82 protein-coding genes (1 of these 82 running past the window's edge) are annotated in these 89,945 nt (G+C 67.2%); 62 read left to right on the top strand and 20 right to left on the bottom strand.

Going from position 1 to position 89,945, the window contains the following annotated elements; genetic code table 11:
* Positions 1 to 41 precede the first annotated feature (41 nt).
* Genes AC3WQR_RS09960 through pyrF form a run of 5 tightly spaced genes read left to right on the top strand, consistent with a single transcriptional unit; the run spans position 42 to position 3,943 of the window.
* On the top strand, positions 42 to 1,013 hold the full coding sequence (locus AC3WQR_RS09960) for a DMT family transporter (RefSeq protein WP_492741894.1): 972 nt from the start codon (positions 42 to 44) through the stop codon (positions 1,011 to 1,013).
* Entirely contained in the window at positions 1,006 to 1,716 is a 711-nt protein-coding gene (gene tsaB / locus AC3WQR_RS09955) for a tRNA (adenosine(37)-N6)-threonylcarbamoyltransferase complex dimerization subunit type 1 TsaB (RefSeq protein ID WP_492741889.1), read from the top strand. The genes AC3WQR_RS09960 and tsaB overlap by 8 nt, the downstream gene beginning before the upstream one ends.
* Entirely contained in the window at positions 1,713 to 2,255 is a 543-nt protein-coding gene (rimI, locus tag AC3WQR_RS09950) for a ribosomal protein S18-alanine N-acetyltransferase (protein ID WP_062483095.1), read from the top strand. Before tsaB ends, rimI begins: the two co-directional genes overlap by 4 nt.
* A complete protein-coding gene (locus tag AC3WQR_RS09945) occupies positions 2,252 to 3,085 on the top strand; it encodes a uracil-DNA glycosylase family protein (protein ID WP_492741887.1) in 834 nt (277 codons plus the stop codon). Before rimI ends, AC3WQR_RS09945 begins: the two co-directional genes overlap by 4 nt.
* A gap of 33 nt (positions 3,086 to 3,118) precedes the next feature.
* A complete protein-coding gene (gene pyrF / locus AC3WQR_RS09940) occupies positions 3,119 to 3,943 on the top strand; it encodes an orotidine-5'-phosphate decarboxylase (protein ID WP_062477481.1) in 825 nt (274 codons plus the stop codon).
* Between the two features lie 7 nt (positions 3,944 to 3,950).
* Here the strand turns inward: pyrF and AC3WQR_RS09935 are convergent, their stop codons facing one another.
* A complete protein-coding gene (locus tag AC3WQR_RS09935) occupies positions 3,951 to 4,685 on the bottom strand; it encodes a helix-turn-helix domain-containing protein (protein ID WP_062477478.1) in 735 nt (244 codons plus the stop codon).
* A gap of 138 nt (positions 4,686 to 4,823) precedes the next feature.
* Between AC3WQR_RS09935 and AC3WQR_RS09930 the strand changes: the two genes are divergently transcribed.
* The 6 genes from AC3WQR_RS09930 (at position 4,824) to AC3WQR_RS09905 (ending at position 10,929) form a co-directional block, all read left to right on the top strand.
* On the top strand, positions 4,824 to 5,681 hold the full coding sequence (locus tag AC3WQR_RS09930; protein WP_095747243.1) for a hypothetical protein: 858 nt from the start codon (positions 4,824 to 4,826) through the stop codon (positions 5,679 to 5,681).
* Between the two features lie 63 nt (positions 5,682 to 5,744).
* Positions 5,745 to 7,700, top strand: a complete 1,956-nt coding sequence (locus tag AC3WQR_RS09925; RefSeq protein ID WP_492741885.1) for an MFS transporter — start codon at positions 5,745 to 5,747, stop codon at positions 7,698 to 7,700.
* Positions 7,701 to 7,910: 210 nt separating this feature from the next.
* Entirely contained in the window at positions 7,911 to 8,357 is a 447-nt protein-coding gene (locus tag AC3WQR_RS09920) for a hypothetical protein (RefSeq protein WP_062477469.1), read from the top strand.
* Positions 8,354 to 9,154: a DUF2145 domain-containing protein gene (locus AC3WQR_RS09915; protein WP_489062787.1), complete on the top strand. Its 801-nt coding sequence runs from the start codon at positions 8,354 to 8,356 to the stop codon at positions 9,152 to 9,154. Before AC3WQR_RS09920 ends, AC3WQR_RS09915 begins: the two co-directional genes overlap by 4 nt.
* Positions 9,155 to 9,359: 205 nt before the next feature.
* On the top strand, positions 9,360 to 10,460 hold the full coding sequence (locus tag AC3WQR_RS09910) for a serine endopeptidase (RefSeq protein WP_492741884.1): 1,101 nt from the start codon (positions 9,360 to 9,362) through the stop codon (positions 10,458 to 10,460).
* A gap of 91 nt (positions 10,461 to 10,551) precedes the next feature.
* On the top strand, positions 10,552 to 10,929 hold the full coding sequence (locus tag AC3WQR_RS09905; RefSeq protein WP_015867813.1) for a DUF3597 domain-containing protein: 378 nt from the start codon (positions 10,552 to 10,554) through the stop codon (positions 10,927 to 10,929).
* A gap of 71 nt (positions 10,930 to 11,000) precedes the next feature.
* Here AC3WQR_RS09905 and AC3WQR_RS09900 read toward each other — a convergent pair whose 3' ends face one another.
* The gene (locus AC3WQR_RS09900; protein WP_492741883.1) at positions 11,001 to 11,783 is read right to left on the bottom strand and encodes an SDR family NAD(P)-dependent oxidoreductase; all 783 of its coding nucleotides are present in this window, start codon (positions 11,781 to 11,783) and stop codon (positions 11,001 to 11,003) included.
* 135 nt (positions 11,784 to 11,918) lie between these two features.
* Here AC3WQR_RS09900 and AC3WQR_RS09895 point away from each other — a divergent pair, with 135 nt between their 5' ends.
* Positions 11,919 to 12,299: a hypothetical protein gene (locus AC3WQR_RS09895; RefSeq protein WP_492741882.1), complete on the top strand. Its 381-nt coding sequence runs from the start codon at positions 11,919 to 11,921 to the stop codon at positions 12,297 to 12,299.
* Here AC3WQR_RS09895 and tgt read toward each other — a convergent pair.
* Together tgt and queA are read right to left on the bottom strand one after the other, a co-directional pair.
* Entirely contained in the window at positions 12,296 to 13,468 is a 1,173-nt protein-coding gene (tgt, locus tag AC3WQR_RS09890; protein WP_492741881.1) for a tRNA guanosine(34) transglycosylase Tgt, read from the bottom strand. The genes AC3WQR_RS09895 and tgt overlap by 4 nt on opposite strands.
* Positions 13,469 to 13,476: 8 nt before the next feature.
* Positions 13,477 to 14,520, bottom strand: a complete 1,044-nt coding sequence (gene queA, locus AC3WQR_RS09885; protein ID WP_095747235.1) for a tRNA preQ1(34) S-adenosylmethionine ribosyltransferase-isomerase QueA — start codon at positions 14,518 to 14,520, stop codon at positions 13,477 to 13,479.
* 125 nt (positions 14,521 to 14,645) lie between these two features.
* Here queA and AC3WQR_RS09880 point away from each other — a divergent pair, with 125 nt between their 5' ends.
* The 3 genes from AC3WQR_RS09880 to recG are packed head-to-tail and all read left to right on the top strand — an operon-like array spanning position 14,646 to position 18,930.
* Positions 14,646 to 15,323: a DUF4166 domain-containing protein gene (locus tag AC3WQR_RS09880; protein ID WP_492741880.1), complete on the top strand. Its 678-nt coding sequence runs from the start codon at positions 14,646 to 14,648 to the stop codon at positions 15,321 to 15,323.
* On the top strand, positions 15,320 to 16,810 hold the full coding sequence (locus AC3WQR_RS09875; RefSeq protein ID WP_492741879.1) for a TIGR01777 family oxidoreductase: 1,491 nt from the start codon (positions 15,320 to 15,322) through the stop codon (positions 16,808 to 16,810). The genes AC3WQR_RS09880 and AC3WQR_RS09875 overlap by 4 nt, the downstream gene beginning before the upstream one ends.
* Before the next feature lie 11 nt (positions 16,811 to 16,821).
* Positions 16,822 to 18,930, top strand: a complete 2,109-nt coding sequence (gene recG / locus AC3WQR_RS09870; protein ID WP_492741878.1) for an ATP-dependent DNA helicase RecG — start codon at positions 16,822 to 16,824, stop codon at positions 18,928 to 18,930.
* Here the strand turns inward: recG and serB are convergent.
* Together serB and AC3WQR_RS09860 are read right to left on the bottom strand one after the other, a co-directional pair.
* A complete protein-coding gene (gene serB / locus AC3WQR_RS09865; RefSeq protein WP_492741877.1) occupies positions 18,920 to 19,606 on the bottom strand; it encodes a phosphoserine phosphatase SerB in 687 nt (228 codons plus the stop codon). The two genes, recG and serB, sit on opposite strands and share 11 nt — an antisense overlap.
* Positions 19,603 to 20,511, bottom strand: a complete 909-nt coding sequence (locus AC3WQR_RS09860) for a LysR substrate-binding domain-containing protein (RefSeq protein WP_223301447.1) — start codon at positions 20,509 to 20,511, stop codon at positions 19,603 to 19,605. Before AC3WQR_RS09860 ends, serB begins: the two co-directional genes overlap by 4 nt.
* Before the next feature lie 198 nt (positions 20,512 to 20,709).
* Here AC3WQR_RS09860 and AC3WQR_RS09855 point away from each other — a divergent pair, with 198 nt between their 5' ends.
* Genes AC3WQR_RS09855 through AC3WQR_RS09840 form a run of 4 tightly spaced genes read left to right on the top strand, consistent with a single transcriptional unit; the run spans position 20,710 to position 25,870 of the window.
* A complete protein-coding gene (locus AC3WQR_RS09855) occupies positions 20,710 to 21,780 on the top strand; it encodes an ABC transporter ATP-binding protein (RefSeq protein WP_062477439.1) in 1,071 nt (356 codons plus the stop codon).
* 15 nt (positions 21,781 to 21,795) lie between these two features.
* The gene (locus AC3WQR_RS09850) at positions 21,796 to 23,442 is read left to right on the top strand and encodes an ABC transporter permease (protein ID WP_062477436.1); all 1,647 of its coding nucleotides are present in this window, start codon (positions 21,796 to 21,798) and stop codon (positions 23,440 to 23,442) included.
* A gap of 32 nt (positions 23,443 to 23,474) precedes the next feature.
* Entirely contained in the window at positions 23,475 to 24,455 is a 981-nt protein-coding gene (locus tag AC3WQR_RS09845) for an ABC transporter substrate-binding protein (protein WP_307637652.1), read from the top strand.
* Positions 24,452 to 25,870: an L-serine ammonia-lyase gene (locus tag AC3WQR_RS09840; protein ID WP_492741876.1), complete on the top strand. Its 1,419-nt coding sequence runs from the start codon at positions 24,452 to 24,454 to the stop codon at positions 25,868 to 25,870. Before AC3WQR_RS09845 ends, AC3WQR_RS09840 begins: the two co-directional genes overlap by 4 nt.
* 18 nt (positions 25,871 to 25,888) lie before the next feature.
* On the opposite strand, the gene AC3WQR_RS09835 is transcribed toward AC3WQR_RS09840, so the two are convergent.
* Together AC3WQR_RS09835 and AC3WQR_RS09830 are read right to left on the bottom strand one after the other, a co-directional pair.
* Positions 25,889 to 26,518: a LysE family translocator gene (locus AC3WQR_RS09835; RefSeq protein WP_492741875.1), complete on the bottom strand. Its 630-nt coding sequence runs from the start codon at positions 26,516 to 26,518 to the stop codon at positions 25,889 to 25,891.
* 88 nt (positions 26,519 to 26,606) lie between these two features.
* Positions 26,607 to 27,302: a GntR family transcriptional regulator gene (locus AC3WQR_RS09830; protein ID WP_390347919.1), complete on the bottom strand. Its 696-nt coding sequence runs from the start codon at positions 27,300 to 27,302 to the stop codon at positions 26,607 to 26,609.
* Between the two features lie 283 nt (positions 27,303 to 27,585).
* Between AC3WQR_RS09830 and AC3WQR_RS09825 the strand changes: the two genes are divergently transcribed.
* The 6 genes from AC3WQR_RS09825 to AC3WQR_RS09800 are packed head-to-tail and all read left to right on the top strand — an operon-like array spanning position 27,586 to position 34,133.
* Positions 27,586 to 28,326, top strand: coding sequence for a DUF969 domain-containing protein (locus AC3WQR_RS09825; RefSeq protein WP_139700670.1), 741 nt, complete (start codon positions 27,586 to 27,588; stop codon positions 28,324 to 28,326).
* A gap of 5 nt (positions 28,327 to 28,331) precedes the next feature.
* Positions 28,332 to 29,288 carry a DUF979 domain-containing protein gene (locus AC3WQR_RS09820; RefSeq protein WP_095747223.1) on the top strand — a complete coding sequence of 319 codons (957 nt, stop codon included), beginning with the start codon at positions 28,332 to 28,334 and terminating at the stop codon, positions 29,286 to 29,288.
* 10 nt (positions 29,289 to 29,298) lie between these two features.
* On the top strand, positions 29,299 to 29,976 hold the full coding sequence (gene pcp, locus AC3WQR_RS09815; RefSeq protein ID WP_492741874.1) for a pyroglutamyl-peptidase I: 678 nt from the start codon (positions 29,299 to 29,301) through the stop codon (positions 29,974 to 29,976).
* Positions 29,977 to 30,011: 35 nt separating this feature from the next.
* Positions 30,012 to 30,782 carry a LamB/YcsF family protein gene (locus AC3WQR_RS09810; RefSeq protein ID WP_492741873.1) on the top strand — a complete coding sequence of 257 codons (771 nt, stop codon included), beginning with the start codon at positions 30,012 to 30,014 and terminating at the stop codon, positions 30,780 to 30,782.
* An 8-nt stretch (positions 30,783 to 30,790) separates the two neighbouring features.
* A complete protein-coding gene (locus AC3WQR_RS09805) occupies positions 30,791 to 32,377 on the top strand; it encodes a 5-oxoprolinase subunit B/C family protein (RefSeq protein ID WP_492741892.1) in 1,587 nt (528 codons plus the stop codon).
* Between the two features lie 16 nt (positions 32,378 to 32,393).
* Positions 32,394 to 34,133, top strand: a complete 1,740-nt coding sequence (locus tag AC3WQR_RS09800) for an acetyl/propionyl/methylcrotonyl-CoA carboxylase subunit alpha (protein ID WP_492741872.1) — start codon at positions 32,394 to 32,396, stop codon at positions 34,131 to 34,133.
* A gap of 10 nt (positions 34,134 to 34,143) precedes the next feature.
* On the opposite strand, the gene AC3WQR_RS09795 is transcribed toward AC3WQR_RS09800, so the two are convergent.
* From AC3WQR_RS09795 to AC3WQR_RS09770, 6 genes are read right to left on the bottom strand one after another with little or no spacing between them, the layout of a single operon-like run.
* Positions 34,144 to 34,893 (bottom strand): DUF3304 domain-containing protein, encoded by a 750-nt coding sequence (locus AC3WQR_RS09795; RefSeq protein ID WP_492741871.1) that lies wholly within the window; start codon positions 34,891 to 34,893, stop codon positions 34,144 to 34,146.
* 14 nt (positions 34,894 to 34,907) lie between these two features.
* Positions 34,908 to 36,917: a T6SS phospholipase effector Tle1-like catalytic domain-containing protein gene (locus AC3WQR_RS09790; protein WP_492741870.1), complete on the bottom strand. Its 2,010-nt coding sequence runs from the start codon at positions 36,915 to 36,917 to the stop codon at positions 34,908 to 34,910.
* The gene (locus AC3WQR_RS09785) at positions 36,914 to 37,618 is read right to left on the bottom strand and encodes a DUF3304 domain-containing protein (protein WP_492741869.1); all 705 of its coding nucleotides are present in this window, start codon (positions 37,616 to 37,618) and stop codon (positions 36,914 to 36,916) included. The genes AC3WQR_RS09790 and AC3WQR_RS09785 overlap by 4 nt, the downstream gene beginning before the upstream one ends.
* A gap of 8 nt (positions 37,619 to 37,626) precedes the next feature.
* Positions 37,627 to 38,505, bottom strand: a complete 879-nt coding sequence (locus tag AC3WQR_RS09780; protein ID WP_492741868.1) for a DUF4123 domain-containing protein — start codon at positions 38,503 to 38,505, stop codon at positions 37,627 to 37,629.
* Positions 38,502 to 41,519: a type VI secretion system Vgr family protein gene (locus AC3WQR_RS09775; protein ID WP_492741867.1), complete on the bottom strand. Its 3,018-nt coding sequence runs from the start codon at positions 41,517 to 41,519 to the stop codon at positions 38,502 to 38,504. Before AC3WQR_RS09775 ends, AC3WQR_RS09780 begins: the two co-directional genes overlap by 4 nt.
* A gap of 25 nt (positions 41,520 to 41,544) precedes the next feature.
* Positions 41,545 to 42,372: a hypothetical protein gene (locus AC3WQR_RS09770; RefSeq protein WP_492741866.1), complete on the bottom strand. Its 828-nt coding sequence runs from the start codon at positions 42,370 to 42,372 to the stop codon at positions 41,545 to 41,547.
* A 159-nt stretch (positions 42,373 to 42,531) separates the two neighbouring features.
* Here AC3WQR_RS09770 and AC3WQR_RS09765 point away from each other — a divergent pair, with 159 nt between their 5' ends.
* The 6 genes from AC3WQR_RS09765 (at position 42,532) to AC3WQR_RS09740 (ending at position 51,033) form a co-directional block, all read left to right on the top strand.
* Complete coding sequence (locus tag AC3WQR_RS09765) at positions 42,532 to 43,374, top strand: M15 family metallopeptidase (protein ID WP_492741865.1); 843 nt, start codon at positions 42,532 to 42,534, stop codon at positions 43,372 to 43,374.
* 60 nt (positions 43,375 to 43,434) lie between these two features.
* Positions 43,435 to 43,728, top strand: a complete 294-nt coding sequence (locus tag AC3WQR_RS09760) for a PAAR domain-containing protein (RefSeq protein ID WP_062481115.1) — start codon at positions 43,435 to 43,437, stop codon at positions 43,726 to 43,728.
* A gap of 108 nt (positions 43,729 to 43,836) precedes the next feature.
* Positions 43,837 to 45,309, top strand: coding sequence for a hypothetical protein (locus AC3WQR_RS09755; RefSeq protein WP_492741864.1), 1,473 nt, complete (start codon positions 43,837 to 43,839; stop codon positions 45,307 to 45,309).
* 24 nt (positions 45,310 to 45,333) lie between these two features.
* Positions 45,334 to 49,200: a type VI secretion system membrane subunit TssM gene (tssM, locus tag AC3WQR_RS09750; RefSeq protein ID WP_492741863.1), complete on the top strand. Its 3,867-nt coding sequence runs from the start codon at positions 45,334 to 45,336 to the stop codon at positions 49,198 to 49,200.
* Positions 49,197 to 50,180, top strand: coding sequence for a type VI secretion system-associated protein TagF (gene tagF / locus AC3WQR_RS09745; protein WP_095950376.1), 984 nt, complete (start codon positions 49,197 to 49,199; stop codon positions 50,178 to 50,180). The genes tssM and tagF overlap by 4 nt, the downstream gene beginning before the upstream one ends.
* 7 nt (positions 50,181 to 50,187) lie before the next feature.
* Positions 50,188 to 51,033 (top strand): OmpA family protein, encoded by an 846-nt coding sequence (locus tag AC3WQR_RS09740; protein WP_492741862.1) that lies wholly within the window; start codon positions 50,188 to 50,190, stop codon positions 51,031 to 51,033.
* Positions 51,034 to 51,090: 57 nt separating this feature from the next.
* Here the strand turns inward: AC3WQR_RS09740 and tssA are convergent, their stop codons facing one another.
* From tssA to tssJ, 4 genes are all read right to left on the bottom strand, one after another.
* Positions 51,091 to 52,251 carry a type VI secretion system protein TssA gene (tssA, locus tag AC3WQR_RS09735; protein WP_492741861.1) on the bottom strand — a complete coding sequence of 387 codons (1,161 nt, stop codon included), beginning with the start codon at positions 52,249 to 52,251 and terminating at the stop codon, positions 51,091 to 51,093.
* Positions 52,248 to 53,045 carry a type IVB secretion system protein IcmH/DotU gene (icmH, locus tag AC3WQR_RS09730; protein ID WP_062481127.1) on the bottom strand — a complete coding sequence of 266 codons (798 nt, stop codon included), beginning with the start codon at positions 53,043 to 53,045 and terminating at the stop codon, positions 52,248 to 52,250. Before icmH ends, tssA begins: the two co-directional genes overlap by 4 nt.
* Before the next feature lie 16 nt (positions 53,046 to 53,061).
* Positions 53,062 to 54,408 carry a type VI secretion system baseplate subunit TssK gene (gene tssK / locus AC3WQR_RS09725; RefSeq protein ID WP_062481129.1) on the bottom strand — a complete coding sequence of 449 codons (1,347 nt, stop codon included), beginning with the start codon at positions 54,406 to 54,408 and terminating at the stop codon, positions 53,062 to 53,064.
* A 79-nt stretch (positions 54,409 to 54,487) separates the two neighbouring features.
* Positions 54,488 to 55,108 carry a type VI secretion system lipoprotein TssJ gene (gene tssJ / locus AC3WQR_RS09720; protein WP_101494023.1) on the bottom strand — a complete coding sequence of 207 codons (621 nt, stop codon included), beginning with the start codon at positions 55,106 to 55,108 and terminating at the stop codon, positions 54,488 to 54,490.
* Between the two features lie 216 nt (positions 55,109 to 55,324).
* Between tssJ and AC3WQR_RS09715 the strand changes: the two genes are divergently transcribed.
* The 21 genes from AC3WQR_RS09715 (at position 55,325) to ubiA (ending at position 83,746) form a co-directional block, all read left to right on the top strand.
* A complete protein-coding gene (locus AC3WQR_RS09715) occupies positions 55,325 to 55,993 on the top strand; it encodes a tetratricopeptide repeat protein (protein WP_157755218.1) in 669 nt (222 codons plus the stop codon).
* A 120-nt stretch (positions 55,994 to 56,113) separates the two neighbouring features.
* Entirely contained in the window at positions 56,114 to 56,629 is a 516-nt protein-coding gene (gene tssB, locus AC3WQR_RS09710) for a type VI secretion system contractile sheath small subunit (RefSeq protein WP_070062960.1), read from the top strand.
* Between the two features lie 2 nt (positions 56,630 to 56,631).
* Complete coding sequence (tssC, locus tag AC3WQR_RS09705) at positions 56,632 to 58,122, top strand: type VI secretion system contractile sheath large subunit (protein ID WP_062474765.1); 1,491 nt, start codon at positions 56,632 to 56,634, stop codon at positions 58,120 to 58,122.
* Positions 58,123 to 58,206: 84 nt separating this feature from the next.
* The gene (locus AC3WQR_RS09700) at positions 58,207 to 58,719 is read left to right on the top strand and encodes an Hcp family type VI secretion system effector (protein WP_062474768.1); all 513 of its coding nucleotides are present in this window, start codon (positions 58,207 to 58,209) and stop codon (positions 58,717 to 58,719) included.
* A 109-nt stretch (positions 58,720 to 58,828) separates the two neighbouring features.
* Positions 58,829 to 59,320 carry a type VI secretion system baseplate subunit TssE gene (tssE, locus tag AC3WQR_RS09695; protein WP_062474770.1) on the top strand — a complete coding sequence of 164 codons (492 nt, stop codon included), beginning with the start codon at positions 58,829 to 58,831 and terminating at the stop codon, positions 59,318 to 59,320.
* 29 nt (positions 59,321 to 59,349) lie between these two features.
* On the top strand, positions 59,350 to 61,200 hold the full coding sequence (tssF, locus tag AC3WQR_RS09690; protein ID WP_492741860.1) for a type VI secretion system baseplate subunit TssF: 1,851 nt from the start codon (positions 59,350 to 59,352) through the stop codon (positions 61,198 to 61,200).
* Positions 61,164 to 62,285, top strand: a complete 1,122-nt coding sequence (gene tssG, locus AC3WQR_RS09685; protein WP_492741859.1) for a type VI secretion system baseplate subunit TssG — start codon at positions 61,164 to 61,166, stop codon at positions 62,283 to 62,285. The genes tssF and tssG overlap by 37 nt, the downstream gene beginning before the upstream one ends.
* Positions 62,286 to 62,326: 41 nt before the next feature.
* Complete coding sequence (gene tssH, locus AC3WQR_RS09680) at positions 62,327 to 65,053, top strand: type VI secretion system ATPase TssH (RefSeq protein ID WP_492741858.1); 2,727 nt, start codon at positions 62,327 to 62,329, stop codon at positions 65,051 to 65,053.
* Between the two features lie 38 nt (positions 65,054 to 65,091).
* Positions 65,092 to 67,923: a type VI secretion system Vgr family protein gene (locus AC3WQR_RS09675; protein ID WP_492741857.1), complete on the top strand. Its 2,832-nt coding sequence runs from the start codon at positions 65,092 to 65,094 to the stop codon at positions 67,921 to 67,923.
* 11 nt (positions 67,924 to 67,934) lie between these two features.
* Complete coding sequence (locus AC3WQR_RS09670) at positions 67,935 to 68,879, top strand: DUF4123 domain-containing protein (RefSeq protein WP_492741856.1); 945 nt, start codon at positions 67,935 to 67,937, stop codon at positions 68,877 to 68,879.
* Positions 68,872 to 72,192, top strand: coding sequence for a T6SS effector BTH_I2691 family protein (locus AC3WQR_RS09665; RefSeq protein WP_492741855.1), 3,321 nt, complete (start codon positions 68,872 to 68,874; stop codon positions 72,190 to 72,192). The genes AC3WQR_RS09670 and AC3WQR_RS09665 overlap by 8 nt, the downstream gene beginning before the upstream one ends.
* A gap of 6 nt (positions 72,193 to 72,198) precedes the next feature.
* Positions 72,199 to 73,116 carry a DUF6708 domain-containing protein gene (locus AC3WQR_RS09660; RefSeq protein WP_492741854.1) on the top strand — a complete coding sequence of 306 codons (918 nt, stop codon included), beginning with the start codon at positions 72,199 to 72,201 and terminating at the stop codon, positions 73,114 to 73,116.
* A gap of 30 nt (positions 73,117 to 73,146) precedes the next feature.
* Positions 73,147 to 73,743, top strand: coding sequence for a hypothetical protein (locus AC3WQR_RS09655; protein ID WP_492741853.1), 597 nt, complete (start codon positions 73,147 to 73,149; stop codon positions 73,741 to 73,743).
* A gap of 153 nt (positions 73,744 to 73,896) precedes the next feature.
* The gene (locus AC3WQR_RS09650) at positions 73,897 to 76,770 is read left to right on the top strand and encodes a type VI secretion system Vgr family protein (protein WP_492741852.1); all 2,874 of its coding nucleotides are present in this window, start codon (positions 73,897 to 73,899) and stop codon (positions 76,768 to 76,770) included.
* The gene (locus AC3WQR_RS09645; protein ID WP_062474792.1) at positions 76,767 to 78,344 is read left to right on the top strand and encodes a hypothetical protein; all 1,578 of its coding nucleotides are present in this window, start codon (positions 76,767 to 76,769) and stop codon (positions 78,342 to 78,344) included. The genes AC3WQR_RS09650 and AC3WQR_RS09645 overlap by 4 nt, the downstream gene beginning before the upstream one ends.
* A gap of 3 nt (positions 78,345 to 78,347) precedes the next feature.
* A complete protein-coding gene (locus tag AC3WQR_RS09640) occupies positions 78,348 to 79,352 on the top strand; it encodes a PoNe immunity protein domain-containing protein (protein WP_492686895.1) in 1,005 nt (334 codons plus the stop codon).
* 36 nt (positions 79,353 to 79,388) lie between these two features.
* The gene (locus AC3WQR_RS09635; RefSeq protein ID WP_492741851.1) at positions 79,389 to 80,267 is read left to right on the top strand and encodes a PoNe immunity protein domain-containing protein; all 879 of its coding nucleotides are present in this window, start codon (positions 79,389 to 79,391) and stop codon (positions 80,265 to 80,267) included.
* A gap of 16 nt (positions 80,268 to 80,283) precedes the next feature.
* Positions 80,284 to 81,027: a hypothetical protein gene (locus AC3WQR_RS09630; RefSeq protein WP_492741850.1), complete on the top strand. Its 744-nt coding sequence runs from the start codon at positions 80,284 to 80,286 to the stop codon at positions 81,025 to 81,027.
* Between the two features lie 73 nt (positions 81,028 to 81,100).
* Complete coding sequence (locus AC3WQR_RS09625; RefSeq protein ID WP_062474802.1) at positions 81,101 to 82,066, top strand: LysR substrate-binding domain-containing protein; 966 nt, start codon at positions 81,101 to 81,103, stop codon at positions 82,064 to 82,066.
* A gap of 136 nt (positions 82,067 to 82,202) precedes the next feature.
* Positions 82,203 to 82,787 carry a Dps family protein gene (locus tag AC3WQR_RS09620; protein WP_492741849.1) on the top strand — a complete coding sequence of 195 codons (585 nt, stop codon included), beginning with the start codon at positions 82,203 to 82,205 and terminating at the stop codon, positions 82,785 to 82,787.
* 95 nt (positions 82,788 to 82,882) lie between these two features.
* The gene (gene ubiA, locus AC3WQR_RS09615) at positions 82,883 to 83,746 is read left to right on the top strand and encodes a 4-hydroxybenzoate octaprenyltransferase (protein WP_307582048.1); all 864 of its coding nucleotides are present in this window, start codon (positions 82,883 to 82,885) and stop codon (positions 83,744 to 83,746) included.
* Positions 83,747 to 83,761: 15 nt separating this feature from the next.
* On the opposite strand, the gene proC is transcribed toward ubiA, so the two are convergent.
* Together proC and AC3WQR_RS09605 are read right to left on the bottom strand one after the other, a co-directional pair.
* Entirely contained in the window at positions 83,762 to 84,619 is an 858-nt protein-coding gene (gene proC / locus AC3WQR_RS09610; RefSeq protein WP_492741848.1) for a pyrroline-5-carboxylate reductase, read from the bottom strand.
* Positions 84,616 to 85,812 (bottom strand): esterase-like activity of phytase family protein, encoded by a 1,197-nt coding sequence (locus AC3WQR_RS09605; RefSeq protein ID WP_492741847.1) that lies wholly within the window; start codon positions 85,810 to 85,812, stop codon positions 84,616 to 84,618. The genes proC and AC3WQR_RS09605 overlap by 4 nt, the downstream gene beginning before the upstream one ends.
* A gap of 215 nt (positions 85,813 to 86,027) precedes the next feature.
* On the opposite strand from AC3WQR_RS09605, the gene rplN reads away from it, so the two are divergent.
* The 10 genes in view from rplN to rplO are tightly spaced (at most 35 nt apart) and all read left to right on the top strand, a layout consistent with a single transcriptional unit that may run on beyond the window.
* Positions 86,028 to 86,396: a 50S ribosomal protein L14 gene (gene rplN / locus AC3WQR_RS09600; RefSeq protein WP_009124801.1), complete on the top strand. Its 369-nt coding sequence runs from the start codon at positions 86,028 to 86,030 to the stop codon at positions 86,394 to 86,396.
* A 12-nt stretch (positions 86,397 to 86,408) separates the two neighbouring features.
* Positions 86,409 to 86,741, top strand: a complete 333-nt coding sequence (gene rplX / locus AC3WQR_RS09595; RefSeq protein WP_062474813.1) for a 50S ribosomal protein L24 — start codon at positions 86,409 to 86,411, stop codon at positions 86,739 to 86,741.
* Positions 86,742 to 86,752: 11 nt separating this feature from the next.
* A complete protein-coding gene (gene rplE, locus AC3WQR_RS09590) occupies positions 86,753 to 87,292 on the top strand; it encodes a 50S ribosomal protein L5 (protein WP_056576993.1) in 540 nt (179 codons plus the stop codon).
* An 8-nt stretch (positions 87,293 to 87,300) separates the two neighbouring features.
* Positions 87,301 to 87,606 (top strand): 30S ribosomal protein S14, encoded by a 306-nt coding sequence (gene rpsN / locus AC3WQR_RS09585; RefSeq protein ID WP_056576989.1) that lies wholly within the window; start codon positions 87,301 to 87,303, stop codon positions 87,604 to 87,606.
* Positions 87,607 to 87,626: 20 nt separating this feature from the next.
* Positions 87,627 to 88,022, top strand: coding sequence for a 30S ribosomal protein S8 (gene rpsH / locus AC3WQR_RS09580; RefSeq protein WP_062474816.1), 396 nt, complete (start codon positions 87,627 to 87,629; stop codon positions 88,020 to 88,022).
* A 24-nt stretch (positions 88,023 to 88,046) separates the two neighbouring features.
* Positions 88,047 to 88,580 (top strand): 50S ribosomal protein L6, encoded by a 534-nt coding sequence (gene rplF, locus AC3WQR_RS09575; RefSeq protein WP_062474819.1) that lies wholly within the window; start codon positions 88,047 to 88,049, stop codon positions 88,578 to 88,580.
* A 14-nt stretch (positions 88,581 to 88,594) separates the two neighbouring features.
* On the top strand, positions 88,595 to 88,960 hold the full coding sequence (gene rplR / locus AC3WQR_RS09570; protein ID WP_056577252.1) for a 50S ribosomal protein L18: 366 nt from the start codon (positions 88,595 to 88,597) through the stop codon (positions 88,958 to 88,960).
* A gap of 18 nt (positions 88,961 to 88,978) precedes the next feature.
* The gene (rpsE, locus tag AC3WQR_RS09565; protein WP_056576983.1) at positions 88,979 to 89,497 is read left to right on the top strand and encodes a 30S ribosomal protein S5; all 519 of its coding nucleotides are present in this window, start codon (positions 88,979 to 88,981) and stop codon (positions 89,495 to 89,497) included.
* 35 nt (positions 89,498 to 89,532) lie between these two features.
* Positions 89,533 to 89,715 carry a 50S ribosomal protein L30 gene (gene rpmD / locus AC3WQR_RS09560; protein WP_019653974.1) on the top strand — a complete coding sequence of 61 codons (183 nt, stop codon included), beginning with the start codon at positions 89,533 to 89,535 and terminating at the stop codon, positions 89,713 to 89,715.
* An 11-nt stretch (positions 89,716 to 89,726) separates the two neighbouring features.
* Positions 89,727 to 89,945, top strand: partial view of a 50S ribosomal protein L15 gene (rplO, locus tag AC3WQR_RS09555; protein WP_056576982.1) — the 5' portion only. The gene runs 213 nt beyond the window's last position; the window shows 219 of its 432 coding nt (coding positions 1-219); the start codon lies at positions 89,727 to 89,729; its stop codon lies beyond the right edge, outside the window.

The raw sequence follows: 89,945 nt of genomic DNA, 5'->3' as shown, positions 1-89,945 counted from the left end.
CCGCGCCCCCGCAGACCTCCCCGCCCCTCCTGTCTCCCCGCATGCTCGGCATCGGTGCGGCCGTGGTCACCGTCGTGGTCTGGACCGCCTTCATCCTCATCGCGCGCGCCTCGGCCGCGCGCTCGCTCACGCCCTTCGACCTCGCCTTTGCGCGCGTCTGCGGCGCCAGCCTGGTGCTGGTGCCCTGGGGCGCCTGGCTGGCGACCAAGCACCGCGGCGCGGTGTCCTCGTTCTTCGGCCTGTCGCCGCTGTCGCTGCGCGTGACGGCCACCGCCGGCATCTTCGGCGGCGTGGCCTACGCGCTCATCGCCTACAGCGGCTTCTTCTTTGCGCCGGCCGGCCATGCCGCCGTGCTGATGCCCGGCAGCCTGCCGCTGTGGACCACGCTGCTGGCCGCGCTGGTGCTGCGCGACCGCATCACGCCCACGCGCGCCATCGGCCTGGCGATGATCGTCGCAGGCGACCTCGTGGTCGGCGGGCGCAGCCTGCTGCACGCCTTCGAGGGCGGCGAGGTCTGGAAGGGCGACCTGATGTTCATGGGCGCCGCCTTCTGCTGGGCCTGCTACAGCGTGGTGGCGCGCCGCCACGGCCTGGACGCCGTGCGCGCGACCATCGCCATCACCGTGTTCGCGCTCATGACCTATGTGCCGGTCTACACGCTGCTGGTGGCCTCGGGCGCGGTCGTGAGCCACATCGGCAGCGCGCCGTGGGGCGAGGTCGCGTTCCAGATGGCCTTCCAGGGCGTCGGCTCGGTGGTGATCTCGGGCATCACCTTCACCAAAATGATCCAGCACTTCGGCCCCGTGCGCACCACCATGATCACGGCGCTGGTGCCGGGCCTGTCGGCCTTCGGCGCGGTGCTGTGGCTGGACGAACCGATGCACTGGAGCCTGGTCGCCGGCCTCGCGCTGGTGACGGCCGGCATCCTGTTCGGCGTGCGCGCGGCGGCCGTGCGCGTGGCGCCGGTCTGCCCGACGCCGTGCCCGGCGGGAATGGGGCGTCCGAATGTCTGACAAGCTGCTGGCCTTCGACACGAGCACCGAGCACCTGTCGGTCGCGGTGCGCCACGGCGACCGCGTGCTGGCGCACAGCGGCGTGGGCGGCGCGCAGGCGTCGAGCACGCTGCTGCCGCTGATCCGCGAGCTGCTCGCCGACGCGGGGCTCGCGCTGGCCGAGCTCGACGCCATCGTCTTCGGACGCGGCCCGGGCTCCTTCACCGGCCTGCGCACCGCCTGCTCGGTGGCGCAGGGCCTGGCCTTCGGCGCCAAGGTGCCGCTGTTGCCGGTCGACACCTTGCTGGCCGTGGCCGACGAGGCGCGCCATGCCTTCGGCGCGCAGCGCGTGGTGGCCGTGCTCGATGCGCGCATGGACCAGCTCTACGCCGCGCACTACGACTTCGCCACCGCCGGCCCGTTCGGCGGCGACCCCGAGCCGCTGCTGCTGGCCCCCGAGGCGCTCGAGGTGCCGGCCGGCTGGGTGCTGGCCGGCAATGCCTTCACCGCCTACGGCCCGCGCCTGGCGAGTGCCACGGCCCGCCACGAGGTGCTGCCCACGGCCGCCGCCATGCTGCGGCTGGCGCCCGCGCTGCTCGCGGCCGGACGCACCGTGCCCGCCGCGCAGGCCTGGCCACTGTATGTTCGCGATAAAGTGGCGCAAACCACCGAGGAACGCGCCGCCATCAAGGCGGCGGCCGCCGTTCCGCCGAACCCCGCATGAGCGCCGTCCTCCAGTCCGTCGAAGCCCGTCTTGAACCGCTCACCGTCGAGCGGATCGATGCCGTGTGCGCGGTCGAGCAGACGGCCTACACGCACCCCTGGACGCGCGCCAACTTCACCGATTCGATGGCCGTGGGCTACCACTGCCAGTGCCTGCTGGCGCCCGGCGTGGCGCCGGGTGTCGAGTCGCCCTGCACGAGCCTGGGCGAAACGCTGATCGGCTACTTCGTCGCCATGAAGGGCGTGGACGAGGTGCACCTGCTCAACATCACCGTGGCGCCGGCCTTCCAGCGCCAGGGCTGGGCGCCGCTCATGCTCGAGGCGCTGGCCGGCTGGTCGCGCGGCGAGGGCGCGCTGTGGCTGTGGCTCGAGGTGCGCGAAAGCAACCGGCGTGCGCTCGACATCTACCTGCGGCAAGGCTTTCGCAGCGTCGGCGTGCGCAAGGGCTACTACCCGGCGTTCGACGGCAAGCGCGAAGACGCGGTCGTCATGAGCATGCGCCTCAACGAAACAGGCTCCGCCTGGGGAGCTTTGCGATGACGGACACCGCGGTCCACACCCTGCGCCTGGACGCGCGCCAGCGCGCCATGCTCGACGAGATGGGCGTGAAGGTCTGGTGGCCTGTGCCGCCGGAACCCGAGATCGAAGTCGAAGCCGAGCCGGAGGCCCCCGTGGCCGCTGATTCCGGCATGCCCGACATGCCCGAAGGCCCGCCGTTGGAGCTCGACGAGCGCGACCAGTCGTATGACGCACCGCCTCCGCCACGCCCGGCCCCGGCGCCTGTCGCCCGCCCCGTGGCCGCGCCGGCGCCGCGTCCCGTGGCAGCGCCGCCCGTCGCGCAAGGCGCCGCCGTGCTGGTCGAAGCCCCCTGCCGCCTGTACGCCGACAAGGCCGACGCCGCGGCGCCGGTGCAGGGCGGCTGGCTGGTCGTGGCCGACATGCCCCCCGAGGCCGACGGCCGCCACGGCGAGCCCTTCGCGGGCGACGCCGGCCGCCTGCTCGACAACATGCTGCGCGCGCTGAAACTGCACGACGGCCGCACGCCCGTGCACCTGATGCGCACGCACCGCGGCGTGGCCGCCGGCCAGCCCGGCAGCCCGCAGCCGATCGACGCCGCCTTCGACGCCCACGCGGCGGCGCTGGCGCCCAGCGTCGTGCTGGCGATGGGCCCGCTGGCCGCGCAGAGCCTGATGCAAAGCCGCGATCCGCTGGGCAAGCTGCGCGGTCGCGCCGTGCCGCTGGCGTCGGCGAACGGCGTGCCCGTCGTGGCGACGTACCACCCCGCCTACCTGCTGCGCAACCCGGCCGACAAGGCCCGCGCCTGGGCCGACCTGTGCCTGGCGGCGCAGCAGGCCACCCCCACCGCCTGAGACCGGCGGGCGGGGTCCGTAAAATCGGGCCCCATGACTTTCCTCGACAAGCTGGCCGCTGCACAGCAAACCAACGGTTCGTTGCTCTGCGTGGGCCTCGACCCGGAGCCAGCCAAATTCCCGGGGGCGTACAAGGGCGACGCCAGCCGCATCTATGACTTCTGCGCGCGCATCGTCGACGCGACGGCCGACCTGGTCATCGCCTTCAAGCCCCAGATCGCCTACTTCGCGGCCCACCGCGCCGAAGACCAGCTCGAACGCCTGATGGAGCACATGCGCCGCAACGCGCCCCATGTGCCCACCATCCTGGACGCCAAGCGCGGCGACATCGGTTCCACCGCCGAGCAGTACGCGCTCGAAGCCTTCGAGCGCTACGGCGCCGACGCCGTGACCCTGTCGCCCTTCATGGGCTTCGACTCGGTCGCGCCGTATCTCCAGTACGAAGGCAAGGGCGCCTTCCTGCTGTGCCGCACCAGCAACCCCGGCGGTTCCGACCTGCAGGGCCAGCGCCTGGCCAGCGTCGAGGGCCAGCCCTTCCTGTACGAGCACGTCGCCCGCCTGGCGCAGGGCCCGTGGAACCTCAACGGCCAGCTCGGCCTCGTGGTGGGCGCGACCTACCCGGCCGAGATCGAGCGCGTGCGCGAACTCGCGCCGACGGTGCCGCTGCTGATCCCGGGCGTCGGTGCCCAGGGCGGCGACGCGGTCGCCACCGTGCGCGCCGGCTGGCGCGCCGACGCGCCGATCATCGTGAACTCGTCGCGGGCCATCATCTACGCCTCGTCGGGCGAAGACTTCGCCGACGCCGCGAAGAACGCCGCGCGCACCACGCGCGACGCATTGGAAGCAGCGAAGCCCTGACGGGCCTTCAGTTCCGCCGCAGGCGGGTGAAGAGCTCGAATTCCCAGTTGCGCATGCCAAGCAGCAGGGTGTAGCCCTCGCGGTCCTTGGCCGACAGCTTCTGGTCGGTCTGGTGCTGCTGCGCAAAGTCTTGCGCCACGCGCTGCAGCCGCTCCATGAAGGCAGGCGCGAGCGACCGGCTGATCGAGCCGTGCACCAGCAGCAGCCCTTCGGCCGGGCCGTCGAAGCCGCCCTTGTAGTAGTCGAGCACCACGTTCTCGCGGAAGAACTCCATCACCGGGCCGTGCGGGCGCCAGCGGAAGGTCTTGGCGAGCTTCAGGCGGTACCGGTTGAGCGGGCGCAGCTCGATGATGCCGATGCGGTCCAGCTGCGCCAGGCAGCCGATGCACTCGGCCTCGGTGATCCGGTACGACGACACGATCTGCTCCAGCGTCCACTGGCTCAGCACGCTGATCGCCACCAGCAGCAGCTTCTTGTCCTTGACCACGGCCTTTTCCTGCTCGTGGGTCAGCTCCTTCAGCAGCGGCTGGGCGTCGGCCACGCGCCGCGCCAGCTCGGCGAAATCGATCTTCAGGGCGCGGCAGATCGCATCGACGCGCGACAGCGGCATGTCGCTCTTGGCCAGCATGCGCTTGACGCTGGACTCCGCCATGTCCAGCGACCGGGCCAGGTCGGCATACGTCATGCGGGCGCTTTTGAGTTCGTTCTTGAGGGCCTGGACCAGATCGACGGTGGTGCTCATGAAGGGAGGGTACGGGTTGAAGGTATAGAAAAAGGATACCGAAGGGAGTGAAATAGTGCCTCGTATCGATTCTCGATGCCTGGGGAAGGGCTGGCAACTAGATTCCACCCGCCAGCCACCACCCCACCGAGGAACGCCATGCTTCTGCCCACCCTGACACGCCGCGAACGCGGACTGTTGTTCACCTTCGCGCTGCTCTTGCTGATCGCCTTCTTCGGCCCGGCGCTGCCGGCCGCCGACGTGGCGATTGCCTCCGTGTTCGCCGACAACCGGCCGCTGTTCCACCTGCCCAACGCGATGGACGTGCTGAGCAACCTGCCGTTCCTGGCCATCGGCTGCCTGGGGCTGTACCGGCTCAACCGCATCGACCGCTCGCACCAGGAGGCGCTGGCCGGGTTTCCGCTGGCGCCGCCCGCCAACGACCCGCCCGACAACACGCTGGACTGCGCCTGGCTGTTCTTCGCCGGCCTGATCGCCACCGCCGCCGGCTCGGCCTTCTATCACCTGATGCCCGACGCGCCCCGCCTCGCCGCCGACCGCGCCGGCATGGCCGTGGCCTTCGCGGGCCTGATCGGCATCGCCGTCTGCGAGCGCGTCAGCCAGCGCGCCGGCTGGCCGGCCGCCTGGTTCGTGCTCACGGCCGGCCTGCTGGCGGCCGAGGTCTGCCAGGAAACCGGCAACGTGCTGCCCTGGGCGCTGGTGCAGTTCGGCGGCATGGCGGTGGTGCTCACGCTGGCGCTGGCCACGCCGATGCGCGGCGCTGTCGGGCTCAAGCTGGGCTGGGTGATCGCGTTCTATGTGGTGGCCAAGGCCTTCGAACTGGGCGATCACGCCATCTACGAAGCCACCGGCCACCTCGTGTCGGGCCACACCCTCAAGCACCTGGTGGCGTCGCTGGCCGGCCTGCCCGTGCTGATGGCGCTGTACCGCCTTGAAAAGGGCTGGCGCGCGACGCTGCTGCGGCACAATCCCGACCCAGCCGCCATCGCGGCATGACGCGGCTTGGCCACTGGAACGCCCGTGGCGCAGCGGTAGAAGACAAAGAGGAGATTGCATCGCATGACAACCCCCGCCGCCGCCGCGCCCGCGCCCGTGGTGCATGAGCCCAACGCCCACGCGAACCAGTTCGCCCTGCTCGGCCAGCGGCGCTTCGCGCCCTTCTTCTGGACCCAGTTCGCGGGGGCCGCGAACGACAACCTCTTCAAGTTCGCCTTCACCGTCATGGTGACCTACCAGCTGCAACTGAGCTGGATGCCGCCGGCGATGGCGGGGCTGGTGATCGGCGCGCTGTTCATCCTGCCTTTCCTGCTGTTCTCGGCCACGGCCGGGCAGCTGACCGACAAGTTCGACAAGACGAAGATGATCCGCTTCGTCAAGAACCTCGAGATCGCGATCATGCTGATCGCCGCCTGGGGTTTCGTGCGCGCCGACGCGGTGGTGCTGCTGGGCTGCGTGTTCCTCATGGGGCTGCACTCCACGCTGTTCGGGCCGGTCAAGTTCGCCTACCTGCCGCAGGTGCTCGATTCGCGCGAGCTCACGGGCGGCAACGGCATGGTCGAGATGGGCACCTTCGTCGCCATCCTGCTGGGCCAGGTGGCGGGCGGGCTGCTGGTGGCGATGCCGCAGATCGGCCACACCACGGTGGCCGTGGCCTGCCTGCTGCTGGCGCTGGTGGGGCGCGGCGTGGCGCAGGCCATTCCGCCCGCGCCGGCCACCGACCCGGGCCTGTCGATCAACTGGAACCCCTTCAGCGAAACCTGGCGCAACCTGATGCTGGCGCGCGAGAACATCGTGGTGTTCCGCTCGCTGCTGGGCATTTCGTGGATGTGGTTCTTCGGCGCGGTGTTCCTGAGCCAGTTCCCGAGCTTCGCGAAGGAAGTGCTGCACGGCGACGAGCAGGTGGCCTCGCTGCTGCTGGTGGTGTTCTCGGTGGGCATCGGCGTGGGCTCGCTGCTGTGCGAGACGCTGAGCCGCCGGCAGGTGGAGATCGGCCTGGTGCCGCTGGGCGCCATCGGCATGAGCGTGTTCGCCATCGACCTGTACTTTGCCTCGCGCGCGCTGCCCCCGGTGACGGGCATGGGCCTGGGCGCCTTCATGCAGCAGCCGGCGCACTGGCGCGTGATGGCCGACCTGGGGCTGCTGTCGCTCTTCGCGGGCCTGTACAGCGTGCCGATGTACGCGCTGATCCAGCTGCGCAGCCAGCCCACGCACCGCGCGCGGATCATCGCGGCGAACAACATCCTGAACGCGCTCTTCATGATCGGCAGCTCGGTGCTGGCCGGTGCGCTGCTGGGCGCGGGCTTCACCATTCCGCAGATCTTCCTGTTCACCGGCATCGCCAACGCGGTGGTGGCGTTCTACATCTTCATGCTGGTGCCCGAGTACCTGCTGCGCTTCGTGGCCTGGGTGCTGTCGCGCTTCGTGTACCGCTTCGACATCAAGGACGACCAGCACATTCCCACCGAGGGCGCTGCCGTGCTGGTGTGCAACCACGTGAGCTTCATCGACGCGGTGCTGCTGATGGCCGCGAGCCCGCGCCCGATCCGTTTCATCATGGACCACCGCATCTTCAAGGTGCCGGTGCTCGGCTGGCTGTTCAAGCTGGCCAAGGCCATTCCGATCGCACCGCAGAAGGAAGACCCGGCCGCGTACGAGGCGGCCTTCGCCAAGGCCATCGGCGTGCTGCGCGAAGGCGACCTGCTGGGCATCTTCCCCGAAGGCGCGATCACGCGCGACGGCGAGCTGCAGCCCTTTAAGGGCGGCGTGATGAAGATCCTCGAGGGCGCGCGCGCCGAAGGCATCGAACCGCCCGTGGTCCCGATGGCGCTGACCAACCTCTGGGGCTCGTACTTCAGCCGCATCGAGCTGCGCGGCGGCCAGCAGGTCGCCATGGCCAAGCCCTTCCGCCGCGGCCTCTTCAGCCGCGTGGGCCTGCGCGTGGGGCACCCCGTGGCGCCGCAGGAGGTGCAGCCCGAGACGCTGCGCCAGCGCGTGGCCGGCCTGCTGGCCTCCTGAGGCGTGCACCCCAAAGTATCTCTTCGGGATACTGCGGGACGCCAGGATCGCAACTGGTTGAAGTATTCGAGCCCCGCGGCATGAAGGCGAACCATCATTCGCTCACCTTCACTGCGCCGCGAGGCCTTCATGCAACCCCTCTCATCCTCCACCGTTTCGATCATCCAGCGCGGCCTGCCGGCTTCGCGCAAGACCGCCCTGGTGCGCTCGATGGCCGCCCTGGCCTTTGCCGCCTGCGCCGCGTTCGCGGGTGTCGCGACGCCGCTGCCCGCACGGGCCCAGAGCGAGGCCTCGGCCGCGCTGTCGCTGCTGCCCGTGGCCTCGGTGGTCGGTGCTGCGTCGGTCGTCGGTGCCTCGGCCACTGCGGTGGTCGCCGTGCCCGCGGCGCTGTCGGTGGGCGGCTCGGTGCTCACCGTGATCGCGGTCGAGGCCTCGGTCGACGGCACCGTCTACCTGCTCGAACGCGCCTCGGACGGCGCCCGCGCCAGCGTCAAGGTGATGGGGCGCGCCACCCGTGGCGTGTCGGCGGCCGCCGGCACGGCCGTGGTCGTCAGCGTGATCGGCACCGGCGTCGTGCTCTCGGCTGCTGGCGAGGTGCTGGCCTTCGTGCCCAACGCGGTCGGCCGCGCACTGCTTCACAACGAAAGACTGTCGTGAAACCCGCCTCGCGCCCCGCGCTGCTGCTGGCGTTCACCGTCGCAGCGGTGCTGCCCTTGCAGGCGAACGCCGGCCGCTCGTGCGAACAGGTCAGGCCGACGCCGGCGCTCATCGTCAAGGGCATGCAGCTGGCCGAGCGCACCTCGCAGCAGCTCGATGCGAGCGGTGCGCGCGTGGTCATCCTGGCGCGCGCCGGACAGGACCTGAGCAAGTACGGCCTGCGCTATTCGCACCTGGGCATCGCCTACAAGACCGACGAGGGCCCGTGGCGCGTGGTGCACAAGCTCAACCACTGCGGCACCGCGGTGGCCGCGGTCTACCGGCAGGGGCTGGGCGAGTTCTTCCTCGACGACCTGTGGCGCTACGAGGCCGCCTGGTCCGTGCCCACGCCGGCAGTGCAGGCGCAGCTGATGGCCGCGCTGCGCGAGCCCGATGCGCGCCTCGTGCGCCTGAACGTGGCGCCCTACAGCATCGTGAGCTACGCCTGGGGCCAGAAGTACCAGCAGTCGAACCAGTGGGCCATCGAGACCCTGGCCGCCGCGATGGAACCTGCCACCATCGGCACCCGCGCGCAGGCGCAGGCCTGGCTGCAGTTCAAGGGCTACGAGCCCACCACGCTGAACCTCGGCCCGCTGACCCGCCTGGGCGGGCGCGTGGGCTCGGCCAACATCGCGTTCGACGATCATCCGAACGAGAAGCGGTTCTCGGACCGCATCGAGACCGTGACCGTCGACTCGGTGTTCGCCTGGCTGCCGCGTGCGGGCTTAGGCGCGGCGCCGGTCACACTCAAGCTCTGAGAAGGTGTGAACGAACCCGCCATGTCCGCTCATCCCGCCCAGACACGCCCCCTCGGCGTTGCAAATGCTCGCCATAGCCCGAGCTATGGCTGCGCTTTGCGCCTTGATGGGGCGCGCCTGGGCGGGCTGCTCGGCCACGCCGGATTCATTCACACCTTCTGAGCGAAGCGACGCAACGAAGAAAAGAAAGAACGAAGGAAAGACCATGAGCAAATCCCTGCGCCTGTCCGAGAAGTGGTTCCGCCGCGGCCTGTGGCTGGTGGCGTTCGTGTTCGCGAGCTTCCTGATCGGGCTGGGCAGCACGATCGTGGGCGACCTGCCGCAGGTCGAGCGCGTGCGCGTGCTCGACGACTTCATCGACAAGCCCGCGGCCGAGCCGCTGCGCGCCACCATCAAGGCCTCGGAGGCCGCCGAGCTGCAGGCCGCGCGCGACCTCGACCAGGCGCAGCTGCAACTCAACACCGCGCAGCAGGCCAGCGCCAACGCGCGCGAGACCTTCGGCAACTGGATCGCCACGCGCCGCGCCACCGCGCAGCCCGACCAGGACACCGAGCTCATCGCGCGCACCAAGGCGCTCGACGCCTTCAAGCAGAAGGAAGACGCGGCGCAGCGCAAGGCCGACGCCCAGCGCCAGATCGCGCTCGACGCGCGCCAGGCCGAGCAGCGTGCGCGCGCGGCATTGGGCGTGCTGGAGCACGACGCGCAACAGCGCCTGGACGCCGAGTACCGCCGCGTCGAACTGCGCGTGTTCGGCTACCGGCTCGCGCTGACCCTGCCGCTGCTGCTGGTGGCCGGCTGGCTGTTCGTGAAGAAGCGCAAGAGCACCTACTGGCCCTTCGTGTGGGGCTTCATCTTCTTCGCGCTCTTCGCCTTCTTCGTCGAGCTGGTGCCCTACCTGCCGAGCTACGGCGGCTACGTGCGCTACGTGGTGGGCATCGTGCTCACGGTGCTGGTGGGGCGCTATGCCATCGTTGCGCTCAACCGCTACCTGGCGCGCCAGAAGCTCGCCGAGCAGCAGCCCGACCAGGTGCGCCGCGAAGAGCTGAGCTACGACACCGCGCTGGCTCGGCTGGCCAAGAGCGTGTGCCCCGGCTGCGAGCGGCCGGTCGACCTGAAGAACAACGAGATCGACTTCTGCCCGCACTGCGGCATCGGCCTGTTCGACCACTGCGGCCACTGCAGCACGCGCAAGAGCGCGTTCTCCAAGTTCTGCCACGCTTGCGGAACCTCGGCCGCTGCGCATACACCTGTGACCGGCACTGCGCAATCGGTCACGCCGGGCGCGCCGGTTCAGCCGGCCACGTAGCGAAAGCGCCGCACGGTCGTGCTACAACCCCGGGCTGCGTCACGCAACGCCGTGCCGCGGGTTTTCCCATTCACATTGACGGAGCACACCCATGAGCATTTTCGGCAAGATTTTTTCCAAGATTTTCCCGTCGGCCAACGCCGCTGAAGTCGTCGCCGCACCGCCGGCGGCTGCACCCGGCGCACCGGCCGCTGTCGCACCGCCGCCCGCGATCCCGCTGGGCGACGTGCCCGCCGTCCTGGACGCGATGCCGGGTGCCGCCGGCCTGAACTGGCGCACCTCGATCGTCGACCTGCTCAAGTTGCTGGGCCTGGACAGCAGCCTCGCCGCGCGCAAGGAACTGGCCAGCGAAATCCTCTACAGCAACGGCGAACCGGGTTCGGCCGAATGGAACATCGGCCTGCACAAGCAGGTGATGACTCGCATCGCCGCCAATGGCGGCACGCTGCCGGCCGAACTGCGCGACTGATCGTCCCGCCACCCACGCAGCAAAAAGCCCGGCATGCCGGGCTTTTTCTTTGGGGCGACCGGTGAAGCGCTTCAGGTCCAGCCCGCATCCACCACGTAGTCCTGCGCGGTGCACATGCGCGAATCGTCGGCCGCGAGGAACAGCGCCATCGCCGCAATGTCCTCCGCCATCACGCGGCCCGGCAGGCACTGCGCCGCATCGATCTCCGCGGCGGATTCGGGCTTCACCCACAGCTTGATCTGCCGCTCGGTCATCACCCAGCCCGGCATGATCGTGTTGACCCGGATGTTCTGCTTGCCCAGGTCGCGCGCCAGCGAGCGCGTGAGGCCGTTCACGCCCGCCTTGCAGGCCTGGTAGACCGGGTAGCCGCGGCCCTTCATGAGCCAGCTGATCGAGCCGAAGTTGACGATCGAGCCGCCGCCCAGCGCGCGCATGTCGTCGGCCACGGCCTGCGCGGCAAAGAACTGGTGCTTGAGGTTGACGGCCACGAGGCGGTCGAAGTCGTCGCTGGTCACGTCGGCCATCTCGTGGCGCCGGTCGTTGGCCGCGTTGTTCAGCAGCACCGACACCGGCCCGAAGCGCTGGCGCACCGCGTCGATGGCGGCAGCGAGCGCGGCCGTGTCGGTCACGTCGCAGGGCACGAACAGCGCGGGGTGCGCGCTCTGCAGCTGCGCGGCGAGCGCATCGCCGGCGGCGGTGTCGAGGTCGCAGAAGCCGACCTTCGCACCCTGCGCGTGGAAGGCCCGCACCAGCGATTCGCCGATGCCGCTGGCGCCGCCCGAGATGAACACGGTGCGATCGGCCAGCGAGGGGTAGCGGGCGGTATAGGCCGTGGGTGGGGAGGCGTTGGTCATGAGGGGCAGGGCAACCGCAGTGAAGACAGGGCAAGCGTACCGGATGACGGCGTCCCTGGTGCCGGCCGGGCCTCCACCCGGCGTATGGCTTCCGGCCTGTGGGCAGGGCGCCGTGGCAGGCATACGCTTCAGCCCATGAGCTCCTTCAACCGCCGCTTCGTCTTCTGTCTCGCGCTGCTTCCGGCCGCCTTCGCGGCGCGGCACGTCCGCGCGCAGGCGCAGGCACCTGCGCCCGTGCTGCTCTTCAAGGTGGTCTCGCCGCGCGACGACATCGTGGTGGGCATCGAGGCGGCCCAGCTGGGCGCCGGCGCGGCGCCGCCCGTGCAGCGGCTTGCCGCCATGCTGGCCGAGAAGGGTCAGCTCACGCTCTGGCAATACGCCTCGCACAAGGACGCGAGCGGGGCGCTGGTGCAGGCGCCGCTCAGGCAGGTCGTGGTCTTCAGGAACGAGCTGCTGCGCATCGAACCCTACGCGACGCCGCTGACCATCCAGCCGCCGGGCGCCGTGAAGCCCTAGACGCCGCGTGCGCGGTCGGCCTTGAATTGCGCGCGGAACGCCGTGAAGGTGCCCGCGTCGAGCGCCTCGCGGATCTCCGTCATCAGGTTCAGGTAGTAGTGCAGGTTGTGGATCGTGCACAGCATCGGCCCGAGCATTTCGCCGCAGCGGTCCAGGTGGTGCAGGTAGGCGCGGCTGAAGCCTTCGCGCCCGCCGTCGTTCCAGCTCACGCCCGAGGTGCCAGCGCAGGCGTGGCAGGTGCAGCTGGGGTCGACCGGCTGCGGGTCGCTCTTGTGGCGCGCGTTGCGCATCTTCAGGTCGCCGAAGCGCGTGAACATCGTGCCGTTGCGCGCATTGCGCGTGGGCATCACGCAGTCGAACATGTCCACGCCGTCGGCCACGCCCTGCACCAGGTCCTCGGGCGTGCCCACGCCCATCAGGTAGCGCGGCTTGTTCGCGGGCAGCCGGTGCGGCGTGTGGCCCATGATGTGCAGCATCTCTTCCTTGGGCTCGCCCACGCTCACGCCGCCGATGGCGTAGCCGGGGAAGTCCATGTCGACCAGCGCCGCCAGCGACTCCTCGCGCAGGTTCTCGAACATGCCGCCCTGCACGATGCCGAACAGCGCGTTCGGGTTCGAAAGGCGCGTGAACTCCGCCTGGCAGCGCTTGGCCCAGCGCAGGCTCAGCTCCATCGAGACGCGCGCCTCGGCCTCGGTCGTGATGTGGCCCTTGGTGTCGTAGGGCGTGCACTCGTCGAACTGCATCACGATGTCGCTGTTCAGGATGGTCTGGATCTGCATCGAGACCTCGGGCGTGAGGAACAGCTTGTCGCCGTTGACGGGCGACGCGAACTTCACGCCTTCTTCGCTGATCTTGCGCATCGCGCCCAGCGACCACACCTGGAAGCCGCCCGAGTCGGTGAGGATGGGCTTGTCCCATTTCTCGAACTGGTGCAGCCCGCCGAAGCTCGCCATGACGTCCAGGCCCGGGCGCATCCACAGGTGAAAGGTGTTGCCCAGGATGATCTGCGCGCCCATCTCCTCGAGGCTGCGCGGCATCACGCCCTTGACGGTGCCGTAGGTGCCCACGGGCATGAAGATCGGCGTCTGGACCTTGCCGTGGTTGAGCGTGAGCGTGGCGCGGCGCGCGTGGCTGTCGGGGTCGGTCTTGAGGAGTTCGAAGTTCAGCATGATGTCGTTCAGTCCTGGGTGCGTGCGAGCAGCATGGCGTCGCCGTAGCTGAAGAAGCGGTAGCCGTTGGCGATGGCGTGGGCGTACAGCGCCATCACGCGCTCGTAGCCCGCGAAGGCCGAGACCAGCATCATCAGCGTGCTCTTGGGCAAATGGAAGTTGGTCACCAGCACGTCGACGTGCGCGAAGGCAAAGCCCGGCGTGATGAAGATGCGCGTGTCGCCCGTGGCCTCGCCGCTCTTGGCCCACGACTCGAGCGTGCGCACGGTGGTCGTGCCCACCGCGACCACGCGCCCGCCGCGTGCCTTGCATTCGGCAATGGCGCGCTGCGTGGCCTCGGGCACTTCGTAGCGCTCGGCGTGCATCGTGTGTTCGGCGATGTTCTCGGTCTTGACCGGCTGGAAGGTGCCGGCGCCCACGTGCAGCGTGACGTTGGCGCGCTGCACGCCGCGCGCTTCGAGTTCGGCCAGCAGGCCTTCGTCGAAGTGCAATGCGGCTGTGGGCGCGGCCACGGCGCCGGGCACGCGCGCGAACACGGTCTGGTAGCGGCTTTCGTCGTCGGCCGAGTCGGTGTGCGTGATGTAGGGCGGCAGCGGCACGTGGCCGCAGCGCTGCATCAGCGCATACGGGTCTTCGCCGGCGTCGCTCTCGAAGCCGAAGCGGAACAGCGCGCCGTCTTCCTCGGGCCAGCGGCCCAGCAGCGTGGCGCGAAAGCCGCCCACCATCTCGAGCGTGGTGCCCACGGGCGGCTTCTTGCTGACCTTCATGTGCGCGACCACCTCGTGGCCCTGCAGCACGCGCTCGACCAGCAGCTCGAGCTTGCCGCCGGTCGGCTTCTCGCCGAACAGGCGCGCCTTGACCACGCGCGTGTCGTTGAAGACCAGCAGGTCGCCCGCGCGCAGCAGCGAGGGCAGTTCCTTGAAGATGCGGTCGGCCGGGGCGGGGCCTGTACCGTCGAGCAGACGGGAGGCGGTGCGTTCGGTGGCCGGGTGTTGTGCCACCAGCTCGGGCGGCAGATGGAAATCGAAATCGGAAAGCGTGAAGGCGCGCATGGTGCTTGAGGGCCGGACGGGCCCGTGCCAAGGAGGCATGGGAAGAGAAAAAGGCGGAGAGCGGCGATTGTCCCATGGCCCGGAATCACGGGCGCCGCCGGGGGTTGCCGAGGCAGAATCGACGCATGGTCGATTCTTCCGTCGTGCGTGTCACGCCAGCCCCCGCCCCTCCTTCCGAAGGCGAGCTCTTCAAGAAGATCCTGGGCGGCGCCTGGACGGGGCTGCACCCCGACATCCGCCGGCGCTTCGACAAGAACCCCCTGCCGGGCAAGGCGCTGCACTACCTGGGCGCGCTCAGCGAGCTGCGCTGCTCGCGCTTCGGCAAGCTGCTGGGGCACCTCACGCAGCCGATGATCCAGGGCGCGCTGATCCCCTACAGCGACAGCCACTTCCCGGTCGAGATCCAGGTCTACGCCCGGCCCGAGGACCCGGCCATCTACAAGCAGCGCATCTACCGCCTGCACGACCGCAAGCCCATCCAGTTCACCAGCTTCATGCGCGAGAGCGAGCGCGGCGAGGTGCTGGAGTACGTCGGCATGGGGCTGGGCATGAAGCTGGTGCTGAGCGTGGAGCCCAACGGCAGCCTGCATTTCCAGAGCGACGGCTATTTCTGGGAGGTGTTCGGCTGGCGCATTCCGCTGCCGGGCGTGTTCACGCCGGGGAAGACTTTTCTCTGGCACCACAACGAGACGCCCGAGCGCTTCAACATCCGCATCGAGATCCGCCACTGCCTCATGGGCACCACCTTCACGCAGGTCGGCGTGTTCGAGGAAGTGCCGGAGCCGCAGGCGGTGTCCGCATGATCGACACGCACCTGCTGGCCCTGCAGCTCATGGCGGCGCAAGGCGCGCTGGGCGCCTTCGACACGCTCTACCACCACGAAGGCACCGAGGCGCTGCCGCGCCGCGGCACGGCGGGGCGCGAGCTGGCGATCCACGCCACGCGCTCGTCGATTTATTGCGCGCTGTTCCTCGGCCTGTCGGCATGGGCCTGGCACGGCGCGTGGGCGTGGGTGCTGCTCGTGGTGTTCGGCGTCGAGATCGTGCTCACGCTGTGGGACTTCGTGGTCGAAGACGGCAGCCGCCTGCTGCCGCCCACCGAGCGCGTGACGCACACAGTGCTGGCCATCAACGCCGGCGCGTTCATCGCGCTGCTGGCGATGAGCGCGGTCGGCTGGGCAGCGCAACCGACGGCGATGGTGTGGCAGCCGCACGGCTGGCTCAGCGCCTTCCTGGCGTTGTGCGGCGTGGGTGTCGGTATCTCGGGCCTGCGCGACGGCTTCGCGGCGCGCGCCTTGTTCAAACAGCAGAAGCAGGCGCAGGTGCGCGCCGTCGAGGCCCCGGTGCATTTCGGCACGACGCCGCAGCAGGTGCTGGTGACGGGCGGCACCGGCTTCATCGGCCAGATCCTCGTGCGCCACCTGCTGGACGACGGCCATGCGGTGACGGTGTGGACGCGCGACGCGCGCGCCGCCGCCTGGGGCTTTGGCGGCGCGGTGCGCTGCGTGCAGTCGCTCGACCAGATTCCCGCCGCCGACGCCATCGACGTGGTCGTCAATCTCGCGGGTGCACGCATCCTCGGCCAGCGCTGGAGCGCAAGGCGCCAGCAGCAGCTGCTGCAAAGCCGCGAAGGCCTGACGCAACAGCTCGTCGCGTGGATCGCCACGCGCCCGCGCAAGCCGTGGCTGCTGCTCTCGGGCTCGGCCATCGGCTACTACGGCGTGCAGCCGCAGGGCGACGCCACCGAGCTCGCCGAAGACGCGCCGCCGCAGGACATCTTCATGTCGACGCTGTGCCAGCGCTGGGAGCAGGCCGCGCACGCGGCCGTGGCGCACGGCGTTCGCGTGGCCTGCCTGCGCTTCGGCTTCGTGCTGGGTCACCAGGGCTCGCTGCCGCAGCTGCTGATGCCGGTGCAGCTGGGCATGGGCGGTCGCCTGGGCAGCGGGCGGCAGTGGCTGTCGTGGGTGCATGTGCACGACCTGATCCGCGCCATCGCGCATGTGTGGACGATGACGGAGTCCGCCACCGACCCTGTCGCCGCGCAGGCCTTCAACGTCACCGCACCGGGTGCAGTGAGCCAGGAGGCCTTCACCCGCGTCGCCGCCGGCGTGCTGCACCGCCCCTGCTGGATGCCCACGCCCGCCGCGCCCGTGAAGCTGCTGCTCAGCGAGCAGGCCGACCTGCTGCTCGAAGGCCAGCGCGTGGTGCCGGCGCAGCTGCTGCGCACCGGCTTCCAGTTCATGTTCCCCGATGCCCGCAGCGCCTTGACGGACCTTTGCCGTCCACGCTAGAAGCCTTGTCCGTGCCCGCCAAGAAAGAACCGACTCCCCCCGCCGCGCCGGCGTCACCGCCCGGCACCGGCCTGAGCCTCGTGCAGCGCGCGCTGCGCAAGCTCGGCCTCGTGCGCGACATCGACTTCGCGCTCTACCTGCCGATGCGCTACGAGGACGAGACGCGCATCGTGCGCCTGGCCGACACGCGCGACGGCGACATGGCGCAGGTCGAGGGCGTGGTCACCGAGTGCGAGGTGGTGTTCCGCCCGCGCCGCCAGCTCATCGCCACCATCGACGACGGCAGCGACACCTGCCAGCTGCGTTTCTTCAACTTCTATCCGTCGCAGCAGAAGCAGCTCGCGGTGGGCGCCAAGGTGCGCGTGCGCGGCGAGATGCGCGGCGGTTTCGTGGGGCGGCAGATCATGCACCCGACCGTCAAGGCGGCCGGTACGGCGCTGCCCAACGCGCTCACGCCGGTGTACTCGACCGTGGCCGGGCTCGCGCAGCCGGTGCTGCGGCGCGAGGTGCGCTCGGGCCTGGCGCGCGCGCTGCTCGACGAGACCATTCCAGTGCAGATCGGCCTGCGCGGCGCGTGGGACCTGCGCAGCGCGCTGAGCTTCCTGCACTACCCGACGCCCGACGTGTCGATCGCCGCGCTCGAAGACCACAGCCACCCGGCGTGGCAGCGCATCAAGGCCGAAGAGCTGCTGGCGCAGCAGCTCTCGCAGCTGCAGGCGCGGCTGGAGCGCGCGGCGCAGCGTGCGCCGGTGCTGCCTGCGTCCACCGACGCGGCGGCGAGCTCGCTGCATGCGCAGTTGCTCGCCGTGCTGCCCTTCGGCCTCACCGGCGCGCAGCAGCGCGTGGGCGAGGAGATCACGGCCGACCTGCATCGCCAGATTCCGATGCACCGCCTGCTGCAGGGCGACGTGGGCTCGGGCAAGACCGTGGTCGCGGCACTGGCCGCGGCGCGCTGCATCGACGCGGGCTTCCAGTGCGCGCTGATGGCGCCCACCGAAATCCTCGCGGCCCAGCACTTCGGCAAGCTGGTCGGCTGGCTCGATCCGTTGCTGGCCGAGCGCGGTCTGCGCGTGGCCTGGCTCACGGGCAGCCAGAAGAAGAAGGAACGCGACGAGATGTCGGCCGCCGTCGAAAGCGGCGAGGCCGCGCTGGTCATCGGCACGCATGCGGTCATCTCGGAGAAGGTGCGCTTCAAGAACCTGGCGCTGGCCATCATCGACGAGCAGCATCGCTTCGGCGTCGCGCAGCGCCTGGCCCTGCGTGGCAAGGCGGGCGGTGACCTCGAGCCCCACTTGCTGATGATGAGCGCCACCCCGATCCCGCGCACGCTGGCGATGAGCTATTACGCCGACCTCGACGTGTCCACGCTCGACGAGCTGCCGCCCGGCCGCACGCCCATCGTCACCAAGCTGGTGGCCGACCACCGGCGCGACGAGGTCATCGACCGCATCCAGGCGCAGATTTCACAGGGCCGGCAGGTCTACTGGGTCTGCCCGCTGATCGAGGAGAGCGAGGCGGTCGACCTGCGCAACGCCACCGAGACGCGCGACGAACTCGCCGGCACGCTGGGCGAACACATCCAGGTCGGCCTGCTGCATTCGCGCATGCCCACGGCGGAGAAGCAGGCGGTGATGGCCGCCTTCACCGCGAACGAAATCCAGGTGCTCGTGAGCACCACGGTGATCGAGGTGGGCGTGGACGTGCCCAACGCCTCGCTGATGGTGATCGAGCATGCCGAGCGCTTCGGCCTCTCACAGCTGCACCAGCTGCGCGGGCGCGTGGGGCGCGGCGCGGCGGCCTCGGCCTGCGTGCTGCTCTATGCGCCGGGCGACAGCGGGCGCGTCGGCGAAGCGGCGCGCGCGCGGCTCAAGGCGATGGCCGAGACCGGCGACGGTTTCGAGATCGCGCGGCGCGACCTGGAGATCCGCGGCCCCGGCGAGTTCCTCGGCGCACGCCAGTCGGGCGCACCGCTGCTGCGCTTTGCCGACCTCGCGACCGACACGCTGTTGCTCGACTGGGCGCGCGAGCTCGCGCCGGTGATGCTGCAGAAGCACCCCGAGCTGGCGCAGCGCCACATCGATCGCTGGCTCGGCACGAAGGCCGAATACCTCAAGGCCTGAGCAGACCCAGCAGCCGATCGAGCCCGCCCTCGTCGATCGCCAGCATGGCGGCTTCGCGCACCATCGGCTTGGCGTGGTAGGCCACCGACAGCCCGGCCACGCGCATCATCGGCAGGTCGTTCGCGCCGTCGCCCACGGCGATGGCCCGGGCCGGCGGGATGCCGATCGCGCGGCAGCATTCGAGCAGCTTGTCCTTCTTGGCCTCGCCGTCGCAGATGTCGCCCCAGGGCTGGGGCAGCATGCGCCCGGTGAGCCGGCCGTCTTCGATCTCGAGCACGTTGGAGCGCGTGTCGTCCAGCTGCAGCCGCTCGCGCAGGCGGTCGGTGAAGAAGGTGAAGCCGCCGCTCAGCAGCACGACGCGCAGGCCGGTCTGCTTGCACGCGGCGATCAGCGTCTCGGCGCCGGGGTTCAGGTGCAGGCGCTGGTCGTACACGGCCTGCAGCGCCGACAGCGGCACGCCGCGCAGCAGGGCCACGCGCCGGCGCAGGCTGTCCTTGTAGTCGGTGATCTCGCCGCGCATCGTGGCCTCGGTGATGGCCGCGACCTCGGGGCCGCAGCCCGCGATGTCGGCGATCTCGTCGACCGTCTCGATGTCGATCAGCGTCGAGTCCATGTCGAAGGCGATCAGCTTGAAGTCCGACAGCCGCAGGGAAGGAAGAGTGAGCGTGGTGGTCATGGGGTGGGGCTGCCCGCGTTCCAGTGCTGCGTGCCGAGCCAGTCGACGAACTGCCGTGCCAGCGCGGCCACCGGCCCTTCGGTGCGGTACAGCGCGTAGACGCCCGAAGCCGGCAGGCGCGGTTCGGGAAACACCAGGCGCAGCCGGTCGGCGCGGATGTCTTCCTCGAGCAGGCACCAGGGCGCCAGCGCGAGCCCCAGGTCGTTCATGGCGGCCTGCATGCACAGGAACTGGTGGTCGAACACGGGGCCGGGCAGCTGGGGCGGCACGCGCACGCCGGCCAGCTCGAACCAGCGCGGCCAGTTCTCCACTTCGCCGGCGGCCTGCAGCAGCGGGTGGCCCAGGCAGTCGGCCATGCTGGCGATGCGGTGGCGCTCGATGAAGCGTGGCGACGCCACGGCCACGAGGTGGTCGTCCAGGCAGCGCACGCAGGTGTGGTCGGGGCGTTGCATGGGAATGCGGCGGATCAGCACGTCGCTGCCGGCCTCGGCCTGGTCGAAGAACTGGCGGCCCAGGGTCGACAGCTGCACGTCGGTCTGCGGCGCCAGGGCCTGGAAGCCGGCCAGCCGCGGGATGAGCCACTTCATCGCCAGCGAGGGCGTGGTGCACACGCGCAGGCTGGCGCGCTGGTGGGGCGACTTCAGCGCGGCCGTGGCGCTGGCGATGCGGTCCAGGCTGGCCTGCACCTCGGCGAAGTAGTCGCGCGCATGCGGCAGCAGCGTCGCGCCGCGGGCCTCGCGCGCGAACAGCGGCTGGCCCAGGTAGTCCTCCAGCAGGCGGATCTGCTGGCTGACGGCGCTGTGCGTGATGCTGAGTTCGTCGGCGGCCGCGGTGAAGTTGGCATGGCGCGCCGCCGCTTCGAAGGCGCGCAGCGCCTTCAAAGGGGGGAGGCGTCGGGTCACCACATGCGTACCTTGGCGAGCGGGCTTGTCTTCCTCATGTTCTTTTCGTGTTCGGTTGCGTGCCGCCCGGGGTTGGAGGCCGGCGCGCATCGTAGACCGGGAAGCCTGCAGAAAAACTAACCGGCCGCCTTAAAAAATACGGCTGGTGGCGTGTGGAGGGCGCACCTAGCATCGCGCTTCCTTCCACCCTGAACAAGAGACATGGCTTCCATCACCATCGACAACGTCGTGAAGCAGTTCGCCAACCAGACGGTGCTGCAGAACCTGTCGCTGCATGTGCCCGATGGCGCCTTCTACACCCTGCTGGGCCCCAGCGGCTGCGGCAAGACGACCCTGCTGCGCTGCATCGCGGGCTTCAACGAGCCCGACGGCGGGCGCATTCTTTTCGACAAGGACGACGTGACGCGCGTGTCCACCCACCACCGCGACATCGGCATGGTGTTCCAGGACTACGCGCTGTTCCCCGACAAGACGGCCTTCGACAACGTGGCCTATGGCCTGCGTGCGCGCAAGGTGCCCAAGGCCGAGATCGCCCGGCGCGTCAACGAGGCGCTGGACAAGGTGAGCCTGCTGGCACTGGCCGACCGCTACCCCGCGCAGATGAGCGGCGGCCAGCGCCAGCGCGTGGCGCTGGCGCGCGCGCTGGTGATCCGCCCGCGCGTGCTGCTGATGGACGAGCCGCTGTCCAACCTCGACGCCAAGATGCGCCTGCAGATGCGCGACGTGATCCTGGACCTCGTGCGCGAGGCCGGCATCACCACCGTGTTCGTCACGCACGACCAGGAAGAGGCGCTGGCCATGTCCGACCGCATCGCCATCATGGACCGCGGCAGCATCGCGCAGCTGGGCACGCCCGAAGAGCTGTACGGCACGCCGGTGAACGCCTACGTGGCGGACTTCATCGGCTCGGCCAACGTGATTCCCGTGCCGGCCGAGTCCGCCGGCGGGGCCGCGTCGCACGTGCGCTACCAGCTGTGCGGCCAGCAACTGGACGGCAAGCAGGGCGGCGCCGCGCTGGGCGCGCAGGGCATCCTCATCGCGCGCCCCGAGGCGCTGTCGCTGATGGCGCCCGCGCCTCATGTGCCCAACGCCATCGCGGGCGAGGTGCTGCGCCGCCAGTACCTGGGCTTCAAGACCGCCTACCGCATCCGGCTGCACGACCAGTCGGAGATCCGCGTCGAGCTGCATGCCGGCAACATGGTGGCCGACTTCCAGGCCGGCGATGCGGTGCAGGTGCTGGTGCCGGCCGACAGCCGCGTCGTCGCCGCCTGAACGGACACGCACGCCATGAAAATCAACTGGTGGCCCTGGGGTTTCCTGACCCTGCTCAGCCTCGTGCTGCTGCTGTTCTTCGTGTTCTACCCGTTGGGCACGCTGTTCGTGAACAGCGTGCGCGACGAGTCGGGCGCGTTCTCGCTGTCCGGCTTCATCACCTTGCTGCAGGACAGCGAATACCTGCTCGCGTTCCGCAACACGCTGGTGCTCGGCGTGTCGGTCACGGCCTGCACCGTGGCCGTGGGCGTGCCCTTCGCCTACATGGTGGCGCGCTACGACTTCCCGCTGAAGAACCTGGTGGCGGTGCTCCCGATCATGACCATCGTGATCCCCGAGATCATCGTGGGCCAGTCGTGGCTGCTGCTGCTGGGCAACAACGGGCTGGTGACCAACCTGCTCGCGGGCGCGGGCATCACGCTGCCGACCTTCTACGGCTGGACCGGCATGGTGTTCTCCATGACCCTGGTCTACTACACCTACATCTACCTGGGCGTGCTGGCCGCGCTGCGCGGCTTCGACGGCCAGCTCGAAGAGGCCGGCCTGAGCCTGGGCACCTCGCCGCTGGTGACCAAGCTGCGCGTGCTGGTGCCGGTGATCCTGCCGGCGGTGCTGGTCAATGCGCTGGTGGTGTTCACGCTGGTGGTGGGCAACTTCGCGCTGTCGGTGGTGCTGGGCAGCAGCGTGCCGCTGCTGTCGGTCATGACGTACAACGCCTTCGTCGGCGAGATGGGCGGCAGCCCCACGCTGCAAAGCGCGATGTCGGTGGTGTCCATCGGCATCGTGGCCATCGTGCTGTTCTTCCAGAAGCGCGTGGTCGAACGCAAGATCTACACGATGACGCAGGGCCGCGCGCCCGCCGTGGTGCGCGTGCGCTCGGGCGCGGCGGTGTTCTACACGCTCAGCGTGGGCGTGATCATCGTGCTGTCGATGCTGCCGCTGCTCATCGTCTTCGTGGGCGCCTTCACCGAGACCAGCGGGCCCGTGATGCGCTGGGGCCAGTGGTCGCTGTCCAGCCTGGAACGCGCGCTGCGCGGTGCGCCCGAGCCGATCATCAACTCGCTGAAGTTCGCCTCGATGGCCACCGTGGTGGGCGTGGCCTTCGCGGTGCTCGTGAGCTACCTGACGATCAAGAAGCGCAACCCCTTCACGCAGCTGCTGGACTACATCGTGGTGCTGCCGCTGACCATCTCGGGCACGGTGCTGGGCATTGCGCTGGTGCAGACCTTCAACACCGGCTGGCTGGTGCTGGCGGGCACCTCGGGGATCATGGTGCTGTGCTACACGGTGCGCCGCCTGCCCTTTGCGGTGCGCAACGCCTCGTCGACGCTGTTCAACATCTCGGACTCCATCGAGGAGGCCTCGATCAGCCTGGGCGTGTCGCCGCTGAAGACCTTCTTCAAGGTGCTGCTGCCGGCCATGAAGGCCTCGATCATCTCGGCCGCCATCCTGATGTGGGTGACCACGATCTCGGAGCTGTCGGCCTCCATCGTGGTCTACACGGGCGGCCTGGAGACCATGCCCATCGCCATCTTCCGCCAGGTCGACGGCGGGCGCCTGGGCCTGGCCTCGGCCTACGGCGCGGCGCTGGTCAGCGTGATCCTGCTGCCCATCGTGGTGGCGATCAAGGTGTTCCGCATCAACCTCTTCTCCAGCAAATGACCCACCCATTCACTTCAACCTGCGAGGTTTTCATGTCCTTCAAGTCCCTGGCGAAATGCGCGTTCGCGACCCTGGCCCTCACGGCGGGCGTCGCGGGTGCGCAGACGGTGGTGCTCTATTCGTCCAACAACACCGAGACCGTCGAGACCGCGCTGGCCGTGGTCAAGAAGAAGGCGCCCGGGCTCACGGTGCAGCAGGTCACCGGCGGCACCGGCACGCTGATGAAGCGCATCCAGGCCGAGGCCAAGAACCCGCGCGGCGACGTGCTGTGGAGCGGCGGCTTCGGCACGCTGGGCGCCTACAAGGACCAGATGGCGCCCTACAAGTCGCCCGACCTCGCGGCCGTGCCCGCGGCCTTTCGCGGCCCGAACGACCTGTGGGTCGGCACCAACGTGCACGTCATGGTGATGATGGTCAACGAGCGCCAGCTCAAGGGCATGCCCGCGCCCAAGACCTGGTCGGACCTCATGCGCCCCGAGTGGAAGGGCAAGTTCGCCATCACCGACCCGAGCAAGAGCGCCACCGCCTACATGCTGGTGTATGGCCTGCTCAAGCAGTTCGGCCGCGACGGCCTGGGCAAGCTGGCGGCCAACGCGGTCGTCACCGCCTCGTCGGGCAGCACCTACAAGGGCGTGGCCGCCGGCGAGTACCCGGTGGGCCTGACCATCGAGTACGCGGCGCAGGAGTACGTGGCGGGCGGCCAGAAGGAGATCAAGCTGGTCTATCCCACCGAGGGCAGCTACCTGGCGCCCGAAGGCATGTTCATCGTGAAGGGCGCGAAGAACATGGACGCCGCCGTCGCGCTCTACAACGGCCTGCTGAGCAAGGAGACGCAGCAGGAGCTGCTGGTGAAGAACTTCCGCCGTCCGGTGCGCAGCGACATCGCGGTGTCCAAGCTCACCTCGCTGCCCGACCTGAGCGCCATCAAGGTCTTCCCGCTCGACCAGGAAGCGGCCTCGGCGGAGTACGAGCAGCTCGTGGCGCTGTGGAACCTGGCGGTGAAGGCGCGGTGACAAGTACGGCGAAGGCGCCTTCGACGCCGGTCAGCGCCTTCGATCTGTTCAAGATCGGCATCGGCCCCTCGAGCTCGCACACGGTCGGGCCGATGATCGCGGCGCGGCAGTTCGCCTGCCTGCTGCAATCGCAAGGCCTGCTGCCGCAGGTGGCCGCGCTGGTGACGCAGCTGTACGGCTCGCTGAGCGCCACCGGCCGCGGCCACGGCACCGACCGCGCCGTGCTGCTCGGGCTCGCAGGCCACCGGCCGGACCGGATCGATCCCGACACCATCGAGCCTGCCATCGCCACCATCCGGCGCGAGCGGCAGTTGCGCCTGCTCGGCACGCACGCCGTGGCCTTCGACGAGAAGGAGCACCTGCTCTTCCTGCGCAAGAGCCTGCCCCGGCACCCGAACGGCCTGCGCTTCATCGCGCTGGATGCGCAGGGCCAGGCCTTGGCTGAGGCGGATTACTTTTCAGTGGGCGGCGGCTTCGTCGTCGATGCGCAGGGCGAGAGCGTGCGCAACGAAGCCGGCGTGCAGCGCCCGGCGCCGGCCGCCTTGCCCTTCGCCTTCGACAGCGGCGCGGAGCTGCTGGCGCAATGCCGCGCGCAGGGCCTGTCGATCGCAGCGCTGATGATGGCCAACGAAACGCAGTGGCGGCCGCAGGCCGAGGTGCGCTCGGAGCTGCTGCAGGTGTGGGACGCGATGGCCGGCGCCGTGCGGCGCGGCTGCGCGAGCACTGGCACCCTGCCCGGGCGCATGCAGGTGCGGCGGCGCGCGGCCGACCTGTTCGCTCAGCTGCAGGGCAGCGGCACCGCGCAGGCCGCGCCCGACCCGCTTGCGGCGATGGACTGGGTCAACCTGTACGCCATGGCCGTCAACGAGGAGAACGCGGCCGGCGGGCGCGTGGTCACCGCGCCCACCAACGGCGCGGCGGGCGTGATCCCGGCGGTGCTGCACTACCACCAGCGCTTCTTTCCCGGCGCGGGCGACGAGGCCGTGGTCGAGTTTTTGCTCACCGCCGCGGCCATCGGCATCCTCTACAAGAAGAACGGCTCGCTGTCGGGCGCTGAGGTCGGCTGCCAGGGCGAGGTCGGCGTGGCCTGCTCGATGGCGGCGGGCGCGCTCGCCGCGGTGATGGGCGGCACGCCGGGGCAGGTCGAGAACGCGGCCGAGATCGGCATGGAACACAACCTGGGCATGACCTGCGACCCGGTCAGCGGGCTGGTTCAGATCCCATGCATCGAGCGCAACGCGATGGGCGCGGTGAAGGCCATCAACGCGGCGCGCATGGCCCTGCGCGGCGACGGCTCGCACTTCGTGTCGCTGGACAAGGTCATCCAGACCATGATGCAGACCGGCGCGGACATGAAGACCAAGTACAAGGAAACCTCGCGCGGCGGCCTCGCCGTGAACATCGTCGAGTGCTGACCGCCGCGCGGTCGCGGCTCAGCCCGCAGGCCGGCGCGTGAACGCGAGGATCAGCCCGAAGCCGACCATCATGCTGCCGCTCACGCGGTTGAACCAGCGCATCGCGCGGCTGCCGTTGGCCAGGCGGCGCATGCGCGCGCCGAGCAGCGCATACAGCGCGATCGCGACCAGCTCGAACACCAGGAAGGTCACGCCCAGCAGCACGTAGCTCGACGCGTACGCACTGGGCACCACGAACTGCGGGAAGAAGGCGGTGAACACCAGGATCGCCTTCGGGTTGCCGGCCGCCACCGTGAACTCCTGGCGCACCAGCGCGCGCATCGACGGCGGTGCGGCCTCGTGCGCCTGCACCTGCGCGGTCGGCGCCGGCGCGCGCAGCAGCCGGACGCCGATCCACACGAGGTACGCGGCGCCGATGTACTTGATGACATCGAAGGCCAGCTCCGACGCCACCAGCACCGCGCCCATGCCCAGGCCCGCGATGGCGATCATGACCGCGAAGGCCACGAGCCGGCCGCTCGCCGCGATCACGGCCGGCGACACGCCGTGCTTCGCGCCGTTGGTGACCGACAGCAGGTTGTTGGGGCCGAACGCCATGTTGATGGCGAAGCAGGCGGGCAGGAACAGCAGGTAGGCGGACAGGGTCATGGCGCATCCGGCGGTGGGGGTGGCGGGGTGGTCATTATTTCAGCACCTTGCCCCGCGCAGGTGCGCCGATGCGAAGCCCGGGGGCGACCTATTCCACGTCCGTCATCTGCCGCGCGTAGACGGCGAGCACGATGCGCTCGGAGTGGATGAGGTAGTCGTTCAGCGCCGCCGAGCCCTCGGCGAACTTGCCGGCCTCGATGAGTTCGAGCAGCTTCGTGTTCATGTCCACGTAGGGCGCGTGCAGGAACTCCGGGTCTTTGAGCAGCCCGAAGGCCAGCCGCAGCTCGACCAGGATGTGGGCGAACAGCACGTTCAGCCGCTCGCTGTCGGCCAGTTCGACGATGCCCTTGTGGAACTCCATGTTGGCCGTGCCCACGCCCAGCCAGTCGCCGGCGTCGCGGCATTTCAGCGCCATCTCGACCGCCTCGCGCATGTGCTTCTTGGCGGGGTGGCGCGGGTAGGCCTGCGCCAGCGCCTGGCACTCGATGAGCCGGCGCACGCGGTAGATGTCGATGATCGACGCGATGCTCGGCACCGCCACGAACACGCCGCGGTTCGGCGCGTGCTTGAGCAGGCCTTCCTTGGTCAGCGTGCGGAACACCTCGCGCAGGGTGTTGCGCGAAATCTCCAGGCTGTCGGCCAGCGCGGCCTCCGACAGCCGCTGCCCCGGCGAGAACTCGCCCTTCACGATCTTCTGGCGGATCAGCTCGGCCACGCGGTCGTTGAGCGTGAGCGCGCCGGCGGCCGGCGAGGCAGGGGAAGCAGGGGAATCCAGTCGGGTCATGCCGGTCGGTCGGAGGGGAAAAGAGAGGGCGCAGCGAGCCTGCGTTGTAACAGACGGCTCCCGTGCCATGCCGCGCCGATGCACCGAAACGCGCCCGTTTCAGGGTTTTCATGGGGGTATTCAGGCACTGTTGTTGGGCACACTACATGAAATTGTTCAACAACTTGTTTGAAATGAGTGATTCATAAGAAATGAATTGCTCATTCATTGGCATGAGGTTTGCATCAATCGACCGCACCGGTGCCCCTGCGCCGGTGTTTTGCATTGCAACGAAAGACCAACCATGACACCTGAAGTCCCCCTGTGGCCGCTGATCGGCGTGGCCGTGATCATTGCGGGGTTCATCCTGCGCTTCAATCCGATGCTGGTGGTGATCGTCACGGCCATCGTCACGGCGTTCGCCGCCGGCTTCGGCCCGATGGCGATCCTCACGGCCATCGGCACCGGCTTCATCAAGACGCGCAACCTGCCGCTGATCATTCTTCTGCCGCTGGCGGTGATCGGCCTGCTGGAGCGCCACGGCCTGCGCCAGCACGCGCAGAACTGGATCAGCCGCATCAAGTCGGCCACCGCCGGCCGCCTGCTGATCGTCTACCTCGCGGCGCGCGAACTCACGGCGGCCATGGGCCTGACCAGCCTGGGCGGCCACCCGCAGATGGTGCGTCCGCTGCTCGCGCCGATGGCCGAAGGTGCCACCGAGACGCGCTACGGCAAGCTGCCCGACCGCATCCGCCACAAGCTGCGCGCCTACGCCGCGGCCACCGACAACGTGGGCCTGTTCTTCGGCGAAGACATCTTCGTGGCCTTCGGCGCCATCGTGCTGATGACCACCTTCCTGCACGAAGCGGGCATCGACGTGGAGCCGCTGCACATCGCGATGTGGGGCATCCCGACGGCGATTGCCGCTTTCATCATCCACGCCTGGCGCCTGCGCCGGCTCGACCAGGCACTGGCCCGTGAGTTGGGCGGCGCCGCGCAAGCCGACGTGCCCGCCACCGCCGTGCCCGCCAAGGAAGGACGCTGATCATCATGATCCTCTCGATCCAGCACCTGTACCTCCTGGTCGGCTTCATCCTCGCCGTCACGGCCGTGATGACGCTGGCCGACCGCCAGCACCCCAAGCGCTACACCAGTGCGCTCTTCTGGGGCATCTATGCGCTGGTCTTCCTGGTCGGCGACAAGCTGCCGCCCGCGCTGGTCGGCGTCGGCGCGATCGGCATGGCCGTCATTGCCGGCCTGCGCGGCGTCGGCGCGGGCAAGCACCGCGAACCCACGCCCGAGCAGTACCAGGCCAGCGCCACGCGCCTGGGCAACAAGCTGTTCATTCCGGCGCTGGCGATCCCGCTGGTCACCGTGATCGGCACCGTGGGCATGAGCCACATCAAGCTCGGCGGCACGCTGCTGCTCGACCCCAAGAACACCACGCTGGTGAGCCTGGGCATCGGCTGCGTGGTGGCGCTGGCGCTGGCCTGCTGGCTGACGCGCGAGACGCCCGTGCAGGGCATGCGCGAGTCGCGCCGCCTGACCGACGCGCTCGGCTGGGCCGTGGTGCTGCCGCAGATGCTCGGCATGCTGGGCCTGGTGTTCTCCGACGCCGGCGTGGGCAAGGCGGTGGCGCACATCACCACCAGCTACATCAACATGGACATCCGCTTCGTCGCCGTGGCCGTGTACGTGCTGGGCATGGCGCTGTTCACCATCATCATGGGCAACGGCTTCGCGGCCTTCCCGGTGATGACGGGCGGCGTCGGCGTGCCGGTGCTGGTGGGCGTGTACCACGGCGACCCGGCCGTGATGGCGGCCATCGGCATGTTCTCGGGCTACTGTGGCACGCTCATGACGCCGATGGCGGCCAACTTCAACATCGTGCCCGCGGCGCTGCTGGAGCTGCCCGACAAGAACGCGGTGATCAAGGTGCAGATACCCACCGCGGCCGCGCTGCTGGTGGTCAACATCTTCCTGCTGTACTTCCTGATGTTCCGCTGAGGCACCGCGCATGACCACAGCCACCGATGCCAAGGCACGCCGCGTGCTGCTCGCGGGCTTCGAGCCCTTCGAGAACGACCCGGTCAACCCCGCGTGGGAGATCGCCCGCGCGCTCGACGGCTGGACCTGCGAAGGCGCCGTCGTGCAGGCGGTGCAGCTGCCCTGCGTGTTCGGCCGCGCCATCGACACGCTCGACGCTGCGTTGATCGGCTCGCCGCTGCAGCTGGTGCTGTGCATCGGCGCGGCGGGCGGGCGCACCGAGATCTCGATGGAGCGCGCCGCGCTGAACATCGACGACGCGCGCATTCCCGACAACGCCGGCCAGCAGCCCATCGACCTGCCCGTGGTCAGGGACGGCCCGGCGGCCTATTTCTCGACGCTGCCGATCAAGGCCATGGTGCGCGACATGCGCGCGGCAGGCCTGCCCGCGGCCGTGTCCAACAGCGCCGGCACCTTCGTGTGCAACCACATCTTCTACGCGCTCATGCACCGGCTCGCGACGCGCCCGGCGCTGGCGCACACGCGCGGCGGCTTCGTCCACGTGCCCTACCTGCCCGAGCAGGCCGCCTCGAAACCCGGCGTGGCGAGCATGGCGCTGGCCGCGCAGGTGGAGGCCTTCCGCGTGGCGATCCGCACCGCGCTCACCGTGCGCCACGACGTGCGCGAGACCGCCGGCCGGCTGCATTGATTCCTGAGGCGTGCCGTGCACGCCGGAGACCCCCGATGAACATCGACTTGAACAGTGACCTCGGCGAAAGCCTCGGCGTCTGGCGCATGGGCGACGACGCCGCCATGCTCGACATCGTCAGCAGCGCCAACGTGGCCTGCGGCTTCCACGCCGGCGACCCCGCGGGCATCCTGCGCACGCTGCGCCAGGCGAAGGAACGCGGCGTGGCCGTGGGCGCCCACGTGGCCTACCGCGACCTCGTCGGCTTCGGCCGCCGCAACATGGACGTGGACAGCGCCGACTTGCGCGCCGACGTGATCTACCAGATCGGCGCCTTGAAGGGCCTGGCCGCCGCGGCCGGCACCGAGGTGCGCTACGTGAAGCCGCACGGCGCGCTGTACAACACCATCGCGCACGACGAGCGCCAGGCGCGCGACGTGATCGCGGCCCTGCGCGAGATCGACGCCAGCCTGGTCCTCGTCGCGCTCGCAGGCTCGCCGCTCGCGGGCTGGGCCGAGGCCCAGGGCCTGCGCGTGGTGGCCGAGGCCTTCGCCGACCGCGCCTACACGCCGCAAGGCACGCTGGTGTCGCGCCGCGAACCCGGCGCCGTACTGCACGACGCGCACGACGTGGCCGAGCGCATGCTGCGGCTGGCCAACGAAGGCACCGTCACCGCCATCGACGGCAGCGTAGTGCGCATCCGCGCCGACTCGATCTGCGTGCATGGCGACAGTCCCGGCGCGGTCGAGATGGCGCGCCGCGTGCGCGAACGGCTCGTGCAGGCCGGCGTGACGATCCGCCCCTTCACCGAGGCCACCACCGCATGACGACATCGATGCGCTTTCTTCGCGTCAACCTGAATGCCGTGCTGGTCGAGCTCGACGACCTGGCGCAGACGCTCGCACTGCTGGCCTCGCTGCGCGCCGAGCCCCTCGCCGGCATCGACGAGCTGGTGCCCGCCGCGCGCACCATCCTCATCACCTTCCGCCCCGCCGCGCTGTCGGCGGCTGCGCTGGCACACGCCGTGCGCCAGCGAACGCTCGACGCCCGCGAGACGCGCATCGACAAGCGCATCGAGATCCCCGTGAGCTACGACGGCGAAGACATCGCCGAAGTGGCCGGCCTGCTCGGCATCACACCCGACGAGCTGGTGCGCCGCCACACCGGCAGCGACTACACCGTCGCCTTCACCGGCTTCGCACCCGGCTTCGCCTACCTGAGCGGCGGCCACCCCAGCCTGAACGTGCCGCGCCGCGCCGTGCCGCGCACCCGCATCCCTGCAGGCGCCGTCGGGCTCGCGGGCAGCTTCAGCGGTGTGTACCCGCAGGCCAGCCCCGGCGGTTGGCAGATCATCGGCGTGACCGACACGCCCATGTGGGACCTGTCGCGCGAAACGCCGGCGCTGCTGCAGCCGGGCGATGCGGTGCGCTTTGTCGATGCCTCGTCGTTGAAGGTGGCGTTGCCGATGGCTGAGCCCGTGGCCGCAGCACCCGCGCTTGCGGCCATCGAAGGCGGCAGTGCCTTCGAGGTCCGCGCCGCTGGCTTGCAAGCGCTGTGGCAGGACGGCGGTCGCCACGGCCAGGCGCGGCAGGGCGTGTCCGCCTCCGGCGCGATGGACCAGCGCTCGCTGCAGGCGGCCAATCGATTGGTCGGCAATGCGTCGGATGTGGCCTGCCTGGAGCTCGCCTACGGCGGCTTCCAGTTCGTCTGCCGCGGCAACGCAGTGATGGCCGTCACCGGCGCCGACGGCCCGCTCATGCTGACCCGCGCCGACGGCGCGCAATGGCCGCTGCCGCGCTACCAGCCCGTCGCACTGGCCGACGGCGACACCGTCACTGTCGGCGAGCCCGTCGCCGGCATCCGCAGCTACCTGTCTGTGCGCGGAGGCTTTGCCGTGGCGCCCGTGCTCGGCAGCTGCGCGACCGACACGCTGGCCCGCATCGGCCCGCCGGCCGTGGTGGCGGGCGACGTGCTGCCTGTGCGTAACGTCGCCACCGGCGCCGTCGTCGGCGCCACCGAAGCACCGCCGACCGACCTGCCCACCGTGCAGGAAGAAGTCGTGCTCGACATCGTGCTCGGCCCGCGCACCGACTGGTTCACCGCCGACGCCGTCGAGCGCCTGTGCAGCCAGCCGTGGGTGGTGACGCCGCAGTCGAACCGCGTTGGCATCCGCCTGAACGGCGAGCAACCGCTGGTGCGTGCCAACACCGCCGAGCTGCCCAGCGAGGGCACGGCACGCGGCTCGATCCAGGTGCCGCCCAGCGGCCAGCCCGTGCTGTTCCTGGCCGACCACCCGCTCACCGGCGGCTACCCCGTGATCGCGTCGGTCGCCACCCACCACCTGGACCGTGCGGGGCAGATCCCCGTGAACGCCCGCGTCCGCTTCCAACCGATGGCCGGCCACGGCCCCATCGAACTTTGAGATCGAGAGTCCCGCGATGAAAAAAGTCCTGATCGCCAACCGCGGCGAAATCGCCGTGCGCATCGCACGCGCCTGTGCCGACCACGGCGTGCAGTCGGTCGCCGTCTACGCCGATCCCGACCTGAATGCGCTGCACGTGCGCCGCGCCGACGAGGCCTACGGCCTGGACGGCCACCGCCCGGCCGACACCTACCTCAACATTCCCAAGCTGCTGGCCATCGCCAAGCGCAGCGGCGCTGACGCCGTGCATCCCGGCTACGGTTTCCTCTCGGAAAGCGCAGCCTTCGCGCAGGCGGTGATCGACGCCGGCCTCACGTGGATCGGCCCCTCGCCTTCGGCCATCGCCACGCTGGGCGACAAGGTGCAGGCCCGCAAGCTCGCCCTGAAGGTCGGCGCACCGCTCGTCGCGGGCACGGCCGACCCGGTCAGCAACGCGGGCGAGGTGCTCGCCTTTGCCGAACAGCACGGCCTGCCGATCGCCATCAAGGCGGCCTTCGGCGGCGGCGGGCGCGGCATCAAGGTCGCGTGGCGGCTCGACGAAGTCGAAGGCCTCTACGAATCGGCCGTGCGCGAAGCCATCACCGCCTTCGGCCGCGGCGAGTGCTACGTCGAACAGTTCCTCGACCGCCCGCGGCACGTCGAGGCGCAGGTCATCGCCGACACCCACGGCAACGTCGTCGTGCTCGGCACGCGCGACTGCTCGCTGCAGCGGCGCAACCAGAAGCTGGTCGAAGAAGCACCCGCGCCGTTCCTCAGCGATGTGCAGCGCGAGCGCATCCACCAATCGGCGCGCGACATCTGCGCGGCCGCCGGCTACACCGGCGCCGGCACCGTCGAGTTCATGCTGAGCGCCAGCGGCGCCATCTCATTTCTCGAGGTCAACACGCGCCTGCAGGTCGAGCACCCCGTGACCGAGGAGACCACCGGCATCGACCTCGTCATCGAGCAGCTGCGCATCGCCGAAGGCCTGCCGCTGTCCGTCAAGGAAACGCCCGCACCGCGCGGCCACTCCTTCGAATTCCGCATCAACGCCGAAGACGTGGGCCGCGGCTTCCTGCCGACGCCCGGCCCCGTCCACGTGTTCGACGCCCCCTCGGGCCCGGGCGTGCGCGTGGACACCGGCGTGGACGCCGGCTCGCAGGTGCCCGGCACCTTCGACTCGCTGATGGCCAAGCTCATCGTCACCGGCGCCACGCGCGCCCAGGCGATTGCACGCGCACGCCGCGCCCTCAAGGAATTCCGCATCGAAGGCCTGGCCACGGTGCTGCCGTTCCACCGCGCCGTGATGGCGCACCCCGACTTCGTGTCGGAAGACGCCTTCAAGGTCCACACGCGCTGGATCGAGACGGACTTTGCGAACGACGAAGCGGCAGGCATGCGGCCTGATCCGTTGCCGGACGCGTCGCTGCATCGCACGGCCATCGAGATCGACGGGCGGCGCGTGTCACTGGGACTGCCGGCGGAGTTGCTGCGTGGGTTGGCTTCGGCGGGTGGCGGTGCTGCTGCGCCTGGCGCTGTTGTGAACGCACCGGCGGCCGATGCCGCCGCCGTGGCTGCGCCGGTGTCGGGCACGCTGCAAGGCTGGAAAGTCGCGGACGGCGACGAGGTCGCTGAAGGCGCGGTGATCGCGGTGATGGAGGCGATGAAGATGGAGATGCAGGTGGTTGCGCACCGCGCGGGGCGCATCGTGTTCGCTGCGGCTGCGGGGGGCTATGTGGCGGCTGGGACGGCGATCGCGCGCATTGACATTGAGTGAGTGAGGGCGGTCAAGGTCTTGCAGGCGCGGGAGAAGGCCAAGGCTGCAACGCGATCGGCAAAGTTTCCCAAATTTCTGACGCCCGCTCCCCGGGATAGAACTTGTCCCGGCATGCGGGACGCATCAGGCAGTACTGCCGAGGGTTGATGAGTTCAGGATTGGGGAACTGGGGGTGTCCCGGTGCGTACTGAGATGCATAGACCTTGATCTGATCGCCAGGCAGGAATGCCACCCAGAAGTAGCCCCCTTGAAAGCCGGTGTACCGAGGGACCTCCACCACCGTGGTGTAGAGGCCCTCGGGCTCCTTGGCATACAGCAGGTCATTGCGCCACTTGACAGTGACTTCGAGGCCAGGGTGCCAGATCGCTGGCAGGCCAATGGCGGTGGCGGTGCTCCTGCCGCCGGCATAGGTGCCGACATTGCCCGCCCATTGATCGTTCACGTAGAAGACGCCGATGGGAATGTTTGAATAATTCAGCCCTTCGACTTGCAAACCGATGCTTTCCCGCGCGACCTCTGCGGGTGACGGTTTGTTCTTGACGTCGCAGCCAGCGGTCAGTGCTCCGACACACAGCATCGCCACAAGCACGAACGCGGATGCGGCCGGCTTGCGCGAAAGTTGTGTGGAATATCGCGCCTCGTACGCCGCTGCGGTGTGAGTCCTTGTCGCATTGCGTGCGCTCATGACGAGGGCTTTGTGCAGAAGGTTGTTTTTGGTGTCTTCGAAGAAGAATCCAAAGTACAAGTCCTTGCCGCTCATGTCCACTGACCAGATCACCAAGGTCGAGGATTGGCCCGCTGATAGTTGGCAGCCTCGAGATCCCATTGCGCCCGTTGGGCGCGTTTTGCTTTCGCAATACTGACCTGCTGCTTGTTGCGTGCCTCAACGGCTTCGCGGATCACGGCATCACCGCGATTCCCGAAGTAGATCCGGCGGAATTTGGCGATTCCGAAGCCATTGAAAAAGAACTCATTAATCTTGTCGCTGCTCGCAAACCCCGCCATGGAGTCGTGCACATACTCGTTGAAGAAATTCGTGACCTGTGGCGGCACAGGCGTTTCGCTCAAGGCATCTACCAGGGTCAGCATGTCGCGCTCGGGGGCGCTGGCGTTTCGCACCTCCGCCTGGTTCTCATCGCCCAGCCATTTTCGCCAACGCCTGAGCGACGGCTTCACGCCCTGCGCTGTGGCATCGACGCCTTCCTGCATGTTGTCGAGCAACGCGGTACCTCGGCCGTCTACCCTCAGGGGCCTCTCAAATACCGCGGAGATTCGACCGACCTCACTCCATGCGTAGGGGGAGTCGACCAGCGCGTCGTCGTCCCTTCGCGTCAGGAATGACGTGGCCTGCGTCCGGGCGTCCAGCTCCCGCTTGACGCCGGCTACTACGTTCATCAAGGCCTGTTGCGTGTCCAGCAGGGTGATTGAATCCTTCGTGAACATCTTGCTCAGGCTGGCGCGCACGAAGAAAGGTTGCTGCTGATACACCTGCTGTGTCATCTGCCAGCGATAGCTGAAGTAGTGCCCCATATGTTGGCGCAGCATGTCTTCAACCGGGCCGGGGCGGATGCTTGTTGCAGCGAAGTAGTCGTGCATGGCCTTCAGCGCTGCATCGCTTGGCTTCAGCGCATTGGCATCGGGTTTTTCGAGTTGGTTGAAAGTGGTCAAGGGAACGCCAGCGACCAAGGCGGCCTTGTACATGTCGAATCCGGGGACGCGCGCCAGGTCCACGGACTTTCCCTGTGCCAAGGGGTGATAGCCTCCACCCACATCGGAGTGGGCGCCAGGGTAGACATACTCCTTCGCATTGGCCGGATAGCGATGGCCGATGCGCACCGAATCCGAAGGGAAGCAACTGCGCACCTCGTGGCCCGCCACGAAATGCAAGCACTGTTCCACGGCCGGGTGAATCTGCATGTTGTCGTCGGCCCAGGACTGGCGGCCCTCCGCCATGGAGTACATGCCGGCGATCCCCACCGATGCCACGGTGTCCAGCAGCCCCATGAACTGCACGCGCAACGGAATGCCGGCGAACAGGTGGACGCCGTCTTTTTCTTCGCAGATTTGGTACAGCCAATTCATGCAGGCACGGGCTTCGGCTGCACCGCGCGAAAAACCAAAAACGGAAATGTTGAGCTGTTCCACCGCGGGCTTGCGCCCTTTGATCGCGTTCTTGAGTCGGTCCTGCCAAGTCTTCCCGAGCGCTAGGCCACGCTGATACGCTGGCGAACCAAAACTCCCAAGCACCTCGGAAATGTTGCCGGCTTGTTTTTCGGGGATCAGTTCTGCGTCCGTCACGTACTGGTGTACTGCATTAAATATCTGGATCAGACCCCATACGACCCGGGCCTCGCCGTCCCAAGCAAAACCGGAGCCGAGCATGCCTCCAGTATCTTCAATCTGAGGGAAAGGTGTACCAACACCAGGGATGTAGTAGCCATAGTAGCCGGCCATACCTCGACGCCCGGACTTGGGAAACGTGTAGTAGAGCCGCACCACGTTGCTGTGCTTGCGGTCGGCCGTGGTCCCTTTTTGCTTCACACCGTTGACCTTGACCTTGGGCTCGATGTAGTCGTCCTTTTCGTTGTTGCCGGTGCCGTCGAAAAAGAGCCCTACGAAGACTTGGCCGGAGCAGGCGATTTTGGTCGGGTCGCCGGCTGCGGCACACACGGCGGCGACGCGCTGCATCACTTCTTCCTTGCTTGTCAGACGGCGCGTCCTGCCTTCAGGCTGAGATATGTCGGGATTCAGGGCAGCATCAGTCTTCGGCAAAGTGACGGTCATTGCTTCTCCTCCTTCGGCATGGTCCTGCACACGGGGTCAGAAGGCACATCGAAAGTGCAGTAGTTCCACAAAGAAGTGGGTCGAATTTCCACGCCCTCCATCGCTGGGTACTTCGGATGGCCGGGGGAGTACTTCGACACCACGATGCGTACTTTGCCCCTCGGATAGAAGTGGACCTGCAGGGCACCTTGGTTCTGATCGGTGTATTCCTCGATCGGGACTTCGAAGGTACGCGGCGGCGGCGGCGGCGGTCCGCCTTGCGAGGTGCTGTACTCCACGTTCACGGTAGCCGTCAAACCTGGGTGCCAGCGAGCAGGGAGTACGACGCAGCACGATGACTTTGCGCCTCCACCGTCTGTGTCGAGGTTGGACCCCATCGCACCATTGACCGTGAAGTTAGCGATCGAGTTCTCGATGTGATGGCTATAGCCACGCACGCTGGCTGGAATCGTCTTTTCCGCGCAAGCACCCAAGGCTATGAGCGTGGCAACCGCCAAGATGCGCATCATCGAACGTGAGATTGAGATATTCATGAGTTTCGCGGCATTCAAACTAGAAGCAGTTGCCGACGAGGTAGAAGTCATTGCAGCGGCCCTATGGGAATCGTCTTCTCGGCGCAAGCGACCGAAATGACAAGCATCAAGACGGCCAATACGAATGCGGCAGATGCTGCAATGCGGATATTCATCGGCTTCACTCACACCGCGCTTCAAACCAATTCATTGGCGAGCAACGCCTGCCCCAACTGGCCCTGTGGCCAATCCCGCGCTGCCAGCAAACGCTCCAGTGCAGGATTGCCTTGCACGTCCCCTTGAGTCAGTGCATGCGCGCAAAGGAGTGCAATCCGGTCGGCCCATGCGTCGATGCCGTGGTCGGTCGCCAGCCGATGGGTGTCAGCGGCCCAGCGATAGCACTGCAACGGCGTGGTGCCATCGGGCATGACATCAGGCAGATGTTCGAACATGTAGTCCTGCATCGCATCGGGTTCAGCTGCGGCAATGAGGGCTCCGATCTGATCGTTCGTCAACGCAATCTGGCGCTCAGGGCCCGCGGTGACCGAACTCGCCTCACACAGTGCTGGCAAGCCGTCACGGCTCACATGAACCCATTGCTCCAAAGGCCCGACCAGAAGTGCCCACTGACCCGGGTGAAGCACGCGAGGCAGAACTGGCAGGACGCGCGTATCGGCAAAACGCAGCAGGAGCGCCTGCCCGTCTTCGGTCTGAACCCAGTGCAAGGGGTCCCACGCCATGTGCAGTTGCTGCAAGGACGATCGACAGGCGAGTACGCTCAACATGGGGCGCCCGCTGCAATGCTGCAGTGCACGTCGCAGCATGCGCTGCCCGTCCTCGTCGCGTTGCAACGGAACGAGGCGAGGGGCCACCGTTACAAGGCCCTCCAAGGCAGCGGCTTGATAGAGATTGACCTGCCCAGGGATGTCAGGGAACCGACGCTTGCCGTGGTCGAATGCATCGTCGATGAGCATGGCCCATTGCACGGCATCGTCGCTGCCGTGCATGCAGGCGTTCAGCTGGGCATTGAAGGCTGCGATGTCGGTTGGGTTCTGTGCAAAGACAGCATCCTTCATACGCGTACCGCCGCCAAGGCGCTGCCGGATTTCAATGCTTTCAGCAAACAAGGCACACACACGCTGCTCGGGAACTGCGGCAGTGGAAAGGTCCCCTGCACCGGCCCTGCCAACTTCCGCTGCACCGAGTGATAAGTGATCTTCCCCGGGCACTCGAAAGTGATGTCCCCGTCCTGCAGCGTGATCGATGCGCCCTGCGCCGTCGCGATGCGGATTTTCTTCTTGGCCGCGAACTCCACCGTCTGGTCGGTGCTCGCGATCTTCAGGGCCTCCTTGGCCTGCACGCGCAACTCGTCGTGCTGCGCCTGGAAGTCCAGGTCGTCGTTGCCCGCGATGACCGACAGGCCTGTGTCTGCATCGGCCTTCTGCGCCCCGGCCAGCACGCCGATGGCCTGGCCGCTGTGCACGCGCAGCACGTCGGCCAGCGCCAGGTTGATGTCGCCGCCGCTGGCCAGCGTGGCGGTCTCGCCGCTGACGACCTGCAGCTGCTGGCCCGCCACCATCGCCAGCCCGCCGCGCGCGGCCAGTGCGATCACTGCATCGCTGGTGTGGGGCACCTTGCCCTCGCCGGTGGCGATGGCCTTGTCTGCTGCATCGGTGTAGGCGGCATCGAGCGCATCGGCAGCGACCATGCCGCTGGCGGTGCGCTCCATCGCGGCGTACGGCGCGCGTTCCTTGTCGAGCTGGGATTCGTTGGCCTTGCCGGCCCCGATGTGCCCGGCCAGCTGCACGGTCTCGTGGGTCCTGGCCGCATCGCTCAGAGCCTGACCCAGCTGCTGCACCTGCTTGAGCAGCGCCATGCCGGCGGCGAAGTCGCCCACAGGTTCGAGCTTCTGGCCGCCTGCGCCGTGGTACGTGCTCAGCAAGACGCCCTTGCCGCCGCGCAGGGCGGCGTAGCCGTCGGTGCGCAGCTCCAGCCCCTGGCCTCGGAAGCTGCCGCGGAAGTTGTCGGCCTGGTGGATGAGGTGGCCCAGGTTCAGCTGGCTGTGGGCGGTGCTGGCGTGCAGCTGCACGCGCAGCTGCTGGTTCGAATCGTCGAACACCAATTGACTGAAGCCCTCACCACCGAACTCCTTGGTCTTGAAGCCGCTCAGGGCCGCTGCATTGCGGTGGCCTTTGTCGTCGGCGCTGGCGCCGTGCCAGGGCGGGGCGTGGCCCGCCGCGAGGTTGGCCTGGGCGCTGGGCGAGGCGTTGCTGGCCTGGGCGAAGACGTCGTTGTTGTCGTTGCTGCCCTGTTCGCTGTTCTCACCGGCGCGCGATGCGCCACCGGGTGTGGGGGCGATGCCGCCGTCGCCGCGGCCGTTGTACAGCGCGCCGACGATGACGGGTTGGTCCACATCGAGGTCGACGAACTTGACCAGCACTTCCTGTCCGATGCGCGGCAGCCACTGCCAGCCCATGCCGGGGCCGGCCTGGCGTTGGGCCACGCGGATCCAGCGGGTGCTGCGGTTGTCCTGGGCGTTGTCTCCGTTGTTGTTGCTGTTGCCGTTCTCGCTCGATCCGTTCTGCCAGTGGAAGCGCACGCGCACGTCGCCGCGGTCGTTGCAGTACAGCTCGTCGGCGCCGTTGGGCGAGGTCTCGCCCGAGGGCCCGACCACGATGGCACTGTGCACGCCGCTGGCCGTGGGCCTGGCGTGCAGGCGGGCACCGTCGGCCGCGGCCAGGGCCGGGCGCCAGGGGCGTGGGGCGTGCACACCGGAGAAGCTGTTGGCATAGCCCTGGGCCTGGGCGGTGGTCAGGCTCTGGGGCTGCGGGTAGAGGTTGTTAGCGTTGCTTGTTGCCACTGCTGCAGACACCAGCCCGAACACATCGGCCTCGGCCGTCACGGGAGCGCAGGGCTGGTCGAACACCAGGTGTTCCGTCAGCGCACCCAGCTGCGCCGCAATCGATGCGGCCGTGTCCTTGGGCAGGTTGTTGATGCCCACGTGCTCGATGGTGTCCAGCAGCAGGGCAGGCCTGGCCTGCAAGCCCAGTGCGGGCGCGTCGTCGATCTCGAGGCGCGTGCCCGCGCGCAAGGTGCGCACGGTGCTGTGGCCCAGCATCAGGTCGGCGCGGCATTCGGCCGCTTCCATCATCAATGCGGCGTAGCGCTCGACGGTGCGGTTGGTGTCCCAGCCGCGGCTGCGGTCGTTCAGGCCGAGCACGTCGTCGTACTCCAGCCGCGGGGCGTTCTTGCCGCCCACGGGAAAGAGCGCCGGGGCGCTGCCTGTGAGCTGGCGCTTGCCGTCGACGTTCCAGGCGCTCAGGTGCACCTGGGCCACCGACTGGCGCATGCGCCGCACCAGCGCCTGCACGGCGTCGCTGCGTTCCTGGGAGCTCTTGCGGTGAAAGCGAACGGGCGAGCCTGCATCGGCGGGCTGGGTGTCGTTCGACGAGAAGATGATGAGCTTGTGGCCCGTCGGGGCCTGGGCGTCTTCCTCGATGCGCCACGCCAGGCCTTCTTCGGCCAGCAGGCGCGAGAAGAAGTCGTAGTCGCTCTCGCGGTACTGGGTGCAGTAGGTGCGAACGGGGGCGTCGGCGAGGAAACCGTTCACTTCGGAGGAGAAGTCCCAGCTGCCGGCCTCGGCGTACGGGGCGAGCACGCGTTCGATGATGTCCGCGACGCTGCGCTGCTGGAAGACCTGGCTGCGCCCCTGCTGGGTGGCCAGCCAGAGCCAGGGCACGAGCGTGAGGCGGTAGCGCGCCAGGCCGCCGTCGGCGCCGAGTGACTCGACGGCGCGGATCAGGCCGGTGCGTCGGCCCATGGAGCCGTCGGCCAGCACAGTGACCAGCGTCAGCGGCTGGTCGATCAGCGATGAAAGCGCCAGGTCCGCGCGCAGGCTCAGGCACACGATGCGCAGCTCGAACAGCTGCGACACCGCCTCGCGTTGCACCCAGCCCTCCACGCGCAGGGCGTCGATGCTCTCGCGGGCGGCACTGTTGGAGGACGACGACGCACTCGGCGCTTCGAGGCGATACAGCCGCGCCGTCTGGCTCAGCTCGGCCCACAGGGCGCTGCGGTCAGCGGATGGCATCGGGAATTCGCTCAGGTTCGGATGCTCAAGGCTTGCAAGGTGCGCCCGGCTTGCAGTCCGCCGTTGCGGCAGTGGCCTGCGCCGACGGTGCGGGGTCGGAGGTCTTGCTGCGCTTGAGCAGCGCGGTCAGCAGGTCGGTGTCGGGATCGGGCCCCTTCGGCCGTGCCGCCGTCTGCGCGAGGTCGGTGCGCGCGGCGGGCTTCGTTGCCTTGCTGGTGTTGGCAGCGGTCTTGACCGGCTTGCCGTTCGCGGCCGTGCGCACGGGCTTCTTCGAGCCCGAGGCGATGCGCTCTGGTTTCTTTGCGGCAACGGCGCTGGCCTTGCTGTCGGCGCCTGCTTTCTTCGCGGGGGATGCTGCCGCTGCAACGCGCGCAGGCTTCGCGGCCGGCGGCACGGCCATGGGCTGCGCACCGATGGCTGCGAACGGCGTGGAGGCCTGTTGTTGCTGTTGCTGCTGGGGTGCCGGCGGCGGCGTGCTGTCGCCTTCGATGATGCGTGCGGGCGTGGGCTCCGGTGCCGCGGCGGCGACGGGCGTCTCGGGCTTCGGTGGTTCCTTGGCGACAGGCGCTGCAACCGGCGCAGGCGTTACTGCCGCCACGGTCGTCGCTGCCGCATCCGCGCGCTTCGATTGCAGGTGGTAGGTCGTGGCACCCGCCACGCCGAGCAACACCGCGAGCGAAGCCCACACGCCGGGCCGTGCGAAGAAGGAGCGCGCGCCGCTCTCGCGGCCACCGAACTGTGCGAGCACCCGCGTGGATTCGCCTCCGGGTGCGGCGGTCGATGTGGCCGCGGCGGGTGCGCTCGAACCGAGCAGGCTCGGGCGGTCCTTGTGGGCGTCTGACGCGCCCATCATGGATGGGTGGTCCGGCTGGCTGCGGGCATGTGATTTCTCCCCTCGGCTTTATGTGCGTGATCAACGCGATATCGCAATTGGGATGCAACAAGGCGTTGCGTGCGATGGGTTCAAATTTTTAAGCGACTCATACAATTGAGTGGCTCTCATTGAACACCGTTGATCTTCTTCACTCTCTTTTGTTATTTTGCCTTGATGGTGGCAGCACTTGCCATCTTCTTGTTCCCTTCTTTTCGTGACCGTGTGTTGCGAGCGACGGTCTCCATTTCTACTGCTATTGCATTCTTTTTTATTGGAATAGGACGCCGTCTCGGCTTTGTGTCCGAAGCAAGTTTTCAGTTGATGCGCGACAGCGGATCAGGAGTGCGTACTTTTGCCGTAAGGCATCGCTACCTGCTGCTGTCGGGCATGGGTCTGCTTATCGTGCCGGTGTTGTTAAGTGTGACTTTCGGAAGTGGCCGGGTTCTGTTCTTCGACGACTGGGCCGCCACAAGCGACCCGAAGATCGAGGCCTTGCTCAAGGGCGAGCAGCTGGTGCCGCCGCAGCCGTTGCCGCCCGAGGTGTTTGCCACCGCGGAGGTGGAGCAGATTCGTCCGCTCACGAGAGAAGGCAGTCGGGACTGGGCTGTTCTGGATGCGGACTTTCGTAATCGTTTGCTGCTCGTCTACAAGATCATGAAAGAAAAGCACGGCTACGACCTCGCATTGCTCGAGGGTTATCGCAGCCCCGAACGACAAGCCAAACTCGCTGCATTGGGCAATACAGTGACCATGGCGAAGGCCAATCAAAGCTATCATCAGTATGGACTTGCGGCAGACAACGCGTTCTATCGCAATGGCAAGCTGGTGATCTCTGAAAAAGATCCATGGGCCATGGAAGGCTATCGCCTCTATGGCGAAGCGGCCGAGTCCGTGGGCTTGGTGTGGGGTGGTCGATGGTCCTTCAGGGATTACGGTCACGTGGAGTACCGCAAGCCGGGATTTAAATTGTCACGCAACTGAATGCCGAGACGACATCTGTCGCACCGGCACACCACGAGGCAATCAAGGGGGAGAGTTCAAATGGGTGAGGATCAACCCGAGGCGGACAACGACCGCCCGTGGATCGTTCTGCATGACAAGACCGACCACGGTGGCTTCGTGATCACCGCATCCGAAAACACGCACATCGATGAACGGCGCGTGGCGCGCATCGGCGACATGGTGTCGTGCCCGCGGCCCGGCCATGGCATCAACCCCATCGTGACGGGCAGCGACTGCGTGTCGATCGATGGCCGGCGCGTGGCGCGCCACGGCGACCGGGCGGCCTGCGGTTGCAGGCTGTTGTCCAGCCAGATCGCTTCCGCGTCCGAATGACGGCGGTGTCTCCTTCTTCGGCTGCAGGCATGGCATGCGGTCACGCGACCGCGTGGGCCGCTGCCATCGCCATCGCCCTCGCGTGACCCAGGCGTTCGAAAACTCCGGATGCTGTCGCGACTGATCAAGCCCGTTCTTTTGGCCTGCGCCGTGTTCATCACGGTGTGGGTGCTCGTGATCGTCTACTGGCAGTACACGGCGCGCATGCCGAGCACGAGCGACATCGCGCTCTACCTCGTGGTGTTGCCGCTGGCGTTGATGCTCTTCTATGTGGTGCTGCGCCGCATCTTCACGGCTGCACCCGCTGCTGCGTTGCCCGCAGCTGGGCCAACAGCGGCCGCAGGCGCCGCGGCCTCATCGAATGCCGTAGCAACCGAGGCTTCGCAGGAGCGTCTGCAGATGGCCGTGCTCGCCTTCGCCCTTCGCACGCCGCGCGGCAGCGATGCCGACACGGTGGCCACCGCGATCGGCCAGGCGCAGACGCCAGAGATCGTTCCCGAACTGCGTGACGGCGAAGGCTTCCCCGTCATCGCGGGCCGCGTCGATGGCATCGACGAGAACGAGCTGCGCGAGCACCTGCGCGAAAGCCTGCAACCCGGCAGTGAAGCTTTCGATATCGATGCGCTGCCTGACGACCGGCTGCGCGCCATCCACCTGATGTCCGACGTGCTGCAGGAGCTGCTGGCGTCCGCGGCCGAGGCCATCGCCAACGCGGGTGATGCGCTCGCGGTGCGCGCGCCCGGGCGCTTCGTGTCCAGCGGCGGCGTCATCCCGGGGCCGGCGGCGGCGCCGCAGCTGAACCTCTCGCTGCTGTTGCCGGGTGCCTGGAGCGAGAGCGAACGCGTGCTCGCCACGCAGTGGGTGCAGCAGCGCGTGCGCGAGGGCGATGCGTCGCAGCGCTGGCTCGTCGACTGCTTCAAGAGCGAAGACGGCGTGTCGGCCATGGCGCTGCTCGACCGCATCAGCCTGTCGCTGCATCGCGAGCAGCGGCCTGCGCTGTGGATCGCGCTGGCGGCCGACTCCTCGGTGTCCGAAGCCAGCATCGCGCGCTGGGAGGCCGACGGCCTGCTGTACACCACCACGCGCCGCAAGGGCCGCGTGCCCGGCGAAGCCGCCGCGGGCCTGCTGCTCGTGCGTGCCGGCGATGCGCTGCTGGCGCCGCCCGACGCCGTGCGCCTGTCGCGCAGCGCAAGCGGCCAGCGCGAGGCCTCGGCCGACACCGCGCGCACGCCCGATGCGAGCTTGCTCGATCGCTTTGCCCAACATCTGATGGCTACGTCGGCTCTCGAGACCGCCCAGGTCGACTGGGTCGTGAGCGACGCCGACCACCGCACCAGCCGCGTCACCGAAGTGGCCAAGCTCGTGCAGGAGCGGCTGCCGCACGTGCCCTTCGAAAACAACCTCTCTGTCTGCGCCACCCTGGGTCACCTGGGGGCCGCGGCCGACATGAGCGCCGTCGTGCTCGCGTGCCACCTGGCCGCGCGCGATGCACGGCATGTGCTCGCCATTTCCGTGCAGGACGCGCTCGCCCGAACGGCCCTCCTGGCCGGCCCGGCGAGCCCCGCGTCACCCGCTACTTAAACAGGACCGATTCCAGAAACTTCTATGCGGCGATTTTTCAGTTTCCTGGCCGATCCGCGCACCTTGTCGGTGATCGGCGCCATCGCGCTCGGCGCGTTCCTGCTGCTCGGGGCGCAGACGCTCGAAGTCGGCGCGATCTGGGCCGTCGGCATCTTCGTGCTGCTGCTGCTGTTGTGGCTGCTGGTGTGGTTCGTGCGGCGCATGCGCACGCGCGCGGCCAACCGCAAGCTCGGCGACATGCTCGAGGACCAGGCCGATGCCGCCGTGCGTGACAGCGACCCCGAGCGCAAGGCCGAGATCGACGAACTGCGCGGGCGCATGGTCGAGGCGGTGAAGACCATCAAGACCTCGAAGATCGGTCAGATGTCGGGCAGCGAGGCGCTGTACGAGCTGCCCTGGTACATGGTCATCGGCAACCCGGCCGCGGGCAAGAGCAGCGCCATCCTGAACTCGGGCCTGCAGTTCCCGTTCGCCGACAAGGGCAACGCGGTGATCCAGGGCATCGGCGGCACGCGCAACTGCGACTGGTTCTTCACCACCGAAGGCATCGTGCTCGACACGGCGGGGCGTTACTCGATTCACCAGGAAGACCGCAAGGAGTGGTTCGGCTTCCTCGACCTGCTCAAGAAGTACCGGCCGAAGGCGCCCATCAACGGCATCATCATCACGGCCAGCATTCCCGAGCTGATCGGCAGCCGGCCCGACTTCGCGATCCAGCTCGCGAAGAACCTGCGCCAGCGCATGCAGGAACTCACCGAGCGGCTCGAAGTGTTCGCGCCGGTCTACGTGATGTTCACCAAGGCCGACCTGATCACCGGCTTTGCAGAATTCTTCGGCGACAGCGACAAGATGGAGCGCGACCGTGTGTGGGGCGCCTCGCTGCCCTACGACGGCGACGAGAAGCAGGACGCCGTGGCGCTGTTCGACAAGCGCTTCGACGAGCTCTACATGGGCCTGAAGGAAATCAGCGTCTCGCACTTCGCGAACCACCGCAGCAGCGATCCGTCGCCCGAGCTCTTGATCTTTCCGCTCGAGTTCGCGGCCATCAAGCCCGCGCTGCGCGCCTTCCTGGCCACGCTGTTCGAGAGCAACCCGTTCCAGCACAAGCCGGTGTTCCGCGGCTTCTACTTCACCAGCGCCTTGCAAGAGGGCACGATGCGCAGCCTGTCGACCGAGCGCATTGCCAAGCGCTTCGGGCTCACGCTGAGCAACGCGGCCACCAAGTCGAAGGAAATCTATTCGCAGAACGGGTTCTTCCTGCGCGACCTGTTCTCCAAGGTGATCTTTGCCGACAAGAAGACGGTGCGGCAGTTCTCCAGCCCCGTGAAGGCGCGCGTGCGCTACGTGAGCTTCTTCGCCTTCGTCGCCGTGCTGGGCCTGCTGCTGGGCGGCTGGACCTGGTCGTACCTGGGCAACCGCCAGCTGGTGGAGAACGTGCAGGCCGACCTGGACAAGGTGGTCAAGCTGCAGGCCAGCGACAACGGCCTGCGCACGCGCTTCGAGGCGCTGGGCATCCTGCAGGACCGCATCGAGCAGCTCGAGAAATTCCGCAACGACCGGCCGCTGTCGCTGTCGCTGGGCCTGTACCAGGGCAACCAGCTCGAAGACAAGCTGGTGGCCGAGTACTACGGCGGCGTGAAGCAGCTGATGCTCGCGCCGGTGTCGGACAACCTGCAGGCCTTCCTGCGCGAGGTCAACGCGCACCCCGACCGCCTGAAGCGCGCCGACGCGGTGGCCGCACTGACGGGCGGTACATCGCCCGCGCCGCTGCCGGTCGCCGGTGCCGCGACCACCACGGCACCCGCCGCAGTGCCGGAAGGCGGCGGCCTGTACGCCGGCTCCTCGCCGGCCGACGTGCAGGACGCCTACAACGCGCTCAAGACCTACCTCATGCTGTCCGACAAGCGGCAGGTGGAAACGGCGCACCTCACCGACCAGATCTCGCGCTTCTGGCGCGGCTGGCTCGAGAGCAACCGCGGCGACATGCCGCGCGCGGCGGTCATCCGTGACGCTGAGCGCATGATCACTTTCTACCTGCGCCGCGTGGGCGACGACAACTGGCCCGCGCTGGCCGACACCAACCTGGCGCTGGTCGAGCAGACGCGCGACAACCTGCGCCGCGTGGTGCGCGGCATGCCGGCGCGCGAACGCGTGTACGCCGAGATCAAGGCGCGCGCCTCCACGCGCTTCGCGCCGATGACCGTGGCGCGCATCCTCGGGGCCACGGCCAGCAGCGCCGAAGCCGAAGGCACCCTCGCCGGCAGCGTCGCCATCTCGGGCGCGTTCACGCGCGAGGCCTGGCAGCAGTACGTGGACGACGCGATCCGCGACGCCGCGAACAAGGAAACCTCCAGCAAGGACTGGGTGCTCAACGTCGCCGGCAACGACGACCTGACGCTCGAAGGCAGCCCGGAGCAGATCCGCAAGACGCTGGCCACCATGTACAAGCTGGAGTACGCCAAGGAGTGGCAGCGCTTCCTGCAGGGCATCGCGGTGAAGGACATGGGCAGCTTCGAGCAGGCCGTGGTGGCGATGAACCAGCTGGGCGACCCGCAGAACTCGCCGATCCGCAAGGTCTTCGACACCGTGTACGACCAGACCTCGTGGGACAACCCCTCGCTGGTCAACGCCGGCCTGCAGCAGGCGCGCACCGGGGCCTTCAACTGGTTCAAGCGCCTCTTCAGCCGCGCCACGCCGTCGCAGGTGAACGTGAACGTCGACCTCAACGGCGGCGCCACGGAAATCCCGATGGGCCCGATCGGGCGCGAGTTCGCGGGCGTGGCGCGCCTGGTGGTCGAGCGCGACAACACCTCGCTGCTGCGCGGCTACCTGGGCACACTGTCCAAGTTGCGCGGGCGCTTCAACCAGATCAAGAACCAGGGCGACCCCGGTCCGGGCGCGCGCCAGCTCATGCAGCAGACGCTGGAGGGCAACGGCTCCGAGCTGGCCGATGCGCTCAAGTACGTCGACGAGCAGATGCTCACCGGCATGGACGCCGCACAGCGCCAGGCGCTGCGTCCGCTGCTGGTGCGCCCGCTGCTGCAGGCCTACGCGGTGACGGTGCAGCCGACCGCGGTGGAGGTCAACAAGATCTGGAGCGCGCAGGTGCACCAGCCCTTCCAGCAGTCGCTGGCCACCAAGTACCCGTTCTCGGCGAGCGCGAAGATCGAGGCCTCGCCGGCGGAAATCGCGCAGTTCTTCGGACCTGAAGGCGCCATCGGCAAGTTCGTGACGACCACGCTGGGCTCGCTGGTGATCCGCCGCGGCGACCTGCTGTCGCCGCGCGCCTGGGGCGACCAGGGCCTCACGCTGAGCCCCGACTTCGTGAACGGCTTCGCGCAGTGGGTGGCGCCGCTGTCGGGCGGTGCCGCGGCCGGGGCCGGGGGCAGTGCGCAGCCGCAGACGCTGTTCCAGATCCTGCCGCAGCCCGTGTCGGGCCTGACGGAATACATGGTCGAGATCGACGGCCAGCAGCTGCGCTACCGCAACACGCCGCCGCAGTGGTCCAACTTCGTCTGGCCCAACGCACAGGGCACGCCGGGCGCGAAGATCACCGCCGTGACCTTCGACGGGCGCACGGTCGAGCTGATCAACGAGCCGGGCAACTTCGGCCTGGAGCGCCTGCTGAGCACGGCGCAGCGCACCAAGTTGCCCGACGGCAGCTTCGAGCTCACATGGGCGCGCGACAACGCGAGCGTGACCGTCAAGCTGCGCGTGATCCAGAACACGCAGTCGGCCGGTTCGGGCGGCGATTCGCCGCAGGGCAAGGGCCTGCGCGGCACGGTGCTGCCGTCGACGGTCGCGGAGATCGGTGTGCCGCGCGCAGCAGCACCCGCAGCGGTTCAGGCACCGGCCCAGGCGCCGGTGCAGGCAGGGGGAGCAGGCAAATGAGCGCGCCACAACAGCTGTGCTACTTCGGCAAGTTGCCCGGTCGCGGCGACTTCGTGAAGGGCCTGTACAACCCGCAGCTCATCAAGGTGTTCGACCACTGGCTGTCGCAGACCATGGAGATGCTGTCGGAAGACCCGCGCTGGAAGCTGATCTACGACAACGCCGCGCCGATGCACTTCGTGTGCCTGGGCTCACGCAGCCGCGTGGCCATTGCGGGGCACGTGCGCCCCAGCCGCGACGAGTCGTCGCGCCGCTACCCGTTCCTGGCGGCCACCTCGGTGGACGTGGACGAGGCGCTCGACTTCATGCGCGGCGCGCCGATGCTCATCGGCCCCTACTGGGACCGCATGGCGGTGCAGGTGCAGTCGCTGGCGGCCGGCACCGACCTGGACAACGAGCTGAAGAAGTTCGAGGCCATCGACCCGGCCATCGAGACCGGCTTCAAGAAGTCGGCCTCGCGCGCCACCTATGCGGCATTCACGCGCGACACCAGCCTGCTGCGCATCGAGCAGATGCTCAACTTCGACGGCCACAAGGTGTCGCTGCGCCGCGCCATCCTGGCGCTGGGCCTGCTGCTGCAGCCGGTGATGGCCAGCGCGGTGTCGCACCTGGAAAAGGGGCTCACGCTGCCGCTGCCGCGCGACCCGGTCGACCGCTCGCTGATCGCCACCTTCTGGCTCGAGATGGTGTCGCAGTTCCTGGCCAAGGCCGACTTCGAGCTGGTGCTGCTGGTCACCGAGATCGACGGCCGTTCGCGGCTGGTGATCGGCTTCAACGGCCTGTCGCCGCGCAGCCTGCAAAGCGTGCTGCATCCGCAGGTCTACACCGAGCACAACATCGACATCGACAACCCGGAGTGGGTCGAGGACACCATCCACAGCAACTACGCGATGTTCAAGCTGGTGAGCTACCTCGACCAGCCGCAGCTGCCGCTGGACATCGTGCTCACCGCCTTTCGCGAAGTCTTCATCGGGGAATGACACGGTCATGAATTGTTCTTTGCGCGTTCTCGTGCTGTCCATGGCCTGCGGGCTCGCGCTCGTGCCGGCCGTGCAGGCCCAGCAACCACAGCAGCAACAACCGGCGGCGGGCGCCGCCGCCGCCCGTGTCGAAACCACGGCCGCGGCCGTCGGCAAGGGCGAGCCGGTCGTGGCCGGCGGGCAGGTGCCCGATGAAGCCACGCGCATCGCCGTCATCGAGGCGCTGCGCCGCGTCTACGGCCCCAGCGGCGTGATCGACAAGATCGAGGTGGTGAACACCGTCAGCATGCCGGCCAACTGGAGCGCCAACGTGCAGCGGCTGATCACGCCCTCGCTCAAGGACATCCACCGCGGCCAGCTCCAGATCGAGGGCACGCAGATGGCGCTCAGCGGCGAGGTCGGCAACGAGTCGCTGCGCCAGAAGATCGTGAGCGACATGGCGAACTCGCTCAACCCGACCTACACCATCAAGAACAGCCTGCGCGTGCCCGCGTCGGAGCAGATCGCGGTCGACCAGGCGCTGGCCAACCGCACCATCGAGTTCGAACTGGGCAGCGCCACGCTCACGGGCAAGGGCCGCGCCATCCTCGACGAGATGGCGCCGATCCTGCAGAAGCTCACCAACAAGTCGGTGGCGGTGGTGGGCCACACCGACAACGCCGGCAACCGCGCGTCGAACCTGGCGCTGAGCCAGTCGCGCGCCGAGTCGGTCAAGGGCTACCTGGTGGGCAAGGGCATCGACCCGATGACGCTCACGACCTCGGGCGTGGGCCCGGACCAGCCGGTGGCGAGCAACGCGACCGACGAGGGGCGTTCGCGCAACCGGCGCATCGAGTTCCGGGTCGGACGCTAAAGAAGAAAGGCCCGCAACGCGGGCCTTTCTTCTTTCACTCAGCGCGAAGGCGCGAAGTCAGCGCGACTCGTCGTCGCCCTTGGGCAGGTCGAGCAGGTCCACCAACTGGGCCAGCTCCTGCTCGTTCTTGATCACGTTGCGCAGCCACGCATGCAGCGGCATGTCGGCCCAGCGCGCGGCCTTGTTCGCCATGTAGGCGGCCGGGCTCGAAGGCTCGGTCTGCTCGAAATAGGCCGCCACTTCCTTGAGCTGCGCGATGGCCTGCGCGCGGCTGCGGATGCCGGGCGGCAGCGCGGCGGGCACATGCACCGCCGCGTGGTAGGTGGGAGATGAATGGGGCATGGCGGCGTCGAAGACGGGTTCGATGCGGGTCGGGGCAGCCGGTGCGCTGGCGGCCGGTGCAGCGGCGGTGGCTTGCGGCGCCGCGCCGTTGTCGATCGGCACGCCGGCCTCGCGCGCAAAACGCTCGACGGCCTGGCGGATGGCCGCGGCCGCGTCCTTCGCGGCGCGAAAGCTCGGGCCGTTGGAAGCGGTGCGTTCGTCGAACACGGCCTCGAACTCGGCCAGCGCCTGCTCGCAGGCCTGCACGTCGCGGTGCGTCTTCTGCAAAAACTTCGCGGGCGTGGCGCGGCGCAGGCGGTCGAACTGCTCGAGCGTCACCTTGTTGCGCTGCAGCTCGTCGGCCTGCGCCGGCGTGCGGCGGATGGCCTGGTCGAGCGCCAGCGCGGTCTCCCAGACCAGCGCGCTGTGGCCGGTGTGGCCGTCGCTCACGATGGGCGCGCGCTGCAGCAGCTCGACCGAGCGCGAGATCAGCCAGGTGACGGTGCCGATGCGCATCTCGATGTCGCCGCCCTCGGGCTGCGGATGCAGCTCGTCCCAGTACTGGCGGCACAGGCCGCTGAGCAGGCGGTAGCCGTCGGCCAGTCCCTCGAAGCCGCGCTGGCTGGCCAGCGCGTCGGTGAGCCACACGCCCAGTCGCAAATCCTTGGTGGACGCGCGCAGCAGCTTCTCGCACTCCGAAATTACGAAAGGCCAGTTGGCCTCCTTCAGCTCGATGACCCATTCGCCCTGTTCGAGCGAGGGATCGTCGTGCTTGCGCGCTTCCTGGATGGCGTCGAACTCGCGCGAGAACAGCATGTCCTCGCCGCAGGGCTTGGCCTCCGAGATCGGGGCCAGCAGGGCCGCGAGGTCGAGGCGGTTCGTCGCGGCCGTGGTCATGGCAGCGAGATCGTCAGGTTGGCCTGGCGCGGGCCGAGCTTCACGATGTCCTGGTAGCTCGCGAGCGCGCCCTGCGTGGTGCTGCCCAGGTGCGCCGACAGGCCGATGAAGCCCAGCAGCCCGATGAGCGCGAACAGCGCGGCCACCACCCACTGCGGCGCCTCGCGCTTGAGCGAGTGCGAGATCAGGTCGGGCAGCGGCCAGTGCGGCGCGAAGGGCGTGCGCTTGCCGCGCGCGTTGGCGATCTCGTCGCCCACGCGCGCCGTGAGGTAGGCCAGCTTCTCGGTGCCGTCGATGGCGTACTTGCCCTGGAAGCCCAGCAGCAGGCACATGTAGAACACCTCGAGCGTCTGGATGCGCGCGGCGCCGTGCGCGCGCTCGACCTCGAGCATGTTGAAGAAGTTCTCGCCCGCCAGCTGGTCGCCGAACAGCGTGAGCTGCAGCGGCCGGCGCTCCCATTCGGAGCGGATGGCGAACTCGGGCGCCGAGAGCACGAACTCGTCGACGGTGGCGCAGAAGGCGTACTTGGCCGCGTGGATCTGCTCGGCCGTGGCGTCGAGCTTGCGCGCGTTGCGCTCGAACTCGCCCAGGTAGTTGCGGATGCCCGTGAGGAACTGCTCGGTGGTGGCCGGCTGCTGCTTCTTCTTCAGCAGGAACAGCATCACGAAGCCGTCGTACAGCAGGTCGAGCAGGCTGGAGTCGGCGTCGGGCGCCACGCCGGCCGGCGTGAACGAGGCGGGCGGCGCGTCGGCGCCCAGCAGGGAAGGGGCCTTGTTGAGGGTGGTGGTGTTCATACGATCGGGCGGGTGATCAGCCGGTCACGGCGATCAGTTCGAGTTGCATGTCGGGGATGCCGGCCGGCGCGTAGATGGTGACGCTCTGCGCCTGCAGCATGCGGTCGTACAGCTGGCTCTTGCTGTCGATGGAGAAGTAGCAGGCGCCCGCGCGGATCGGAATGGCCGGCGGCACCTGCGGTGCGTAGACGATGCGCACGCCCGGCATGGCCGAGAGCACCAGCTTGTCGACGTCTTCGGGCGCGCCGATCTTGAAGCGCTGCGGCACCACCTCGGCCAGCTCGGCGGCCGGCATGCTGGCGGTGACCGACATGTAGAACACGGTCTTCTCGTCGATCTTTCCGGAGTCCAGGCGCCCCAGGTAGAAGGCGTTGCGCGTCTCGGTGAGCGCAATGGCGAAGTAGCGCGTGGAGATCACGGTGTCGAGCAGGTCGCGCACGATGCGGTCGAGCTCGGCGAAGGCCGGGCCGGGCTTCTCGTGGTCGTACACCGGCAGGTCGTTCAGCGAGTAGGTCTTGGCGAAGGTCATCAGCGCGCCGGCCAGGCTCAGCAGTTCCTGGAACAGGCGCTCCGGGTGCAGCGACGGGTGATGGAACAGGTGCGAGAGCGAGGCGAACGCCGAGTTGGCCGTGTGCAGCAGCCAGAACGAGGCGATGTCGCCCGAGCGGAACTCGATGATGTTCTTGCTTGGCTCACGGTGAATGCCGTACAGCGAATTGACCTTGGCCTGCAGCACGTCGAGCAGCCGGCGCAGCTGCTGGAACACGGTGGGCGAGGCGTCGATGCTGGTGCACGGCGGCACGAAGCTGCGGTCGATCTCGAAGCCGCCCGCAGCGGTGCGGCGGATGCGGATCACGGGGATCGACACGAACTGCTCGCGCGGCTCGGTGTCGGCCAAGAGCTTCACGCTCTTGCGCAGGAACACCACCTCGGCGCTCACGGCGTTGGTGTACAGGTCGAGCGACTGCGTCGCGTCGCTGGTGTAGCGCGCGGCAAAGCCTTCTTCGTTGGGGTCGGTGTAGTTCTTGCCGAGCTCCTTCACCGGGTGCAGCACGAGGTAGAAGGTGATCTCGTTCTGGCCCGGGCTCAGCGTGTCCAGCGAGATGGGCGGGGGCAGCGCGTCGGCCTGCGGCGCCGCGTACGGTTCGCCGTCGGGGAACACCAGCGACAGCTGCGAGGCGCGCAGCATGCCGCTGGCCAGCGCATCGAGGTCGAAGCTGATGGAGCGCACGCCCCAGAAGTACGGATGCAGCGTCTGCGCCGTGGCGCGCAGGCGCGCCTCGTGGTACGCGTCTTGGCGCTGGAAATGCTGGGGGCGTAGAAACAAGCCCTCTCCCCAGAGGACCTTGGCTGCATAGCTCACGTCGGATCAACTCCCCACAATTTTTTTTGAATGTATCGCATCGTCGTGTCGACTTGAACGGCCCCGCCGTCGCTGCAGATCAGGCGGGCGAGGGCCGGCAAGTTACCGGCCCCAACAGGTTGAGCGCGCCCGTGGGGGCCGCGCCTTGTGCGTTCTGCTGGCCCACCACCGCGCCTGTCGTGACGGTGAGCGCGCAGGCATGCGCGCCCATCACGATGCCGGTTTTTTCGGCGTCCGCGGCGTTGAAGGCGAAGCGCCAGCGCTGCGCATCGGGCGAGTGGAACAGCACCACCACGGCCACCGCGTTGGCGGTGCGCGGAACCATCTCGGTCCAGGTGTATTGCTGGTCGGGAATGAGCGTGATCTCGCGGCTCTCGACGAGGTCGTCGCCCAGCTGCGTCTTGTCGCGCCCCGGCGTGACGAAGGCGTCGAAGGACGACTGGTAGAAGCCCGTCGTTTCCTTCAGCTTGTAGATGCGCATCACCACGGACAGCGGGCGGTTGCGGCCGTCGGCGTTGAGGTTCTTGCCCGCGGCGATCGACATCGTCACCTTGCGCGGGGGCTTTTGCGACTCGGGCAGCTCGGGCTTCTTCAGTCCGCTCGCCTCGAGCGCGATGTTGGCGATCGTGAGCGCCGGCGAGCTGCACCCGCCGAGCATCAACGCGGCCAGCAGCGCGCCAGATGTAATTAATATTTTCATTAAAAGCGAGCCGTAACAATATTTCGATGGACCAAATAGGATTAACCGATTTCGAAAATGACTTTCGATTAGGAAATTAGCATTAATCCGCCCCGTCATTTGCCATCCACGCGGCTGTAGTATCGTGTATTGTTATTGTCAACGGTCGCAATTTAATGAATGATTGCGGCCTGCTAAAAAGTCAGATCAGGGGGGAATGTGTCGATTCGAAAAATCATGTCGCGCACGATGATTGCCGGTGCCATTGCGAGCACCGTCTTTTTGTCGGCCTGTACCACCACGCCGGACGCGGCCGTTGCCCAGGCCACCGCGGCCTACAACAAGAGCCTGGCCGAGGTCGATGCCGCCGCGGCAGCCGCCACTGGCGACAAGGCGCCCGTCATCCGCCAGTACCAGCAGCTCGCCACCGACAACCCGACCCGCGGTGAGCCGTGGTCGCGCATCGCGCAGATCTACTTCAACGAAGGCCGCTACAGCCTGGCCATCTCGGCCGCCGAGGAGTCGCTGCGCCGCGACCCCTCCAGCCGGCAGGCCAAGAGCATCACCGCCGTGGGCGGCCTGCGCCTGGCGGCCCGCTCCATCGAGGACCTGGGCAAGGACAGCAGCCTGAGCGGCGACGCCAACGCCGATGCCTACCGCCTGGCCGCCCTGCTGCGCGAAACCCTGGGCCTGTCGGTCCTGGTGCCCGCCGGCCCCGAAGCCAAGCCGGCACCCACGCGCCGCGCCGCGGCCCCCAGCCCGGCACCCGCGCCCTCGTCGTCATCGTCCGCCGCGCCGACCCCGGTCGCCGCCGCACGGCCCGCCCCGGTCGCCGCGCCGCGCCCGGCACCTGCCGCGCCTGCCCCGCGCGCGGGGGGCGGCAATCCATTTGACGCGCTCAAGTAATTGTCCGGTTTTTGAATTGGTTTTTAAACCAATGTATTAACGAATGGGCGTGCGATCTGGAAATGGGTCGTACAACTTTTTAATTCGTTTCTCAGTCCTATTGCGAAGGTATTGAAGCTTATGGCGACCAAAAGACAGAGCGTGCAGAAGCGTCTCCAAAAAGTGCGCCCGCCGCGCGTGCAACTCACGTACGACGTGGAACTCGGTGACGCCATCGAGAAAAAGGAATTGCCTTTCGTCGTCGGCGTGATCGCCGACCTGGCGGGCCAGTCCGAGGTCGAGCAGCCCAAGCTCAAGGACCGCAAGTTCGTCAACATCGACCGCGACAACATGGACGACGTCATGAAGGGCGTGGCCCCGCGTGCCGCCTTCCAGGTGCCGAACAAGCTGGACGGGCGCGGCGGCAGCTTCGGTGTCGACCTCACCTTCAACTCGATGGACGCCTTCTCGCCCGAAGCCGTCGTCGAGCAGATCGAGCCGCTCAAGCGCCTGCTCGACGCGCGCACCAAGCTGGCCGACCTGCGCAACAAGATGGCCGGCAACAGCAAGCTCGAAGACCTGCTGGCCGACGTGCTGAACAACACCGAGCAACTCCAGCGCCTGGGACAGAGCGCCGGCAAGAAGGACGAAAGCTGAACATGACCGCGCAAGCACTTTCGGCATCGAGCGGTGCCGCTTCGTCCGAGGCCTCGGTCGACCTGCTCGACCAGATCGTCGAGAAGAGCAAGGTCGCCAAGTCCGACGTGGAACACACGCGCACCAAGGACCTCATCGGCGAACTCGTCAGCCAGGTCCTCGAAGGCTCGGTGATCGTCTCCGACAACGTGTCGGCCATGATCGACGCGCGCGTGGCCGACCTGGACGCGCTCATCTCCGCGCAACTCAGCGCCGTGATGCACGCGCCCGAGTTCCAGAAGCTGGAGAGCACCTGGCGCGGCCTGGAGTACCTAGTCAAGGAAACGCCGACCGGCACCATGCTGAAGATCAAGGTCATCAACGCCACCAAGCGCGACCTGATCCGCGACTTCAAGGCCGCCGTCGAGTTCGACCAGAGCGCGATGTTCAAGAAGGTCTACGAAGAAGAATTCGGCACCTTCGGCGGTGCGCCGTTCGGTGCGCTGGTGGGCGACTTCGACGTCACGCGCCAGCCCGAAGACATGTACTTCCTGGACCAGATGGCGCACGTGGCCGCTGCCGCGCACGCGCCCTTCATCGGCGCGGCCTCGCCTGAGCTGCTGGGCCTGGAAAGCTTTGCCGACCTGGGCAAGCCGCGCGACATGGCCAAGGTGTTCGACACCGTCGAGTACGCCAAGTGGAAGTCGTTCCGCGATTCGGAAGACTCGCGCTACGTCGGCCTCACGTTGCCGCGCTTCCTCGGGCGCCTGCCCTACCACCCGCGCGAAGGCACGGTGGTCGACAGTTTCAACTTCGTCGAAGACGTCGACGGCACCGACCACGCCAAGTACCTCTGGTGCAACGCCGCCTGGGCCTTCGCCACGCGCCTGACGGCCGCGTTCGACGACTTCGGCTGGTGCGCGGCCATCCGCGGCGTGGAAGGTGGTGGCCTGGTCGAAGACCTGCCCACGCACACCTTCAAGACCGACGAAGGCGAGATCGCCCTGAAGTGCCCGACCGAGATCGCCATCACCGACCGGCGCGAAAAAGAGCTCAGCGACCTGGGCTTCATTCCGCTCGTGCACTGCAAGAACTCCGACTACGCGGCGTTCTTCGGCGCGCAGTCGCTGCAGAAGGCCAAGAAGTACAACACCGACAGCGCCAACGCCAACGCGGTGCTCTCGGCGCAGCTGCAGTACATCTTCTCGGTGTCCCGCATCGCGCACTACCTCAAGGCCATGATGCGCGACAAGATCGGCAGCTTTGCCTCGGCGCACAACGTCGAACAGTTCCTGAACCGCTGGATCGCGCAGTACGTGCTGCTCGACGACAACGCGACGCAGGAACAGAAGGCCCAGTTCCCGCTGCGCGAAGCCGCCATCCAGGTCGGCGAAGTGCCCGGGCGGCCCGGCGTGTACCGCGCGGTCGCGTTCCTGCGCCCGCACTTCCAGCTGGATGAACTGTCTATTTCACTGCGCTTGGTCGCCGATCTGCCGAAGTCAGTGAATAAGTAAGGAGGCAGATCGGGTGCGCGGCCGAGGGGCCGTGCTGCAACACGTTAACTGTCAGTAATCAATCAATCAAGAAGGGGAAGAAACATGAAAGATATCTACGTCAAGTTCGGCAGCCCGGCCATCAACGGCGAGTCGCAGGACAAGGACCACAAGGACTGGATCGAAGTCAGCTCGTGGCAGCACAGCATCGTGCAACCGCGCTCGGCCACCGCGTCGACCGCCGGCGGCCACACCGCCGAGCGCTGCGAGCACGGCGAGATGATCTTCACGAAGGACATGGACGTCGTCAGCCCGCTGCTGTACCAGCACGCGTCGGGCGGCACCACCTTCGACGAAGTCACGGTGCAGTTCTACCGTGCCGACGGCGAAGGCAAGCGCGTGCAGTACATGGAGATCAAGCTCAAGTACGTGCTGATCGCCAGCGTGAACCCGAAGGTCGTGAGCACCGACGTGGCCAGCGTGCCGAGCGAGACCTTCTCGCTGAAGTACGCCGCCGTGCAGTGGAAGTACACGCAGCAGAAGATCGGCGGCAACCAGGGCGGCAACTCGCAAGGCGCCTGGAGCCTCACGAAGAACGACAAGACCTACTCGGTCTGACGCCAGTCGGGCAATGACGACCGCGGCGCAGGCCGCGGTTTCTTTTTGGCGCCGCGCCCCTCGCGCGGCGCCTTGCCCGTTGTCCGACGCGAGAGACAGGGAGTGACCCATGACAGGATTCGAACCGGGCCTGCTCGACAAGCTGTTCGATGACGACTGGCGCGGGCCGGCTTCGCCGGTGCTGCGGCACTTGTCGCTTGACGAGGTCAAGAACGTGGTCGCACGCGACCTCGAATCCCTGCTCAACACGCGCATGGTCTTCGACGACGCCAAGCTCCAGGCCTACCCCGAGTGCCGGCGTTCCGTCATGACCTACGGCCTGAGCGATTTCTCGGGCCTGAGCCTGGCCAGCCACTACGACCGTTCGTTCATCTGCCGCTCGCTGGAGCAGGCCATTGCGCGCCACGAGTCGCGCCTGCGCGATGTCTCGGTGTCGCTCGAGGTCGACGGCCAGGCCAGTACCCACATGCTCTATTTCGGAATCACCGCCTTGCTCGTGCTGCCGGAGCTGGCCGAGCCGGTGAACTTCGACGCCATGCTGCAGCCCACGACGCTGCAGTACTCCATCACCCGCGGCACCGGCAAGAGCCGGTACGCCTAGCGCCACGATCCGCGCACACGACGCACACCATGGACGAGTTGCTGCCCTTCTACGAACGCGAGCTGGCCTTCCTGCGCGGCTACTCGCAGGAGTTCGCCAAGGGCTACCCGAAGATCGCCGCGCGCCTGGCCATCTCGGCCGACGCCAGCGAAGACCCGCACGTCGAACGCATGATCCAGTCGTTCGCGCTGCTCACGGCCCGCATCAGCAAGAAGCTCGACGACGACTACCCCGAGCTCACCGAAGCGCTGCTCGAGGTGATGTACCCGCACTACCTGCGGCCCTTTCCGTCGTGCTCCATCGCGCAGTTCGACGCCGGCGGCGCGGCGCTCGCCAAGCTCAGCAAGCCCGTCACCATCGCGCGCGGCACCGAGCTCACCTCGCAGCCGGTGCGCGGCGGCGCCTGCCGCTTTCGCAGCGTGTACGACGTCACGCTGGCGGCGGTGCAGGTGTCGAACGTGGTCTATCACTCGGTGGTGAATGCGCCTGCGCAGGCCTCGCTGCCGCGCAACGCCACGGGCTGCCTCTCGGTCACGCTCGAGGCCACCGGCGAGCAGAAGTCGCTCGGCACCCTGGCGCTCACGTTGGCGCGCCTGCGCACCTTCATCGACGCCGAGCCATCGCTGGCCACGGCGCTGGCCGACGCCATCTTTTTGAAGACGACCGCCGTCTTCGTGGAGCCCGAGCGCAGCGGCAAGTGGACGCTGGTGCAGGGCGAGGCGCTGCACCCGGTCGGCTTCGAGGAGGCCGACGCGCTCATCGAACTGCCGGCGCGCTCGCACCCCGCGTACCGCCTCTTGAGCGAGTACTTCGCGTTCCCCGAGAAGTTCAACTTCGTCGACATCGACCTGGCGAACGCGCTGCGCCACATCGGCTCGTGCCGCTCGATCACGCTGCACCTGGTGATGACCGGCGTGCGCGCCGATTCGCCCACGGCGCGGCTGCTCGAGGGCGTGTCCAGCCGCAACCTGCGCCTGGGCTGCACGCCCGTCATCAACCTCTTCAAGCAGCGCAGCGACCCGATCCGTGTCACGCACGCCGCCGCCGCCTACCCGGTGGTGGCCGACGCGCGCCGCGCCTTCGGCTTCGAGGTCTACAGCATCGACTCGGTCAAGCTCGTGAAGCAGACCGCCGAGGGCGACGCGTACATCGAGTTCCGGCCCTTCTACTCGCTGCACCACGGCGAGCATCCGAAGGAGGCCGAGCACTACTGGTTTGCGCGGCGCAATGAACTCGTGGCGCAGCGCAGCCCGGGCTACGAGACCGAGCTCTCGATCGTCGACATCGACTTCCAGCCCTCGCTGCCGCAGACCGAAACGCTGAGCATCGACCTCACCTGCACCAACCGCGACCTGCCGCACTCGCTGGCCTTCGGCCTGCCCGGCGGCGACCTGTTCATCGAGGGCAACTCGGTGGCGCGCTCGATCCGCATGCTGCGCCGCCCGACGCAGACGCTGCGCATGCCGCGCGGCAAGGGCGTGCAGTGGCGGCTGGTGTCGCACCTGTCGCTCAACCACCTGTCGCTGGCCACCAGCGGGCTGCCGGCGTTGAAGGAAATGCTGCGGCTGTACGACCTGGGCCGCTCGGCCGTGTCGGCGCGGCAGATCGAGGCCATCACCGCGATCGAGCAGCAGGCCACCACCCAGTGGTTGCCGGGCAAGCCCTTCGCGACCTTCGTGCGCGGCATCGAGCTCAAGCTCACGGTCGACGAGACCGGCTTCGTGGGCAGCAGCCTGCAGGCCTTTGCCCGCGTGATGGACCATTTCTTCGGTCTCTATGTGCACCTGAACAGCTTCACCCAACTGGTGATCGTTTCGGCGCGCGACAAGGAGGAGCTGGTGCGATGCAAGCCCCGCAGCGGCGAATCGATCCTCCTGTAGCCGAAAGGCTGCTGCGCGAACCCTACCGCTTCGAGTTTTTCCAGGCGGTGCGGTTGATCGAGCTCATGCTGCTCAAGCGGCAGGAGCGCGACGTGCACCAGCGCCTGGTGCCCGGCGAGCGCATGGTGCCGCGCTGGGTGCGCTTTCGCAGCTCCACGAGCCTGAACTTCCCGCCCAGCGAGATCGAGGCGCTGGCGGTGCGCGATGCCGTGGGCGAGCTGATGTCGGGCGCGCAGCTGTGCGAGCCGCCGCTGCCGCACGAGGACGAGCACGGCCTGAGCCGCATCGAACTCACGCCGGCCGCGTTCGGCATGCTGGGCGTGTCGGGCGCCTTGCCCATCGTCTACACCGAGATGCTGATGCGCCGCGAGCAGCATCTGCGCGACAGCTCGGCGCGTGCCTTTCTCGACGTGTTCAGCAACCGCGCTGCCGCGCTCTTCTATGCCGCCTGGCGCAAGTACCGCCTGCCGCTGCACTACGAGCACGAGCGCAGCCGCGCCTACCTGCCGGTGCTGCTGTCGATGGCCGGGCTGGAGCACACGGCCCAGCGCGATCCTCTGACCGACGGCACGGGCACCGTGTTCGACGAGACCGTGGCCGGCTACGCCGCCGCGGTGCGCCACCGGCCGATGTCGGCGGCGTACCTGCAGCGCGTGCTGTCCGACTACTTCCGTAGCCACATCCGCATCGAGCAGTTCCTGGGCAAGTGGTACGACATGCCCGTGCAGCAGCGCTCCAGGCTGGGCGAGGGCAACGTGAGCCTGGGCCAGAACGCGATGGCGGGCGAGCGCATCTGGCAGCGCGACCTGCGCATCCGCCTGTGGATCGGCCCGCTCAAGCGCAGCGCGCTGCGCGAGTTCTTTCCGGGCCGCGCGCATGCGAAGGCGCTCGAAAAAATGCTGGCGCTGCTGGCCGGCGTGACCTGCGAATACGAAGTGCGCCTGATCCTGGCGCGCGAAGAAGTCGCCGCCGTGCAGCTCAGCGACAGCGGCGGCAGCCACCTCGGCTGGGACAGCTTCATCACCACCCGCGAGGCCGAGGGCGACCGCAGCGACACGCAGTACGAGCTTCAGCCCCTGCAGTGACCCTTTCAACGAACACGACCGACAGAAGAACACCACCGCTCATGAGCACCTCGCTGAAGACACTGATCACCAAGCTCAACGCCAGCGCCCGCATGGCCACGCAGCGCGCCGCCAACCTGTGCCTGGCCCACGGCCACTACGAGGTGGACCTGGAGCACCTGTTCCTGGCGCTGCTCGAGCAGACCGACAACGACCTCGCGCGCGTGCTGCGCGCCAACCGCATCAGCGCCACCGCGATCCAGTCGGACCTGGAGCGCGAGATCCAGACCTTCAAGAACGGCAACACGCGCACGCCGGTGTTCTCGCAGCACCTGCAGCAGCTGTTCCAGCAGGCGTGGCTGCTGGCCTCGCTCGACGCGCACGCGGCACAGATCCGCTCGGGCCACCTGCTGCTCGCACTGCTCACGCAGCCCGACCTCGCGCAGCTGGCGCAGCGCGGCTCGCCGCTGTTCGCGAAGATCCGCCTCGAAGACCTGAAGCACGACTTCGACAAGCTCACCGACGGCTCGAGCGAAGCAGCGGAAGCCAGCGCCTCGGGCGCGGCCGCCGAGGGCGACGCGCAGCAAGCGCCGGCCGACCCGCTGGCCGCGGGCGTGCCCGGCAAGACGCCCGCGCTCGACCAGTTCACCACAAACCTCACGCAGCGCGCGAAAGACGGCGCGCTCGACCCCGTCATCGGCCGCGACACCGAGATCCGCCAGGTCATCGACATCCTGATGCGCCGGCGCCAGAACAACCCCATCCTCACGGGCGAAGCCGGCGTCGGCAAGACGGCCGTGGTCGAGGGGCTGGCACTGCGCATTGCCGCGCAGGACGTGCCCGAGTCGCTGCGCGCCGTGGCGCTGCACACGCTGGACATGGGCCTCTTGCAAGCCGGCGCGAGCGTGAAAGGCGAGTTCGAGAACCGCCTGAAGAATGTGATCGCCGAAGTGAAGAAGAGCCCGCACCCGATCGTGCTCTTCATCGACGAGGCCCACACCATGATCGGCGCGGGCGGCCAGGCCGGGCAGAGCGATGCGGCCAACCTGCTCAAGCCGGCGCTCGCGCGCGGCGAGCTGCGCACCATCGCCGCCACCACCTGGGGCGAGTACAAGAAATACTTCGAGAAGGACGCGGCGCTCGCGCGGCGCTTCCAGGTCGTGAAGGTCGAGGAGCCCAGCGAGACACTGGCCGCCGCCATGCTGCGCGGCATGGTGCCGCTGATGGAGAAGCACTTCAACATCCGCGTGCTCGACGAAGCCATCACCGAGGCCGTGCGCCTGTCGCACCGCTACATCAGCGGACGGCAGTTGCCCGACAAGGCGGTGAGCGTGCTCGACACGGCCTGCGCGAAAGTCGCGCTCGGCCAGAGCGCGACGCCGGCGCTGATCGAAGAAGCGAACCGCGGCCTCGAACGCATCGAAGCCGAGAGCGCCGCGCTGGTGCGCGATACCGCGGCCGGCGGGCGCCATGAAGCGCGCCTGGCCGAACTCGCGGAAAAGAAGAGCGCACTGCAGGCCGAGCTGGCCGCGAGCCAGCAGCGCCTGGCCGAAGAGAACGCGCTGGTCGAACGCATCCGCGCGCTGCGTGCGCAACGCGACGAGTCGGCCGCTCAGCAGCCCGAGGCCGTATCCGCCGTGGCAGAGAAGGCGCCGGCCCGCGCCGCCAGCCGAAAGAAAACCGCTGCCACCGCCGACCCCGCGCGCGACGAACTCGACGCCCTGCTCGCCGAACTGCGCGCATTGCAAGGCACCACGCCGATGGTGCCGCTGCAGGTCGATGGCCACGTCGTCGCCGAGATCGTCTCGGCCTGGACCGGCGTGCCGCTCGGCCGCATGGTCAAGGACGAGATCAAGACCGTGCGCAGCCTCGACACCCTGCTCGCCGAACGTGTCATCGGCCAGGACCACGCGCTCGCCGCCGTGGCCCAGCGCGTGCGCACCGCGAGCGCCCGCCTGGAAGACCCCAACAAGCCGCGCGGCGTGTTCATGTTCGTCGGCCCCTCGGGTGTGGGCAAGACCGAGACCGCGCTCGCGCTCGCCGACATCCTGTACGGCGGCGAGAAGAAGCTCATCACCATCAACATGAGCGAGTACCAGGAGGCGCACAGCGTCTCGGGCCTGAAGGGCTCGCCGCCCGGCTACGTGGGCTATGGCGAAGGCGGCGTGCTCACCGAAGCCGTGCGCCGCCAGCCCTACAGCGTGGTGCTGCTCGACGAGGTCGAGAAGGCCCACCCCGACGTGCTCGAGATGTTCTTCCAGGTGTTCGACAAGGGCATGATGGACGACGCCGAGGGCCGCGAGATCGACTTTCGCAACACGCTGATCATCCTGACCTCGAACATCGGTTCGTCGCAGATCATGCAGGCCTGCCTCAACAAGGCCGACGACGAGCGCCCCGCGCCCGACGCCCTGGCCGACGCGCTGCGTCCCGTGCTCATGAAGGCCTTCAAGCCGGCCTTTCTCGGCCGCATGAAGGTGGCGCCGTTCTACCCGATCACCGATGCGGTGCTCGAGCAGATCATTGCGCTCAAGCTGGGCCGCATCCGCGACCGCATCGCGACCAACCACAAGGCCGTGTTCGAGTGGGACGACGCGCTGGTCGAGGCCGTGCTCGCACGCTGCACCGAGGTCGACTCGGGCGCGCGCAACGTCGACCACATCCTCAACGGCACCTTGCTGCCCGAGATCGCCGAGGCCGTGCTCACGCGCATGGCCGACGAGACGCCGCTGGCCAAGATCAAGGCCAGCTGCGGCAAGGGCGGCGAATTCCGCTACCGGATCACCTAGGCGCAGCCGCCGCGCGTGCCCACGGGAGAACAAAAACAATGACGACGACCTTCACATCGGCCTCGCTCGGCGGGCTCATGCGCGCGGGCACCACGCAGCGCGATCGCCTGCTGGTGCTGCACACGCCGCTGGGCGAGAACAAGCTCCTGGCCGAGCGCCTGGACGGCGTGGAGTGCATCGACGGCGGCGGCTTTCGCTTCGAACTCACCGCGCTGAGCGACGACGCGCACATCGAACTCAAGAGCCTCATCGGCCAGGGTGTGCGCCTGGACCTGCAGACCGCGCAAAGCCGCACCGAGCTGCGCCCCTTCCACGGCCATGTGAGCGAGGCCGAGTGCGTGTCGAGCAACGGCGGCATGGCGCGTTACCGCATCGTCATCGAGCCGTGGATGGCCTTCCTGAGGTATCGCCAGGACAGCTGCCTGTTCCAGCACCAGAACGTGTTCGACATCGTCGATGCCGTGTTCGGCCGCTACCAGAGCCAGGGCCAACTCGCGCCGCAGTGGCGCTGGGAGATCGCCCAGCGCGACATCTACCCCGTGCGCGGCATCACCACCCAGTACCAGGAAAGCGACTTCGACTTCGTCGCGCGGCTGCTGGCGGAAGAGGGCCTGTGCTACTGGTTCGAGCACGCCACGGGCAAGGACGGTGCGCTGGGCAGCCACTCCCTCGTCATCGCCGACCACAACGGCGCCTTCCGCGCCAATGCCCAGCCCACCATTCGTTTCCACCGTGCCGATGCCAGCGAGCGCGAGGACACCATCCAGCAGTGGCGTGGCCACCGCCAGCTGCAGACCAACAGCCTCGCGCAGCAGAGCTGGGACTACAAGAGCGTGAACGCACGTCCCGTGCAACAGCAAAGCCGCGCCGCGGGCCAGCGCACCCTGCACTGGAGCGACGACCCCGGCGCCTACGGCTGGGAGACCTCCGCGCAGGGCGAGCGCCTGCTCGCCAACGCCCTGCAGGCACTGGAGCTGCGCAACAAGCGCTTCGAAGGCCGCAGCGCCGTGCGCACCCTGGCCCCGGCCACCACCTTCACGCTGAGCGGACACGAGCAGCACGACAAGGACAGCGAGCAGGACCGCCGCTTCGCCGTGCTGGCCGTGCGCCACATCGCACGCAACAACTTCGACGAAGACCTGAAGACCGGCATCGGCGAGCGGCTGGGCCTGCCCGACATTGCCACCGCGTTCGACAGCGGTAACGGCGATACGACCGCAGACGCCGTCACCCACTACCGCAACGAATTCACCACCGTGCGCGCGGCCATCCCCTACCGGCCGCTGAGCCTGGACGGCCACGGCCAGCGCATCCACCCCAAGCCCAGCGTGCACGGCAGCCAGAGCGCCATCGTCATCGGCGTGGGTGGCGCCGATGCGCCCGTTCACACCGACCGCGACCACCGCATCAAGGTGCAGTTCCACTGGCAGCGCGGCAGTGCGTCGAGCGCGCGCCAGTCGCGCACCGACGGCCAGGACAACGCGCCCGCCGTGGACCGCCTGGGCGCCTGGGTGCGCGTGGCCGCCAGCGCCGCCGGCGACAACTGGGGCCAGCTGAGCCTGCCGCGCGTGGGCCAGGAAGTGCTGGTGGAATTCCACCACGGCGACATCGACCGCCCCGTGGTCGTCGCCGCGTTGTACAACGGCGCCGGCCAGGTCGACGCGCAGCACAACCAGAAGCCCGCGGGTGCCGCCCAGTCCACCGGCAACGCGCCGGCGTGGTTCGCCGGCGAAGGCAAGGGCGCCAAGGAGCACGCGCACAACGCCGTCTTCAGCGGCATCAAGACCCAGGAACTGAGCGCCAGCCAGAGCGGCGACGGGGGCTACAACCAGCTCGTCTTCGACGACACCCCCGGTCAGGGCAGCACCAGCCTGGCCACCACCCAGGCCAGCAGCCGCCTGCACCTGGGCCACCACAAGCAGCAGGACGACAACGCCCGCGGCAAGGGCCGCGGCCACGGTGCCGAGCTGGCGACCACCGCGCAAGGCGCCATCCGCGCGGGCGCCGGCCTGCTCGTGAGCGCGTATGCCCAGCCGAACGCCAAGGGCGCGTTCATGGCGAGCCGCGAAGCACAGCAGCATACGAAACAGGCCGAAGAACTTGCAACGTCACTCGCCCAGAGTGCGCAGACGCAGAAGGCGCAGATCAAGGGTGAAGGGGCTCCGGGCGAACTGCCGGCCATCGCCGCGCTGAAGCATGTGGCTGAAGTGCTGGAGGCGAAGCAGGAAGGTGGTGCTGCGGCATCGGGCAGCAACGCTGGTTCAGGCGGCGGCGACATCAAGGCCACCGAAGGCGGCCACGGCAGCGTCACCGCGTACAGCGAGCCGCACCTGCAGTTCAGCGCGCCCATGGGCATCGGCTTCGTCACGCCGAAGGAAGTGATCGCCGTGAGCGGGCAGCACACCGCGATCGTCGCGAGCCAGGATGTCGACCTGCCCGCGCAAGGGCAGATCGCCCTGAGCGTGGCCAGCGGCGTGAGCCTGTACACGGTGGGCGCGAAGGCCGGTGAAGGCGGCGAGCCGAACCAGGAGCGCGGCATCGCGCTGCATGCGGCCAGCGGCAAGGTGAGCCTTCAGAGCCAGACCGGCGCCACGAAGATCGCGGCGGACAAGAAAGTGACGATCGCCAGCACGGCGAAGGACGTGGCCGTGGAGGCGCCCAAGCACGTGCTGCTGACGAGCGCGGGGGCGTACATCAAGCTGGAAGGATCGAGCATCAAGATCCATGCGCCGGGGAAGGTGACGTTCAGGGGGATGCATAACTTCGTGGGGCCGCAAGGGGACAGCAGCAGCAACTCGCTCTCCGGCAGTGACCTGCAACCGTGCCCCAAACAAGACGACGCCGCGGCCAGCGGCGCCGTCGCCTTGTGAGGCAGCCACCCATGTTTGAACGCCTTGCCAGGCAACTGGGTGAATCATTGCAGGAGGACGAGACGCTCTCGGCCTACGTGCTGATCGACCCGATGCTGCGCGAGCCCTTTCCCGCCGAGTGGCTGGAAGCGGAGTCGCGCCAGACATGGCCTGTCCCCGTTCACCATCCGCTGCTCAAGGAAAGGCAACTCCCCCGCCTGATCCACCTGCATCCGCATGACACGCGGCTGCTCGAAGCCAGCTTGGCACAGGCAGCAGATGAACAGGCCGATCCAGACTCCGAGCGCACGCAGGGGTTCGCGCTCGGCGGATGGCTGTTGACTGCCGCGCCGGTGGACGCGCTGGTTCGCCACCTTGCACGCGTCATGCAAGGTGGGTTCTGGGGGCAACGCAGTTCGCAGCTCATCCGCTGGGCCGATCGCAGGGTCATGCAGTGGATGTGGCCTGTACTCACGTCGGCACAGCAGGCGAGCCTTCTCGGCCCGGTGCAACGCTGGTACAGCCTCGACAGGTGCACGCAGCTGGTGCTTTTCCAGTCCGATGCCAGTCCAGACCCGGCGTCGGCCCGGTTCAGCACGGCGCAATGGAACCATGCGCTCAAGAGCGAAACGGTGCACGACCTCCTGCGGGGCTGGCAGCGCTTTGCCGGCGTGCTGCCGGCCGACCACCTGCAGCAGGCGTCGCGGGCCGCAGATGCGGTCATTGCCGCAGGCGTGGTCAAACGACAGGACCGGGTCCTGCTGGGCGCCTACGTCCTGCAGATCCACCCCGAGCTGACGACGCACCCGATCGTGCGCACGGCCATCGCTCGTGCCATCGGAGGCGATGCATCGCTCGCCGAGGCGCTCGACGATATTCCCGACCCTCAAGGCTGGGACGCCATCCGGGCCGAGCTCGACCCGGCGTTCGCACGGGCCTCCATTCAACAGACTGCACAGGGAGAACACCTTGGCTAGCACCATGGCCCTCAATTCCTACTCGGCGGCGGCGAACAAGGCGGCCGCCAACACGCCCGCCTGCGCGACAGGAGGTTGCCCGGCCTGCGAGAAAGCCGGCCTCCCGGTGCTTCTGGTGCGTCCTGGTGTGGCCGACAAGGCGTATGCCGAGAACGCGGCGCGCAGCGGAACGACCCGGGTGCTGATGGATTCCAAGATCCCCGCGCCGCAATTGCCAACGTCGGGGCATGTCGCCAGAACGCTGCGCCCCGGTTATGTCATTGCCTACTACGAGAAGTCGCACACCCCGACCCTGAAGAGCCAACGCGGCTGGGAAGCCTTCAAGGTGCATGAAGGTGGCTACCTCACCCCGCACCCTCTCGAAGGCTCGGCCTCGGGCAAGGACGAAGAGGCCTTTTCCTGCAGTCGCACCGCCGCGTACGCCAGCGCGATGCTGTTCGTGATCCAGGACGCCAAGAACGCCGGCAAGGTCTGGGTGGCCTACAGCGACCATCTCTGGAGCCCGGAGGTTCGGCATCTGTACGGGAACGACAAGACGCTGCGTCGCAAGCGAATGACCAAGATCGATGCGCCCGACGCATCGTGCAGTCAATCCCTGCCGTTGACCGACAAGCTGGTGCAGACTGCGGTGGCCGACTACGACCCCAGTCGCCCTGCGTCGGCGCTTCGCGGCAACCCGTTTGCACCGCTGCCCAGTTCTGGAAAGCCGGGCGTGCCTCACACGCGCCCGGAAACGGCCGGCACCCTGCATACGGAGGCCCAGCGAATCCTGGCCGCCGGCAACCAGGCCAGCAAGAAAAAGCCCTACTCGCCCAACGACGTCATGATCGTCGGCCTGATCGACCCGATCGGCGCGACCGCGGAAACCGCCCAGCGCCGCATCACCCTGTGCAACGATGCCGCCGAATGGGTCATCACGCAGACGTCCGGCTACCAGAAGCTGCAAACGGCGCTGACCATCGAAGGGCTTCTCAAGCGGGCCGACGAGCAGGCGCAGGCGCGCAAGGCGCCATTGACCGATCCGCAGTACGCCGGCCTGAATGGCAAGGAGGTCGGCGAAAAGGAGTTCAAGGACATGAAGGCGGCAGGAAAGCTCCCGCCCGAAGCCACCCTGGAGCCCAAGTACGAATACAACCCCTACGACATCAATGGCGATGGCCGCACCCGCGTGTATGGGCGCGGCATCATCAGCTTCCCCAGCGCCTCGCAGATCGACCGGCAGGCCACCAGCCTGAAAGAAGACATTCTGGACGGGGTCACGGGGGGCAAGCGCAAACCCGCCCACCGCACCTTCCTGGGCAGCTACCAGACCAAGATCAAGGAAGACCGCCAACGCCTCGAACGTCTGGAGCTGGACTACCAGGTCTGGCTGCAGTCCGAGCAACGCAAGCTGATCACCGGCTTCGACTTCGACGAGGCGACACCCAGTGACGGCATCTTCTACGCCGCCGCGGTGGGCATGTGCACCCATGGTGGGCCGATCACCGACAAGGGCACCGAGTGGTTCAAGGATTTCCTGCTGAAGGACCCCAACGACAAGGAGGCATTGCTGGTGCGGTCGTTGCTGGGCAACCAGAAGTCGGCTTTCGAGAGTTTCCAGGAGGCCTTCAAACCCACCAAGGTCCACAAGGAAATCAAGAACCTCTTCAAGCTGATCGAGGAAATCGAGAAAGCGGTCGCCGCCGGCACGCCCTTGCCGGCCGGCGACAAGGCGTTGCTGCGTGCCGTGCCCGAGATACGCTGGCTCGCCCAGCAATTGCCGCTGCTGAAGAACCTGGCGTCCACCTATGGCCATCTGACCCTGACCGTCGTGGGCGCCACCTCCATGGCGCTGGACAAGCTCCAGCAACTGCCGGCGCCGCTGCGCGACAAGTTGCAGGCACTGACCGAATCGATCACCAACACGCTGGGCAAGGCCGCGGGCGTGACCGTGCACAAATTCAGCATCTCGCTGGACAAGGCGGCCGCCTACTGGCGCCAGCAGATGGGGCTGGTGCGGGGCCTGGCGCAGCGCGCTGCCGATGCGGCAGACAGCAAGCAGGTCAAGAGCCTGGTCCTGGGCGGCGCCATGTGGTTCAACGTCGGCGGCAGGCCGGGCACGGCCAACGCGCTGATCGACGTCTACGTCGCCGTGCGCCAGGGTGCCGCCGCCGCGCCGGGGGCGGTGGATGCGGCCACTGCGGCCGGGGCCAAGGCCGGCTCGGACGCGCGAGCAGCGGCCGGTGCGTCGGCCGACGCCGTGGCCGATTTCGCTCGCCGGGTCGGCAAGACGGGCTCGGACGTCATGCGCGAGAGCATGGCCGTATTCAAGCAGGGCAGTGCGACGTTTTCCGCGGCCGGCGCGCTGCTGCAGGTGCTGTCCATCAGCAAGACCTGGCACACGCTCGAGACGGGTACGCAGGAAGAGCGCACCTACGCCAGCATCACCTTGCTGACGACGGGGCTGGGCGTGACCGGCGCGCTGCTGGAAATCAGCGAGGCGTACGCGAAGCAACTCGGCAAGACGGCGTCGGCGCTGGGATTGAAATTGGTGGCGGGGAGCGCGTCGGCGATATCGCTTCTATTCGACGCTGTGAGTGCCTTCTTGCGGCACAGAAATGAAAAAGAAAAAGGAGATTCCGATGCATCGGCCCTGTACCTTGCCCAAAGCCTGTTCTTTGTCGGTGCAGCCATCGCCGGTGGAATGTACGTGGCCGGAACTGCAGGCTGGATCACGGGAACCGTGGCGGCCGGTTGGGGCTTGTCCTGGACGGGGTGGGGATTGCTGCTTCTCGGGCTGGGCTTGATTGCGGGTTTCATCGCCATGTTGCTGAACGATGCGCCCACTGTCGAATGGGTGAAGCGAAGCATCTGGGGCGAAGCCAGTGACAAGTGGGGAAATTTGCAGAGGGAACAGAATGAACTCAACAAGGTCTTGCTGGGTGTTCGCGTCGATTTCTATGCGGGAATCAAGACGACTTTGCAAGGACGCTCGGTTGGCATGGCCCCGATCCTGGTGAACGTTCCCACGGACACATACGAAGCATGGACGCGCCTGTTCATCCCGGTTCAGTTGCGTGAGCTGGTGAAATACGAACTCGGGTTTGAAGTGACTGGCACGCCGGATCAGCGCAAGCAGTGGAAATTGAACGCGCAGGACAAGATCGTCGAAGGGCCGAAGACCAAGATATTTCCGCTGGAAATCAATGATGAATCGATCACTCGACGGGTGGAAATGAGCCGCGACGCGATGAGCGGCATCAAGGGCAATGTGAGGATCTGGGATGCACCTGAAGGAGGCGAGCTCATTGTCGATGAGTCACTCGCCAAGTGACAGATCATGAGCCGTGAAAACAATCCGGACTACGACATTCGGCTGCCGCAATGGAATGCGCCCGACCCGCAGTTTGAGTTCGTCGAGAAAGTCCAGAAGAAGAGCCTGTTGGGAGGAAAGTCTCCCTGGCGCATCGCCTCGCGTGAAAAGCGCGAGCCCGTGCATGGGAAGGCGAGTTCGTGCGATTCCTTGTTGGGCATTCATTCGAACGCCATCGTTGTTGGCGCGCCGGCGGGTACGACCGAAATCACATTCATGATGGGGCTGTATGCAGCCCTCATCGGATTCGCTGCCTGCATGTTCGGATGGGGGGCGTTTGAATCCATCATGGATCTGGATTCAAGCAGGTCGGACTACGTCCTGAACTTGTTGATGTCCATGGTTTCGACGATGGCAGCGCTCTTCTTTCTGGTTGCGGCCATCTTTTTCTTCAGAGTCGGATTCCTGACGCCCCGCGATCTGCCGGTTCTCTTCAATCGCAAGACCAGGGAGGTTTCGTTCTTCACCGTCATCCCGATGAGGTTCTGGAAGGTCTGGCAGCGCGCAGGCGTTGGCGAGGTCAAGACCTGTCGCTGGGACGACGCCTATGCGCGCAGCTACCAACTCACCGAGATCACGGGCGAAGCGGCGCGTTCTTCCTATCTGCTGGCGCTGCTGTGGGGTGACCCCAGGCAACCCAGGCAATGCAAGGAGATCGTGACCATTGGCTACAAGGGCTGGTGGGAGGATGAATTGCTCTGGCGCCTGTATGAGCACATTCGACGCTACATGGAAGAAGGCGGCCCGCCGATCCAGGCGGGCGAGAGCCTGCGGCGCTCGGGGACGGGCAAGTTGCCGCAATTCCCGCCAGAGGTCATCGCCGCCGCTGGCGGGTTGGCCTTGAGCGAAGAAGAGGTGCGTCGTTTGGCAGGCATTCGCGAATGACGGACGCCTGCCATTCGAGACAGTTCTTTCATGTCCCAGATCCGTGGAGGCAACGACCGTCATGACATCCGCCGACCGTATTCCCGCGCCATGCGGCGCCCGCGACCTGTGAAGAGATTTGCGCTGCTTGCTGCGGGTGCCGTGGCACTCCTTGTTGCATCGGCGGTGGCCTATCGCGGCTATAGGATGAGCGTGAGCACCTCCGATACATCCACCGCGGTATCGAGCGATGAGAGCCGGGCCCAGGGACGGCTGTTGGCGAAGCTTCGTTTCGATGCGCCGTCTTTTGGCGATTGCTCGGTCCATGACGCGTGGCTGGAAAAGTCCTCCACGTTCGTGACGCGCAGCTGGTTCGGAATCCGTCTTGGAAATGAAACCATTCCGACGGCCGCCATTCATGTGGTCCTCGACATGCCCAAAGATCCGTTCCTGTCTGCGCAAAGCCTGAGCTTCGATGAGACGAACCCGACCGCGTCCAGCCTGGGACTGACCGGCTCGTTCACCCAGACCGTCACGATCAATGCAAAGCGCTACCGGCTGTTCGGATCGAACACCGTGTTTCCGCCGCCTGCGGTCATGACATTCAGCTGTGGCACAGCAAACGCACATGCAACGTTGGCGAACTAGGATTTTTCCGGTCCACGCGATGTCGATCGGCCAGCCCCTGAACCGACAGGGCGGGAAGATCGCGCGCGGCCATGCATCGAACGAAGACCGGCACGACCGGCACTGACACCAGGGAGGTGGATATCCATGTCATCAGACACATCAAGCAGCTTCATGCCGACGCCATGGAAGCTCGAAGGCCTGAACGTCGCACGGCTCTCGGAGCAGGCGCGGCTCATCAAGCTGCAGCTGCCCGCGTCGGCGCCGCAGAACGCCGTCGTCGTCGAGCGCTTCACCGGCAGCGAAGGCGTCAACGAGCTCTTCGACTTCACCATCGACACCCTCGCCACCTCGAGCGAGTTCGACCCGTTCGCGCTGATCGGCGAAGAGCTGAGCCTGCGCCTGCTGTTGGCCAACGGCAGCTTTCGCACCTGGCACGGCTACCTCACGGCCGTCGATGCGCTGGGCGGTGACGGCGGTCTGGCGCGCTACCGGCTGCATCTGCAGCCCTGGCTCGCCGCGCTGGGCCTGCGCCGCGACAGCTTCGTGTACGCCGCCAAGCATGTGCAGGACATCGTCAGCGAAGTGTTCGCCGACCACACGACCGCCAGCTTCAGCTTCGAAGTCGCGCAGGAGATGCCCGTGCGGCCCACCTGCGTGCAGTACCGCGAGTCGGACCTGGCCTTCGTGCTGCGCCTGCTGGCGGAAGAAGGCCTGAGCTTTCGCTTCGAGCACGAGCAGCAACAGTCGACAGGCAGCGGGAGCGGCAACACCACGCCCTCGCACCACCGCCTGGTGATCTTCGACCGCGCGGCAACCCCGCCCGACTGCGCCCTTTCTCAGATTCGCTTCCACCGCGCAGACGCCACCGAAGCGACCGACGCCATCACCGCCTGGAGCAGCCGGCGCCAAGTCACCACCAACGCCGTCATGCGCAACGCCTGGGACGCCAGCGTGCTGCAGGCCCCCACCGGCGCAGTGCAGAGCGCGCTGGCCATGGGCGAGGTGCCCGTGCTGGAGCACTACGACGGCACCGGCGCGCAGCGCTACGCCGACAGCGCCACCGCCGCCCGCCGCGCCGAGCAGCAGCTGGTGGCCTTCGAATCGCGCATCAAGCGCCACGGCGCCGCAGGCAGCGTGCGACAGCTCGGTGCCGGCGAGCGCTTCACGCTGACGCAGCACGACCGCTACGACGGCTGCAGATTCCTCGCGCTGCGCGTGCGCCACGAAGCGGCCAACAACCTCGGCGCACAGGCGGCGCAGGTGCTCGAGGCTGGCGAGCTCGAGAAGGGCAGCTACCGCAACAGCTTCGAGGCGCAGCCGGCCGAGGCACAGGTCGTGCCGTTGTGGCGCCCCAAGCCCACGGCCCCCGAGGCCATGGTCGCGCTCGTGGTCGGCGGCGATGACGACGAGGCGCCGACCGCAGTCCACACGCAGCGCGACCATCGTGTGCAGGTGCGCTTCCATTGGCAGGCCCAGCGTGCAGGCCAGCAGCAATCGGCGAGCAGCGGACAAGGCAGCCTCGTCGCTGCCGGTCGCCACGCGAGCAATCGCCAGTCCGTCTGGCTGCGCGTGGCTGCACCCGTTGCGGGCCCGAACTGGGGCGCACACCACCTGCCGCGCGTGGGTTCCGAAGTGCTCGTGTCCTTCATCGAAGGCGACATCGACCGGCCGGTGGTCGCTCAGCAGCTCTACAACGGACAGGACCTGCCGCCCTGGTCGGCTGGCACCGATTCATCCGCCAACCATGCGGGCGTGCTCTCGGGCTGGCACAGCCGCGCGCTCGACGGCAGCGGCTACAACCAGTGGATCGCCGACGACGCACCCGGCCAGGTGCGCACCCGCCTGGCCAGCTCGCACGCGGCCAGCCAGCTCAATCTGGGCCACCTCAACGCCCAGTCGCCCGACGAGAGCAGCCGCGGCGCCTGGCGCGGCAGCGGCGCCGAGCTGCGCTCCGACGCCTGGGTCGCCACGCGCGCCGGCGAGGGTTTGTTGATCTCCACGCTGGCCCAGGAACGGGCAACGGGCAGCGTGCAGGACACCACCAGCGTGCGCGGCCAGCTCGCGGGCGCGCTGCGCGAGGCGCAGAAGCTGTCCGATGCGGCCGGCGGCGCGAAGGCGCTGGCGCTGAGCGCCACGGCGCTGCTGCAGCTACTGATCGACGACATCGATCCGCAGAAGAACGGGCACTATCTCGGCAGCGTCAACGGACAGGACGCGCGCGAGCCCAAGGGTGGAGAAGGCGCAGGCTCACGCGAAGGGCAAGACCCGGTGCCCGCCTTCGCCAGGCCGCTCATGGTGCTCGATGCGGCCATGAGCCTGAGCATGGCCACGCCCGCCAGCGCGACTGTGTACGCGGGCGAGGCCATCCACTGGACCGCGCAGGCGCAGGCCCATATCGCGGCGGGCAAGACCGTGAGCTTTGCGGCCGCCAAATCTGTGGGCCTTTACAGCCACGAAGGTGGCATCCAGGTCATCGCGCAAGACGGGCCGGTGAGCGTGCAGGCGCACACCGACGAACTCGAATGGCTGGCCAAGGAAGGCTTCACGGTCACCAGCAGCAATGACGAGATCCATGTGCTGGCGCAGCAGAAGATCACGCTCAAGGGCGGGCAGACGAGCATCGAGCTGAATGGGGTGAACATCACCTTGAAGATGCCGGGGCTGCTAGATGTGAAGGGGACGAGCAAGAGCTTTGTGGGGCCGGGGCGGGGTTCGGTGGAGTTGCCGCAACTACCGTCCGACGCGATGGACCTCAAGAACTGGATCGCACTCACTTATCACTATGCCGATCTGGACCCCGTCGCAGGCGCCAAGTACACCGCGACCTTTTCCGATGGTTCTGTTCGCAGCGGCAACTTGGACGCACAGGGGCATGCTCGAATGGAGAACGTGCCACCGGGTCCGGTCAAGGTGAAATACGAGGAGATGAAGACGATCGACCCCTCCGTGCATTTCAAAGACAAGGCACAAGCGGACGTCTCGGCATGGCGCAGCGCGCTCACGGCGGCGTTCGCGGATCAAGTTGAACAGGGAGTCAAAAAATGAGCGGCGACAGAGGTGAGTTGGTCAGTCTCGAAGACGCGCATGCGCACACCTACCTGAGCGACGCGTTCGATTGGGTGCGGGACCTGGCGGCCAAGGGCGCGCGCAGCGCTGCGGACACCGTGGACGACTGGACGATCGAACTCGACAAGCTGAACTTCAATGGCTCCGACGCATTGAAAAGCTACCTGCGCGAGCAAGGCAACTGGGTCTCCGACCTGTTCGCTGAAATACTCAGCCTTGTCGAACTGATCAATCCGCTGACCATCGGCAAGCAGATCGCCATCTGGATTCTGGAGGACTTCCGCGACGTGTTGCGCGCCTTGGCGTTGCTGGTCGACTCCAAGGACGACACGGCAGAGGAAACCAAGGGTGCCCTGGTGGAGCTGGGCATGGCCGCTGCCGCCTTGTGCATCCCCTACGTGGGACGGGCCGGCAAGGTGATCTACCGGATGCTGCCGAAGTTCGCCAACATGCGTTTTGCGGTTGCCGCGCTGGAGACGGGTGAAGGCGCGGCGATGCTGCGGTTCCTGGGTACCGGCGACACCCTGGGATACCTCAAGGGACTGAACTTTCCGTCCTACGCGGGCAAGATCAATTCGCTGCTGCGCCAGATATTCGACAAGATCGGGGCTGCGGTGGGGCGCTATCTGCCCAAGATGTCCAAGGTGATCAGCGAGTGGTACGCCAAGATCAGTGGTTGGGTGACGAGCGCTCTCAAGCAGGTCCAGATCTGGGTGGCTGCAGCCGTTGCCAAGCTCCAGCATGTGGTCTACAACGCCGCGACCAACATCACGAACCCCAAGGTGCTGGACAAGATTCCGGACAAATTGCTCGACTGGATGTACGCGCAGATCAACGGCAACTTGTGCGAGAGCTGCGTGGACAATTACTTCATCAACTTCATGGGCTACTCGCGTCTTTTCCCAGCGCCAAACACATCCAAGCGCGACACCAGCGCGTTCTTCGGCTCGGACCAGGGTATCGATGGCCTCTTCGAAAAAGAGCCCAGTGTGGTGACCGGTGGAACCTTGCTGCCACCGCACTACAACGGCATCCCCAACAGCCTGGGCTGGATATTGGACGAACTCGATGTGGAGATACCTGGGGAGCAGATTGCGAAGGCGGCCGTCAGCCGCAGCATCAAGCCCTTCGGCGATATCGATTCAGACTTCAACCCGGTGACGGGCAAGCCTGCCACGTTCCCGCGCTTTGTGGTGATGGAGGCCAAGTTCGGCTATCACGTCAAGTCGGGCAACAAGCTTCAGGACATTGAATGGAAGAACAAGCTGGGGACGACGACGACGGGGGTGAAGCAGATGAGTCGAACGTGGATCGATCAACGTCTGCGAACTACCGTTTTTCCGCCGGACCCGACCACTGGGAGAGTGCCGCAAAAGCTCAGCGATATCCAGAAAATTGGCTACCTTCGCTGGCTTTATGGATGCCAACCCGCCAATGCCAAAAACAGCAAGAAGGCGAGAGCGCGCGGCGGAAGGCGGATGCAGGGATTGGCATTTTTTCCGCCTTATGCATTGCGTGGGTACGACATCGACAAAATGAAATGGAACGTCTAGAAAATGGCTGACTTCTATTCGAATCGGCGCGAGCGCTTCTTAAACGAGGAGCCTTATCTACTCCTTGTGAACGCAACCCGAGAAAACGTCGCCGAGCTTGAGGGCTATCTAAAAAATGATCTGGCCTCCGCGGATGAGAATGCATGGTCCCGTTGGCATAGCTTCATGGCAGGCGCCAAGTTTTCGTTGCTCATTGGTCAGTACTCGGCCGGACGCCCCGTCACGGAGGTCGCAACGGCGTACCCTCCCATGCTCCGAACTATCGAAGCTCAGTGTCTTCCGAATTCGACCTATCAGACTGAACCGCTCTATCTCGAGGAACTCGACGGCTACCACTACGCCATGACCTTGCTGTCGTTGGCCAAGCTGCTGCGCCACGACGACCTCGTTCCACGCGTGGCCGCACTGTTCGATGTGGCCCGGTCCGAAAATAGAGGAAAGGATGCTTTGTACGAAACGCTGCTTGGAAAGCTCGGCTTGCCGACAGTTCCTGCGAAGGGCATGTTGCGTTTTCTCAAAGCCCATCCACTTCTGTTGAAGGCCATTGAGGCGCCCCCCCAAAAACGCCCTCTATTCATCGCGGAGTTCCTAAGGAAGTGGTACTCCGCAATGAAGGGAACCTACTGGCATGGCCTGCACGATAAGGTACCGCAGAGCTTCTTTGGCTACTGGGCCTTCGAGGCCGGGCTGGTGACCTACCTCTGGGATATCGACGACAGCAGCTACCGAGACCTGCCGTTCTATCCCAAGGACCTGGTTGACTATGCGCGCACGCATGGCGCGGTCGCATCGCCTGACACCAGCGCTTCCCTTTCAGCACAAGACGGCCCTCCGGTCTCCACACGAGGTGGAGAGCCTTGCCCACTGGCCGGCTGGTGGTTCACGCCAGCCAAGGCGGGCAGCCGACGCTACTTCAAGGCGGACGAGGTCATGCCCGTCATCGAGGGCAGCAGCTACGGCGCAACCTTCTGGCAATGGAGTGCGGATCAAACGGCGCCCAAGCTCTGAGACTCAAGTCAAATGCGCGGTTTGGACTGGTGAGCCATGAGTAGTTTCTCCTCGAAGCGTCGCGAAAAATTTCTGAATGAAGAGCCCAGTTCGGTCCGCCGGCTGGGTCTGCACGACGACATTGCCGATGCTCAGCTGCTGCTCGACACAAGTCTCGGAAAAGAGGGCTTTCGCGAAGATGGCTGGTTTGCTTGGAATTGGGCCATCGCCAGCGCCAAGAGACGTCTCTTGGTTCACTCCTATTCGGACGGCAGCCCGATGGAGCACCTCGCTGCGGACTTTCCCGGCGTGCTTGCTGCGCAAGAGCCATCAAGCCTCCCTCATCCATTGCACGAAACCGAGCCGTTCTCCCTCGAGGAACTCGACGGCTACTACTACGCCATGACGTTCCTGTCCTTGGCCAAGCTGCTGTGTCGTGACGACTTGGTTCCACGCGTTGTTGCCTTGTTCGATGTTGCCTATACCGACAACCGCGGCAAAGACGCGCTCTACGAGGCGCTTCTCGGAAAGCTGGGGCTACCGACGGTGCCTGCGAAGGGCATGCTGCGCTTTCTCAAAGCCCACCCACTGTTGTTGAAGGCCATTGAGGCCGAGCCGAGAAAGCGCCCCTTGTTCGTGGCTGAATTCCTCGAGAAGTGGTACTCGGCGATGAAGGGAACTGCGTGGCACGGGTTGCACGACAAGATCCCGCAAAGCTTCGATGGCTACTGGGCCTTCGAGGCCGGGCTGGTGACTTACCTCTGGGACATCGACGACAGCAGCTACCGAGACCTGCCGTTCTATCCCAAGGACCTCGTTGACTATGCGCGCACGCACGGCGCGGTCGCATCGCCTGACATGAACGCGACCCTTGCGGCACAAGACGGCCCTCCCGCCTCCACTCGAAGTGGAGAGGTTTGCCCGAAACAGGGTTGATGGTTCAACCTGTCCCATGTGGCTCTACCTGCATCACACCGCCTCCGACCTCATCGACCTGGACCCCACAACCGGCCGCTGGCGCCCAGTCGACGACGCCGAGAAACCCCCAGGCGCGTCGGTACTCGCCGACCTCCCCGTCAAAGGCGCCTACACGATCGAGAACGACAAGCGCTACTACAGCTACTGGACGTCCGACGAGAAGTTTGTCTTTCGCACCGACGACGGTGCCGTGTTCGAGATCTGCCAGAAGCGCGGCGACGGCTCCGTGGTGATGCTCTCGCCCGTCCTGCGCAGCGAGATCGCGCCTTCGCGGTACGGCGATGGGCGCTTGCGGCAGGGCTTCAGCCAGTTCCGGCTGATGAACGCCGCGACAGGCCAGGTCGTCTTCGAGCTGGACTACAACGCCGAGCGCTATCGGCGCCTGTACCAGGCCGACTTCACCGCCGCGGCGGCGGAACAGGATCTGTCCGACTGGGATTTCTTCATCGCCTTGCAAGGCGCCATCGAGATTTTCGAAGAGCGTGCCGCGTCCGGCCGCGTCGCTTTCTCCGTGCAGGACGATGGCTCGGCGCAGATCCAGGGGCACCGCATGCGCCGCGATGAACTGCTGTTTGCGGACACGGGCCAGACCTGCCCCCGCTCGGGCGTCTGGGCCTGCCTGACCGACCTGCGCGTGAGCGCGGCGGTCACGCAGGGTGAGCCGATGCCCTCGAACGGCGGGCGGCCGGTGCAATGGGTCTGGAGCCGCCCCGGCTGAGCGCAGCGCAGCCCGCGGCTTTTAACCCCGCCCCAGCCGGGTCACAGACCCTTGCGCATAATTGACGCAAGCTATGACTCTCACCGAACTCAAATACATCGTCGCAGTCGCCCGCGAGCGGCACTTCGGCAAGGCGGCCGAGGCCTGTTATGTGTCCCAGCCGACGCTTTCGGTGGCCATCAAGAAACTCGAGGACGAACTCGAGGTCAAGCTCTTCGAGCGCAGCGCCGGTGAAGTGACCGTGACGCCGCTCGGCGAGCAGATCGTCCAGCAGGCGCAGAGCGTGCTCGACCAGGCCGCCAGCATCAAGGAGATCGCCAAGCGCGGAAAAGACCCGCTGGCCGGCCCGCTGAACCTGGGCGTGATCTACACGATCGGCCCGTACCTGCTGCCCGACCTGGTGCGCCAGGTGATCGCACGCACGCCGCAGATGCCGCTGGTGCTGCAGGAGAACTTCACGGTCAAGCTGCTCGAGATGCTGCGCGCCGGCGAGATCGACTGCGCGATCATGGCCGAGCCCTTTCCCGACACGGGCCTGGCGATGGCGCCGCTGTACGACGAGCCCTTCATGGCGGCGCTGCCCGTGAAGCACAAGCTGGCCGACCGTGAGTCGATCACCTCGGAGGAGCTGCAGAGCGAGACGATGCTGCTGCTGGGCACGGGCCACTGCTTTCGCGACCACGTGCTCGAGGTGTGCCCCGAGTTCGCGCGCTTCTCGAGCAACGCCGAGGGCATCCGCAAGAGCTTCGAGGGCTCGTCGCTGGAAACCATCAAGCACATGGTGGCTTCGGGCATGGGCGTGACGCTGGTGCCGCGCTTGTCGGTGCCGGCCGAGGCGCTCAAGCCGAAGGTCAAGGGGCGCAAGGAGCCCGAGCAGATGGTGCGCTACCTGCCCGTGCGCGACGCGCAGGACCGCGACCCGCCGATGCGCCGCGTGGTGCTGGCCTGGCGTCGCACCTTCACTCGCTACGAGGCGATCGCGGCGCTGCGCAATGCGATCTACGCGTGCGAGCTACCGGGTGTCAAACGACTCTCCTAGCGATTCGGGGCCTTCGCCTACGCGCGGGCTGTTTGGGATCGCTGATCGCTGGGATAGAGTGAAGCTGTTGCGAAGCCGCCTGCCGGCTTTCAGAATTTCGGTGTTGTCACCCAACTTCAAGAAAGACCCCTCCGCCATGGCCAAACCCTCGAAGAAAACCAAGTCCCCGTCGCCCGCAGCTTCCGCCGGCAAGGTGCCCAAGAAGGGCGGCGCCGCCGTCGCGCAGGAGTCGGGCAGCCGCAATGCGCCGATCATCAACATCGGCATCGAACGCCAGGACCGCGCGGCCATCGCCGAAGGCCTGAGCCGCGTACTGGCCGACACCTACACGCTGTACCTCACGACGCACAACTTCCACTGGAACGTGACGGGGCCGCACTTCAACTCGCTGCATGCGATGTTCATGACGCAGTACACCGAGCTGTGGGGCTCGACGGACGTGCTCGCCGAGCGCATCCGCGCGCTGGGCCACTACGCGCCGGGCTCGTACGCCGAGTTCAGCAAGATCGCCACCGTGCCCGACGTGCCGCAAACCCCGCCCAAGGCGATGGAGATGGTGCGCATCCTCGTGAAGGGTCACGAAACGGTGTCGCGCATCGCGCGCGAGTTCATCCCGGTGGCCGAAGAGGCCGGCGACGACCCGACCGCCGACATGCTGACCGCGCGCTGCACGGTGCACGACCAGACGGCTTGGATGCTGCGCTCGCTGCTCGAGGACTGATGACGGCCTCCTGATCTCCCCGCACCTGATGTGTGTCGGGAGCCCCTCCAAGAGCGGCACAATGGCCGCTCTTTTTTCGTCTGCCCGTCCGCCGCATGCCTCTCGCCCGCCGTTTTGCGCTCTACCTCGATCTGATCCGCTGGAACCGGCCGGCCGGCTGGCTGTTGTTGCTGTGGCCCACGCTGGGCGCGCTCTGGTTCGCGGCCGACGGCTGGCCCGGCTGGCACCTGCTCGCGGTGTTCACGCTCGGCACCTTCCTGATGCGCAGCGCGGGCTGCTGCGTCAACGACGTGGCCGACCGCGACTTCGACCGCCACGTGAAGCGCACGGCCCAGCGGCCCGTGACGAGCGGTGCGATGTCGGTCAAGGAGGCGTTGGGGCTGGGCGCGGTGCTGGCGCTGCTGTCCTTCGGGCTGGTGCTCACCACCAACCGCACGACGGTGCTGTGGTCGTTCGCGGCCCTGGCGATCACGCTGATCTATCCGTTCGCCAAGCGCTTCGTGTCGATCCCGCAGGCGGTGCTGGGCATTGCCTTCAGTTTCGGCATCCCGATGGCCTTTGCCGCGGTGCAGTCGACGGTGCCGGCTTTTGCCTGGTGGCTGCTGGCGGGCAACCTGTTCTGGGTGCTGGCCTACGACACCGAGTACGCGATGGTGGACCGCGACGACGACCTGAAGATCGGCATGAAGACCTCGGCGATCACCTTCGGCCGCTTCGACGTGGCGGCGGTGATGGCGAGCTATGCGATCTTCCTGGCGGTCTGGATCTGGGCCGGTGCCAGCCGGTCGCTGGGGGTGCTCTTCTATCTGGGCATTGCCGCGGCGGTGGCGCAGGCGCTCTGGCACTGGCGCCTGATCCATGACCGCACGCGCGAAGGCTGCTTCAAGGCCTTCCGCGAAAACCACTGGCTGGGCTTCGCGGTGTTCGTCGGCATCGTGGCGGGCTACGCCCTCCGATAGCCCCCGCTGGGCGGGTCAGCCGCGCCCGAATTCCTCGCCCAGCTCGGCCGCGCGCTTCTGCGCCGCGCGGATGGCGGTCTTGAACTGGCCCTTCACATCGGAGGCTTCGAGCGCGCTCAGGGCCGCGTAGGTCGTGCCGCCCTTGGAGGTCACGCGTTCGCGCAGCACCGACGGCGGCTCGGTCGCGCTGTGCGCCAGCGCCGAGGCGCCGGTGAAGGTGCCGATGGCCAGCCGCTGGGCCTGGTCGGGCGTGAGGCCCATCTCGACGCCGGCCTCGGTCATCGCCTCGATGAAATAGAACACGTAGGCCGGGCCGGAGCCCGACATGGCGGTCACCGCGTCGAGCGCGGGTTCGGCGTCGACCCAGATCAGCTCGCCGGTCGGCGCCAGCAGCTGGCCGACGCGTGCGCGGTCCGCGCTTTCGACGCCGGGCCGCGCGAACAGGCCGGTCATGCCCTTGCCGACCAGGGCCGGCGTGTTGGGCATGGCGCGCACCACGCGCTCGGTACCGAGCCAGCGGGCGATGCTGTCGGACGGAATGCCCGCCGCCACGCTCAGGTGCAGGGCGTCGCCGGCAAAGGCGCGCACCGGGCGCGTGGCTTCCGCGAAGGTCTGGGGCTTGACCGCCCACACCACCACGGCGCAGCGCGCGAGGGCCTCGGTGGCCTCGGCCTTGGCGACGATGCCGTAGGACTGGGCCAGCTTGGTGCGGGCCTCCTCGAAAGGCTCGATCACTTCGAAGTTGTCGGCCGCGACGCCTTGCTGGATCAGGCCGCCGATGATGGCGCTGGCCATGTTGCCGCCGCCTATGAAGGCGATGGGGGGCAGGGGGCCCGGCGCGGTGCGGGGCAGGAAGGTCACGGCGATGGTCATGGTCGGTCGGTGTAGGCGAAGGCGGCGAACTGCGTCACTTGCAGCGGGTTGAAATTGTCGTCGCTCACGACCACCAGCAGGCGGCGGCCGTCGGGCAGCGGCGGGCCCCAGCACATGCCCTCGGTGTTGTCGAGGCGCGAGAGGCCGAGGGTGGCGAAGTCGGCCACGAGCGTCTTGGCGGCCGGGCGGTGGTTGCCGGGGGCGAGGGCGTCGATGGCGAGCACGTCGTCGGCGGTCCGGGTGTCTATTTCATACAGGCGCAGCGAATTGCCGGCGCCGGTGGCGTAGGCCCGCTCCAGCACCAGCATGCGGTGGGCGTCGAGCATGAGCACCTCGCTCACGCCGTTGTCGGCGTAGGTGCCCGGCACCAGCGGGCGCAGCGGGATGGCGTCGGGCACATAGGCGATCTGGCGCACGGCGCGGCCGGTCGCGAGGTCGACCTGGGTGAAGCGACAGGGGCCGCCGGGGGCGGTGGTGGTCGGGACGGGGCCGTCCTGGACCAGGGCGTTTTCCATTGCAAGCCAGGCCGACCGGTCGTCGGGCGTGAGGGCCAGGCCCTCGAGTGTCTGGTTGTCGCGCGGGCCGCGGCGCTGGGTCGGGTCGGGGGCGAACATCGCCGGCAGGGCGAATTCGCGCAGGAAGCGTCCGTCGCGCGCCGATTCATACATAGCGGGGCCGAAGCCGCGGGCCAGGTCGCCTTCGCTGGTCCAGAGCAGGGTGCCGGCCGAGGGGCGCAGGCGCAGGGCCTCGGGATCGGGAACGGGAACGGGAACGGGAACGGGCAGGCCGTCGACCGCGTGGCGCCGACCGGGCCAGGGGCCGCCGCCGGGGCGTTGCAGCTGGACAACGCCGGTGGGCTCGGGGGCTGCGTCGACCGGCTGGGGCCAACGTGCGGTGTAGCAGCGCACGGGGCTCAGATCTGACCGGTCATCGCTGAGAAGCAGGTACTCACCTTTGATGGGGTCGTAGTCGATGCCGGAGAGGCCGCCTGCCGTGGTGCTCTCTATAGAGCGTCGGTGCGTCCAGCGGGCTTCCCCCAGGCGCTGCAGCCGGCCGGTGTCCGGCGCCGGTGTTGCGCTGCGGCAACCCGCAAGCCCCAGCGATCCCAGGCCCAGCAGGCCCGCGCCGCCCGCCAGCAGGCGTCGGCGCAGCAGGGAAGGCGGCGAAACGAGGGGGTGGTTGGGGGCGCGCACGCCACAAAGTCTAGCGGCTGTCGAAGTTCGCGTGATGAGGCAGTTGACATCGCCCGGCATGGGTGCCACAATCGCGGGCTTCGCTTTCAAAAGGCGAAGCTTTCAGCCCAAAGCGGAAGCGTCTCGAGTGGTTCGAGGCGTGGACGACGGGCCCAAGACTGACCGCGGTGTCTCCCTCCTGGAGGCTCATCGGTACAAGTTGGGAATATCAAGAAATGATCCAAACTGAATCCCGGCTCGAAGTGGCCGACAACACGGGCGCGAAATCCGTCCTGTGTATCAAGGTGCTCGGTGGCTCCAAGCGGCGTTACGCCAGCGTGGGCGACGTCATCAAGGTCAGCATCAAGGAAGCCGCTCCGCGTGGTCGCGTCAAGAAGGGCGAGATCTACAGCGCAGTGGTGGTCCGCACCGCCAAGGGCATCCGTCGTGCTGACGGTTCGCTCGTCAAGTTCGACGGCAATGCCGCCGTGCTGCTCAACGCCAAGCTGGAGCCCATCGGCACCCGCATCTTCGGACCGGTCACGCGCGAACTGCGCACCGAGAAGTTCATGAAGATCGTGTCGCTGGCACCCGAAGTTCTCTAAGGACGCAACGCCATGAACAAGATTCGCAAAGGCGACCAGGTCATCGTGTTGGCCGGTCGTGACAAGGGTAAGCGCGGCGTCGTGTCGCTGCGCGCAGACGATTCGCATGTGATCGTCGACGGCATCAACCTCGTCAAGAAGCACACCAAGCCGAACCCCCTCAAGGGTACGACCGGTGGCATCGTCGAGAAGACCATGCCGATTCACCAATCCAACGTGGCGATCTTCAATGCCGCGACCGGCAAGGCCGATCGCGTGGGCATCAAGGTCACCCAAGGTGCCGACGGCAAGCGCGTGGCTGTTCGCGTCTTCAAGTCGAGCGGCGACGAAATCAAGTTCGCCTAAGAGGTACTCACATGGCACGTCTCCAACAACACTATCGCGAAAAGATCGCGAAAGACCTGACGGAAAAGTTCGGCTACAAGTCGCCGATGCAAGTTCCGCGTCTCACCAAGATCACCCTGAACATGGGTGTGGGTGAAGCAGTCGCCGACAAGAAGGTCCTCGACAACGCCGTCGCCGACCTGACCAAGATCGCTGGCCAGAAGCCCGTGGTTACCAAGTCGAAGAAGGCCATTGCCGGCTTCAAGATCCGCGAAAACCAGCCGATCGGCTGCATGGTCACGCTGCGTGGCGTGCACATGTACGAGTTCCTGGACCGTTTCGTCACCGTGGCCCTGCCCCGCGTGCGTGACTTCCGCGGTATCTCGGGTCGTGCATTCGACGGCCGTGGCAACTACAACATCGGCGTCAAAGAGCAGATCATTTTCCCTGAGATCGAGTACGACAAGGTCGACGCCCTGCGCGGTCTCAATATCAGCATCACGACGACGGCCAAGACCGACGAAGAAGCCAAGGCGCTTCTCGCTGGCTTCCGTTTCCCGTTCAAGAACTGAGGTGATCTGTGGCTAAAGCATCTTTGATCCAGCGCGAACTCAAGCGCGACAAGCTGGTTGCCAAGTTCGCTGCGAAGCACGCAGAACTGAAGGCAACTTCCAACGACGCGAAGAAGAGCGACGAAGAGCGCGCAGCGGCCCGCCTGGCCCTGCAGAAGCTCCCGCGCAACGCGAACCCCACGCGCCAGCGCAACCGTTGCGAAATCACCGGTCGCCCCCGTGGCACCTTCCGTCAATTCGGTCTGGCCCGCGCCAAGATCCGCGAACTGGCTTTCAACGGCGACATCCCCGGTGTCACCAAGGCCAGCTGGTAAGCCAGGCAGGAGCAAACAACATGAGCATGAGTGATCCCATTGCCGACCTGCTGACGCGTATCCGTAACGCGCAGATGGTGGCGAAGCCCACCGTGTCGGTCCCGTCTTCCAAGGTGAAGATCGCGATCGCACAAGTCCTGAAGGACGAGGGCTACATCGACGGCTTCCAGGTCAAGACCGAAGCCGGCAAGAGCGAACTTGAAATCTCGCTGAAGTACTACGCTGGCCGTCCGGTCATCGAGCGCATTGAGCGCGTGAGCCGCCCCGGCCTGCGCGTCTACAAGGCCAGCACTTCCATTCCGCAAGTCCAGAACGGCCTCGGCGTTGCGATCGTTACGACCCCCAAGGGCGTGATGACCGACCGCAAGGCGCGCGCCACCGGTGTCGGCGGCGAAGTTCTGTGCTACGTCGCCTAACCGAGACATCGAGGAGTTACTGAAATGTCCCGAGTAGGAAAAATGCCGGTCGCCATCCCCGCAGGCGTGGATGTGTCGATCAAGGAAGACCAGATCAGCGTCAAGGGCACGGGCGGCACGCTCAGCCTGGCTCGCAACGCGCTGGTGAATGTCGTCAACAAGGACGGCAAGCTGAGCTTCGAGCCCGCCAACGATTCGCGTGAAGCGAATGCGATGAGCGGCACGATTCGCCAGCTGGTGAACAACATGGTGGTTGGCGTGACCAAGGGCTTCGAAAAGAAGCTGAACCTGGTCGGCGTCGGCTACAAGGCTGCAGCGTCCGGCGCCAAGCTGAACCTGCAAGTCGGTTACTCGCACCCGGTCAACATCGACATGCCGCAAGGCATCACGGTGACCACCGCGACCCCGACCGAAGTGGTGATCAAGGGCGCTGACCGTCAACGCGTCGGCCAGATCGCCGCTGAGATCCGCGCTGTTCGTCCGCCAGAGCCCTACAAGGGCAAGGGCATCCGCTATGCGGACGAGAAGATCGTGATCAAAGAGACCAAGAAGAAGTAAGGGGCAGCAAAATGATGTTGACCAAAAAAGCACAGCGTCTTCGCCGCTCGCGCCAGACCCGCATCCGCATTGCGACGCAGGGCGTGGCTCGCCTCACGGTGAACCGCACCAACCTGCACATCTATGCCACCGTCATCTCCGACGACGGCACCAAGGTGATCGCAACCGCATCGACCGCCGAAGCCGAAGTGCGCGCAGCACTCGGCGCCTCGGGCAAGGGTGGCAATGCCGCCGCTGCCACCGCCATCGGCAAGCGCATCGCTGAAAAGGCGAAGGCTGCCGGCGTCGAGAAGGTCGCTTTCGATCGTGCAGGTTTCGCCTACCACGGCCGCGTCAAGGCGCTGGCCGAGGCAGCCCGCGAAGCCGGTCTGCAGTTCTAATCGGACACGAGATTCAAAATGGCAAAGATTCAAGCAAGAACGCAGAACGAAGGTCCTGAGGACGGTCTGCGCGAGAAGATGATCGCGATCAACCGCGTCACCAAGGTGGTGAAGGGTGGTCGTATCCTCGGTTTCGCAGCACTGACCGTGGTCGGTGACGGCGATGGCCGCGTCGGCATGGGCAAGGGCAAGTCGAAGGAAGTGCCTGCTGCCGTGCAGAAGGCAATGGAAGAAGCCCGCCGCAACCTGTTCAAGGCTCCGATCAAGAACGGTACGCTGCACCACCAGGTGCAAGGTCACCACGGTGCTGCCACCGTCGTGATGTACCCGGCTCCCAAGGGTACCGGCATCATCGCCGGCGGCCCGATGCGCGCCGTGTTCGAAGTCATGGGCATCACCGACATCGTGGCCAAGAGCCATGGTTCGTCGAACCCCTACAACATGGTTCGCGCCACGCTCGACGGGTTGAAGAACTCGACGACGGCCGGCCAAGTGGCTGCCAAGCGCGGTCTCACCGTCGAAGAAATCTTCGCCTGAGCGCAAGCTCTCGCAAGGCTGAAGGAAGCATTCAAATGACGCAACAACAAACCCTCAAGGTGCAGCTGGTGAAGAGCCCGATCGGCACCAAGGAATCGCATCGCGCGACCGTGCGTGGCCTCGGCCTGCGCAAGCTCAACAGCGTGAGCGAGCTGCAAGACACGCCCGCAGTGCGCGGCATGATCAACAAGATCAGTTATCTGGTCAAAGTTCTGTAAGAGAGACTGATATGGAACTCAATGGCATCAAGCCGGCAGCTGGCGCCAAGCACGCCAAGCGTCGCGTTGGCCGCGGTATCGGCTCCGGCATCGGCAAGACCGCAGGTCGCGGTCACAAGGGCCAGAAGTCGCGCGCAGGCGGTTTCCACAAGGTCGGCTTCGAAGGCGGTCAAATGCCGCTGCAGCGTCGCCTGCCCAAGCGCGGCTTCAAGTCGCACCTGCTGAAGTAC

The organism is Variovorax sp. FW305-3-2-15-B-LB1, assembly GCF_058787635.1.
This window is presented reverse-complemented; position numbering and strand designations above follow the sequence as displayed.

Bases quoted from the DNA above. Each gene is read 5' to 3' on its own strand.
- AC3WQR_RS09790 (WP_492741870.1), bottom strand. From the start codon at position 36,917: ATGACCGTCACTTTGCCGAAGACTGATGCTGCCCTGAATCCCGACATA.
- AC3WQR_RS09625 (WP_062474802.1), top strand. From the start codon at position 81,101: ATGACTCTCACCGAACTCAAATACATCGTCGCAGTCGCCCGCGAGCGG.
- AC3WQR_RS09800 (WP_492741872.1), top strand. From the start codon at position 32,394: ATGAAAAAAGTCCTGATCGCCAACCGCGGCGAAATCGCCGTGCGCATC.
- serB (WP_492741877.1), bottom strand. From the start codon at position 19,606: ATGACCACCACGCTCACTCTTCCTTCCCTGCGGCTGTCGGACTTCAAG.
- AC3WQR_RS09925 (WP_492741885.1), top strand. From the start codon at position 5,745: ATGACAACCCCCGCCGCCGCCGCGCCCGCGCCCGTGGTGCATGAGCCC.
- AC3WQR_RS09905 (WP_015867813.1), top strand. From the start codon at position 10,552: ATGAGCATTTTCGGCAAGATTTTTTCCAAGATTTTCCCGTCGGCCAAC.
- AC3WQR_RS09835 (WP_492741875.1), bottom strand. From the start codon at position 26,518: ATGACCCTGTCCGCCTACCTGCTGTTCCTGCCCGCCTGCTTCGCCATC.
- icmH (WP_062481127.1), bottom strand. From the start codon at position 53,045: ATGAACACCACCACCCTCAACAAGGCCCCTTCCCTGCTGGGCGCCGAC.
- rplE (WP_056576993.1), top strand. From the start codon at position 86,753: ATGGCACGTCTCCAACAACACTATCGCGAAAAGATCGCGAAAGACCTG.
- AC3WQR_RS09620 (WP_492741849.1), top strand. From the start codon at position 82,203: ATGGCCAAACCCTCGAAGAAAACCAAGTCCCCGTCGCCCGCAGCTTCC.
- AC3WQR_RS09700 (WP_062474768.1), top strand. From the start codon at position 58,207: ATGAAAGATATCTACGTCAAGTTCGGCAGCCCGGCCATCAACGGCGAG.
- ubiA (WP_307582048.1), top strand. From the start codon at position 82,883: ATGCCTCTCGCCCGCCGTTTTGCGCTCTACCTCGATCTGATCCGCTGG.
- AC3WQR_RS09630 (WP_492741850.1), top strand. From the start codon at position 80,284: ATGTGGCTCTACCTGCATCACACCGCCTCCGACCTCATCGACCTGGAC.
- AC3WQR_RS09910 (WP_492741884.1), top strand. From the start codon at position 9,360: ATGAGCAAATCCCTGCGCCTGTCCGAGAAGTGGTTCCGCCGCGGCCTG.
- AC3WQR_RS09650 (WP_492741852.1), top strand. From the start codon at position 73,897: ATGCCGACGCCATGGAAGCTCGAAGGCCTGAACGTCGCACGGCTCTCG.
- tagF (WP_095950376.1), top strand. From the start codon at position 49,197: ATGAGCGCGCCACAACAGCTGTGCTACTTCGGCAAGTTGCCCGGTCGC.
- rplF (WP_062474819.1), top strand. From the start codon at position 88,047: ATGTCCCGAGTAGGAAAAATGCCGGTCGCCATCCCCGCAGGCGTGGAT.
- AC3WQR_RS09645 (WP_062474792.1), top strand. From the start codon at position 76,767: ATGAGCGGCGACAGAGGTGAGTTGGTCAGTCTCGAAGACGCGCATGCG.
- AC3WQR_RS09755 (WP_492741864.1), top strand. From the start codon at position 43,837: ATGCTGTCGCGACTGATCAAGCCCGTTCTTTTGGCCTGCGCCGTGTTC.
- tssC (WP_062474765.1), top strand. From the start codon at position 56,632: ATGACCGCGCAAGCACTTTCGGCATCGAGCGGTGCCGCTTCGTCCGAG.
- AC3WQR_RS09780 (WP_492741868.1), bottom strand. From the start codon at position 38,505: ATGAAGGATGCTGTCTTTGCACAGAACCCAACCGACATCGCAGCCTTC.
- AC3WQR_RS09845 (WP_307637652.1), top strand. From the start codon at position 23,475: ATGTCCTTCAAGTCCCTGGCGAAATGCGCGTTCGCGACCCTGGCCCTC.
- AC3WQR_RS09810 (WP_492741873.1), top strand. From the start codon at position 30,012: ATGAACATCGACTTGAACAGTGACCTCGGCGAAAGCCTCGGCGTCTGG.
- AC3WQR_RS09830 (WP_390347919.1), bottom strand. From the start codon at position 27,302: ATGACCCGACTGGATTCCCCTGCTTCCCCTGCCTCGCCGGCCGCCGGC.
- AC3WQR_RS09770 (WP_492741866.1), bottom strand. From the start codon at position 42,372: ATGATGGGCGCGTCAGACGCCCACAAGGACCGCCCGAGCCTGCTCGGT.
- pcp (WP_492741874.1), top strand. From the start codon at position 29,299: ATGACCACAGCCACCGATGCCAAGGCACGCCGCGTGCTGCTCGCGGGC.
- AC3WQR_RS09875 (WP_492741879.1), top strand. From the start codon at position 15,320: ATGATCGACACGCACCTGCTGGCCCTGCAGCTCATGGCGGCGCAAGGC.
- rpmD (WP_019653974.1), top strand. From the start codon at position 89,533: ATGACGCAACAACAAACCCTCAAGGTGCAGCTGGTGAAGAGCCCGATC.
- AC3WQR_RS09935 (WP_062477478.1), bottom strand. From the start codon at position 4,685: ATGAGCACCACCGTCGATCTGGTCCAGGCCCTCAAGAACGAACTCAAA.
- AC3WQR_RS09760 (WP_062481115.1), top strand. From the start codon at position 43,435: ATGGGTGAGGATCAACCCGAGGCGGACAACGACCGCCCGTGGATCGTT.
- AC3WQR_RS09715 (WP_157755218.1), top strand. From the start codon at position 55,325: ATGTCGCGCACGATGATTGCCGGTGCCATTGCGAGCACCGTCTTTTTG.
- rplX (WP_062474813.1), top strand. From the start codon at position 86,409: ATGAACAAGATTCGCAAAGGCGACCAGGTCATCGTGTTGGCCGGTCGT.
- AC3WQR_RS09635 (WP_492741851.1), top strand. From the start codon at position 79,389: ATGAGTAGTTTCTCCTCGAAGCGTCGCGAAAAATTTCTGAATGAAGAG.
- AC3WQR_RS09640 (WP_492686895.1), top strand. From the start codon at position 78,348: ATGGCTGACTTCTATTCGAATCGGCGCGAGCGCTTCTTAAACGAGGAG.
- AC3WQR_RS09775 (WP_492741867.1), bottom strand. From the start codon at position 41,519: ATGCCATCCGCTGACCGCAGCGCCCTGTGGGCCGAGCTGAGCCAGACG.
- AC3WQR_RS09850 (WP_062477436.1), top strand. From the start codon at position 21,796: ATGAAAATCAACTGGTGGCCCTGGGGTTTCCTGACCCTGCTCAGCCTC.
- AC3WQR_RS09895 (WP_492741882.1), top strand. From the start codon at position 11,919: ATGAGCTCCTTCAACCGCCGCTTCGTCTTCTGTCTCGCGCTGCTTCCG.
- AC3WQR_RS09960 (WP_492741894.1), top strand. From the start codon at position 42: ATGCTCGGCATCGGTGCGGCCGTGGTCACCGTCGTGGTCTGGACCGCC.
- AC3WQR_RS09655 (WP_492741853.1), top strand. From the start codon at position 73,147: ATGTCCCAGATCCGTGGAGGCAACGACCGTCATGACATCCGCCGACCG.
- rimI (WP_062483095.1), top strand. From the start codon at position 1,713: ATGAGCGCCGTCCTCCAGTCCGTCGAAGCCCGTCTTGAACCGCTCACC.
- tgt (WP_492741881.1), bottom strand. From the start codon at position 13,468: ATGCTGAACTTCGAACTCCTCAAGACCGACCCCGACAGCCACGCGCGC.
- AC3WQR_RS09945 (WP_492741887.1), top strand. From the start codon at position 2,252: ATGACGGACACCGCGGTCCACACCCTGCGCCTGGACGCGCGCCAGCGC.
- tssM (WP_492741863.1), top strand. From the start codon at position 45,334: ATGCGGCGATTTTTCAGTTTCCTGGCCGATCCGCGCACCTTGTCGGTG.
- rplR (WP_056577252.1), top strand. From the start codon at position 88,595: ATGTTGACCAAAAAAGCACAGCGTCTTCGCCGCTCGCGCCAGACCCGC.
- queA (WP_095747235.1), bottom strand. From the start codon at position 14,520: ATGCGCGCCTTCACGCTTTCCGATTTCGATTTCCATCTGCCGCCCGAG.
- AC3WQR_RS09805 (WP_492741892.1), top strand. From the start codon at position 30,791: ATGCGCTTTCTTCGCGTCAACCTGAATGCCGTGCTGGTCGAGCTCGAC.
- AC3WQR_RS09825 (WP_139700670.1), top strand. From the start codon at position 27,586: ATGACACCTGAAGTCCCCCTGTGGCCGCTGATCGGCGTGGCCGTGATC.
- rpsH (WP_062474816.1), top strand. From the start codon at position 87,627: ATGAGCATGAGTGATCCCATTGCCGACCTGCTGACGCGTATCCGTAAC.
- AC3WQR_RS09880 (WP_492741880.1), top strand. From the start codon at position 14,646: ATGGTCGATTCTTCCGTCGTGCGTGTCACGCCAGCCCCCGCCCCTCCT.
- tssF (WP_492741860.1), top strand. From the start codon at position 59,350: ATGGACGAGTTGCTGCCCTTCTACGAACGCGAGCTGGCCTTCCTGCGC.
- AC3WQR_RS09675 (WP_492741857.1), top strand. From the start codon at position 65,092: ATGACGACGACCTTCACATCGGCCTCGCTCGGCGGGCTCATGCGCGCG.
- proC (WP_492741848.1), bottom strand. From the start codon at position 84,619: ATGACCATCGCCGTGACCTTCCTGCCCCGCACCGCGCCGGGCCCCCTG.
- tssG (WP_492741859.1), top strand. From the start codon at position 61,164: ATGCAAGCCCCGCAGCGGCGAATCGATCCTCCTGTAGCCGAAAGGCTG.
- tssE (WP_062474770.1), top strand. From the start codon at position 58,829: ATGACAGGATTCGAACCGGGCCTGCTCGACAAGCTGTTCGATGACGAC.
- tssA (WP_492741861.1), bottom strand. From the start codon at position 52,251: ATGACCACGGCCGCGACGAACCGCCTCGACCTCGCGGCCCTGCTGGCC.
- AC3WQR_RS09855 (WP_062477439.1), top strand. From the start codon at position 20,710: ATGGCTTCCATCACCATCGACAACGTCGTGAAGCAGTTCGCCAACCAG.
- tsaB (WP_492741889.1), top strand. From the start codon at position 1,006: ATGTCTGACAAGCTGCTGGCCTTCGACACGAGCACCGAGCACCTGTCG.
- tssB (WP_070062960.1), top strand. From the start codon at position 56,114: ATGGCGACCAAAAGACAGAGCGTGCAGAAGCGTCTCCAAAAAGTGCGC.
- AC3WQR_RS09920 (WP_062477469.1), top strand. From the start codon at position 7,911: ATGGCCGCCCTGGCCTTTGCCGCCTGCGCCGCGTTCGCGGGTGTCGCG.
- AC3WQR_RS09660 (WP_492741854.1), top strand. From the start codon at position 72,199: ATGAGCCGTGAAAACAATCCGGACTACGACATTCGGCTGCCGCAATGG.
- AC3WQR_RS09900 (WP_492741883.1), bottom strand. From the start codon at position 11,783: ATGACCAACGCCTCCCCACCCACGGCCTATACCGCCCGCTACCCCTCG.
- pyrF (WP_062477481.1), top strand. From the start codon at position 3,119: ATGACTTTCCTCGACAAGCTGGCCGCTGCACAGCAAACCAACGGTTCG.
- AC3WQR_RS09670 (WP_492741856.1), top strand. From the start codon at position 67,935: ATGTTTGAACGCCTTGCCAGGCAACTGGGTGAATCATTGCAGGAGGAC.
- tssJ (WP_101494023.1), bottom strand. From the start codon at position 55,108: ATGAAAATATTAATTACATCTGGCGCGCTGCTGGCCGCGTTGATGCTC.
- AC3WQR_RS09930 (WP_095747243.1), top strand. From the start codon at position 4,824: ATGCTTCTGCCCACCCTGACACGCCGCGAACGCGGACTGTTGTTCACC.
- AC3WQR_RS09820 (WP_095747223.1), top strand. From the start codon at position 28,332: ATGATCCTCTCGATCCAGCACCTGTACCTCCTGGTCGGCTTCATCCTC.
- rplN (WP_009124801.1), top strand. From the start codon at position 86,028: ATGATCCAAACTGAATCCCGGCTCGAAGTGGCCGACAACACGGGCGCG.
- tssH (WP_492741858.1), top strand. From the start codon at position 62,327: ATGAGCACCTCGCTGAAGACACTGATCACCAAGCTCAACGCCAGCGCC.
- AC3WQR_RS09740 (WP_492741862.1), top strand. From the start codon at position 50,188: ATGAATTGTTCTTTGCGCGTTCTCGTGCTGTCCATGGCCTGCGGGCTC.
- AC3WQR_RS09795 (WP_492741871.1), bottom strand. From the start codon at position 34,893: ATGAGCGGCAAGGACTTGTACTTTGGATTCTTCTTCGAAGACACCAAA.
- rpsE (WP_056576983.1), top strand. From the start codon at position 88,979: ATGGCAAAGATTCAAGCAAGAACGCAGAACGAAGGTCCTGAGGACGGT.